Here is a 112,183-nt window from a genome sequence, read left to right as displayed (position 1 = left end):
GCCGCGGCCCAGGTGCAGGATCTGCTCGTCGGTCATGTTCTCGACCATGGCGCGCAGCCGGTGGTCGCCGCCGAAGAAGTGGTCGCGGATGTATGCGCCGGTCTCCGTCGCATAGGTCTGGAACTGGCCGTCGGGCGTGGTGTTCAGCTTGTTGACCAGGATGCCGTCGCGGTCCTGGGCGAGCAGCGGGTCCCAGCTGCGGTCCCAGACCAGCTTGATGACGTTCCAGCCGGCGCCGCGGAACTGGGACTCCAGCTCCTGGATGATCTTGCCGTTGCCGCGCACCGGGCCGTCGAGGCGCTGGAGGTTGCAGTTGACGACGAAGGTCAGGTTGTCCAGGCCCTCGCGGGCGGCGATGGAGAGCTGGCCCAGCGACTCGGGCTCGTCCATCTCGCCGTCGCCGAGGTAGGCCCAGACGTGCGACTTGGAGGTGTCGGCGATGCCGCGCGCCTCCATGTAGCGGTTCATCCGCGCCTGGAAGATCGCGCCGAGCGGGCCGAGGCCCATGGAGACGGTGGGGAACTCCCAGAAGTCCGGCATGAGGCGCGGGTGCGGATACGAGGACAGGCCGTAGGGGGCCTTCGACTTCTCCTGGCGGAAGGCGTCGAGCTGCTGCTCGGAGAGCCGGTCGAGGAGGAATGCGCGGGCGTAGATGCCGGGGGAGGCGTGCCCCTGGAAGAAGATCTGGTCGCCGCCGTCGCCCTCGTCCTTGCCGCGGAAGAAGTGGTTGAAGCCCACGTCGTAGAGCGAGGCCGAGGAGGCGAAGGTGGCGATGTGACCGCCGACCCCGATGCCGGGGCGCTGGGCGCGGGAGACCATCACCGCGGCGTTCCAGCGGGTCGCGTTCAGGACCTTGCGCTCGATCTCCTCGTTGCCGGGGAAGAAGGGCTCGTCCTTGGTGGCGATCGTGTTGACGTAGTCCGTGCTCCGCATCTCGGGCACGGCGACGCGCTTCTCGCGCGCGCGTTCGATCAGCCGGAGCATCAGGTAGCGGGCCCGCTCACGGCCGCGTTCGTCCACCGCGGCATCGAGGGAGTCGAGCCACTCCTGGGTCTCTTCGGGATCGAAGTCCGGGACCTGACTCGGCAGGCCGCCAATGATGATCGGGTTGCGATCGGATCCGGAAGCCACGCTGTTCCTTCGCTGTTGGGGCTTTCGCCTGGGTTCTGCCTGGCTGTGAGACGTTCCCCATCGTGTACCGCGTGGGCCGAATCGTCATCTCTACCGAGAGGTAACGGAGAGGTCCGCCCGGCGGCCCTGGGGTAGGCTCGACCAAATCGCAACGATACGCCCATCCTGCCTAGCCGTTTCGTAAGACCGTTCGCCGGGGAAACCAGCGAAACGCGAGCGGAGAAGGATCTGGTGGGTGGGTCTTGAGTTGCGGCGACACGGCCGGGAACGTCACCGTTTCAGCGGTCTTGACGGCCGGGTACTTGCGCGATCCGTTCCGCCCGTGTGGACTACGGCCAACGCCCCGCGCACGCGCGTGGCTGAAGGCATACCCAAAAACATGATCAGGAGGCAATCCGTGAGCGCGACCGCGGACCACGCGGAGACGAACCTTGCCGTAAGGCTTGGTTTCCAGCCCGACCAGGTGGTCCAGGAGATCGGCTACGACGACGACGTCGACCAGGAGCTCCGTGAGGCCATCGAGCAGGCCATCGGCTCCGAACTCGTCGACGAGGACTACGACGACGTGGCTGACGCCGTGGTGCTCTGGTTCCGTGAGGACGACGGGGACCTGACTGATGCGCTGGTGGACGCCATCGCGTACATGGAGGAAGGCGGCTCGATCCTGCTGCTGACCCCGAAGACCGGTCGGGACGGTTACGTCGAGCCGAGCGAGATCGGCGAGGCCTCCACCACGGCGGGCCTGTCCCAGACCAAGAGCATCAACGCCGGCAAGGACTGGAACGGCAGTCGCCTGAGCACGCCCAAGGGGGCGGCGAAGAAGCGCTAGCCGCGCGCGAGAGCCGCGACCCCGGCAGAGCCGCTGTGAGGCCCTCGCCGACGGACATCCGTCGGCGAGGGCCTCACGCGCGCTCAAACGCCCCAGAAGGTCCGGCACACCCCCAGAAGGCCCCGCGGGAGGAGTCGAGTGCCCAAAGTGGGGTAGATCGGCGGACGTAGGGTGGGTGTCACCCGAACGGCCCCACCCGAGGGGCCCCGTCGAAGGGATGCATATTCATGGCGCTCGCTGGACTCGCGATCGGCACCAAGGCCCCGGACTTCGAGCTGAAGGACAACCACGGCCGGACCGTGAAGCTCTCGGACTTCCGCGGCGAGAAGAACGTGGTGCTGCTCTTCTACCCCTTCGCGTTCACCGGCGTCTGCACCGGCGAGCTCTGCGCGCTCCGTGACGAGCTGCCGAAGTTCGTCAACGACGACACCCAGCTGCTCGCCGTCTCCAACGACTCCATCCACACCCTGCGCGTCTTCGCCGAGCAGGAGGGCCTCGAGTACCCGCTCGTCTCGGACTTCTGGCCGCACGGCGAGGTCTCGCGGGCGTACGAGGTCTTCGACGAGGAGAAGGGCTGCGCGGTGCGCGGCACCTTCATCATCGACAAGGAGGGCGTGGTGCGCTGGACGGTCGTCAACGCGCTGCCGGACGCCCGCGATCTCGACGAGTACGTCAGGGCGCTCGCTTCCCTGTGATTCCGCGGGCCCTGAGTTTCCTCAGGGGTGACACCCTGTGATTCTTCAGGTGCAGAGCCTGTGGCGGCCGGGAACCGGTCACTAGGATCCACTCGTTGATCCGATGGCAAAGCACGACTGGGGCTCCCCGCCCCTGGACATCTATTGGGAGGACTTGTGGGAGTCAGCCTCAGCAAGGGCGGCAACGTATCGCTGAGCAAGGAGGCCCCCGGCCTGACCGCGGTTCTGGTCGGCCTGGGCTGGGACGTCCGCACCACGACGGGTACGGACTTCGACCTCGACGCCAGCGCGATCCTGACCAACGCCGAGGGCAAGGTCAGCAGCGACGGCAACTTCGTGTTCTTCAACAACCTGAAGAGCCCGGACGGCTCCGTCGAGCACACCGGTGACAACACCACCGGTGAGGGCGAGGGCGACGACGAGGCGATCAAGGTCGACCTGGCCGCCGTCCCGGCCGACGTGGACAAGATCGTCTTCCCGGTCTCGATCTACGAGGCGGAGTCCCGCCAGCAGTCGTTCGGCCAGGTCCGCAACGCGTTCATCCGCGTCGTGAACCAGGCGGGCGGCGCGGAGATCGCGCGGTACGACCTCTCCGAGGACGCCTCGACGGAGACGGCGATGGTCTTCGGCGAGCTGTACCGCAACGGCGCCGAGTGGAAGTTCCGTGCCGTCGGCCAGGGTTACGCCTCGGGTCTGCGCGGCATCGCGCAGGACTTCGGCGTCAACGTCTGAGCCGAGCACGCCCTTCGTACCGTCGTCCGGCGCCGCACCTCATGAGTGCGGCGCCGGACGTGCTCGACATCGCTTGCACACCTTGCTCGACTCCCGCTCCCGCACCAGGGGAGCCCGGGAACTCTTGCTCTCGAACCACGGGGAGGACCACATCATGGGCGTCACGCTCGCCAAGGGAGGCAATGTCTCCCTCTCCAAGGCCGCACCAAACCTCACACAGGTCCTGGTCGGCCTCGGCTGGGACGCGCGCTCCACCACCGGCGCACCCTTCGACCTCGATGCCAGCGCCCTGATGTGCAACTCGGGCCGGGTCCTCGGCGACGAGTGGTTCGTCTTCTACAACAACCTGAAGAGCCCGGACGGCTCGGTCGAGCACACCGGCGACAACCTCACGGGTGAGGGTGACGGGGACGACGAGTCGCTCCTGATCGACCTCTCCAAGGTCCCGGCCAACTGCGACAAGATCGTCTTTCCGGTCTCGATCCATGACGCCGACAACCGGGGGCAGACCTTCGGTCAGGTCAGCAACGCGTTCATTCGCGTGGTCAACCAGGCCGACCTCCAGGAGCTCGCGCGGTACGACCTGTCGGAGGACGCCTCCACGGAGACGGCGATGATCTTCGGCGAGGTGTACCGCTACGGCGGCGAATGGAAGTTCCGCGCCGTTGGACAGGGGTACGCGTCCGGGCTGCGGGGCATCGCTCTAGACTTCGGGGTCAATGTTTCGTAAAGCCGGGGACCGGCGCGGGGGAGACCGCTACACGGGAGCCCGTACACACACGATTGGGTAGCCAGTGCTTCTGAAAACCTTCGGCTGGTCGTTCGCGGTTACCGCGCTCGGCCTGGTCGCGGCGGTGTTCTACGGGGGGTGGACGGGATTCGGGATCGTGGCGATCCTGTCGATCCTCGAGATCTCGCTGTCCTTCGACAACGCGGTGGTCAACGCCGGGATCCTGAAGAAGATGAATGCCTTCTGGCAGAAGATCTTCCTCACCATCGGTGTGCTGATCGCCGTCTTCGGCATGCGGCTTGTGTTCCCCGTCGCGATCGTGGCCATCAGCGCCAAGATCGGTCCGATCGAGGCTGTGCGGCTCGCGCTCAACGACAAGGACCAGTACCAGCAGCTGGTCACCGACGCGCACCCGTCGATCGCCGCCTTCGGTGGCATGTTCCTGTTGATGATCTTCCTCGACTTCGTCTTCGAGGACCGTGACATCAAATGGCTCGGCTGGCTCGAGCGTCCGCTCGCCAAGCTCGGCAAGATCGACATGCTGTCGGCCTGTGTCGCGCTCATCGTGCTCATGATCTCCGCGATGACCGTCGCCACCCACGCCCACCAGCACGGCGGCGCGCACGTCGACAAGGCGGAGACCGTGCTGCTCTCCGGCGTAGCCGGACTCATCACGTATCTCATCGTGGGCGGTCTCTCCAGCTTCTTCGAGAACAAGATCGAGGAAGAGGAGGAGCGTGAGCACGAGGAGGAGGAAGAGGCCAAGCGGACCGGCAAGAAGGTTCCTGCGGTCGTCCTGGCCGGCAAGGCCGCCTTCTTCATGTTCCTCTACCTCGAGGTCCTGGACGCGTCGTTCTCCTTCGACGGCGTCATCGGCGCCTTCGCGGTCACTAACGACATCGTCCTGATGGCGCTCGGCCTCGGCATCGGCGCGATGTACGTCCGGTCGCTCACGGTCTACCTGGTCCGCCAGGGCACCCTCGACGACTACGTCTACCTGGAGCACGGCGCGCACTACGCGATCGGCGCCCTCGCCGCGCTCCTCCTCATCACCATCCAGTACGAGATCCCCGAGGTCATCACGGGCTCGATCGGCGTCATCCTGATCGCCTGGTCCTTCTGGTCCTCCGTGCGCCGCAACCGCGCGCTGGCGGCGGCCGAGGGAGAAGGCAGCTCGGACGAGAAGGCCGAGGTCTCGTCCGGCGTCTGACGTTCCGACCTCCGGGGTGTGACCGGGGGCGTAGTGAGGAACGCTTCAGCGGGGCGGTCTTCGAGGTGGACTCCTCGAGGGCCGCCCCGCCCGTATACGCACGCGACTTTGGGGGCGGCAATGTCCTTCTGGGACGGTTTATGGCGTGGGCGCTCGATGGACTTCGAGTCGGGCAGTGCCGCGACCAACGCCATCGAACTCACCAAACGGCATCCGACGGTCTCGCTCAGCAAACAGGGCGCGGCCACCGGCAATCTGCGGGTCAATCTCTCCTGGCGGATGCGTACGTCCGACATCATCGGCAAGCAGCGGCCGGGCGGCGGACTGCTGCGGCATCCCTTCAAGATGTTCCAGCCCGACGTGGTGCAGGCGCACACCCAGGGCGTGGTCAACGTGGACCTGGACATCGGCTGCCTGTACGAGATGACGGACGGCGCCAAGGGCGTCGTACAGCCGCTCGGCAGCTTCTTCGGGAGCCTCAACGCCCCGCCGTACGTGAAGCTCAGCGGCGACGACCGGTTCGGTTCGCCGTCCGGCGAGACGATCTATGTGAACCTCGACCACCGCGAGTCGATCAAGCGGCTGCTGTTCTTCGCGTACATCTACGACCAGACGCCCGCCTTCGACCGCACGCAGGCCAAGGTCACGCTCTACCCCAGCAACGGCCCGCGGATCGAGATCGACCTGGACGAGCGCCAGCCGCAGGCCCGGTCGTGCGCCGTGGCGTCGCTGGAGAACGTCAAGGGCGAGCTGGTCGTACGCCGCGAGGTGAAGTTCGTGTACGGCTTCCAGGCGGAGCTGGACCGGCTGTACGGCTGGGGGCTCCAGTGGGGCCGGGGCTACAAGGCGAAGGCGGGCGGCAGCTGAGTGCCGCCGTGCGGGGCAGCCCCCGCCGGGTCGGCGCCGGAGCCCCGGGCTCAGCGCGCCAGGAACTGCGGCCCCTGCGGGGGCAGCCGGAAGTTCGGGTCGGGCATCGGGGCGACCGGCTGCGGATAGCCGTACGAGGGCTGCGTGACCGGTGCGGGCTGGGCGGCGGGCGCCGGCTGCGGATAGCCGTACGAAGGCTGTGGCACGGGCCGGTTCGTGGGCTCCGGCGGGTAGCCGTACGAGGGCTGGGGCGCCGGTGCGGGGAAGGGCTGCGGGACCGGGGCCGTGGGCGCCGCGGACGAGGGGAAGGGCTGCGGCTGGGCCGGCGGCAGCGGCTGGGACACCTGGCTCTGGCCGCCCGGGGCATGGGCCTGGGCATGGGCCTGCGCCTGCCCCGTGGACGCCTGCGGAAGCGACGCCTCCGGGGTCGGCTCGGGCACGGCCTCCGACTCGTCCACGGAGATCCCGAAGTCGCTGGCGAGGCCCTCCAGGCCGTTCAGATAGCCCTCGCCCAGGGCGCGGAACTTCCAGGCGTCGCCGCGCCGGTAGAGCTCGCCGCAGATCAGAGCCGTCTCGGCGCCCGTCTGCGGGGTGATGTCGAAATACGCGAGCGGTTCGCCCTCGGTGACCGCGGCGTCGTACAGCAGGATCCGCAGCGCGCGTACGCGCTCGAAGGGGACGTCCTCGGCCGACGCGACGAGCAGGACCCGGCTCACCGCGGGGTCCATGCCCCCCAGGTCCGTCTGGATGGTGTCGGTCAGGCCCTCGGCGACCCGCTTCTTGCCGAGCCGCCAGACCTTGCCCGAGGGATGGCGCGGCTGGTTGTAGAAGACGAAGTCCTCGTCGGACCGCACGCGGCCCTCGGCGCCGAGCAGGAGCGCCGACGCGTCGACGTCGGGGACACCCTGTCCCGGGGTCCAGCGCAGCACGGCGCGGACGGCCGTGGCCTCGAGCGGGACGTTCGACCCCTTCAACATCGCGTGCGTCATGCGGTCATCCTGCCTTCCCGGTCGCGGACGGGACAACGCGGGGGTGACGGTGTGTGGTCTCTGTGTCTGACATGGCCGGGTTACCTGGATTTCATGCCCATGGGGAACCCTTGACACCCGTCCCTACGTACTATTACCGGCCACATCACGTCGGGCCGCGCCGACGAGTACAGGGGAAATTCATGCGTCATTTCGGGCAAATCGCCCCAGAGGTGCGACAGCGCCTCTTCCATCGGGAGCCGTGCGACTTCACCGCCGACTCCTCTCCCCGCCTGCTGGCAGCGGCGCTCGGCGCCACGCTGTACAGCCCGGCCACGCGCCCCCGGCTCGCCGACGACATCCTCAAGCAGGCCGGGCGTGGCGTGATCTCGATGGTGCTCTGCCTCGAGGACTCGATCGACGACGCGGAAGTCGTCGGGGCCGAGGAGAACCTGGTCAGACAGTTCGCGGAGCTGGCCGCCCGCGAGGACGCCAGACCGCCGCTGCTCTTCATCAGGGTCCGTACGCCGGAACAGATAGCCGACCTGACGCACCGCCTCGGCGCCCACATCGGGCTGCTCTCCGGATTCGTGCTCCCCAAGTTCACCGAGGAGCGCGGCGTCCCCTTCCTGGAGTCGCTCTCCGCGGCCGAGGCGGCGAGTGGGCGGCGGCTCTTCGCCATGCCCGTCCTCGAATCGCCCGAGCTGCTGCACCTGGAGAGCCGCTCCGAGACCCTCGCCGGGATCGCCCGCACCGTCGACAAGTACCGGGAACGGGTGCTCGCGCTGCGTCTCGGTGTCACCGACTTCTGCTCCGCGTACGGCCTGCGCAGGCCCCCGCACATGACGGCGTACGACGTCCACATCGTCGCCTCGGTCATCGCCGACGTGGTGAACCACCTGGGCCGGGCCGACGGCACGGGCTTCACCGTGACCGGGCCGGTGTGGGAGTACTTCCGCGTCCAGGAGAGGATGTTCAAGCCGCAGCTGCGCCGCAGCCCGTTCCTGGAGGGGCGGGCCGAGGAGCTGCGGCAGGCGCTCATCGAGCACGACATCGACGGGCTGCTCCGCGAGATCGAGCTGGACCGGGCCAACGGCCTGCTCGGCAAGACCTGCATCCACCCCTCGCACGTGCTGCCCGTGCACGCGCTCTCGGTCGTCAGCCACGAGGAGTTCAGCGACGCCGAGGACATCCTGCGCCCCGAGCGGGGCGGCGGCGGGGTGATGCGCTCGGCGTACACGAACAAGATGAACGAGGTGAAGCCGCACCGCGCGTGGGCCGAGCGGACCCTGCAGCGCGCCGAGGTCTTCGGTGTCGCGCGGGAGGACATCGGCTTCGTGGAGCTGCTCACCGCCGGGATCGCGGGTTGACCGCGGGGCGCCGGCATTCCCGGGTCGAAGGTTTCGGAGGCAAGGACTGTGCGAGGACTGTGAACGACGACGTGGTGACGGACGGCGACGTGGTGACGGGCGACGAGGCGGTGACGGACGACGACGCGGTGTGGTCGGGGACATGGGTCGCCGAGCGGCTCGGCGTGGAGCTCGTCGGCGACGCGAGCCTGAGCGGACTGCTCGGCCTCGCCCTGCGCCGCAACCCGAAGCGGGCGCATCTCCTGGTGTCGAACGTCCTCGGCAAGCACGTGCCGCAGAGCCCGTCCGTCGTGTACGCCGCCGGGCACGACCTCGGCATCCGGGTGCGCGCGCTGCTCGGCGACGCTCAGGCCCGGCGCTCGGTCGTCCTCGGGTACGCGGAGACGGCCACGGGCCTCGGCCACAGCGTCGCGGACGGCATCGGCCTCGCGCCGTATCTGCACTCCACGCGCCGCCCGGTCGACGGGGTGCGCCAGGCGGGCGGCTTCGAGGAGTCCCACTCGCACGCGACCTCGCACCTGCTGCTGCCCGCCGACCCCGAACTCCTCGCAGGGGACGGCCCGTTGGTCCTGGTGGACGACGAGTTCTCCACGGGCAACACGGTCCTCAACACGATCCGTGCCCTGCACGAAAGCTATCCGCGCGACCGGTACGTCATCGTGGCGCTCGTCGACATGCGCTCGCCCGAGGACCAGGGCCGCCTGGCCGCCTTCGCCGAGGAGATCGGCGCACGCGTCGACCTGATCGCCATGGCGTCCGGCACGGTACGGCTGCCGGACGGCGTCCTGGAGAAGGGCCAGGCGCTGGTCGCGGAGCACGAGACGGCGACCGCCCTGCCGACCCCGCGCCGCGAGCACGGCACGGTCACCCGCGTCGCGCTCGACTGGCCGGCCGGGGTCCCGGACGGCGGCCGCCACGGGTTCACGCCCGAGCACCGCGCGGCGCTCGACGACGCGCTGCCGGAGATGGCGGACCGGCTCGCGCAGGCGCTTCCTCCGCGCAAGCCCGGCGCCCGTATCCGCCCCCGCATCCTCGTCCTCGGCTTCGAAGAGCTGATGTACGCCCCGCTGGCCCTCGGCGTAGCCCTGGAGGAGCGGCTCTGTGGCGCTGCCGACATCCGCTACTCCACCACCACCCGCTCACCCGTCCTCGCCGTCGACGACCCCGGCTACGCCATCCGCAGCCGCCTCGTCTTCCCCGCGCACGACGCGCCGGCCGACGGACCCGGCGACCGGTACGCGTACAACGTCGCGGGCGGCGGCTTCGACGCGATCGTCGCCGTCGTCGACTCCGTGGGCGACACCCCCCAACTGCACGCCCTCGACGGCCTGTTGGCGCAGCTCGCGGCCCACACCCCGCAGGTGCTGCTCGCGGTCGTCCCCTCGTACGTTCCTGAGCATGCCCCTGAGCGCGTTCCTGAGTACGTCCCCGAAAGGCCCTCCATGCTGCCCGACCCCCTCCGCGGCCCCGACTTCTCCTCGTACGCGCCCGAAGACGTCGGCTGGCTGCTCCAGGACCTCTCGGACGTGACGCTGGAGGCGCCCACCGAGGAGCGCGAGGAGGCGATACAGAGCGGTGGCGCGCACTACGCCGAATCGCTGCCCGTCGAGTACCAGCCGAGCCCGCAGTACCAGGAGCTGTTCCGGGCCGCGCTCGACACCTCCGCCGCCCGGATCGCGCAGGCCGTCGGCACGGTCACCGAGACGGTCCTCGCCGAGCGGTCACCGCGCCCCGTCCTCGTCTCCCTCGCCCGCGCGGGCACGCCCGTCGGCGTCCTGATGCGCCGCTGGGCGCAGCACCGGCACGGGCTCGACCTGCCGCACTACGCCGTGTCGATCGTGCGCGGCCGCGGCATCGACGCCAACGCCCTGCGCTGGCTCGCCGCCCACCACGACCCGGCCGACGTGGTGTTCGTCGACGGCTGGACCGGGAAGGGCGCGATCACCCGCGAACTGGCCGATGCGGTACGGGAGTTCGAGGAGGCCGGTGGTCCCGCCGGGTTCAGCCCGGAGATCGCCGTGCTCGCCGACCCCGGTTCCTGCGTGCGCACCTACGGCACCCGCGAGGACTTCCTCATCCCCTCGGCCTGCCTCAACTCGACCGTGTCCGGCCTGATATCGCGCACCGTGCTCCGCGCCGACCTGGTCGGCCCCGACGACTTCCACGGCGCGAAGTTCTACCGCGAACTGGCCGAAGGTGATGTCTCCCTCGACTTCATCGCGTCCGTCGCCGCCCGCTTCGACGAGGTGGCCGACGCCGTCGACGCCCAGGTCAAGGAGGTGCTCTCGGCGGACCGGGCGCCGACCTGGGAGGGCTGGGCGGCCGTCGAGCGGATCAGCGAGGAGTACGGCATCCACGACGTGAACCTGGTGAAGCCGGGCGTCGGCGAGACGACGCGCGTGCTGCTGCGCCGCGTCCCCTGGAAGATCCTCGCGCGCACCGGCGCGGGCGCCGACCTCGACCACGTACGCCTCCTCGCCGAGCAGCGCGGCGTACCGGTCGAGGAAGTGCCCGAACTCCCCTACACCTGCGTCGGACTGATCCACCCTCAGTTCACCCGCGGCGCCACCGGCACGGACGGCAAGGCGGTGGCGGCCAAGTGAACACGCCCAGCGCGCCCCGCACGGTGCTTGTCGCCAGCGACCTCGACCGCACCCTCATCTACTCCGCCGCCGCGCTCGGCCTGACCATGCCCGACGCCGACGCGCCGCGCCTGCTCTGCGTCGAGGTCTACGAGAGCAAGCCCCTTTCGTACGTCACCGAGGCCGCCGCCGGTCTGCTCGACGAGGTCGGCCGCGGCACGGTCTTCGTGCCGACGACCACGCGTACGCGCGAACAGTACGGCCGCATCCATCTGCCGGGCCCCGCACCGAAGTTCGCGATCTGCGCCAATGGCGGGCACCTGCTCGTCGACGGCGTCTCGGACCCCGAGTGGCGCGCGGACGTCGACCGGCGCATCGCCGCCGAGTGCGCCCCGCTCGACGAGGTGCGCGCACACATGGTGGGCGCCGCCGCCCCGGCCTGGCTCCTGAAGGAGCGGGTGGCCGAGGAGCTGTTCGCGTATCTGGTCGTCGAGCGTTCCCTGCTGCCCGATGGCTGGGTCAAGGAGCTCGCCGAATGGGCGGACACCCGCGGCTGGACGGTCTCCCTCCAGGGCCGCAAGATCTACGCCGTGCCGAAGCCGCTCACCAAGAGCGCGGCGGTGCGCGAGGTGGCCCGCCGGATCGGCGCCGACGAGATCCTCGCCGCCGGGGACTCGCTCCTCGACGCGGACCTGCTCCTGGCCGCCGACCGCTCGTGGCGCCCCGGCCACGGGGAGCTGGCCGACACGGGGTGGACCGCACCGGGCCTCACCGTGCTGCCGGAGCGCGGGGTCGCGGCGGGGGAGGAGATTCTGCGGGGATTCCTCAAGGCGTCACAGCAAGGGGGCGCGTCGAGGTAGGGCAGGGCGTCGAGCTGGGGCGGGGCGTCGAGGCGGAGCCCGGGGTCAGCCGCAGCAACCCCCGCCGCAGCAGCCGCCCCCGCCACCGCCGCCTCCCGCGCTCGGTCCCGGCGCGGCGCTCGTCCCGCCCACCGCCACCGCCGAGAGCAGCTTGACGGTGTCCTCGTGCCCGGCGGGGCAGGCGGCGGGGTCCGAGGACTCGGCCATCGGACGGCTCAGTTCAAACGTGTCGCCGCAGGAACGGCAGCGGTATTCGTAGCGGGGCATGCGCACAGATTAACCAGCGGCCCCGCCACGACACCACGCCTGCGCCACGACACCAGCCTGCGCCCCGGCCGCCGCCGCTGCCTCCGCCCCCGCCGCCATGTCAGCGCACCACGGTCCCGGCCCCCGCCCCGAGCAGCCCCAGCTCCGCCCGCGTCGGCGCCCCTTCCCAGTCCCCGTGCGAGGCCACCGCGAAGGCGCCCGTCGTGACCGCCCGGTCGAGCCGCCCCGCGACGTCCTCGCCGTCGAGCAGCGCCGACAGATACCCGGACACGAACGCGTCCCCCGCGCCCACCGCGTCCACCGCCCGCACCGGACGCGCGGGAGCGTGCAGCTCGCCCCCGGCCGTGTACGCGGTGGCCCCGTCGGCGCCGAGCTTGACCACGACCTCGCCGACCCCCAGGCCGAGGAGCTGCTTGACCTGCGCACCGGTGCCGGGCGTCCCTTCCGGTACGCACAGCGGCAGTTCGTCGTCCGATGCGACGAGGACATCTACGTACGGAATCCAGGACCGCATGACCGTCGAGGCCTGCTCCGAACTCCACAGCCGGGAGCGGAAGTTGACGTCGAGGCAGACCGTCGTGCCGTGTTCACGGGCCAGTTCCAGGGCGCGGCGGCAGGCGTCCCGCGCGGACGGGCCGAGCGCCGGGGTGATGCCGGTCAGGTGCAGTACGCGCGGCGCGGGACCGGTGGCGAAGGCGGACTCCACGGCGGCCGGGGCGATGCGTGAACCGGCGGAGCCCGCACGGTAGTAGTGCACGCGGGTCACGTCCGGCAGCCGCGGCTCGAAGAGGATGAGCCCGGTGGGCGCGCCCGCGTCACGGCTCGCCGCGGTGACGTCGACGCCCTCCGCCCGCAGCGTGCGCAGCACCAGCTCGCCCGCCTCGTCGTCGCCGACCGCGCCGGCCCAGCGCACGGAGTGACCGAGCCGGGCGAGGCCGATCGCCACGTTCGACTCGGCGCCCGCGACGGACAGGTCCATCGAACCGCCCAGCTTCAGCGGGCCGTTGCCGCGCAGGGCGACCATGGTCTCCCCGATGGTCAGCACATCGAGCACGTCCGCCGCGCTCATCGGCGTACCCCCGCGACCGCCGTGAACTCCGCGGCCCGCTTGCGCAGCGCGCCCAGGTCGCCGCCGTCCGCCGCGTCGCCGATCAGCGGCGAGCCGACGCCCACCGCGACCGCGCCGAGCGCCAGATACTCCGCCGCGGCAGCCGCGTCCACGCCGCCCACCGGCACGAACGGCACGTCGGGGAAGGGCGCCCGCAGCGCCTTGAGGTACGCGGGGCCGCCCATGGCCGACGCGGGGAAGATCTTCAGGGCGGTCGCGCCCGCGACACCGGCCGCGATCACGTCGGTCGGCGTGAGCACCCCGGCGGCCACGGGAAGCCCGCGCCGCACCGCCTCGTCGACGCCGGCGCCGAGCCCCGGCGTCACGACGAGATTGGCGCCCGCGTCGGCGGCCCGCCGCGCGTCGTCGGCGGTGAGGACGGTGCCCGCGCCGAGCCAGGCGTCGTCGCCGAGCTCCGCGCGCGCCCGGCGGATGACGCCGAGCGCGTCGGTGCCGCTGAGGGACACCTCGACGAGCGGAACGCCCGATTCGACGAGGGCCATGACCGTGCGGAAGGAGGCCTCCGCGTCAGTGCCGCGGACGATGGCGACCAGGCGCCGGTCCCGCAGGGCGGTGCTGAAGGCTGTGGTGAGGTCCGACATGCCCTCAGGCTCGCACAGCCGTCGCGGCAGCCGTCCGCAGGGTGTCTTCGCTGGTCAGGTCCGGGGCTGTGCGTGCTCCGAGTGGCGTACCGCCTCGGGGTGGCGGGCCTTCCAGTACGGGTTGTCGTGCGGCAGTGCCGAGCCGACCCTGCCGTACATCCCGAAGAGCATCAGCAGGACGCCGACCACAAAGCTGAACAGCACGTTCTGGATCTCGAAGGCGAGGAAGTTGTAGTCGCTCTCCAGCAGGGCGAGGTTGACGAAGCCACTGAGGACGAACGCGACGCCGAGGACCATGTTGAGCGTCGACGCGAAGTTGCCGCCGATCACCATGCCGACGAAGAGGAGCAGTCCGACGCAGATCGACAGGACGCTGAGCGCGCCGTTGGTGTTCAGGCCCGCGACGGTGTCGCCCTCCGTGTCGAAGAACCCGACCTTGTCGATCAGGCCGAGGATGCCGAACGCGAGCAGGACGAGTCCCATGAGTCCCGCGCCGACGCGGTAGACGGTGCTGAGGCGGTGGTCGACCGGCAGGTGTTCGTTGAGCGTGACGTGCCGCCTGGGCCGCTTGGCCCCCGGATGAAGTACGTGCGTGGCCATGTCCGCCTCCTTGGTGCGCGGGGAGGCCGCTGGTTCGTACGCGTACGAAGCTCGGTACGGTGCTGCCGCGTACGTATCTCCAGGATCCGCCCTCAGCGGCCGGAGCGCCAACACCTCGCGAGGCTACGACGCCCCCTGCCCCCGCTCCTCCCGGATCTGCCCGACCACCCGCGCCACCGTCTGCCGCACGGCCTCGGTCTCGGTCAGGAAGTGCCAGTAGTCGGGATGGCGGCCCTCCAGCGAGGCCACCGCGCGGTCCAGGCGGGCGACGGACTCGTCCAGCGGGCGTGCGTGCCGCTGCTCCGGGGTGTGGCGCCCCGCCATGGCCAGGCGCTGGGCGTCGCGGATCGCGAAGCGGGTGCGCTCGATCTCCTGCTGCGGGTCCTTGGAGACCGCGTTGAGCCGCCGGAGGCGGTCACCGGCGGCGGAGACCGCCTCGTCCGTCGAGTTCAGCAGGGCGCGGACCGTGGAGAGCAGGGACGTGGCGTCCGGCCAGCGCTGCTCGTCGCGGGCGCGGCCTGCCTCCTTGAGCTTGGTCTCGGCCTGCCGGACGTTCTCCGCGGCCTGGTCCGGGACCCGCTGGAGATCCTGCCAGCAGGCCGCGGTGAAGCGGCGGCGCAGCTCGCTGAGGATGGGGTCGACCTGGCCGCTGCGGGTGGTGAGCGCCTGCGCGCGCGTACGGAGCGAGACGAGGCGGCGGTCTATCTCGGCGGCACGCTCGGGCAGCCGCTCGGCCTCGGCCCGCACCGCTTCGGCGTCCCGCAGCACACGGTCGGCGCGCTGCAGCGTCTCCGGTACGCCGTGCTGTCCCGCTCCCTGGTTGAGCTTGGTCAGTTCGGGGCCGAGGGCGGCCAGGCGGGCGGCGAGGTCGTCGGCCTTGAGCCCGGCGCCGCGCACCGCGTCGAGGGCGTTGCTCGCGGCGAGCAGGGTCTGGCGGGCCCGCTCGACGGCGGGGGCGAGCCGGGCGAGCTGGGTCTCCGCCTTGTCGAGCAGCGGCCCGAGCCCGTCCTTGAACCGGTCGAGGTCCTGCTTGGCCTGGCCCAGCGCGTCCTTGGCCTGCGTCAGCTCGGTCCGGGCGCGGGCGGCGACGGAGGACTCCAGGTCGTCCCGGTCGAGGTCGTGCGCGTCCACGGCGTTGATGTACTGGTGGCTGACCTCGTCGATCCGCCGTCCCATCGCCTCGAAGTCGGAGACGGCGCGCTGGGCCGCGGGCGAGGAGTCGACGGCGACGATGGTCTCGATCGAGATCCGCAGATCGCGCTGGGCGGTGTCCAGTTCATAGAAGGCCGCGGCCGCCGCGTCCTTGGCGGCCTGCGCGTCGGCCCGCATGGACTCGCCCCGGCCGCCGAACCACCGCCGGGTGCCGCCGCCGGCGAACGCGGCGGGCAGGGCGAGGGCGATCAGCGGGAGGGGCAGCAGGGCGAGCGCGAGGGCATCGCGGAGGGGGCTTCGGCGGTGAGGGGCGCCGGCCCTCGCCGCGTGCGCGGTCTTCGGCCTGTCGGACCTGCTCGACGTATCTGGCGTGTACGGCTGCGATGGTGTCGCCGTCACTATCCCTCTCCCGTGCTGTCATCCGCCTTGCCCGGTGTCACATTCTCCCACCGGTTAATGACGAACACACGGGCCGGTTAGTTCGCGCCGCACACCGTGACTTTGCCCTCCGCGCCGACGGGTTTGCGATCCACTCCCACCGGCAAGGTAGGCTGTCGAAACCTTCCGGGCGCGTAGCTCAGGGGTAGAGCGCCGCCCTTACAAGGCGGATGTCGGCGGTTCGAAACCGTCCGCGCCCACCAGGCAGGAAACCGGCAGACGCGAGTCTGCTCCGTGGCCCCCCAGTCGTGATCGACTGGGGGGCTTCTGCATGATCGCGATGATACTTCTGCATGACCGCGGCGATGACCGTGCGTGACGGCGGACCGCCCGACGGTGCATCCACAATTTGTTGATTCTGTGCAGCTTTGCCGTCGGCGCCATGGAAGCCGGACGAGGCCGCCCATCTCACCGGGGGTGCCGACGGGCGCCGTGATAACACTGAGTCACCATTCTCGAAGGAGTGTGCGACCCCCATGGGCATCTTCAGCCGTCGCCAGACCGCCACCATCGAGCCGATGCCGGCCGGCGGTCCCCGTACGCCCTTTCCGAAGGGCGAGACCTCTGGTGTCGCACTCGATCCGGCGCTGCGCGCGCTGGACGGGCAGTGGACCATCGACCGGCCGCACAGCCGCATCGGGTTCTCCGTGCGGCACGCGATGGTCACCACCGTCCGGGGCGCCTTCGCCGACTACGACAGCAAGCTGTACTTCGACGGGGAGCAGCCCTCGCGGTCGAGCGCCGAACTCGTCATCCGGATCGCCAGCGTCGACACCGGTGTGGAGCAGCGGGACGCGCACCTCATCGGCGCCGACTTCTTCGACGCGCGCCGCTACCCGGAGATGGCGTTCCGCAGCACCGCCACCGTCCATGAGGGCGGGGAGACGTTCCGCATGGCCGGCGATCTGACCATCCGTGACGTCACCCGCCCCGTCGAGCTGCAACTCGACTACCTGGGCTCGGTCCTCGACCCCTTCGGCTACGAGCGGGTCGGCTTCGACGGCACCACCACCATCGACCGCACCGACTGGGGACTGGTCTACAACCAGCGCCTCGCGGCGGGCGGCACGATGGTCAGCGAGAAGGTCCGCCTCCAGTTCGACATCTCGGCGGTGCGGGCCACCTCCTAGGCGCCGCTCACTTCCACGGGTCGGTGAACGCCCTGCCCGGCACCGGCTTGGCGACGAGTGCCAGCGGGACGAAGAAGTTGACCTGCCCGATGGCGGCGATCAGGGTGGCGAGGGCCTTGGGCTGGTAGTGCCCCGCCACCTCGGCGTACAGCTCGGCAGAGACCCGCTCGCCCTCCGCGGACGGCTTGAGCACCGCGTCCACGAGGGCGAGCGCGGCCCGCTCGGCGCCCGTGAAGTACGGCGAGTCCTGCCAGGACGCCACGGACGTGATCCGCTCCTCCGACACTCCGGCCGTACGCAGAAGTCCCGTGTGCAGAACGGTCAGATAGGTGCTGCCGACGATGTGGCCTGCCCGCAGATGGACGAGGCTGATCGTGCTGCGCGGCACCGAGCCGTTGCCGACGACCTTGAACAGCGCCGCCGACACCTCCGCCAGCTCCGGGACGAGCTCCGAGGGGTCGTCGGACATCCGCGGAGCCATCGGTACTTCAGTCGTGATCGAACGGGTTGTCATGACCGTCTCCTCAGGGCGTTGGAATTGCTTTCAATTCCCTGACGGAATACGGCGGAAGAGTGTGACGGCGAGCGGGATTCTCAGCACTCCATCTTCCAGGTGTGGGAGTCCCCGCTGTCGTTGGCCCAGCCGCTGGGGGTCGCGATCTCCTGGCCCGGACCCAGGCAGACCGTGCCGAAGCCGACCAGGCCCGGGTTCTCGTAGACCTGGACGTGGTCCTTGATGCCGGGGCCCGTGATGCCGTGGTTCGCCCAGGAGGAGTCCTGGTCCTGGATGGGGTCCTCCCAGTCGTGGTCGTCGCCCGACCAGTTGGTGCGCTGGCCGCCGAAGTTCTCGTCCGTCCAGGCGCAGAACTGGCCGCTCGGGCACGAGGCGGCCTGCGCCGCGGCGGACGTGGTCACGGCGGTGCCGATGGCCAGGAGCGTGGCGGCGAGCAGGGCCGTGGGCTTGCTGAACATAAGGGTGGTGCTCCTTCTCGGTTGGTGGTTTCGGTCAGGTTCCGGTCAGGACAGCTGTGCCGTTTTCGGTCAGGACAGCTGTGCCGTCGCGCGGCGCAGGGCCTGGGTCCGCAGCTGTTTCCAGTCGGCCAGTTCCGTACGGTGCCGGGCGCGGACCCAGTCGAGGCTGCGATGGCGGTGGGCCGCCTCCGGGCCGAGGTTGTTGACGACCGTCGAGACCTCGAACCAGCGGCGCTGGTCGCCGTAGAGCGTGCGCTGGGCCGAGGCCAGACAGCCGTCGGTGTGGGCGCGCACGGAGTAGCCGGTGGGCAGGGTGAGGGCGAGCTCCGTGCGGCCCGCCCCGAAGAGGGCGTCCGCGACGCGTCGGCTCTCCGCCCGCCCGGCCGCGGTCGCCGCCCGCGGCTGCCCGGCGCGCGGCGGAGTGAGGCCCTGCCGCTTCAGGCAGCGGTCGGTGAGCTGCTGCTGTGCCGCCTTGATGATGTCGCCGGGCGGCATCTCGGGACGGGCGGGACCGGGGGCGGGCGCGCAGCCGCCGATGAGCAACGCGCAGGCGACCAGGGCGAAAGAGAGGTGTGGGGTGCGGCTTTTCGGCATCAGGGTCAGCCCGGCTCACAGCCCATGGTCTCGTGGCTGACGCCGTCCAGTTTTCCGGCCCACGACCAGTCCTCGTCGTAGTCGTCCGTGCGGATCTCCCGGTAGACGCAGCTGCTGCCGGAGCCGTAACTGATGGCGTACACACTGCCGTTGTAGCGGGACTCGAAGGAGTGGGCGTTGCGCTGCGTCCCGTTCTCGGCCTCCGCGTAACCGGGCGGGCCGTAACACCAGGACTGGCCCATCATTCCGGGCTGGGTCCAGAAGCAGATCCGGCCCGGCGGGGTGGCGGCCGGCGCCGCGGACGGCTCCGCGACGGCCGCGGGCGCGACCGCGGTGAACAGGGCCGCGAAGGCGGCGGTGAGTGCGGCGGACGTGAGGCGCATACGGGTGGCTCCCGGGGGGTGGTCGATGCGTTGTGCATGACCTCAATCCCCGCCGTTTGCCCAGGTAAGCGCGGTGTCACACGGATAGGTGAGTTGTCGGACCGGTGGCTGTCGGCCGACAGCCGGAAGCCTCCGCGCGGCTCAGCGCGAGCCGGGGTGCGTCCTGCGGTACCTGCGGTCCCAGCGCTCCTGGCGTTCCTTGCGGATGCGGTAGTCGCGGTACGTCTTCGGGTAGCCACCGCCGCCCCCGCCGCCTCCCGCGCCTCCTCCACCGGCTCCGGAGCCTCCGCCCGAGCCGCTGCCGCCGCTGCTCTTCGAGCCCGCGCGGTCGTACTGCTGGAAGATGAAGAAGACAAGTGCCGCGGCGGCGAGCCACAGGAGTGGCTGGCTGAATCCCAGGCCGATCAGGGCGAGTACCAGGACGGCCAGCAGAGCGTTCATGGGGGCAGCACCTCCCTCGGGTAGAGGGAGTCAACGCCCGCCGTCACCCCGTGTCAATGGCTTTCCCAGGGCCGTCGGCGGCTTTCTCGGGGACGTGTTCGTGGACGTGTTTGAGGCGCGAGCGGGCCGCCACCGCGTCCGGCCCGGACACCTCGTCCCAGAAGCGGTGACAGGTGACGAATACCGCCAACTCCCGCTCCCGCTCGCGGAGTTTCTCCACCTCCGCCTGCTCGTCCGGGGTCCAGCCCGGGGACGCGGGGCGCTCCACCGGGCGCCAGCCGTGGTCGTCGCTGAAGCCGTCCAGGGGCGTCACCGACCAGGGGAGCCGCTTCAGCAGGGCCAAGAGTTCGGCCCGGACCTGGTGCAGCTCCTCCTGTCCGGCGAGGAGGTCGCTCGGGAAGTCGTACGCAGGGGTTGCAGACACGGCGTAATGCTACTCCTGTTCGATTTTCTGGGGCGAGCGATGCCACGTCTGAAACGGGTGAACCTGTGGGCAGTGGGACGGGGCGCAGCCCTCGCCTCAACCGCCCCGTACGCGGCAAGCTGTAGGCATGTGCCGCAGCATCAAGACGCTCCGTCCGCCAGCCATCCCCGAGGACGCCACCGAGGAGGAGATCCGGGCCGCCGCGCTTCAGTACGTGCGCAAGGTCTCCGGGTTCCGTGCCCCGGCGGCGCACAACCGTGAGGTGTTCGACCGCGCCGTGGACGCCGTGGCCGAGGCCACGGCGGAGCTGCTCGACGGACTGGAGGTGCGCGGATCGGGCGGCAGGGCCCACACCCACGCGGAGGCGTAGACCTCAGGCCTGCCAAGCGCAGGCTTCCCGCGCGCAGGGCCAGTCCTCAGGCCCAGTCCTCAGGGCCAGTCCTCAGGCCCCGGCCGGCCGCCCCGCCTCGGCCCGCGGCCTGCGCACCAGGAACGCGGCCGCCGCGCCCGCGCCGAACAGCGCGAGCAGGGAGACGCCCGTGGCGAGCCAGGTCGCGCCGAGCCACTGCCCGCCGAAGTAGCCGAGCGCCACGCTGTAACCGGCCCAGGCCACGCCCGCCAGCGCCGACCAGGGCAGGAACTCGTGCACCTTGCGATGCGCCGCGCCCGCCGCGAGCGAGACGATCGAGCGGCCCGCGGGGGCGAACCGCGCAATGATCACGAGCGCTCCGCCGCCCCGTGAGAGGGCCGTGCCGAGCCGCTCCTGCGCCGTGGTCAGACGGCGGGAGCGGGCGATCGCGCGGTCGAGGCGGTCGCCGCCGCGCCAGGCGAGCCGGTAGACGGCGAGATCGCCGATGACCGAGGCGGTGGCCGCCGAGAGCAGCAGGATCAGGATGTCCGGCACCCCGTCCGGGACATGCCCCGTACCCGTGCCGGCCGCGGCCGCCGCGGTGGCCGCCGTGATGACGAGCACGCCGCTCGGCAGCACCGGCAGCACGACGTCGAACAGCACCGAAACGGCCACTACCGCGTAGATCCATGGGCTGCCGGTCAGTGCGCCCAGAGTGTCAAGCACCGAAATTCCCCGTAACTCCCCGGTCGACGGCTTGGTTGCCGCGACGTCGCGGGGGAGCGGCAGGGGCGGCTTGTGACAGCTGTACAGCGTACGCCGCGCCCTCCGCCGTAGATCCACAGGGGGCTCAGATGTTCGCTACATCACGTTCACCCGGCTGCCGCTCCCGACGCGGCGTGCACCGCCGGAGTCCCGTACGAAAGTCCCGTATGGAGTCATCCGACAAGGGGGTACGGGAAGGAGCGCGACGATGGTGGCAGGAGTGCTTGCCGGGGCAGTGGCGGCGGTGGTGTTCGCCGCGGGCGGTGCCGTGGCGGACGACGGGACCGGGCGTTGCTACCGGGTGTGGGCCGAGGGGCGGTTCGCGCCGCCCAGCGCGTTCGTGCCCTCGCCCGCGGTCACGTACGACATGAAGCTGGTGCCCGCTGCCGCCTGGATCGGGGTCGAGCAGCACGGGAAGCCGGGCGACATGAAGGTCACCCTGAAGGTGAAGGGCTTCGAGCCCGGGCACGCGTACGGCGCCCATGTGCACCAGAAGCCGTGCGGCGCCGACCCGATGGCGGCCGGCGGCCACTACCAGGACCGTGTGGACCCGGTGCAGCCCTCGAAGGACCCGGCCTATCTCAACGCGGGGAACGAGGTGTGGCTCGACTTCACGGCGGACGCGGACGGCTCCGGCGGGGCGAGCGCCCGCCACGACTGGGAGTTCCGGCCGGGCGAGGCGGGTTCCGTGGTGCTCCACCGCGAGCAGGGCGGCGCGGGCGACCGCCTCGCCTGCTTCACGGTGCCGTTCGCCCCGCGCGGCTGACCGGCCGCCCCGCGACGCGACGGCGCCCCCGCCTTCGTACGCGTCATGTGCGTGCGTACGAGGACGGGGGCGCCGTCGGGTGGAACGAGGCGGCCGTCAGGCGGCCACCGGCGTCCGCTCGGAGGCCGTGTCGTCCTCCTTGCGCTCGCCGCGCGAGGCGAAGAGGCGGTCGAGGCCGAGCGCGCCGGAGCCGGTGAAGACGAAGAGCAGCATGGCCCAGCAGAAGATCGCCGAGGCCTCGCCGCCGTTCTGCAGCGGCCACAGGGCCTCCGGCTGGTGCACCTTGAAGTAGGCGTAAGCCATCGAGCCGGACGCGATGAACGCCGCGGCGCGGGTGCCGAGGCCGAGCAGCACAAGGCCGCCGCCGACGAGCTGGATGACGGCCGCGTACCAGCCGGGCCAGGTGCCGGCATCGACGGTGGCGCCGTTGCCGTCCATGCCGCCGAGCACGCCGAAGAGCGAGGACGCGCCGTGGCAGGCGAAGAGCAGGCCGATCACTATGCGGAACAGGCCTATTGCGTAGGGCTGGGCGCTGTTCAGACGTCCAGTCATGGTGGGGACTCCTTCGGCTGGGGACGTGAACCGAGTGGGCGCCCTAGGTTAGGTGAACCTAATCGATGCTTGCAAGTTCAACATCTGGCCATTCGGGAGACTCCGGTTCCGCCTCCGCCGGCCGCGCGGGCACGGCGGCCGGCGTCCGCGCCCCGCTTACCGCCGTCCGCAGCACGGCCCGCGCCATCGCGTCCGCGTCCGACAAGGTCACCGAGTCGACGCCCGGTCTGGCGCCCGCGGCCGTCACCCAGTGCACGCCCTCCGTGGGCACGCCGAACGCGAACCTCCTTGCGTGGACCCGGCCTTGACGGTCGATCAGACGGTACGGCCGCGGTGTTACGTCCAGGCCTCCGGTTTCGTAACCGTCGACGACATGCGGGCGGCACTGCCCCGTCCGTACGAGCCGCCCGAGCAGCTCGTCGGCGGTGCGGCGCACATCGGGCTCCGGGAGCCGCGCCTCGATCAGTGTGGTGACGCACACATCGGAGCCCGGCACATCGGGGGAGTGCGCGCGATAGCCGCCCTCCGCGTCGGTCCGTACGTCGAGACGCGGGCCGAGCACCTCAAGGACGCCCGCCTCGATCAGCGCCGTCATCTCCTCGATGCGCCGCCGGGGCGGCCCGATCGAGAGGAAGGCGTTGAGCGGCGTGTACCAGCGGTCCAGGTGCTCGCGCCGGGACGATCCCGTCAGGCCGCCGTGGTCGACGATCAGCCGCAGTTCGTTGCGCAGGTCGCGCAGCACGTCGAGGGCGGACTTCACCGGGCTCGCGACATTGCCGAGCGCGGCCTGTGCGGTGTCCTCGCGCAGATACGTCAGGAGCCAGTCGCGGAAGTCGCCCGGAGCGCGGAAGGCGCGGCCGTCGCAGGGCCGCGACATCCGGTCCCAGGACCAGCGCGCCTCCTCGGTCACCCCGAACTCGTCCAGGACCAGGGCCTCTTGGGGGCTGTGGTGCGGAACGCCGATGAAGGCGTCCCGGAAGGCGGCTTGTTCCGCGGGCCCGCCGACGAGCCCCGCGTAATAGACCGTCTCCACCTCCTTCGCGACCAGTGGCCATATCTCGTCGAGGAAGTCCGGCGCGTCACCGCTGTCCGCGCGCTTGCGGAAGCGGGCTATGACGTCCGGCGTGAGGACGGCGGGCTCGTGCCGCCCGTACGCGCCCTTCGCGTTGTCGCCGCGCGCCTGATAGGGGATGCCGCGCCGCGAACCGGCGTACAGCCGCGGCTCGTGCCCCGACGGCCGGTAGCGCAGACCGCCCGAAGGCGCGGGCACGAAGCGGCCGCCGCGGCCGATGGTGAGCAGCGCCAGGTGGTCGAAGAAGTTGAGGCCGAGGCCGCGCAGCAGCACCCGCTCGCCGGGGGCGACCGCCGCGAGGTCGACGTCGGCGGGGTTGGCGGGCGCGATGTGCCGCAGCCCGTGCCGCGCGGCATGCTCGGCGAGCGCCCGGCAGCCCGGCTCGTCGACCGCCGGCAGATGTCCCTGGGCCAGGACGACGGCGCTGAGCCCGCGCAGTTCCCGCCCGTCGTCGAGTACGAGCGTCTGGGCGCCGCCCCCGCCGAGCACCTCCTGTCCCTGCTCGCCCTGCTCGCCCTGCTCGCCCTGCTCGCCCTGCTCGCCCTGCTCGCCCTGCTCGCCCTGCTCGCCCTGCTCGTAGAACTCCCCCCGCTCGTACGACTCCCCCTGCTCGTCCTCGTCGAGACGCACGGCCCGTGCCGCGTGCACCTCGACGCGGACCTGCCCGGGAGCCCCCCGCAGCGTCTCGGCGAACACCCACTCCAGATAGCGGCCGTAACAGGCCCGCGTCGGATAGTCGTCCGGGCCGAGCCCCGGCGCGTGACCGGCGGCGGCCCACGCGTACAGGCTCGGCCCCGTGCGGATCGGTCCCGCGCAGTCGACGCTCTCGTCGGTGAAGAGGGTGACCTGTGAGGCGACGGTGTTCATCAGCAGCTCGGCCGGCTGGGCGGTCCGCCAGACGCGGCCGGGACCCGGCGGTGCGGGGTCGACGACGTGGACCGTCAGCCGTGCGCCGGCCGGCAGGAGCTCGGCGGCCGACGCGCAGAGGCGTTCCAGGACGCTGGTGCCGCGGGGTCCCGCGCCGACGACGGCGACAGCGGCATCGGCGACAGCAGCGTCGCGGATCGGTGCGGTCGCGGCGGATGCTGCGGACAAAGGCGTGACTCCCGGAGCAGAGGAGGGGGCGCTGGAAGCGGATGGTCCGCCTCATCATGCCGCCGGAAGCGGGGAAGTCGAACCCCGATCCGGAGGAACTCCGTCCGGGTGTGGCCTGTGTCACGTGATGCCCCTGGGGCGGGGTTCACCTTTGCGAAGCTAGGGCGCCAATAGGCACTTTGGCTGGGTCGCGTGGCGTATGACCGACGTATGACTCGGGGATACGGCCGAGGTGCGACTCAGGAGAGCCGGGCCTCCCCCTCGGCCTCCAGCCGCACCACACCCCGCACGACCCGCGCCTGCTCGAGGCGGACGCGCGCCGAACGGCCGCGCAGCGTCAGCGTCATGAGCTGATTGCCGAACCAAGGCCCGCCCGTCTTGCGCCAGTTGATGGCGGCCGGTGCCGTTCTGCCGTGCCGCAGGAAGCGGCGGCCGAGCGCGCGCCCCGTCTTGCTCCATCCGAAGTGGAAGCCGAGCTTTATCGACCCGTGTATCGAGTTGTGCACGGGCGAACAGGTCAGCTGCAGGACGCGCGACACGGGACCGCCGCCGCCCGGCCAGCTCGGCTCCGCGATGTACGCGTGGTGCACGTCGCCGGAGAGCACGCACACCGTCGCGGGCGCGTCGTCGCCGCTGCCCGCCTCGGCGATCAGCGAGGTCAACTCGTCGAAGGAGGCGGGGAACGCCGCCCAGTGCTCCAGGTCGGAGCGTCTGCGCAGGTTCTCCCCGAAGCGCGCCCAGCGCTCGCCCCGCACACCGCGGCACAGCGCCGCGTTCCACCCCTCGGCGTCATGGATGAGATGGGGCAGCAGCCAGGGCAGCGAGGTGCCGATCAGGAGATGGTCGCAGCCGCCCTCGAGGGCCTGCTCGCGCAGCCAGCGCGCCTCGTCCGGGTCGAGTATCGCGCGGTTCTGCTCCTCCAGGACCCGCGCCGCACGCGTGTCGACCATCAGCAGCCGTACGCGGCCGAAGTCCCGCCGGTAGCTCCACCGGGTCGCCGTGGGGTCGGCGTCCGCCGCGGCGGCGAAGGCGCGCAGGGTGTCGGTGCCGTCGGGGGTCGCGCGCACCGCCGCGTACAGCTCGCTGCGCTCCAGTTCGGCGGGCGGCAGATTGCCGAGGTGCTGATGGACCCAGTACGACATCAGGCCGCTCAGAATGCGCTCGCGCCACCACGGGGTCGCGCGCATCTCGGCGAGCCAGGCGGCGCTGGTGTTCCAGTCGTCGATGACGTCGTGGTCGTCGAAGATCATGCAGCTGGGGACGGTGGAGAGCAGCCACCGCACCTCGGGGTCGAGCCAGGACTCGTAATAGAGGTGGGTGTACTCCTCATAGTCCGCGACCTGGTCGCCCGGCGGATCGTCGAGGCTCCGGCGCGCGGCGAGATAGCGCCGGGTCGCCTTGGACGTCTGGTCCGCGTAGACCTGGTCGCCGAGCAGGAGCAGGACGTCGGGGCGCTCGGCGTCGGGGGCGGCGGCTATCCGGGCGGCCAGTGTGTCCAGGGCGTCGGGGCCGATGGGGTCTCCCCTGCTCGAGCGAAGCCGAGAGCTTGGGGAAGGGTCGTGCTCGCCGCTGGGCGGCGCCGCCCAGCGGCAGGAGCCGAAGGTGACGCGCAGCGTCTCGTCGGTGTCGTCGCCGGGGGTCCGGATGGTGCTGGGCGGGAAGCCCGAGTCCGGCAGCGGCCACACCGGGGAGTCGCCGAGCCGCACCTCGTACGCCGTCTCGGTGCCCGGCCGCAGTCCGGTGACCGGCACGAGCGCGTAGTGGTGCCCGGCGACCTGGAATGTGTGCGCCGTCCCCTTCGAGCCGTCCGCGCACCGCACTTCGGCGGTGCACGGACGGTCGGCCTCGACCCAGACCGTCGCCGAAGAACCGTCGACATACCTCAGCAGCGGACCCAGGCGCAGCCGTGCCACGTGTGATCACTCTCCTCCGTCGCCCCGTACGGTACGGAACGACGGAGGTCCATGGGGAGGTTCCGGCCGATCAGTTCCTGGCCCTGGTCAGCAGCCGTTGAGGATCGAGGACAGGGCGCTCTTCTCCTCGGGGTTCACGCTGAGGTCGTAGTGGTGCTTCACGTCGACCCACATCCGGGCGTAGAAGCAGTGGTACGACGTGGTGGGCGGCAGCCACTCGGCCGGGTCCTGGTCGCCCTTGCTCTGGTTCACGTTGTCGGTGACCGCGATCAGCTGCGGCCGTGTGAGGTCGTTGGCGAAACCTTCCCGCTGGTCCGTGGTCCAGGAGCTGGCCCCGGACTTCCAGGCCTCGGAGAGCGGCACGACGTGGTCGATGTCGACGTCGGAGGCAGCGGTCCAGGTGCCTCCATCGTACGGCGACTTCCAGGTGCCCGAGGTGGCGGCGCAGCTGGAGTCCTGCTCGACGTTGGTGCCGTCGCGCTTGAGGACGACCTCGCGGGTGTTGCAGGCGCCGGACTGGGTGCTCCAGTGCGGGAACTTCTCGCGGCTGTAGCCGTCGGAGGAGCCCTCGGCCTTCTCGGTGAGCTGGCCGAGGTAGGTGCGGGCGGTGGCGGCGGAGACCGGTTCCGGGGGAGCGGCCTGGGCGGGGGACCCGGTGAGGAATGTCGCACCGGCGGCGAGGGCGGTCAGGGCGCTGAGGGTGACGAGACGTCGACGCGCGTAGACTGCGGACATGTGAACTCCCTTTGTGTGGGGGGAAGTTGACCTGTGGGGTGGTCATGCTGGCGCGGTGGGGTTTCCCGCGGGTGTGCGCCAGGTGACAGGGTCGCGTCAATCGGGTGGTCAGTTCAAGGGTTCTGGCGCGGTGTCATGGGCGTTCATATGTGCGGAAGTTGACTTGAGGTGACCCACGCCACACGAGGCGGGGTCTTTCGTCCCTGGAACGGGAGCGGCGGAGGTCCCGTACGATGGATGACGCAGAAGGGGAGTAGCTCTTCGCCGGACCGTCGACATACTGCTCGGCTCGTTCAGATCTCTCTGACCGTCCTGAGCCGGCGCCCGGAGGCAGGCCCTGTCAGGGGCCGGCCAGCGAGACCTTCGGCAAGCAGTGCCAGACGTACACATCCGTGTACGTCGATGTGCGCTGCCGTGCCGAGGTGTCGTAAGCGAAGTGCCGCATGACGCTCTCGGCGGGGCAGCCCCGACCGATTGAGGAACCTTGATCAGCATCAGCGTGACGGCGCTCGTCTTCGGCGTCGTCTTCCTTGCCGAGCTCCCGGACAAGACAGCGCTGGCCGGGCTCGTCCTCGGGACGCGCTACCGCGCCTCGTACGTCTTCGTCGGCGTCGCGGCTGCCTTTGCCGTCCATGTGGTGCTCGCCGTGGCGGCGGGCAGCGTCCTGACGCTGCTGCCGCAGCAGATCCTGCACGCGCTCACCGGTGTGCTCTTCCTGGGCGGCGCGGCGATGCTGCTCATGAAGGGCGGCGAGGACGAGGAAGAGGTCCGCGAGCCCAAGGACCAGAGCTTCTGGAAGGTGTCCGGGGCGGGCTTCATGCTGATCCTGGTCGCCGAGTTCGGCGATCTGACGCAGATCATGACCGCGAATCTGGCCGCCCGCTACGACGACCCGCTCTCCGTGGGTCTCGGTGCGGTCCTCGCGCTCTGGGCGGTCGCCGGTCTGGGCATCGTGGGCGGAAAGGCGCTGATGAAGCGCGTGCCCCTGTCTCTCATCACCAAGATCGCGGCGGTGCTGATGCTGGGGCTCGGACTGTGGAGCCTGTACGAGGCCGTGGCGGCCTGAGGGGCGTGAGCGGGCGGTGTGACCTGGGCTGCTGGCGATCGGCGGCACTGTTTTGTATCGTGGAGAAACAAAGTGGCTCCGCCCGTGTTCCCTGACCGGCGGGCGGAGCTGCCTTGCTTCTTTCTCCGGGGGCGGCGCGCTTGCGGCCCCGCGGATCTTCTCTGCGCTCTGGAGTACGCCGATGACGGCCACGCATGCCACGGTTCTGACCGCCCGAGCCCTCCTTCTCGACATGGACGGGACGCTCGTCAACTCCGACGCGGTGGTCGAGCGCTGCTGGCGGCGGTGGGCCGAGCGGCACGGGCTGCCGTTCGACGAGGTGATCAAGGTCGTCCACGGGCGGCAGGGGTATGCCTCGATGGCGGTGCTGCTGCCGGAGCGGGACATGGAGGAGAACTACGCGGAGAACCGGGAGATGCTGGCTGCGGAGACGGCGGACATGGAGGGGGTCGTCCCCGTTCCTGGCGCCGACGCCTTCCTCCAGTCCCTTGTCGGGCTGCCGCACGCCCTTGTGACCTCTGCCGATGTGCCGCTCTCCAGTGGGCGGATGGCGGCCGCGGGGCTGCCGATGCCGGCGGTGCGGGTGACCGCGGAGAACGTGGGGGCGAGCAAGCCGGATCCCGAGGGGTTCCTCAAGGGGGCGGCGGAGCTGGGGTTCGATCCGGCGGACTGTGTCGTCTTCGAGGACTCGGGGGCGGGGATCGCGGCGGGGCTGGCCGCGGGGATGCGGGTGGTGGGGGTCGGCCCTCGGGCCGGGGAGTTCGCGCCGACGGTGACCGTCGCCGACCTGACCCACGTCACGGTGGAACCCACCCCCGAAGGCCTGCTCCGCCTGACGTTCGCCTGATTCTCCGTGGCGGGGGACCCTAGGGGCGGGCCCTCGCCCCCTGGCGGCCTCGCCCGCATGAATGAGGCATCGGCCCCGGGCGCGCACCAGGCGGCATGAGTTTCCATCGCACCACCCCGAACACCTCAACTTCCCGTCTAGGCTGCCTATATGGCGACACGACAGCTGATGACAGGTGATGCCGGTCATACCCGGTACACCTACCGGCTGCGCGTGTCCGTGACCGCCCGGGCCGGGCTGGAGGCCGAGTGGGGGCGCTGCCGCTGGGTGTGGAACGAGTGTGTGGCCAAATCGAAGACCGTCCGCACCCACAACCAGGCCCACCCCGAAAGTAGATCCACCTGTGGGCCCGCACAGTTGGACCGGATGCTGACCGGGGCCCGCGGAGGTACGTCGTGGCTGGCTGCGGGGGCGTCGGTGCCGCAGCAGCAGATCATCCGGGACTTCGCCAAGTCCCGTGCGAAGGCGCTGAAGGACATCAAGGAGCGCCTCCCGGTACGGGAGCGGGCTGGGATGCCGGGCTTCAAGACGAAGCGCGAGGCCGACCCCACGCTGAACTACACGCGGCGCGGCTTCCGCCTCAGGGATGGCCGCCTGCACTTGGCGGGCGGCATCGCCCTGACCGTCGTCTGGTCGCGTGAGCTGCCCGCCGAACCATCCTCGGTGCGCGTGTACAGGGACAGCCTGGGCCACTGGTACGCCTCGTTCGTCGTCCCCGCCCCACGGGAGCCGCTGCCCGAGACCGGGCGGGTGCTGGGTGTTGACTGGGGCGTGACAGAGACCGCGACCACTACCTCCGACGCCCACGACCTGCCTCACCCCGGACACGGGCGAAAGACGCAGGCGAAGCTGTCGCGTTACGACCGGATGATGGCCCGCCGTAAACCGAAGAAGGGGCAGAAGGCGTCGAAGGGCTACCGTCAGGCGCAACGCCAGCGTGCCGAGGCGCACAAGAAGGCGGCCCGGCAGCGCCAGGACACAGGCCGCAAGTGGGCCAAGCGCGTCGTTCGCGAGCACGATGTGGTCGCGGTGGAGGACTTCAAGCCGAAGTTTCTCGCCAAGTCCACGATGGCCCGCAAGGCCGCAGACGCCGCTATCGGCGCGACGAAACAAGCCTTGGTGGAGATGGCCCGTAAGCACGGGCGGATCGTCCACCTGGTACATCCCGCGTACACCACGATGGACTGCGGCAGGTGCGGTGCGAGAGTCAAGCACGCACTGCCGCTGGGTGAACGCGTCTACACCTGCACCGCGTGCGGAACCTCGTCCCCCAGGGACAAGAACTCCGCGCGCGTGATGCTCGTCAGGGCGGGTCTGGACCCTGCTGGTGCCGAGGGCATAAGACCGTCCGGAACGCGGTTCCGGACGGCGGCCTGAGTCAGGAATCCCCTCCCCTCAGGGAAGGGAGCATTCAATCTTCGTACCCCACCCCTAGCCCCCTAGCCGCCTCAACAGGCCATAACGGGTCACACGGCCCAGGATGGAGAGGGAGAGGCCCCCCGGCAGGAGGCCCAGGAGGTGCCCATGACGCAGGACGTCAGCGCCCGCCCCGCGGGACCGGAGCCCGATCCCGCCCCCGGACCGCCGGACGGGCACGCGCACGGCGGCGTGCTCGTCTCCATCGGCGCGCTGCTGCTCGGCATGCTGCTCGCCGCCCTGGACCAGACGATCGTCTCGACCGCGCTGCCGACCATCGTCAGCGACCTCGGCGGCATGGAGCACCTGTCCTGGGTCGTCACCGCGTACCTCCTGGCGTCGACGGCCGCGACCCCGCTCTGGGGCAAGCTGGGCGACCAGTACGGCCGCAAGAAGCTGTTCCAGATCGCCATCGTGATCTTCCTGATCAGCTCTGCGCTCTGCGGCATGGCACAGAACATGCCGCAGCTCATCGGCTTCCGCGCGCTCCAGGGCATCGGAGGCGGCGGACTGATGGTGCTGTCCATGGCGATCGTCGGCGACATCGTCCCGCCGCGCGAACGGGGCAAGTACCAGGGCCTGTTCGGTGCCGTCTTCGGCGCGACCAGCGTGCTGGGCCCGCTGCTCGGCGGACTGTTCACCGAGCACCTGAGCTGGCGCTGGGTCTTCTACGTCAACCTGCCGATCGGCGTCGTCGCGCTCGCCGTGATCGCCGCGGCCCTGCACATCCCGGTGCGCTCGCAGAAGCACACCATCGACTATCTCGGCACCTTCCTGATCGCCTCCGTGGCCACCTGCCTGGTCCTGGTCGCCTCGCTCGGCGGCACCACCTGGGAGTGGGGCTCCCCGCAGATCGCCGGCCTCGCCGTACTCGGCGCCGTGCTCGCCGTCGCCTTCGTGACCGTGGAGCGCAAGGCGGCCGAACCGGTCCTGCCCATGAAGCTCTTCCGGGTCAGGACGTTCACGCTCTCCGCGATCATCAGCTTCGTCGTCGGCTTCGCGATGTTCGGCGCGATGACGTACCTGCCCACCTTCCTCCAGGTCGTCCAGGGCGTCTCGCCGACCATGTCCGGCGTGCACATGCTGCCGATGGTGGTCGGCATGCTGATCTCGTCGACCGCCTCGGGCCAGATCGTCAGCCGCACGGGCCGCTGGAAGGTCTTCCCGGTCGCCGGCACGGGCGTCACCGCCCTCGGCCTGCTCCTCCTGCACCAGCTGAACGAGAACAGCAGCACGGGCGAGATGAGCGCCTACTTCTTCGTCTTCGGCTTCGGACTCGGCCTGGTCATGCAGGTCCTCGTGCTCATCGTGCAGAACGCCGTCCCCTACGGGGACCTCGGCGTCGCCACGTCCGGCGCGACGTTCTTCCGGTCCATCGGCGCCTCGTTCGGCGTCGCCATCTTCGGCACGATCTTCGCCAACCGGCTCGTCACCAAGCTCTCCGACGCCGTCGCCGGGCAGCAGCTGCCGCCGGGCGTCAGCGCCGACTCCCTGACGGCCGACCCGCGCGGCATCGCCGAACTCCCGCCGGACCTGCGCCCCGGAGTCCTGCACGCGTACGCGACATCCATCACGGACGTCTTCCTGTACGCGGCGCCGGTCGCCCTGATCGCCTTCGTCCTCGCCTGGTTCCTGCACGAGGACAAGCTCCGCGGCTCGGTCACCGCCCCCGACACGACACAGACCCTGGCCAGCAACCCCGTCGAGCGTTCCTCGTACGACGAGGTGGCGCGCGCCCTCTCCGTCCTCGGCACACGGGAGGGCCGCCGCGAGATCTACGTACGCATCACCGAACGCGCGGGCTACGACCTGCTGCCCGCGGCCAGTTGGCTGCTCCTGCGCATCAGCCGCCACGGCCATGTGGAACCGGCCGCGCTCGCCGAGCGCAGCACCGTGCCGCTGACCGTGATCACGGCCGCGTCCCGCCAGGTCGAGGAGCGGCGTCTGGCCCACCGCGAGGGCATGGGCCTGAGACTGACGGACACGGGGCGTGAGGCGGTCGCCAAGCTCTCCAAGGCCCGTGAGGAGTCCCTGGCCGAACTGCTCGGCGACTGGTGGGGCCCCGACAGGCCCACCGATCTCGTCGAACTCGTCCACGAACTCGGCGCCGAGATGTGCGGCTCGGACACCGAACGGCCGCACGACGGCAGGCCGCTGCAGCGCGGGGTGTGGGCCGACTGAGCGGCGGGCCACACCCCGCTCGGCCTCAAATCGCCGCCGGGGCTAGCTCCTTGGCGTACCAGATCTCGGCGTACATCCGCTCGGTGAACGGCTCGGTCTCGACGTACCCGTGCCGCGTGTAGAGCGCCCGCGCCTCGACCAGGTCGAGCCGGGTGTCGAGGACGATGCGCGTCGCGCCGAGCGCACGGGCGGCGTCCTCGGCGGCTCCGAGGAGCAGGGCGGCGCCGCCCTTGCCGCGCATGTCCGGCCGCAGGAAGACCCGCTTCAGCTCGGCGGTCCCGCCCTCCAGGAGCCGCACCCCGGCCATGCCCGCGGGCTCGCCCCCATACCGGGCGACGAGGAGCACGCCGCCGGGCGGCCGCAGATCCTCGCCGGTCTCGGCGGCGACCTCCCGCTCCAGCTCGCCGGGATCTGTCGTACGTCCCTCATGGAGCAGGTAGTACCGGTCGCTGACCTCGGTGTAGTACGCCCGCCACAGCTCGGCGGCGGCAGCGGAGCCGACCGCTTCGGGGCCGACGGTCCAGGAGGCCCGGTCCTCGGCGGGACCGGGACCGGGGCCGGGGGAGGCGTGGGTCATGGCGCCGTCAGCCCGCCTTGGGCGCGGCCTGCTGGACGACCTCGAAGGACCAGAGCGTGGACCCGGAAGCGGCCGGCTTGGGCCTCTCGCCACCCTGATCGGCCTGACCGCCCTGCTGGTGGGCGGCCTTCATCGGCCCCTCCATCCAGGCCTGGAAGGCGGCCTCGTCGCGCCAGCGGGTGTAGACGAGGTACTGGTCGGTGCCCTCGATGGGGCGCAGAAGCTCGAACCACTCGAAGCCGTCCGAGTTCTCCACGGAACCGGCGCGCGAGGCGAACCGCTTCTCCAGGACCTCACGCTGCTCGGCGGGCACGGTCAGGGCGTTGATTTTCACGATGCTCATGCGCCCATCCTCGCGCACGCCGCGTAAAGGCTCAGTCGGGGTGGCGTTCGCGCCAGGCGCGGGCCACTTCGTCGACGTCGAACGGCTTCAGGCCCAGGGGCGGACCCGGCGGCGGCCTGCGCAGCGCCTCGCGGATCTTCTCGTTGAGGTCCGTCACGAGCTGCCGGGCCATGCGCTCGGACGGCGCCGCGGGCGCGGCGGCGAGCACGTCCTCGGCCTCCTTGCGCAGGGCGAGCGTCGGCGGGAGGTGCGAGAGGCCTTCGCGGGCCATCTTCTGCTTGATCCACCACTGTTCGTCGTACGACGTGGTGTCCAGGCCGTCGGGGAGCGGCTTGCCCCGGCCGGCCAGGCGGGCGAAGTCGCCGCGCTGTTCCGCCTCCCGGATCTGCTTGTCGATCCAGGACTCGAAGGTGACTTCCGGTGGCTTCCGTTCCGTCATGGGGCCATTGTCCCAGGGCGGCCGTACGTCTTTCCAGGGCGGCCGTACGCCGGGGGAGAGGGCGACTTAGGATGCGGCGGTCGTCGAGAAACTGAGGAGCGTACGTGCTGGAGCTCACCATGGCCTCCGTGTCCGGGGCGGACGAGGGTGCCACCGCGGGCATGCTCATGGCTGACGCCCCGAGCGAACCGGGCGCCGTGCTGCGGGTCGGCCGCGACCGCGGCGTATGCCGCCTCGTGCCGCCGGACGACTGGCTGTTCGTGTCGCGTACGCATCTGGAGTTCCGCTGCGGTCCCGACGGGACCTGGTCCGTCACCTGGCTGCGCGGCTCGCAGCCCGACCCCTCCTCGGAGGTGCGGGTGTCGGTGGCGGGCGTGGCGCGGCCCCTCGAGTACGGAGGCACCGCGCCGCTGCCCCGTGACGGGTCCGGCGAGGTCGTCATCCAGGACAGGTCGGGCCCGCGCAGCGTGAACGTCGGCTTCTACCAGGAGAGTTGAGGGAGAGGCCGACGGAGCCGGTCAATCCGTCACCCGGGCCAGCGCGAATCCGTCGTACCCCTTCGTGCCGACCGTCTGCACTGCCGTACCCGTCAGCTTCGGGTGCTTGGCGATGAGTTCGAGCGCCTCGCGGGTGCCGCGCACACTGGCGTCGGTGGAGTCGGCGTCGGCGACCGCGCCGCCGCGGACGACGTTGTCGACGATGATCAGGCTGCCGGGGCGGGTGAGCTTGATCGACCACTCCACGTAGTGCGGGTTGTTGGCCTTGTCCGCGTCGATGAAGACCAGGTCGAAGGGCTCGGGGTGCTCGACCGCCAGCGCGGCCAGCGAGTCGAGCGCCGGGCCCACCCGGACCTCGGTGACCTTGTCGAGCCCCGCGCGGGCGAGGTTGCCGCGGGACACTTCGGCGTGGACCGGCGAGTACTCCAGGGTGACGAGCCGCCCGTCGGCGGGCAGCGCGCGGCCCAGCCAGATCGTGCTGTACCCGCCGAGCGTGCCGATCTCCAGGATCCGCCGCGCGCCCTGGATCTGCGCCAGGAGCTGGAGCAGCTTCCCCTGGTTCGGCGCGACGCTGATCTGCGGCAGCCCGGCGGCGTCACTGTCCCGCAGGGCCGCGGTGAGCGCCTCGTCGGCGGGGGTGAGCAGATCGGTGAAGTAGTGGTCGACTGCGGTCCACTGCTGCTGGGACATGGGGGTCATCGGCCTTTCGACGTGTCTTCCGGTGCGGTCTCCGGTGCGGTGTTCCGGTGCGGTGCTTGTCCTTCGAGCGTCTAGTTAGTTTCGCTAAGGAGGCTAGTCGGGTGGGGGTCGAATGTCAGTGGTGACTCGCATACTGGGGACGTTGGTCTGTTTTGGTGGTCTGCGGACTGCGGGGGGTTGAGATGGCGTACGGGACCGGGCAGATGCTGCCCGCGACGGCTGTTCGAGGGCTGGCCGACCGGTGGCTGCCGTTGTTGGGGGAGCCGGGGGAGGACGGGGTCGCGGGGGACTTCGTGTGTTCGCCCGCCGGGTTGTGGCTCGCGTTGGCCGCTGTCGCGGTGGGGGCGCGGGAGGAAACGGCCGGTGAGCTGCGGGAGTTGCTGGGGGTCGCCGACGAGGAGGCGGCGGACGCGGTGACGGCCGCGGCGCGGGCGCTTGCCGGTACGGACGCGGTGGCGGTCGCCACGCGTGTGTGGAGCCGGGTGCCGGTGTACCGGGCCTATCGGGAGGCGCTGCCGGACGTCGGGTTCGGGCCGATGGACCCCGAGGGGATCGACGCCTGGGTGCGGGAGGCGACGGGCGGGCTGATCGAGCGGCTGCCGGTGGTGATCACTCCGGATGTGCTGCTGGTTCTGGTCAACGCGCTTGCGCTGAAGGCACGTTGGGAGATCCCCTTTGAGGCTGCCGGTACGCGCGATCAGGACTTCACCGATGCGTTCGGCGTGCGGCACCGGGTGCCGACCATGCACCGGCCCGTTCCGCTGAACTGCGCGTGGACCGTGGGCGGTGCCAGCGTCGTCGAGCTGCGCTGCCGCGCCGAGGGCGGGCGGGCGCCGGCGCGGGTGCGGTTCGTGCTGGGCGAGCCGGGGGCCGGGCCCGCCGAGGTGCTGCCCCTGGCGTGGGCGCCGGAGGGGCGCTGGACCGGGTTCGACGCCGAGCAGATCAATATGGCGCTGCCCCGGCTTTCCCTGCGGACGCGGATCGACGCGACGGAGCAGTTGGAGGCGTTGGGGATGTGGTGGGCGCTGAGCGAGGGGGCGAACTTCTCCGGGATGTCTCCGGAGCGGCTGGCGATATCGCAGGTCGTGCAGGAGGCGGTGGTGAAGGTGGCCGAGGAGGGGGTCGAGGCGGCGGCGGTGACGGCCGTGCCGATGGCGCCGAGTGGGGCGCCGTACGTTCCCCGGCGGATCGAATGGATCGCCTTCAACCGGCCGTTCGGGGTCGTGGTCCTGGACGGGGCGGGGGAGGTCCCGTTGTTCGCGGGGTGGCAGGCGGGGGTGCCGGGGTAGGGGACGGGACCTGTCGGCGGGGTGGATGGGTGGTCGCCGGGCAATCGGGCGCGTGGGTGGGGAAGCCGCGGAGCGGCGGGGCTCAGGCCTCCACCGCCGGGGGCGAACCCGGCAGCGGCCGGCCCGCGCTCTCGCTCATGAACCACACCGCCGCACCGCCCACGACCGCCGCCGCCATCATGTAGTACGCGGGCATCATCATGTTCCCCGTGGCTCCGATCAGCGCCGTCACCACCAGCGGTGTCGTGCCGCCGAAGATCGACACGGAGATGTTGAAGCCGATCGACAGCGAGCCGTAGCGGACCTTCGTGGGGAACAGGGCCGGGAGGGCCGACGGCATCGACGCCGTGAAGCAGACCAGGAGCAGGCCGAGCGCCGCCAGGCCCAGGCCGATCGCCCACAGCGAGCCCTGCCGGATCAGGAGCAGGGCCGGGACCGAGAGGAGCAGGAAGCCCGCGCAGCCCGCCGCGATCACCGGACGGCGGCCGACCCGGTCGGTCAGCGCGCCCACGAACGGCTGGGCGCACATCATCAGCGCCATCACGGCCAGGATCATCAGCAGCCCGTGCGTCTCGTCGTACTTCAGCTCGCTCGTCAGATAGCTCGGCATGTACGAGAGCAGCATGTAGTCGGTGACGTTGAAGACCAGGACCAGGCCCATGCAGAGCAGCAGGGCCTTCCACTGGCCCGTCACCATCTCGCGCAGCCGCACCTTCGGGCGGGACTGCTCGTCCTTGTGCGCCTTCGCGAGCTCCGCGGCGAACGCGGGCGTCTCCTCCAGCTTCATCCGCAGATAGAGGCCGATCAGCCCCATCGGCCCCGCGATCAGGAAGGGGATGCGCCAGCCCCAGGAGAGGAGATCCTCGGAAGACAGCAGCGCCGTCATCAGGGTCACCAGGCCCGCGCCGCCGATGTAGCCCGCCAGCGTGCCGAACTCCAGCCAGCTGCCGAGGAAGCCCCGCTTCTTGTCGGGGGCGTACTCGGCGATGAAGGTCGAGGCGCCCGCGTACTCACCGCCCGTCGAGAAGCCCTGCACCAGGCGGGCGACGAGCAGCAGGATCGGGGCGCCGACGCCGATCGCCGCGTACGAAGGGATCAGTCCGATCGCGAACGTGCCCGCGGCCATCATGATCATGGTCAGGGCGAGCACCTTCTGGCGGCCGATGCGGTCGCCGAGCGGCCCGAAGACCATGCCGCCGAGCGGGCGGATCAGGAACGCGGCGGCGAACGCGCCGAAGGTGGAGAGCAGCTGCGCCGTCGGGTTGCCCGACGGGAAGAAGACCTTGCCGAGCGTCACGGCGATGTAGCTGTAGACGCCGAAGTCGAACCACTCCATCGCGTTGCCGAGCGCGGCCGCCTTCACCGCGCGCTTGACCAGCGCCGGGTCGACGACGGTGACTTCCGCCGACGCGTTCGGGGACGGCGGGGTCTTGGTCAGGGGTGCGGCTGGTGCGACGGGTGTGGCGGTCGGCAAGGGTTCGCTCGCCTGCCTCTCGGTTGACGACAAGGACGGAGCCGCCACGCGTGGAACGTAACGATGCGGGGCGGCCCGAACGCGACCATAGGTGTAGGCGCCACCATTACGGTCGGTGTCCGCCCGACCGCGTACTGACCGGAAAGTGCTCCTATCCAGGTCAAATGGGATCACCGGGGGCACCGGCGGGCGGGCGCCTTTGTGATCTTTGTCGCGACTCATGGGCGGAACCGCGCCCGCTCCGCCGCAACCCCGCAGGTCACCCGGACGGTCACCGAATGATCACCCTGCGTATGGCGTCGGTTAGGAAGTCTGCGCAAAAGCCGGTAGAAAGCGGGTGTGGCTGCCAGGTGAAATGAGGGTTTCACGCGTCTCTCCCGAGGGCGCGAGCCTCTCGGTGCCGACGGACGAGACGGACGAACCGGATAGGGCGGACGATGCGGACGATGGACCGAGCCGACATGACGAGCGGGGCGGGAGGGCCGACGGCGCGTGGCGAACGTTGAGCAGAGGGGACCGGGACATGCCTTCGGGACGGGGTCGCCCGGCGCACCACAGGCGCGGATAAGGGCGGTCCGTGTCGCCCTCTGGGTGATCGCCGCCATACTCGCGGTCCGACAGGTGGCGGTCGTCGCACGGACCCCGGAGGGGGAGCGGCTCACCGACCTGGAGACCTGGATCGGCCCGGACGGCGTCCTGCATGTGAACGGCTCGCTCTACGACGCCGACAAGTTCACCGGCACCCCGTTCGCCGGACTCGTGCTCAAACCCTTCGCGCGCGCGGCCGAGCAGGCACTCGGCTGGGGCTGGACCTTCGGCACGCTGATCCTGGTCGCGGTGCTCGGCGTCGTCGCCGCCCGCGCCCTGCCGCAGCCCGTCGCGCGGCGCACCTCGCTGCTCGCCGCACCCGTCGCGATCTGCCTCCTGATGCTGTCGCTCCCGGTGCGCAACGCCCTGTACCTGGGCCAGACCAGCATCATCCCCGTACTCCTCGTCCTGCTCGGCTGCTTCGCGGTCAGGGGCGAGCGGGCCAGCGGCGCCCTGATCGGCGTCGCGGCGGCACTCCAGCCGACGGTGCTGCTCTTCGCCGCCCTGTTCTGGTTCACCGGCCGCAGGCGCGCGGCGCTCTCCACCGGCGCCACCTTCCTCGGCTGCACCGCGCTCGCCTGGGCCGCGATGCCGCACGACTCCTGGGCGTACTGGGTGCATCACCTGGCGGGCGCGGGCCTCGGCGCGAACCCGGACAGCCTCGCCAACCAGTCGCTGCACGGCGCGCTGCTCCGCTTCGGCCTGGAAGGCCCGCTGGAGATCGCCCTGTTCGTGCTCCTGGGCGCGGCCGTGGTCTTCCTCGGCCTGCGCCGCGCCGTCCGCTACGCACAGGACGGACAGCTGCTCCTCGCCGTCGCGATCACCGGCTGTGTGGCCGTCGTGGTCTCCCCGACGACATGGCAGCATCAGCTGCTGTGGGTGCTGCTCGCGGTGGTCGGCCGGGTCGGCAAGAAGCAGTCCGACCGGTACATGTGGCCGGTCGCCGTGGTCCTCGTGTCGACGCTGCCGGCGAAGATGATGCTGCCGAACATGCCGATCGTGGAGCCGATCAGGGACAACGTGGTGCTGATCGCCGCGCTCAGCGCTGCCGTCGTCGTGCCGTTCCTCTCGCGTACGGCGCCGCAGTACCAGACGCCGATCCCCACCGACTACGCGAAGCCGGTGCCCGCGCGCTGGTCCTGGGTCCCGCTGGTCCCGTTCTGGCGCCGCGTCACGACCCGGCCGAACCTGCTCCTCGAACTGCTCCTGATCCGCGTCGGCTACTCCGCGTACCAGCAGGCGCGGCTCGCCGCGACGGGCGGCACCAACTCGGGCGGCCGGGCCACGGCCGAGCGGCACGGCGAGCAGATCTACGCGATCGAGCAGTTCCTGCACATCGACATCGAGCACTGGGTCAACCACGCGGTGGTGAAGGTCGGTTGGCTCGAGGAGTTCTTCAACTTCTACTACACGTCGTTCCACTTCTTCGTGCCGCTGACCGTCCTCGGCGTCCTCTACGTCCGGCGCCCCGCCGACTACCGCTGGGCGCGCTCCGCGCTCGGCTTCGCGACGCTCCTCGCGCTCGTCGGCTTCTGGCTCTACCCGCTGGCGCCGCCCCGGCTGATGCCGGAGCTGGGATTCATCGACACCGTGCACGGCGTGCAGGACTTCAGCCAGCCGGACTACGGCACGCTGACCGCGCTCACCAATCAGTACGCGGCGATGCCCTCGCTGCACTTCGGCTGGTCGCTCTGGTGCGGTCTGGTGATCGCGATCCTCGCGCCGAGGTGGTGGATGAAGGCGCTGGGCCTGCTGCATCCGCTGTTCACGGTCTCGGCGATCGTGGCGACCGGCAACCACTGGGTCCTGGACGCGGTCGGCGGCGCGACCGTCGTCGGCGCGGGCTTCGGCCTCGGCTATCTGCTCGCGGGGCCGCGCGTCCGGAAGTCGCCGAAGGCTGCGACAGGTGGGCAGGCGCCGGTCATCGACATGTCGAAGGACTCGGCGAAGGACCGTACCCCGAGCTGATCCGGTATGTGCCGGGCGCGGACACCGTGAGCCGGGTGAACTCGCCGTCCCGCTCCAGGCAGGCTCCCTCCGCCCGGAGCCACGGCGAGTACACCAGGCGCAGCGTCACCGGCTTCCGGGTGGGGACGCGGACGACCATGTCCGAGCCGGTGGAGCGTACGACGGAGGCGGGCGAGGACACCATGGGCACGGCGTCCTCGACCCGGTAGACCCGCCAGTGCTCGTCCCGCCACACGGGCTCCAGCCACCGCGGACCGCTCGCGACGAGCGCGGCCTCCTCCTCGGCGAACCCGTCGGGCTTCCCTGAGGGCAGCACCACGTACCCGACCGCCCATCGGTCGAGCCAGGCCCGGTAGGTGGCCGCGGAGAAGGACCCGTCGTAGAAGAGCCGGCCGCGCTCGACGTCGAGCTGCCGGTTCCAGCCGCGCGCCATGTTCACGTACGGCGCGAGGGCGGTGGCCTCGCGGTGATTGCGGGCGGGTACCACCTCGACCCGCCCCCGGTCGGCGCCGAGCCGCTCCAGCTCCCGCACCACGCCGTGGGTGTCGACGGCCCACTTGGGCACCGCGGTGGACACGGTCAGATCGTCCGCGGTCTTCTGCGCCACCCAGCAGGTGGAGAGCACGAGCGCGACGGCGAGCACGATTCTCCGTACGCGGCCGAGAGCGGGGGCCAGCAGCGCCGCGAGCAGCACGGCGGGCGCGAGCAGCTCGGCGAGCCGCTCGACATTGGTCCCGATCGGGGACGGGATGAGATACGTCAGCACGGTCCCGGCCGCGTACACGGCGGCCCCCCACCGCAGCACCCGCCACTCCTTGGGGCCCGCCACGACGACGGCGAGGCTGAACACCACGGGCGGGAAGATCCGGTCGAAGGGCATCAAGTGCTCGCCGCTGAACGGGAACAGCAGGGTGGTGACCCCCACGACCACCACGGGCGGCAGGGCCAGCGCACAGGCCCGCCCCCAGTCCCGTACGAGGAAGTATCCCGCCCCCACGACCAGCAGGAAGAGCCCCGCGACCGGACTGGCCATGGTGGCGAGCGCCCCGCACACCACGGCGGTCACCATCCGGCGCTCGCGCACCAGCGCCAGGCACGCGGCGCATCCGAGGGCGAGCCCGAGCGCGAAGGTCGTGCGCCCCGACGCGACGTTGCACCACACCGCGAGCGAGGCGAGCACCGCGGGCCACAGCGGACGCCGCAGCCCGGTCCGCGCGATCAGCGAGGCGACCAGCCAGGCACCGGCGACCCCGGACACCACGGTCACCGTCTTCACGCCCACGGCGGCCATCAAGTAGGGCGAGATCAGGCTGTAGTTGGCGGTGTGCATCCCGCCGTACCAGAACAGCCCGTACGCCGAAGCCCCGTGCTCGGAGGCGAACCGCGCCCACGCCTCCTGGGCCGCCAGATCACCCCCGCCCGTGGCGAGGAACGCCGCCCACAGCGCGTAGAGCGGAAGCGTGGGCAGTGTCGCGAGCATCGCCACCCGATGCCGTCGCGCAAAACCCCGGAAGGCCTTGTTCCGCTCGTTGGGTGTGCTGCCCGAGGGCACGAGTGACACATCGGCGGAGACCACAGCCACCGTTTCCGTTTCGAGGACGTGAGTGCGAGGACGTGAGCGCGAGGACGTGAAGAGGCAAGGTTCACTCCACAAGACGCACCACGCAACGGAAACGTTGGCTCCGGCCGACTCCTGGCCGGATGTGTCACCCGATCGCCCCGATGGCCAGGGGGAGGCAGGGGCAGGGCGTAGGGGGGAGTCGCCCCTGCCTCCCTGGCCGCTGGTCAGCCGGTGCTGACCTGCAGTTCCTTTACGCCGTTCAGCCACGCCGAGCGGAGGCGGCGGGGGTCGGAGACCAGGCGGAGGTCGGGGAGGGCGTCGGCTATCGCGTTGAAGATCAGGTTGATCTCCACCACCGCGAGGGACTTGCCCAGGCAGAAGTGCGGGCCGCCGCCGCCGAAGCCCAGGTGGGGGTTCGGGTCGCGGGTGATGTCGAACGTCCCCGGGTCGGTGAAGACGTCGGGGTCGTTGTTGGCCGACGAGTAGAAGAGGCCTACGCGGTCGCCCTTCTTGATCTGTGCGCCGCCGAGTTCGGTGTCCTGGGTCGCGGTGCGCTGGAAGGAGACCACCGGGGTCGCCCAGCGGACGATCTCCTCCGCCGTCGTCTCCGGGCGCTCGCGCTTGAAGAGCTCCCACTGCTCGGGGTGGGTGAGGAAGGCGTGCATGCCGTGCGTGATGGCGTTGCGGGTGGTCTCGTTGCCGGCTACCGCGAGCAGGATGACGAAGAAGCCGAACTCGTCGGAGGAGAGGTTGCCCTCGTCCTCGGCCGCCACCAGCTGGCTGACGATGTCCTTCGCGGGGCACTCCTTGCGGGCCGCCGCGAGGTTCATCGCGTACGACACGATCTCCATGGCCGCCTCGGTGCCGACCTCCTCGGTGATCGCGTACTCCGGGTCGTCGTAGGCCGCCATCTTGTTGGACCAGTCGAAGATCTTCGTCCGGTCCTCCTGCGGTACGCCGATGAGTTCCGCGATGGCCTGCAGCGGCAGCTCGACGGCGACGTTCGTGACGAAGTCGAAGCTGCCGTCGGGGGCGGCGTTCGCGAGCGCCGTCTCCACGATGGACGTCGCGCGGTGGCGCAGGGCGTCCTCCAGCGAGCGGACGGCGCGGGGCGTGAAGCCGCGCTGCACGATCTGCCGGACGCGGGTGTGCTCGGGCGGGTCCATGTTCAGCATGATCAGCTTCTGGACCTCGATCTGGTCGCGGCCGATCGTCTCGTTGAAGCGGATGACCGCGGTGTTGAGGTTGGAGGAGAACAACTCCGGGTGCGTGGACACGTACTTGACGTCCTCGTGCCGTGTCACGGCCCAGTAGCCCGCGTCGTCGAAGCCGGAGATGCCGGGCCGCTGGTCGATCCAGCGCACCGGTTCCGACTGGCGCAGCGTCGCGAACTCCGGGAGGGGGACGCGGTGTTCGAGCAGGTCGGGGTCGGTGAAGTCGAACCCGTCGGGCAGCGCTGGACAGGGCATCGGCAACTCCAGGAGTTCAGTTCCGGCAGCTCTTCGGCTGTTCTGACGGTCCATCAGGAGAGGGGATGTCCCGCAAGGTAATAACGGGTTCTACAAGTGGCAAGGCCCGTGGAGGGTTCGCTTTCGTGCAGGTCGTGCGCAAGGTGCGTGCAAGACCCTTGCGGGGCCGGGGCCGGGATCAGCAGACTGCACGGAGAACTAGAACGCGTACTAGTTCTCCGTGCGGGTGCCGGGACGCCCCCGCGGGATGTGGATGGAGAGGACGCTCATGGCCGCGGAACCTGTCATCGTCGAAGCCGTACGCACCCCCATAGGTAAGCGCGGAGGTGCGCTCGCCAATCTCCACCCCGCCTATCTGCTCGGCGAGACCTACCGCGAGCTGCTCGGCCGTACCGGCATCCACGCCGACTGCGTCGAGCAGATCGTCGGCGGCACCGTCACGCACGCCGGTGAGCAGTCGATGAATCCGGCGCGCACGGCCTGGCTCACCATGGGTCTGCCGTACGAGACCGCGGCGACGACGGTGGACTGCCAGTGCGGATCGTCGCAGCAGGCCAGCCACATGGTCGCGAACATGGTCGCGACCGGCGTCATCGACGTGGGCATCAGCTGTGGCGTCGAGGCGATGTCACGCGTGCCGCTGGGGTCCGGCTCCAAACACGGTCCGGGCAAGCCGTTCCCCGACGAGTGGAACGTGGACCTCCCCAACCAGTTCGAGGCCGCCGAGCGGATTGCCCGACGGCGCGGGCTGACCCGCGAGAACGTCGACTCGCTCGGGCTCATCTCGCAGGAGCGGGCCGCCGTCGCCTGGGCCGAGGAGCGCTTCAAACGCGAGACCTTCGCCGTGCAGGTGCCGACGACGGAGGAGGAGCAGGCCGCCGGGCAGGGGATGTGGCGGCTGGTCGACCGGGACGAGGGGCTGCGCGACACGACCATGGAGGGGCTCGGCGGGCTCAAGCCGGTCATGCCGACCGCCGTGCACACGGCGGGCAACTCCTCGCAGATCTCGGACGGCGCCGCGGCGATCATGTGGGCGTCCAAGCGGATGGCCCGCGCGCTGAAGCTGCGGCCGCGGGCGCGGATCGTGGCACAGGCGCTGGTGGGGGCGGACCCGCACTTCCACCTGGACGGGCCGATCGACGCGACGCGGGCGGTCCTCGGCAAGGCCGGGATGTCGCTCAAGGACATCGACCTCGTGGAGATCAACGAGGCGTTCGCGTCGGTGGTGCTGAGCTGGGCGCAGGTCTTCGAGCAGGACCTGGAGAAGGTGAACGTGAACGGCGGCGCCATCGCGCTGGGGCATCCCGTGGGGGCGACGGGGGCCCGGCTCATCACGACGGCCCTGCACGAGCTGGAGCGACGGGACAAGGAGTTCGCGCTGATCACGATGTGCGCGGGGGGCGCTGTCGCCACGGGGACGATCATCCAGCGGCTCTGAGGGGTCCGGTAACGCCAAACGCCGGACGGGCTGGAATGTCCAGCCCGTCCGGCGTTTGAGGACGAACTCGGCGGAGCCGGTGATTTTCCGGTGTGCCGGAGTTCCGCTCAGGGCAGCCGCCCCGAGGATCAGTACCAGCCGTTCGCCTGCCAGAAGTCCCAGGCGCCGGCCGGGCTGCCGTAGCGGTCGTTCATGTAGTCGAGGCCCCACTTGATCTGGGTCTCGGGGTTGGTCTTCCAGTCGGCGCCCGCCGAGGCCATCTTCGAGCCGGGCAGGGCCTGGACCAGGCCGTACGCGCCGGACGAGGAGTTCGTGGCGGTGTGGTTCCAGCCGCTCTCGTGGGAAACGATGTTGCTGAACGCCTGGTACTGCGCCGGGTCCGGGATCATCTTCTTCGCGATCGCCTGCGCCGAGGAAGGCGCCGCCGGGGCGGCGGCCGGAGCGGCGGCCTTGGCGGCGGTCGGGGCCGCGGCCTGGGCCGGACCCGCGGCGATCAGCATGCCGGTCGTGGCGGCGGCCACGGCGACACCGGTGAGGGCCTTCTTCGGGGTGGCGATACGGCGGAGGAGCGAGGCGGACAAAGCGTGACCTTCCGTGGGGGACATGGGGGTCGCGGGCACGCCTTGGCCATCGAAACTGGCCGGGGGAATGCGTTGGCGCCTTGGACCCGAAGGTCGTCGGCGCCGTGCGACTCGATCCAGAGAAGCAGGGCTGTTACGTCTCCGCAATGCCCCCTTTTACTAGTTGCTGTCGCACTTGGGAAAAACCTCCCCTGTGTGACCTGGCTCTCAATGCGCAGGTCAGGGCGGTGATTAGCGCGTTCACGTCAACCGATCGGCGCTACGGCCCCGCCTAGTAGAGGACCAAAGTCCTGTGGGCCGCCTCACCGCCGGACGCCTTCCGGGTAACGGAGAGCCAGCGGATGCCTACGGCTTCGGGCCCTCGAATGTGACCTGGGCCTCGAACGCGGCTCGCCGCGTGGCCCGGCGCAGCGCCTTCAGGACGGCGGGGCCGAGCGCGAGGCTCAGCAGCACGGTCACCACGGCGCGCGGCAGGTCCCAGCCGAGCGAGGTGGCCAGGCAGTACGCGATGAAGCGGCCCAGGTTGTCGCCGACCGGGTCGCCGGGGACGAAGGAGACACCGGTCGCGAGGCCGCCCAGATAGGGCCAGCCCTGGAGGTTCATCACCGTCCCGTAGAGGACGGACGACACCGCCCCGTACGCCGCGAGGAGCCCCAGCTCCCGGCGGCCCCGGATGCTGTCGGGCCCCGGCAGCAGCCCCGCCCCCATGCAGACCCACCCCATGGACAGCATCTGGAACGGCATCCACGGACCGACGCCCCCGGTCAGCAGCGCCGACGCGAACATCGACACCGCCCCGAGCACGAACCCGAAGCCGGGCCCGAGCACCCGGCCGCTCAGCACCATCAGGAAGAACATCGGCTCGATGCCCGCCGTCCCCGCGCCAAGGGGCCGCAGCGCCGCCCCGGCCGCGGCGAGCACGCCCAGCATCGCGATGGCCTTCGCGTCGAGCCCGACGTCCGCGATGGTCGCCACCACCACGGCGAGCAGCAGCGGAAGCAGCGCCGCGAAGAGCCAGGGCGCATCCTGCGCGTGCGCGCTGAGGTCCGAGCCGCCGCCCGCGATCAGCGGCCACCCGAAGGCGACCACCCCGACGGCGCTGACCAGGGCCAGGGCGCCGATGGACCGGGGGCCGAGGCGGATGGGCCGGGCCTGCCGTTCGGGGGCGGTCACGTCGCCTCCCCCGGCGCGTCCCGTACCTCGCCCGGAGCCTCCCCTGCCTCGCCCAGCGCTTCCCGCACCTGCGCGACCGTCAGCCACTTCTGCGGGGCCAGGATCTTCGTCACCTGCGGGGCGAAGGACGGCGACGACACCACGATGTCCGGGGTCGGGCCGTCCGCGACGATCTCGCCGTCGGCGAGGATCACCACGCGGTGCGCCAGTTCCGCGGCCAGCTCCACGTCGTGCGTGGCCAGGACGATCGCGTGCCCGTCGGCGGCGAGGCCGCGCAGGACCGTGACCAGACGGGCCTTCGCCGCGTAGTCGAGACCGCGGGTCGGCTCGTCCAGGAGGAGCAGCGGCGGCCGTGCGGTGAGCACGACGGCCAAGGCGAGGGTGAGCCGCTGGCCCTCGGAGAGGTCGCGGGGGTGCGTGTCGTCCGTGATGCCCGGCAGCAGGCCGTCGACCAGGGCCCGGCAGGTGCCGGCTTCGGCGCCCGCGTCATGGTCGGCGGCTGCGCACTCGGCGGCCACGGTGTCGGCGTACAGCAGATCCCGTGGTTCCTGGGGGACCAGGCCCACGTGCCGGATCAGCTCGCGCGGGCCCGTGCGGTGCGGGACGGTGCCGCCCACGCGGACCGATCCCGACGTCGGCGCGAGCAGGCCGACCAGAGTCGACAGGAGCGTGGACTTGCCCGCGCCGTTGCGGCCCATCAGGGCGACCGTCTCTCCCGCGGAGACGGCGAGGTCCACGCGGCGCAGCGCCTCGACCCGCCCGCGGCGGACGGCGAGGGCGGAGACGTCCGCCGCCGGCTGCAGGCTCTCACCCGTCTTGGTACGTCCGCGCAGCCGCGACCGGCGTTCCGGCGCGGGGCGTACGGCGGCGGCCTCCTCGCGCGGCCCGGCCCCGGAGAGCCGTTCGCGCAGCGCCCCCGCCCGGCGGCGCGCGTCCCGCACGGTGAGGGGCAGCGGCGACCAGTCGGCGAGCCTGCCCAGGGCGACCACCGGCGGGAACACGGGGGAGCGGGCCATCAGGGCGGCCGGATCGCCGAGCACCGGGGCCTCGCCCGGCCCCGCGAGCAGCAGCACCTGGTCGGCGTACTGCACGACCCGTTCCAGACGGTGCTCGGCCATCAAGACCGTGGTCCCCAGATCGTGGACGAGGCGCTGCAGTACGGCGAGGACCTCTTCGGCGGCGGCCGGGTCCAGCGCCGACGTCGGCTCGTCGAGGACGAGGACATCCGGATGCGGGGTGAGGACGGAACCGATGGCGACCCGCTGCTGCTGGCCGCCGGAGAGCGTCGCGATGGGGCGGTCGCGCAGATCGGCGAGGCCGAGCAGGTCGAGGGTCTCCTCCACTCGGCGGCGCATCACGTCGGGGCCGAGCCCCAGCGACTCCATCCCGTACGCCAGCTCGTCCTCGACGGTGTCCGTCACGAAGTGCGAGAGCGGGTCCTGGCCCACCGTGCCGACCACATCGGCGAGTTCGCGGGGCTTGTGGGTGCGGGTGTCACGTCCGGCGACGGTCACCCGGCCGCGCAGGGTGCCGCCGGTGAAGTGCGGGACGAGTCCGCTCACCGTGCCGAGCAGCGTCGACTTGCCGACTCCGGAGGGGCCGACGAGGAGCACCAACTCGCCCTCCGGCACGGCGAGATCGACCCCTTGGACGGTGGGCCCCGCCGCCCCCTCGTAGGTCACCGAGACGTCCTCGAAGCGGATCATGAGGGCTCCTCGGGGGGTACGGACTTGGACAGCGGCGTCCGCCAGGCGGCGGGCGACGTGTTCGGTGCGGGGACCGGCTCCCCGGAGGCGGGTACGGGTGCCGGAGTCGCCGCCCCCTCCGACGGCACCGGCGCCACGAACGCCGGCAGCAGGCCGAGCAGCGCCGCCGCCGCGGGCAGCAGCGGCAGGGTCGGGGCGACCAGCGGGACGACTCCGGGGTGCAGCGCCGCGAAGTCCTGGGACGCGGACCAGATCGTCAGGGCCGCCACCGCGATCCCGGACCCGGCGACCAGCCAGGCGCGCACGCCCCACGGGTCGGGCCGGTAGCGGGTGCGCACGGAGCGGCGGCCGCCGAGGCGGAGTCCGGCGAGCGCGGCGAGCACTCCGGCGGCCAGGGCGGGCAGCCCGTAGGAGGCGCCCTGCTCGGTCAGCAGCCCGTACGTTCCCACGCAGACGCCCATCAGACCGCCGAGGGTCAGCACGGCCGTCGCCCTGCGCACCCCCGCCGGCACGGGCACGGTCCGCCCGAAACCGCGTGCGTCCATCGCGGCGGCCAGCGCGACCGAGCGCTCCAAGGCGCCCTCCAGGACCGGGAGCCCCACCTGGAGCAGCCCCCTGATCCCGTTGTCCGGCCGTCCGCGCAGCCGCCGCGCGGCCCGCAGCCGCTGCACGTCGGTGATCAGGTTCGGCGCGAACGTCATCGCCACGACGACGGCGACCCCCACCTCGTACAGCGCCCCCGGCAGTGACTTGAGCAGCCGGGACGGGCTGGCGAGCGCGTTCGCGGCGCCGACACAGACAAGGAGTCCCGCGAGCCGGATGCCGTCGTAGAGCGCGAAGAGCAGCCCCTCGGCCGTCACCCGGCCGCCGATCCGCACCCCCTTCGCCCAGTCGGGCAGCGGCACCTCGGGGAGCGTGACGACGACATGCGTACCGGGGATCGGCGAGCCGAGGACGATCGCGAAGACCAGCCGGATGCCGATCACGACCAGACCCAGCTTCACGAACGCGCCGTACGACCTCGCCCACGGGGCGGACGTCCGCCGCGCCGCCACGACATATCCCGCGACGCCGATCAGCAGCCCGATGAGCAGCGGGTTCGTCGTCCGGGACGCCGCCGTGCCGAGGCCGAGCGCCCAGACCCACCAGGCGCCCGGATGCAGCGCGTTGCTCCGGTGCGCGGCGGGGGCGAGACGTCTCTTCAGCACGCCGGGGGAGGCACTCGCGGGACCGGTCATCGTGCGGTTCAGCCGCGGCGGCGGCGGGCCTGCCAGACGGCGGCGGCACCGAGCAGGGCGATGGCCGCGACACCCGCGATCAGACCGACGGAAGGACCGCCGGAGCCGTCTGTCGCGTCGGACGCCCCGGACTCGGCGGCGGTGGGCTTCTTCTCGGCCCCGCCGTCCGCCCCGCCGTCGCCCGCGACCTGCTCGCCGCAGCCCGACTTCGGGTAGCCGGCGATGGCGCACAGCAGCGCGTTGCTGTCGTAGCGCAGCGGCTTGGCCACGGCGGCGAGGGCGTCCGCGCTGGTCGCGTCGTCCGCGACGCGCGCGCACGCGGTCCGCGGCTTCGGCGGGGTCTCGCCGCCGGGCGCGTCACCCGGCGTACCGAAGTCGATGACGAGCGCGACGCGCTTGTGACCGTCCTCGGCCGGGGTCTTGGCGCAGATCGTGTCGAAGTCGGCGGCGCCGCGCGGCTTCGCGGCGTCCTTCGAGTCCTCGGACACGGAGAACCGGAAGCCCTGCACGGCCCCGTCCTCGGGCCGCGCGGTGCTCGGACCCTGGCTCGCGTACGTCCACGTCGAGCCGTCCCGGTCCCAGAAGGACCAGTAGCGGTAGCCGGCGGCCTGTGCGGGCGCGGCGGCGACGACCGTGAACAGGGGGGCGAGGAGCGCGGCGAGCACCGCCCCGACGACGAGCCGTACGGGGCGGTGCGGACGGGGACGGGTCACAGCTGCTGCTTCTTGTTGCGGCCGCTGAAGAGGAAGCCGATGCCCGCGCCGAAGACCAGGCCGACGCCGACGATCCACCACACGCTGACGCCGCCGTTGTCGTCGTCCTTCTTCTTGTCGCCCGGCTCCTCGGTGGCCTGCGGGGCGGGACCCTGCGCGTTGAGCTGCTTGACCAGGTCCGCGCCGCCGAAGTCGCGCGCGTCGAGGCCCGAGGCGTGGGCGGCGAAGATCAGCTGGGCGTAGGCGGCCGGGCCGGACGTCTTCGCCCAGTCCGCGGAGTTCTCCGCCAGCCACTGCGCCGACTTCTTCGCCTGCTCCGGCTGACCGGCCGCGGCGAGCGCGAGCACGGAGTCCGCGGTGTTGCCGTAGTCGGGCTGGGCCTTGGCGCCGGGCATCGCCGACATCAGGTGGTCGTCGGTCTTGGCGAGGGTCTTGAGGAGGTAGCCGGTGCCGTTCGACGCGGCCTGCTCGGCGGTCTTCGCCTCCGTGCACTTCGGGGACGCGGGCTTCGTCGCCTTGGACGGGGCCACGACCAGGCCCCGGCCGTAGCCGCCGAGCACACCGGCCGCCGTCGCGTCCGCGTTCGGCGCGAGCTTGCCGGTCTTCATGTCGGCGAGGCCGAAGGCGCCGCCGTCCTTGCCGCAGTCCATGGCGAGCTTCGGCAGCGCGTCGTACGGGGACTTGCCGTCCTGCGACTTCACCGACTGAGGCTTCTCGCCCGCGCCGGTGAGCGCGCCGATCACGATGCCGGTCGAGTTGGCGTCGGAGTCCATGCCGGGGCTGTAGCCCCAGCCGCCGTCCTTGTTCTGCACGGACTTCAGCCAGCCGACGCTCTTCTTGACGGCCTTGTCCTGACCGCCGAGCGCGGTGAGCGCCTGCACGGCGGCGGCGGTCGCGTTGGTGTCGACCATCGTCTTGGAGTCGCAGGGCTCGCCCGCGTCCGCGCGGTACGCGGCGAAGCCGCCGCTCGCGCACTGCTGGCCGGTGAGCCAGTCGACGGACTTGTCGGCGGGCTTCACCCCGGCCGAGTCCTGGGCGAGCAGGGCGTACGACTGCCGGAACACCCCGTCGAACTTGGGGTCCTTGTCGCCGTACAGACCGGAGGGCAGCTTGGCGGAGGGCGACGGCTTCGCGGTGTCCGCGAAGGCGGCCGGGGCGGCGGCCGAACCGAACACGGCGACGGCGGCCAGGACCGCTGCGCTGCGGCGAACGTTCATGATGCGGCGGGTGCCTCTCCCTGCGGGGAGCGGGGCAGCACGGGCGCGCGACGGGCACGGCTCCGGGCGGCTCCGGCTCCGTATACCTCGACGGTGCCGTTCATCGGGGGGTCCGATGAGGCGAGCCGGTCATGTTCCGTACCGGGCATTCCGGCTGTTCACCGCTTTGGGGCGGTGTTACACGGCTGCGGGTCAGCGCCGGATTCGCACCGGCTTCCCCCTGTACGGGCATGATGACGACGGGCTCACTCTACCGGCCCGTAGCGCGAGTGACCCTGGGCGCCCGGGGCCCGCGCCACACCGCGGCGGCCTCACACCGCCACGTACCGCACCGGATCGTTCCCCACGGCCTCCGCGCGCCCCAGCTTCACCAGGCGCCGCACATGCGCCTCCACCTCCGACACGGCGATGCTGCGCGAGCCGTAGCGAATCTCGGCCCAGGGGCGGTTCCACTCCATGCGCTCGGCGAGCTGCCAGGGGGTGAGGGGGTCGGCGAGCAGGGCGAGCAGGTCGTTCAGCCGCTCCTCGTGGTGGGCCAGGATCTCCCGGACGCGGGCCGGTGCGTCGGTGAACGTGTGCTGGTGGGCAGGCAGCACTTCGGCGGGACCCAGGCGGCCGACCCGCTCCAAGGAGTCGAGGTAGTCGCCCAGCGGGTCCGTCACCGTGTCGTCGTCCGGGTCCTCGTACAGGCCGATGTGCGGGGTGATCCCGGGGAGCAGATGGTCGCCGGAGAAGAGGCGGCCGTTGCCCGCGAGCCCCGCCGGGTGCTCCTCCTCCAGGTGCAGGCAGACGTGGCCGGGGGTGTGGCCCGGCGTCCAGATCGCGCGGAGCCTGCGGCCCGGCAGTTCGAGCAGCTCGCCCGGAGTGATGTCCCGGTCGGGGAGCGCGGGCTGCAGGCCGGGCAGCCTCGGTGCGCGGCCCGCGTCGCGCGCGGCGAGCAGCGGGGCGACGTGCTCGGCGGGGGCGCCCGCGGCCGTCAGCTTCCGCGCCATGTAGTCGAACCAGCGCTCCGAGGGGTTGGAGCGGGTGCGCCGCACCACCGCCGCGTCGGCCTCGTGCATCGCGATCCAGGCCCCCGAGGCCTCGCGGACCTTGGCGGACAGGCCGTGGTGGTCGGGGTGGTGGTGGGTGATGACGACGCCGTGCACCGCCTCCACGGACGTACCGCACGCGGCGAGACCGGCGGCCAGGGTGTCCCAGGACGTCGGGTCGTCCCAGCCCGTGTCGATCAGGACGGGCCCGCCGTCGGTGTCCAGGAGATGGACCAGGGTGAAGCCGAGGGGGTTGTCGGGGATGGGGACCTTGACGCTCCATACGCCACCGCCGTGCTCGGTCACCTGCGGATCGGTCACCTGCGTCATCGGGCGCCTCATCTCTCCATGGCTCTCTGCGGCGGCTCTGTGTCGCCGTAACTAGAACTAGTTCCAATGATCGCCCAAGTCGACTGTTTCGTCAGGGAGCTTGGCGGCGGCAGACGGAAGTGAGGCGACGGTCACATTCGGCGGACCCGATGTCACACCCGGACCGCCCCGCGGAGTCCTAGGACACAGAGCCCCGCGAGAGAAGACATGAACAGGGCTCCGCAGAGAAGACAAGAGGAGACCCACATGTCCGGCACTTCCGAGGCGGACGACGCGACCCGCGCCTTCGTCGACCACCGCGAGCTGCTGTTCTCCCTCGTCTACAACATGCTCGGCACCGTCGCCGACACCGAGGACGTCCTCCAGGAGACCTGGCTCGCCTGGGCGCCCCGGCACGCGGCCCGTGACGCCCGGCCGATCGAGAGCCCGCGCGCCTATCTCGTACGCATCGCGATGAACAAGGCCCTCGACCGGCAGGCGGCCATCAGCCGGCGCCGCGAGACCTATATCGGCCCCTGGCTCCCCGAGCCGCTGCTCACCGGCGCCGTCGACCCCGGCCATGTGCCGGACGCCGCCGAGGCGGTCGAGCGCGCCGAGTCCGTCTCGATGGCCCTCCTCGTGGTCCTGGAGACCCTCTCGCCGCTGGAGCGCGCGGTGTTCGTGCTGCACGAGGTCTTCGGGTACGCGCACACCGAGACCGCCGGGATCATCGGCCGCACCCCGGCCGCCGTGCGGCAGCTCGCCCACCGGGCCCGCGAACACGTGCGGGCCCGGCGCCCCGAGGGGCACGCCGACGCGCGCCGCCGCGCCGAGGTCACCCGGCGGTTCGCGGAGGCGGTCGCCGAAGGGGACGCGCAGACCCTGCTGCGGCTGCTCGCGCCGGACGTCGTGCTCTGGGTCGACGGCGGGGGCAAGGCGCCGGCCGCAGGACCGCGCCCGGTGCACGGCAGCGGCAAGGTGACCGAGCTGCTCCTGAAGCGGGCCGCGCACCGGACGGCGGGGGCCGACATCCGGTACTGCCACATCAACGGCGACCCCTCGGTGGTCCTCTTCGACGGGGGCGCCCCGTTCGCCGTGCTCGTCCTCGACCTGGCACCGGACGGCGAGCAGGTGTGCGGCCTCTACAACGTCACCAACCCCGACAAGCTCGCCCACCTCACCTGAACGTCCCCGCACCGCACCGGAGCCATTCATGTTCGTCGCCTACGTCACCGTCACCCTGCTGACCGCTGCCGCCAACTTCTGGGCCGCCTGCGTCGACTACGTCCGCTCGCCCCAGGTCCTCGCGAACATGGACGCGGTCAGCGTCCCGCGCTCCTGGCTCTTCCCGCTCGGCCATCTCAAACTCGCCGGTGGTGTCGGCCTGTTGACGGGCTTCGCCGTGCCGTGGATCGGCGTGGCCGCCGGGGTCGGGCTCGTCCTCTACTTCACCGGCGCCGTCCTCTGCCATCTGCGGGCGCGGGTGTACACGCTCCAATTCCCCCTCGCCTTCTGGTCGCTGGCCCTCGCGTCCCTGCTCGTCGGAGTCGCCCACCGGGGGATCTGACGCCGCCGTGACATCCCCGTGGACTCCTCGAAGTAGAACTGGTATCAGTTCTGCGAAGCCATTCTGAGGAAGTGTCAGAAAGCGTGCCCGTACCGCGGAACCCCGCAGGAGGCAGTCAGCCATGACCGAGCTCGTGGAACACGGACAGCTGTTCATCGGCGGGGAGCTGGTGGACCCCCTCGGCAAGGACGTCATCGAGGTGGTCTCACCGCACACGGGCCAGGTCTTCGCCCGGGTGCCGCACGCCGCGCCCGCCGACGTCGACCGGGCCGTCGCCACCGCGCGCAAGGCGTTCGATGAGGGCCCCTGGCCCCGGATGACCCTCGACGAGCGGATCGAGGTGATCACGAAGATCAAGGACGCGATCGCCGTACGCCACGAGGAGATCGCCCGCGTGATCTCCTCCGAGAACGGCACCCCCTACACCTCCAGCGTGATGGTGCAGGCCCTCGCCGCGATGATGGTCTGGGACTCGGCGCTCACCGTCGCCCGGAACTTCACCTACGAGGAGGCGCGCGACGGGGCGCTCGGCAAGATCCTCGTACGGCGTGAGCCGGTGGGTGTCGTCGCGGCCGTGGTCCCCTGGAACGTCCCGCAGTTCACCGCCGCCGCCAAGCTCGCCCCCGCGCTCCTGGCCGGCTGCCCGGTCATCCTCAAGACCTCGCCGGAAGCGCCGCTCGACGCGTACATCCTCGCCGAGATCGCCACCGAGGCGGGGCTGCCGCAGGGCGTGCTCTCCGTCATCTCCGCGGACCGCGAGGTCTCCGAGTACCTCGTCGCGCACCCCGGCGTCGACAAGGTGTCGTTCACCGGCTCGGTCGCCGCGGGCAAGCGGGTCATGGAGGTCGCGGCCCGCAACCTCACCCGCGTGACCCTGGAGCTGGGCGGCAAGTCGGCCGCGGTGATCCTGCCGGACGCCGACGCGGCGAGCACCGTCGCGGGCATCGTGCCCTTCGCCTGGATGATCAACGGCCAGGCGTGCGTGGCCCAGACCCGCATCCTCGTGCCGCACTCCCGCTACGACGAGTTCGCCGAGGCCTTCGCCGCCGCGGCCTGTGCGCTCAAGGTCGGCGACCCGCTCGACCCGGAGACCGAACTCGGCCCGCTGGTCGCCAAACGCCAGCAGCAGCGCTCCCTCGACTACATCCGCATCGGCCAGGAGGAGGGCGCCAAGATCCTCACGGGCGGCGGCCGTCCGGCCGGACTCGACCAGGGCTGGTACGTCGAGCCGACGCTCTTCGGAGGCGTCGACAACTCGATGCGCATCGCCCGCGAGGAGATCTTCGGCCCGGTCATCTGCCTTCTGCCGTACGGCGAGGAGAGCGAGGCCGTGAAGATCGCCAACGACTCCGACTACGGGCTCAGCGGCAGCGTCTGGACGGCGGACGTGGAGCGCGGCATCGACGTCGCCCGGCAGGTGCGCACCGGGACGTACTCCGTGAACACCTTCAGCCTCGACATGCTCGGACCGTTCGGCGGCTACAAGAACTCCGGTCTGGGGCGGGAGTTCGGGCCCGAGGGGTACGGCGAGTACTTCGAGCACAAGATGATCCACCTCCCCGCGGGACATGAAGGGACCGGTGTCTGATGGGCGACCGCTGGCACGTCGAGGTGGACCGGTCCGTGTGCATCGGCTCGGGGATGTGCGTGCTGACCGCGCCCGGCGGCTTCGAGCTCGACTCGGCCCGCCAGTCGCATCCGGTCGCCGCCGACACCGACGCCAACGAGAAGGTCCTGGAGGCGGCCGAGGGCTGCCCGGTCGAGGCGATCACGATCACCCTGACGGGGAGCGGGGAGGTCGTGTTCCCGCCGGAGGACTGAGGGACTTCGCTCCGGAGGACCGGGGGATTTCGCTTCTGGAGGAGTCTTCACTTCCGTTACGCCACGGGAGTCGTCCGGTGGGCATTCCGTGTATGTCAGGTGTGCTCGAACAGGTCGAACGGTACTTAACCCGTGCGTTCCGCATGCCGCTTCGATGACATCTGTGACTGTCCGCCCCGTTTGCGGTCTGCAACTCTCTCTGCGACGCCGCATGGGGAGGGGACACCGTGGACAAGCGGTACGAGGTCTACTGTCTGGCCGACAGACTCTTCTACGAGACTCCGGACCGCCTGTCCGTGGGCACCAGCGCCCCCGAGTTCGCGACGACGGGACGCGTGGTCCCGGAGGGCTGGCGCTCGGCGCGCGCCGGTGACTGGCTGAGCCTCGGCCCGGTCGACGAGGACGGGCACTGGCGGCCCGGACCCGCGCAGGGCTGGAAGATCCATGTCTCCGCCACCCTGGACAACGCGGACCGCACCGCCGCGGCCGTGTGGGACTACTGCGTGCCGCGCGCCGTCCCCTTCAAGTTCGTTGCGGGCCGCCACCTGCTGCACCTGCGCAACTCCAAGTACGCGGGGCGGGACGGCAGCGGGAAGTTCGCCACGATCTACCCGGCCGACGAGGATCGACTCCACTCGGTGTTACGGGAGCTGGGCAAGATCCTCGAAGGGGCGGAGGGGCCCTACATCCTCACCGACCTGCGCTGGCAGGACGGCCCGCTGTACGTCAGATACGGCGGCTTCACGCGCCGTATGTGCGTCGACGGCAGTGGTGCGCTCGTCACCGCGATCGAGGACGGCGAGGGCCGCCTCGTCCCCGACACGCGCGACCCGGCCTTCCGGGTGCCCGAGTGGGTGACGCTGCCGGCGTTCCTCGAACCCCAGCTGGCGGCGCGCAACGAGACGACGGTCACCGACCTGCCGTACCGGATGGAGAAGGCCCTGCACTTCTCGAACGGCGGCGGCGTCTATCGCGGCACCGACACCCGCGACGGCCGCGAGGTCGTCCTGAAGGAGGCGCGCCCGCACGCGGGTCTCGCCTCCGACGAGGCCGACGCCGTGGCCCGCCTGGAGCGCGAGCGGGACGCGCTGGAGAAGCTGGCGGGCCTCGGCGTCGCGCCCGAAGTGCGCGACTGGTTCGAGCTGGGCGGCCACCGCTTCCTCGTCATGGACTTCCTGGAGGGCCGCACCCTCAACTCCTTCTTCGCCGAACGGCATCCGCTGTCGGCCGCCGATCCCGACCCCGAGGCGATCGCCGCGTACACGGCGTGGGCGCTGCGGATCCACGGCGCGGTCGAGGACGCGGTGGCGGCCGTGCACGGACGGGGCGTCGTCTTCAACGACCTCCACCTCTTCAACATCATGGTCGCGCCCGACGAACAGTCCGTCGCGCTCGTCGACTTCGAGGCGGCGACCGCCGCGGACGAGGGCGGGCGCCAGGTCGTCGCCCACCCCGGATTCGTCGCGCCCCCCGACCGCACGGGCAAGGACGTCGACCGGTACGCGCTGGCCTGTCTGCGGCTCGCGCTGTTCCTGCCCATCACCTCGCTCCTGTCCGTCGACCGAGGCAAGGCGGCGCATCTCGCGCAGGTGATCGCGGCCGAATTCCCCGATGTGCCACCGGAGTTCCTCGCCGAGGCGGTGGCCGAGATCGAGCGGGGCGCGCCGGTCCGCAGGCCTTCGGCAGGGGCGCCCGCGACGTTCGTGGACCCCGCCGACTGGCCGCGCAGCCGGGACTCGATGGTCAAGGCCATCCTTGCCTCGGCCACCCCGGAGCGCGACGACCGGCTCTTCCCCGGCGACATCGCGCAGTTCGCCGAGGGCGGCGGGCTCGGACTCGCGCACGGTGCGGCCGGCGTGCTGCTCGCCCTCGCCGATGGCGGCGGCGAACGCTACGAGGAGGGCGAACGGTGGCTCCTGAAGCACACGGAACCCACCCCGCCTGGCACGCCCCTCGGGCTTGAGGACGGCCTCGCGGGCATCGCCCATGTACTCGACAGGCTCGGCCACCACGCGCGGGCCCTCGACCTCGCGGGCCTCATCCTCCAGGAGAACTGGCAGCGGCTCCCCTCCGACCTGCGAGGCGGCCTCGCCGGGCTTGGCCTCGTGCTCGACGCCCTCGCGGAGAGCACCGGCGAGCGCACCCTTGGCCAGTACGCCCTGAAGGCCGCGGAGCTGCTCGGCGAGCGGCTCACCGCCGAAGCCCAGCCGAAGGGGAAGCCGCGGGCAGGGCTGCGGCGCGGGGCCACCGGACCCGCGCTGCTCTTCCTGCGGCTCTACGAGCGCAACGGCGACACCGCCCTCCTCGACCTGGCCGGGCAGGCCCTGCGCGCTGATCTCGCGCGGTGTGTGGCGCAGCCCGACGGCAGCCTCGGCGTGGACGAGGGGTGGCGCACGATGCCCTACCTCGGCGACGGCAGCGCAGGCATCGGGATGGTCATCGACGACTACCTCGCGCACCGCGACGACGCCGGGTTCGAGGCGGCACGGCCGGGCATCCTGGCCGCCGCGCGCGCACGCTTCTGCGCGCAGCCCGGGTTGTACCGGGGGCGGGCCGGACTGCTGCTGCACGTGAACCGCAGCACCGCGCCCGGCATTTCGCCCGAGGACGTCGCCTCGCAGATCGAGGCGCTCGGCTGGTTCGCCATGTCGTACGAGGGTGAACTCGCCTTCCCCGGCGAGCAGATGATGCGCCTCTCCATGGATCTCCACACCGGGACGGCGGGCGTGCTCCTCGCCCTCGCCGCCGCGCTCGGCGACACCGGAGCGCACGTCCCCTTCCTGCCGCCGCCCAGGCGGCCCCAGAGCCGGTCCCGCCACGCAGCGGGGTCGTGACACAACCCGATGGAAATCGAGCACCACGTCCCCAAGAGAGAGGGAAGCTCATGGCACTCCTCGACCTGCAGAGCATGGAATCCGACGAGATGACCGGTGGCGGCGGCGGAGGCGGCGGCAGCAGCCTGAGCCTGCTCCTCTGCTGGAGCACCGCCAGCATCACCCTCTGTCTGTGACGCGACCCCGCATCTGACGGAACGTCACTGAGGGCCCGGGCGGCATCCGGAAGGGGCCGCCCGGGCCCGTCGACACGGCGGAGAGGGCGAGTACGGGCGTGCAGGACCGCATGGCGACGACGACCCCCCGTCCACATCAACCACCGCCCGACGGCGGCCTGTTGCGCGACGGAACCCGGCACAGCGCCGGCCGCTGCACGGCCCTCGCGCTCTGTTCCGTCGCCGGTGCCGCCGCGAGCCTTGTGCTGCCGTACGCCATCGGACGTGCCCTGGACGCCGTCCTGACGGGCCACACGGCCGGGCACGTCGGCGCCGACGCCACCCGGTGGGTTCTCCTGTGCGCCGCGCTCGTCGGGGCCGGCGCACTCCTGGACGCCTGTGACGTCGTCCTCACCGGCACCGTCAACGCCCGTACCGCGGCCTGGCTGCGGGGCCGTGTCGTGCGGCATGTGCTGGCGGTCGGACCGCGGGCCGGTTCCCGTTTCGCGCCCGGCGACCTCGTGGCGCGGCTCGTCGACAACGCGGCGCACGCCGGGGTCGCGCCCGCCACGTTCGCGGGGCTGCTGGCCGCGCTCGCCGTGCCCGTCGGCGCGGTGGTGGCCCTCGCCCTGATCGACGGCTGGCTCGCGGTGGTGTTCGCCGTCGGGGCGCCTCTCCTCGTCCTGCTGCTGCGGGCGTTCGTCCGGGTCTCCTCCGACTGCGTGGCGCGCTACCAGCAGGTCCAGGGGGACATCGCGGGCCGCTTCGCCGAGGCGATCGGCGGGGCACGGACCATCGCGGCCGCGCACGCCGAGGACAGGGAGGCGGCGCGCGTCCTGAAGGAGCTGCCCGAACTCTCCCGCCAGGGGCACCGGATGTGGCGGGTCCAGGGGCGCTCCCAGGCGCAGGCCGTCGCGGTGGCGCCGCTGCTGCAGATCGCGGTCGTGGCGGTCGCGGGGTATCTGCTGCTGCGGCACCGCATCACCGTCGGCGAGCTGATGGCCGCCACTCGGTACGCGGTCCTCGCGGCCGGAATCGGCATGCTGGTGGGCCAGTTGGGCGCGCTGGTGCGGGCGCGGGCGTCGGCGCGACGCCTGGACGAGGTCCTTGCCCAGCCCGCGACGGAGTACGGTTCCGCCCGCCTGCCCCACGGGGACGGCCTCCTGGAACTGCGCGGCATCAAGGCGACCCGCGGCGGCCGTACCGTGCTCGACGGCGTCGACCTGACGGTCCCGGCCGGCGGCACGCTCGCCGTGGTCGGCCGCTCAGGGGCGGGAAAGTCGCTGCTGGCGGCCTTCGCGGGACGGCTCGCGGACCCCGACGAGGGGGACGTACGACTGGACGGCACCGACCTGCGCTCGCTCGGTCGGGAGGAACTGCGCAGCGCGATCGGCTACGCCTTCGAACGGCCCGCGCTGCTCGGCGCGACCCTCCAGGACACGATCGGCTTCGGCGCCCCGCGCCCGTCCGTGCCCCGCATCCGCGAGGCGGCCGAAGCGGCCCGCGCGGCCCCCTTCGTCATCCGCCTCCCCGACGGCTACGCCACCCCCTGCGCCCAGGCCCCCCTCTCCGGCGGCGAAGCCCAACGCCTGGGCCTGGCAAGGGCATTGGCGCGCGGCGGGAGGCTCCTGATCCTGGACGACGCGATGTCCAGCCTCGACACCGTGACGGAACACCACATAGCCGAGACCCTGCTCCACCACACCCCGCACCGCAGCCGCCTGATCATCGCCCACCGCGCGGCGACGGCGTCCCGAGCGGACCAGGTGGCCTGGCTCCACGAAGGCCGCATCCAGGCGATCGGCACCCATGCGGAGTTGTGGCGACGACGGGAGTACAGGGAGGTGTTCGGCACGTGAGGACCCGCGCCCTCCGCTTCCTCCGCCGCAAGTGGCCCGTCGTACTGCGGCTCGCGCTCTGGTCCGTGCTGGAGACCGGGCAGACCTTCCTCACCGGATACGCCCTCGCGCGGGCCCTGGACGACGGGTTTCTCGCCGGGCGGGTCGCAGTGGGGCTCTGGTGGCTGGGTGGGGGTGCGGCCGGGGTCGTGGTCGCCGCGTACGGCACCGGGCGGGTGTACCGCGCCGTCGCCGACCTCGTGGAGCCGCTGCGGGACAGCCTCGTGCGGCAGGTCGTGGGGAGGGGGCTGCGGGAGGCGGACGGTGCCGCCGTGTCCCGGCTCACCCAGCAGGTGGAGATCGCCAGGGACACCCTCGCCGGCCTGGTCCTGGTGTCCCGGTCCTTCGTCTTCACGGCCGCCGGCGCGCTGATCGGCCTCTTCTCGCTGGATCCGTTGCTCCTCCTCGTCGTCGCGCCACCGCTGCTCGCGGGCCTCGCCCTGTTCCTGACGACCCTGCGCCCGCTGGCCCGGCGCCAGGAGCGGTTCCTCGTCGCCGACGAGGGCATCGCGGGCAGCCTCGGCGCCATCTGCCCCGGCCTGCGGGACGTCGCCGCTGCGGGCGCCGAGCAGGACATGGCCGCCGAGGCGGAGAGGGGCATCGCAGCGGAGTACACCGCGGCCCGCGCTCTCGCCCGCTGGGGCGTCGTCCGCACGGCCGCCCTCACCGTCGGCGGCCAGCTTCCGCTCGTCCTGCTCCTCGCCGCCGCCCCCTGGCTGCTGAACCACGGAGTGACACCCGGCGCCCTCGCCGGAGCCATCGCCTACGTCACCCAGGCCCTGCTCCCGGCCCTGCACAACCTCATCCACGGCCTCGGCGCGAGCGGCTCCCGCCTCGCGGTCGTCCTGCGCCGCCTGCTGTGGACCCCGCCCCAGGAGCCGGCGACACCGGACGAGCCGGACGAGACCGAACCCGTTCCCGCGCCCGGCACGCCCCCCGCCCTCCGGCTCACCGGCGTGACCTTCGCCTACGGCCCCCGCGCCGAACCCGTCGTACGCGAACTCTCGCTCACCGTCCCGCGCGGCGGTCACCTGGCCGTCGTGGGACCCAGCGGGATCGGGAAGTCGACGCTGGCCGGGCTGGTGGCCGGGCTGCTGGAGCCGGGGGAGGGGAGCATCCGGGTGGACGGGCGGTCCGTGTCCGGGCAACGGGCCGTCGCGGGGCGGGTGTTGATCCCGCAGGAGGCGTACGCCTTCACCGGGTCCGTACGCGAGAACCTCGCCCAGCTGCGGCCGGACGGCGTGCCGGACGCGGAACTCCTCGTCGCCGCGCGGGCGGTGGGGAGCGAGCGTCTGCTGGAGCGGCTCGGCGGTCTCGACGCCGCCGTCGATCCCGCCGCCCTCTCCGCGGGCGAGCGTCAGCTCCTCGCGCTGACCCGCGCCCACGTCTCGAAGGCGCCGCTCGCCCTGCTCGACGAGGCCACCTGCCATCTCGACCCGGTGGCCGAGGCCCGCGCCGAACGGGCGTTCGCGGCCCGTCCCGGCGGCACCCTCGTCGTCATCGCGCACCGCATCAGCTCGGCCCGGCGCGCGGACCGGGTCCTGGTGATGGACGGGCCGCACACCCTCTGCGGCCGGCACGCGGAGCTGATCGAGCGCTCGCCGCTCTACCGGGACCTGGCCGGTAACTGGGGCCCGGCGGCGGGGACTTCAGAAGGGATCTCACACCCAGCCCTCCCCGCGGGAGATCCGGATGGCGTCGATCCTGTTGCGCGCACCGGTCTTGCGGGTGATGGCGGCCATGTAGTTGCGCACCGTCCCGTTGGACAGATGCAGACGGTGCGCGATCTCGGCGACCGGGGCGCCCCCGGCGGCGAGTGACAACACCATCAACTCCCGGTGCGTCAACGGCATCTGAGCTGCCCTCAGGAAACCGTGGCCGAGCGAATCGTCCACGAACCTGTGGCCGGCCGCCACCGCCCTGATCGCGGCGAGCAGCCGCTCGGGGCCGCTGCCCTTGTCGACGTAGCCGAGCGCGCCCGCGTCCATGCAGCGGCGCAGCAGCCCCGGCCGGTCCCCTGTCGCAAGGACGAGGAAAGGGCAGCCGAGGCCGCCGCTCACCGGTCCGGCCAGCTCCTCGAGCCCGTCGGAGGCGTGCGCCGTCTCGCTGTCCGGATCGACGACGCAGAGATCGGGCCGCACCGTGCCGGTACGTTCACGGGCACTGTTCCAAGGCGCATGGAACACCTCCAGGTCCGGCTCACGGGCGAGACGCTCCGCCAGGGCCGATCGCAGCAGACAGGCATCGTGCACGAGAAGTACCCGGATCACGTTCCGCCCCTTCAATACCGCCACAGGTCCCGGCTGCTTCGTTCAGCACGTGACCATTCATAGCGGCGGGGACCGCCCGGATGGACGCGGAGAACTGGCCAACAGCGATCCACGGAGGCGCGGGGGCGCATGTGACGGGCGATTGTGCGCCCCTCAAGCCCCCTGCGGGGCGGCGAGGGGTGCGCTACACCGCGTCCGGCGCCGTCAGGTCGATCAGCCGGCAGACCGTCTCGATGTCGATCTTGACCTGGGCGATCGACGCCCGCCCGGAGAGCCAGGTGATCAGCGCGGAGTGCCAGGTGTGCTCGATGACCCGGACCGCCGAGAGCTGTTCCGGCGTCGGCGCGACCTCCAGGCCCATCGCGTCCAGGATGATCGCCGTGGTGAGCCGCGACACCGTGTCCACCTCGGGGCTCACGGAACGGTCGGCGAAGGTCAGCGCCCGCACCATCGCGTCCGCGAGATGCGGCTCCCGCTGCAGCGCCCGGAAGGCGCGCATCAGCGTCTCGGCGACCCGCTCGGCGGGCGTCTCGCCGGCGGGCGGACGCTTGCGGATCGTGGTGTGCATGTGCTGCAGCTGGTCCTGCATGGTGGCGACCAGGAGATGCACCTTGGAGGGGAAATAGCGGTAGAGCGTGCCGAGCGCGACGCTGGAGGACTCGGCGACCTCCCGCATCTGCACCGCGTCGAAGCCGCCCCTGCTGGCGAGCTGGGCGCTGGCGTGCAGGATGCGGCGGCGCCGCGCCTCCTGCCGCTCGGTCAGGGGCGGCGACGCCGGATCAGCCGCCGTGACGTCCACTGCTCTGGCATCCGCTGTCATATGTCCCGTTGTTCCGTCGTCCCGATCCAGCGAGGTATGAGCTCTCCCCTGCCCGAGCGAAGCCGGGAGCTTGGGGAACGGTCAGCATGGCAGGGCGCCCGCCGTGGCGCGAATCACCTGATCCGGGCCTCACAGCGGAGCTACCTGCCGGTAGATTCAGACCTCGTTCAGCGATCATTCAACGATCAAGTCTGAAACTTGTTCTAGATTACCGTCCCGGCGTAACCTCGCGGACAACCGCAGGCAGAAGGGGGCCGAGAGTGACCGCTGAGGCCATGGAGGCGGGCCCCCGGACGGGGCCGCACGCCGATGGTGACCGTCCGTTGCGCATCGCTCTCCTCACGTACAAAGGGAACCCGTTCTGCGGGGGACAGGGCGTCTACGTACGCCATCTCTCCCGCGAGCTCGCCCGCCTCGGGCACAGCGTCGAAGTGATCGGCGCGCAGCCCTATCCGGTCCTCGACGAGGGCGAGGGCCTCGACGGCCTCAAGCTCACCGAGCTGCCCAGCCTCGACCTCTACCGCTCGCCCGACCCCTTCCGCACGCCCAAGCGCGACGAGTACCGCGACTGGGTCGACGCGCTCGAAGTGGCGACGATGTGGACCGGCGGCTTCCCCGAGCCCGCCACCTTCAGCCTCCGCGCCCGCCGCCACCTGCGCGCCAGGCGCGGCGACTTCGACGTCGTACACGACAACCAGACCCTCGGCTACGGCCTGTTGGGCGACCTGGGCGCACCGCTCGTCTCGACGATCCACCACCCCATCACCGTGGACCGGCAGTTGGAGCTGGACGCGGCGCCCGACTGGAAGCGCCGCATGTCCGTCCGCCGCTGGTACGCGTTCACGCGCATGCAGAAGCGGGTGGCCCGCCGGCTGCCCTCCGTCCTGACCGTCTCCGGCACGTCACGCCAGGAGATCGTCGACCACCTCGGCGTCCGCGAGGACCGAATCAGCGTCGTCCACATCGGCGCCGACACCGGCCTCTTCTCGCCGGACCCGGCCGTCCCCGAGGTGCCGGGCCGCATCGTGACCACGTCCAGCGCGGACGTCCCGCTCAAGGGCCTGATCCACCTCGTCGAGGCGCTGGCCAAGGTCCGCACCGAGAACCCCGCCGCCCACCTCGTCGTGGTCGGCAAGCGCGCCGAGGACGGCCCGGTGGCGCAGGCGATCGAGCGGCACGGCCTCGAAGGCGCAATCGACTTCGTCAAGGGCATCACCGACGCCGAACTGGTCGACCTGGTCCGCTCGGCCCAGGTGGCTTGTGTGCCTTCCCTGTACGAGGGTTTCTCGCTCCCCGCCGCCGAGGCGATGGCCACCGGGACGCCGCTGCTCGCGACGACCGGCGGCGCGATCCCGGAGGTCGCCGGACGCGACGGCGAGACGTGCCTCGCGGTGCCGCCGGGCGACGCGGGCGCCCTCGCCGACGGACTGACCCGGCTGCTCGGCGACCGTGAGCTGCGCGCCCGCCTCGGCGCGGCGGGCCGCGAACGGGTTCTCGCCAATTTCACCTGGGCCCGCGCCGCCCAGGGCACCGCAGAGCTGTACCGCGCGGCGATCGCCAAGAACGCGGGTCCGCAAGAAACCGGCCGCCGCCCCGCGGCCACCCCGACATACTCCGGGAGCCCTCGCTGATGCTGACCGTCGACTTCACCCGCTTCCCGCTCGCCGCGGGCGACCGCGTACTCGATCTGGGCTGCGGCGCGGGCCGGCACGCCTTCGAGTGCTACCGGCGCGGCGCCCAGGTGGTGGCCCTCGACCAGAACGGCGAGGAGATCCGCGAGGTCGCCAAGTGGTTCGCCGCGATGAAGGAGGCGGGCGAGGCCCCGGCGGGCGCGACGGCCACCGCCATGGAGGGCGACGCGCTCAACCTGCCCTTCCCGGACGCCTCGTTCGACGTCGTGATCATCTCCGAGGTGATGGAGCACATCCCCGACGACAAGGGCGTACTCGCCGAGATGGTCCGCGTCCTGAAGCCGGGCGGCCGCATCGCGGTCACCGTGCCGCGCTACGGCCCCGAGAAGGTCTGCTGGGCCCTGTCGGACGAGTACCACGAGGTCGAGGGCGGCCACATCCGCATCTACAAGGCGGACGAACTGCTCGGCAAGATGCGCGAGGCCGGACTCAAGCCGTACGGCACGCACCACGCGCACGCGCTGCACTCGCCGTACTGGTGGCTGAAGTGCGCGTTCGGCGTCGACAACGACAAGGCGCTGCCGGTGCGGGCGTACCACAAGCTCCTCGTCTGGGACATCATGAAGAAGCCGCTGGCCACCAAGGTGGCGGAGCAGCTCCTGAACCCCATCGTCGGCAAGAGCTTCGTGGCGTACGCGACCAAGCCGCACCTGCCGAAGGCCGCCGCGGAGACCGAGGCGAATTCCGACGCGAAGACCGACGCGTGACGAGCCCGGAGCGGACGGAACACCTGGTCCTGCCCGGTGTCCTGACGGCCGATCAGGCCGCGCACACGGTACGCGGAATACTCGCCGTGCAGCGCGAGGACGGCGCGATCCCCTGGTTCCGGGGCCACCACCTGGACCCGTGGGACCACACCGAGGCCGCCATGGCGCTTGACGCGGCGGGCGAGCACGCGGCGGCGGCCCGCGCCTACGAGTGGCTGGCCCGGCACCAGAACCCGGACGGCTCCTGGTACGCGGCGTACGCGGACGGCGACCCGCACGACGTGACGGACCGGGGCCGCGAGACGAACTTCTGCGCGTACCTCGCGGTGGGCGTCTGGCACCACTACCTGTCGACGGGCGACGAGCCGTTCCTGGACCGCATGTGGCCGGCGGTGGTGGCGGCGGTCGAGTTCGTCCTGGCGCTCCAGCAGCCGGGCGGCGAGATCGGCTGGAAGCGGGAGCCGGACGGCACGCCGGTGAACGAGGCGCTCCTGACCGGAAGTTCCTCCATCCACCAGGCGCTGCGCTGCGCCCTGGCCATCGCCGACCAGCGTGAAGAGCCCCAGCCGGACTGGGAGTTGGCGACGGGAGCCCTCGCGCACGCGATCCGCAGCCACCCCGAGCGGTTCCTGGACAAGGACCGCTACTCGATGGACTGGTACTACCCGATCCTGGGCGGCGCGCTGACGGGCACGGCGGCCAAGTCCCGCATGGAGCAGGACTGGAACCGCTTCGTCGTACCGGACCTGGGCGTGCGCTGCGTGGTCCCGAACAACTGGGTGACGGGCGGCGAGAGCGCCGAACTGGCCCTGTCCCTCTGGGCGCTGGGCGAATCGGACCGGGCCCTGGACATCCTCAAGTCGATCCAGCACCTGCGCGACCCCGAGTCGGGCCTCTACTGGACGGGCTACGTCTTCGACGACGAGGCGATCTGGCCCCGCGAGCTGACGACGTGGACGGCGGGCTCGATCCTCCTCGCGGTGGCGGCCCTGGGCGGCGACGAGGCGACCTGCGCGGTGTTCGCGGGGGACAGGCTCCCGACGGGCCTCGACCCGGAGTGCTGCGGGGCACCGGCCGGAGGTCAGTAGCGCCGAATCCGGTTGGCGAGGGCGTGGCCGACGAAAACGTACACGACGGCGGCAAGCCCGTATCCGGCGACGACACGAGCCCAGGCATCGTCGAACGTGAACAGGTCGTGCGACCAGCCCGCGAGCCACCGGGCCACCTCGTGCACGAACCGGACGAGGTCGTTCGCGCGATTGGCGTCGAGCAGGTACATCAGGATCCAGAGCCCGAGGACGACGCCCATCACATCGGCGACGACAGTGATGATCTTCGCGGCCTCATTGGTGCCGCGGGTGTGCCGGGTTCGGGGATTCATGCGGTACGGGTACCGGGGCCGGGTCCCTTGAAACCCGTACGGCCGCTCTCGGCCCCGTACGGCTCGCTCCCGGTGGCGGGGCGCGGCGGCCGGGGCGAGGCTGCCGGGAGGACCGCTGACCCTGGACCCTGGAGGCCGCCGCCGTGCTCCGCCCTGCACCCGTCCGCCGTGCCGTAGTCCCCCTCACCCTCTGCTGCGCGCTCCTGGTGGGCGCGACCGCCTGCAACGACGACGACAAGGACAGCGCGGCGGCACCGAGCGGCAGCAGCTCCGCCGAGAAGCAGAAGTTCGCCAAGACGCGCTTCGTCGCCAACGCGGGGCTCGCGGCCGGGGCGACGTACCAGTGGATCGTGAAGCCCTACCGCGCGGGCAAGTTCAAGAGCGGCGCCGACGGCCGCAAGTTCGCCCTGGTCAAGGCGGGCCTGGCGGGCGCCTTCACCTACAACCGCCTGAAGGCGGCAACACGGAACGCCCAGGGCGACCCGACCCTGGCCAAGGCGGTGGCACCCCTGACGGCGGGCATCGAAGCCCTGAAGGACCTTCCGACGAAGCTGCGCAAGGGCGACTCGACGGAGTCGGTGGTCGGCTCCTTCGTCGGCGTCATCAACTCGGTGAAGGACGCGGGGAAGGGGGCGGGGGCAGAGGTGAAGGACCGGGTGCCGTCGGCGGGGGAGCTGGCGAAGGGCTGACCTTGTCTCTGCTGGTGAGCGGTGGTCCGGTGCGTGCAGCTGCAAGCACCGCCCACAGCAGTCGGCCAGATCCGCCGGACAGGCCCTAGCCGTTCAGCTCCGCAAGGACCCGCAACGTACGCCGGTCGGGCGCAAGGACCAGCAGATCCGTCACCGGCCCCTTCCGCCACAACTCCATTCGCTCGGCTATGCGTTCGCGCGGGCCGATCAGGGAGATCTCGTCGGCGAAGGCGTCGGGGACGGCGAGCACCGCCTCCTCGCGGCGCCCCGCCGCGAACAGGTCCTGGATTCGGCGTGCCTCCTGCTCGAAGCCCATCCGGGCCATCAGATCCGCGTGGAAGTTCCGTGCCGCATGCCCCATCCCGCCGATGTAGAACCCCAGCATCGCCTTGACCGGCAGCAGGCCCTCGGCCACGTCGTCGCACACCTTCGCCCGCGCCATGGGGGCGACCATGAATCCGTCCCGCGCCTCCGCCAGCGACGCCTCGTGGACATCCGTCCGCATCGGGGACCAGTACAGCGGCAGCCAGCCGTCCGCGATCCGCGCCGTCTGCGCGATGTTCTTCGGTCCCTCGGCGCCGAGAAGCACCGGCAGATCCGCCCGCAGGGGGTGCGTGATCGGCTTCAGCGGTTTACCGAGGCCGCTTCCGTCCTCGCCCCGGTAGGGATGCGCGTGGAAGCGGCCCGCCAGCTCCACCGGCCCCTCCCGTCGCAGCACTTGGCGGATCACGTCGACGTACTCCCGCGTGGCCGTCAGCGGTGACTTCGGGAACGGGCGGCCGTACCAGCCCTCCACCACCTGCGGCCCGGAAAGCCCGAGCCCCAGCAGCATCCGCCCGCCGGAGAGATGGTCGAGGGTCAGTGCGTGCATCGCCGTCGTCACCGGCGACCGCGCGGCCATCTGCGCAACAGCCGTACCCAGCTTGATCCTTGAGGTCTGCGCCGCGATCCAGGTCAGCGGGGTGAAGGCGTCGGAGCCCCACGCCTCCGCCGTCCACACGGAGTCGTAGCCGAGCCGCTCCGCCTCCTGCGCCAGCGCGACATGGTCCGAGGACGGGCCGCGCCCCCAGTAGCCGAGTGCGAGTCCCAGACGCATACCCTGAACCTCATCCCCTGACGGTCCGTCAGTTCCCTGTCGTCGGGCGACTGTACGACAACGGCCCCCCGCCCGGAAGGGCGAGGGGCCGTGAGGCGTCGGGGAAGATCAGCCGCGCTGGATCCCCGTGGTGTCCTGCAGCACGCCACGACGGCCGTCCTGCGTCTGGGCCACCAGGCCGGGACCGCGCTGCTCGACGGCCAGGTACCAGGTACCGGGCGCCAGTTCGGCGATCGGCGTCGGCGAACCGTCCTCCGCGTACAGCGGACGCGGCACCGGCACGGCGAACCAGAACGGCGAGAAGTCACCGGCCGGCTGAGCCTGCGCGGGCGGCGGCGTCTGCTGCCCCGCCTGCGGCTGACCCGGCTGGGCACCGTACGGCTGCTGACCGCCCTGCGGCTGGCCACCGTACGGCTGACCGCCCTGCGGCTGACCCTGCGCGCCCGGGTAGCCGTAACCACCCTGCGGCTGACCGCCGTACGGCTGCGGGGCCGGACGGGGGGCGCCGACGAGCGGGGCCCTGAAGGCGGGAACGGCCAGGGCCAGGACCGCACCGGCGGCCATGACCAGGGTGGCGATCAGGGAGAGGATGATGCCGATACCGGCGTCGAAGCCGCTGTCGCTTCCCTGTCCCATGTTGTCGAAGCCGCTGGCCGGGTCGAAGACCTGACCGAGCGCGCTCCAGGCGGCGGCAATGGTGAAGGCGACACCGAAGTGTCCGAGGTCGAGGCCGAGGACCTTCGGGGGAGTCGGCAGGCCGCGCGAGACGACGATGCAGACGGCACCGATGATCCCGGTCAGCGTGACGCCCATCAGAACCGGCCCGCTGTTCCAGGCATTCGGCATGTCGGCAGAGTCTCCGACGCCTTCGATGTCGAAGATGTCCAGGAACGAGGCGATGAACAGCAACACCGCTGCCCCGATCACCACGCCGTCGCCTCGAGTGAGAGAGCGGATATTCACTTCAGGTCCTTCGTAAGTCGTCTCGTCGGTGGAGGCGTCGCTGTCGCCCCAAGGTCGCGGCGCAAAGCGCGGGGATGGCCCCCCATCGTACGGAGGACATTATCGTCCGCACGGGTGGGGTGTCTGCTCGGGATAAAGACCGACCCTCGCGTTACCCCCGCAGGAAGCTCACGATTCCGTCAGAGATCCCCTGCGCGGCCTTCTGCCGCCAGGTGCCGCTGGTCAGCAGCGCCTCGTCCTTGGCGTCCCGCATATTGCCGCACTCGATGAACACCTTGGGGACCGTCGACAGATTGAGGCCGCCGAGATCCTTGCGTACGTCGAGTCCGGTGCCGTCACCGATGTAGTTGGAGGGGGCGCTGCCCGTCGCACTCACAAATTTGCCGGCGATGCGCTCGCCCAGGTCGCGCGAGGGGGCGACGATCTTGCTGGTGTCCGCGGAGCCGGAGGCCACCTTCGCGGGCAGGATCACATGGAAGCCGCGGTTGCCCGCCGCCGAGCCGTCGGCGTGGACGGAGACGACGGCGTCCGCGTGCGCCTCATTGCCGATGCGGGCGCGCTCGTCGACGCAAGGGCCCCAGGGCCGGTCGCCGTCCTGCGTGAACTTGACGGTGGCGCCCTGCTTTTCGAGGAGGGTGCGCAGCCGGTGCGAGACGTCGAGGGTGAACTGGGCCTCGGTGTAACCGTTGTTGGTGGACGTGCCCGTCGTGTCGCATTCCTTGCGATTCGTACCGATGTCCACCAGGCGGTTGATCTCCGCCGTGTGCTTGCCGTTGCCGGGGTTGTGCCCGGGGTCGATGACGACGACCTTGCCCTTGAGGGGCCCGGACGCGGCGGGCCGGCCGCTGCTCTTCGATGGCTTGGCCGTGTCCGGCCCGTCGCCCTGCTTTCCGTCGCCTTTGTCACCCTTGTCGTCCTTGTCGGACGTTGACGGGGACGGCTTTTCGGAGGGTGAGCCGGGCGCCGAGCTGCTCGACGCGGGGAGCGTCCTGGGCGGCTCGCTGCCGCCGGGACCGCTCGTCGCCTCGTAGATGAGCCACCCGGCGAGGCACGTCGGCACCAGGGCCGCGAGCGTCACGGTGAGCGGACCGCCGCTGAAACGGCGGGGCGGGCGTGGGGGATGACTGTCCGGACCTACGTACGACACGACTGCGACTCTAACGGTGGGCTCAGATCCCCGCTCCCGTTCGTCGCAGGACGCGCAGCGAGTCGGTGGCCGACACCTCGGTGAACGCGCCGGACTCCAGGGCCCTGAGGTAGACGCGGTACGGGGCCTGGCCCGTCATGATGTCCACCGGGTCGGGGAAGACGTCGTGGATCAGGAGCAGCCCGCCCTCGGCGACGTGCGGCGCCCAGCCCTCGTAATCGGCCGTGGCGTGCTCGTCCGTGTGCCCGCCGTCGATGAAGACCAGTCCGAGCGGCCCGGCCCAGGCCTTCGCCACCTGCGGCGAGCGGCCGACGATCGCGATCACGTGCTCTTCCAGGCCCGCGTGGTGCAGGGTGCGGCGGAAGGCCGGCAGGGTGTCCATCCGCCCCACCTCGGGGTCGACCGTCTCCGGGTCGTGGTACTCCCAGCCCGGCTGCTGCTCCTCGCTGCCGCGGTGGTGGTCGACCGTGATCGCCGTCACCCCCGCCCTGCGGGCGGCGTCGGCGAGCAGGATCGTGGAGCGTCCGCAGTACGTCCCGACCTCGAGGAGCGGCAGCCCGAGCGCCGCGGCCTCCGTGGCGGCGGCGTACAGGGCGAGGCCCTCGTCGACCGGCATGAAGCCCTTGGCCGCCTCGAAGGCGGCGAGGATCTCCGGCTCGGGCCGCGGGGCGGCGGACTGCGGGGCCATCGGGTTCCTCCTGGTCGAAAAGGGGATGGGGGCCGGCTGGGGGCCGCTTTATGCTGCCGCATGGCCCGGCCGGTCCGAGCGGCGGGGCGGTGTACACAGAGCGATGGGGAGCGACGATGAATCTCGTACCGGCCGATCCGACGGTGCTGCATCCCTTTCCGGACCAGCCCCGGGTGGTGCTGCTCAAGCCGCTGGTGAAGTCGCCGCTGATCGAGGTGGGGGAGTACTCCTACTACGACGACCCGGACGACGCCACGGCCTTCGAGACCCGCAACGTCCTCTACCACTACGGCCCCGAGAAGCTGCGGATCGGGAAGTTCTGCGCCTTCGGCACGGGCGTCCGCTTCATCATGAACGGCGCGAACCACCGCCTCGACGGGCCGTCCACGTTCCCCTTCCCGATCATGGGCGGCTCGTGGTCGGAGCACTTCGACCTGATCAGCGGGTTGCCGGGGCGGGGCGACACGGTCGTCGGGAACGACGTCTGGTTCGGCTACAACACGATGGTGATGCCGGGCGTCCGGATCGGGCACGGGGCGGTCATCGCGTCCGGGTCCGTGGTGGTGGACGACGTACCCGACTACGGGGTCGTCGGCGGCAATCCCGCCAAGCTGATCCGTACGCGGTACAGCGAGTCCGAGGTGGAGCGCTTGCTGGCGGTCGCGTGGTGGGACTGGCCGGCGGAGCATCTGACGGAGCACGTCCGGACGGTGATGTCCGGGACGATCGACGAGCTGGAGAAGGCGGCGCCGGGGAGCTAGCGCCCCGGCGGGGCGGGCCGAGTCACTCGGCCCGCCCCGCACACCGGCTACGCCAGGACCTCACTCCCGCCCGGCAGCAGCAGATCCACCTCCACCGCCGCGGAGCTCCCGAAGCCCCCGGCGCTCCCGGACCCCCCGTACGAAGCCGCCGAAGCCAGCGGCGCGTGCCCCGCCGCCGTCGCGGCAAGGACATACGCCCCGTCTCCGGGGACGGAGAGCGCGTACCGGCCGTCCGCATCCGTCAGCGCAGCCCCCGCCTGCCGCCCCCGGCGGTCGATCAGCGTCACCTTCGCGCGGGCGACCGGAGCCCCGGTGGGACTGAGGACGCGGCCGTGGAACCCGGCGAGCGCCTCCTGCGCCGCCCGCAGATTCGCGTCCTCCTCGCTGCTGGCCCGCAGTTGGAGCCGCGGCTCGGCCGAGCCTTGGAGCCGCGGCTCGGCCGAGCGCTTGGCGGAGGGGAGGAAGAGGGCGAAGAGGAGGCCGATCGCGACCGCCCCCGTGGCGATGAGGAACGAGACGCGGAACCCGTGCAGCGTGGGGACGGCGACGCCGCCCACATGGTTCGCCGTGTTGGCGAGCACCATGCCGATGACGGCGCTGGACACCGACGTACCGATGGAACGCATGAGCGTGTTCAGTCCGTTCGCCGCGCCCGTCTCCGACGGGTCCACGGCGCCGATGATCAGCGCGGGGAGCGAGGAGTAGGCGAGCCCGATGCCCGCCCCGACGACCACCGCGACCACGATCGTCTGCCAGGCCGCGCTCATCAGGCCGAGCCCCGCCCCGTAACCGATCGCGATGATCAGCATGCCGAGGATGAGGGTCACCTTCGGGCCGTACTTGGCGGACAGACGGGCGTACACCGGCGCCGTGAACATCATCGTCAGGCCCAGCGGCGCCACGCACAGGCCCGCGACGACCATGGACTGGCCCAGCCCGTAGCCGGTGGCCGTCGGCAGTTGCAGGAGCTGCGGCAGGACCAGCGAGATCGCGTAGAAGGCGACACCGACCATGATCGAGGCGAGGTTGGTGAAGAGCACCGAGCGGCGGGCCGTCGTACGCAGGTCCACCAGCGGCGCCTTCAGGCGCAGCTCCATCAGGCCCCACAGGACCAGGACGACCGCCGCCGCGCCGAACAGGCCCAGCGTCGTGCCGGACGTCCAGCCCCAGTCGCTGCCCTTGGTGATGGGCAGCAGGAAGAGGACGAGGCCCGCGGAGAGGCCGATCGCGCCGAGTACGTCGAAGGTGCCCTCGGCCCGCACCGTGCTCTCCGGCACGAAGACGAGCGTAAGAAGCATGGATACGACACCGAGGCCCGCCGCCCCGAAGAACAGCGCGTGCCAGTCGGCGTGCTGCGCGGTCAGCGCGGCCAGCGGCAGCGCGAGTCCGCCGCCGACGCCGATGGAGGAACTCATCAGGGCCATGGCCGAGCCGAGCTTCTCGCGGGGCAGCCCGTCCCGCATCAGGCCGATGCCGAGCGGGATGGCGCCCATCGCGAAGCCCTGAAGGGCGCGGCCGGCGATCATCACGACGAGGTTGTCGGTGAAGCCGCAGACCAGGGAGCCGACGACCATCACGGCCAGGCTGGTCAGGAGCATGCGGCGCTTGCCGTAGAGGTCGCCGAGCCGCCCCATGATCGGGGTCGCCACGGCGCCGGCGAGCAGGGTCGCTGTCATGACCCAGGTGGCGTTCGACGGGGCGGTGCTCAGCAGGGTGGGCAGGTCCTTGATGACCGGCACCAGGAGCGTCTGCATCACGGCGACGACGATGCCCGCGAAGGCGAGTACGGGGACGACTCCGCGGGTGCCGCGTTGGAGGGTCGTCGACTGCGTCATTGAGGGGGGCCTCCGGGGGCGGAATGGGGTGGCGCGCGGCGCTGCGCGTGCAGGGGTACGTGCAGAACGAACCTGTTTCCCGAGGCGACTATTCCGACGGATGTCGTACGAGGGGAAGTCTTGACCTGTTGTTAACCGGTTGCTTAATCCCGTCTCTGCGGGTCCCGCAAATCTGACCTTCCGTCAGGTCATCCCTTCCGTCGTATTGGAACGTGTTCTACTCTGACGCCGTCCCGGAAGCTGCTACCGGTGAGGACGCGCATGGGGATCGGAATCACGGAGGAACAGCGGGAGTTGGCGGCCGCCGCGCGCGGCTGGATCGGCCGAGCCGTGCCGCCCGAGGAGATACGCAAGCTGCTCGACGCGCCGTCCGGGGCGGGTGGCCGCCCCGCCCACTGGGACGGCCTCGCCGCGCAGGGCCTGCTCGCCGCGCATCTGCCCGAGGAGTACGGGGGCGGGGGCGGCGACCTCGTCGACCTCGCGGTCGTCCTGGAGGAGGCGGGCCGCGCCGCACTGCCCGGGCCGTGCCTCGCGAGCGCCCTCGCCTCGGCCGTGCTGCACCGGGCGGGCGCCCGCGAACTGGCCGCCGACCTGGCGTCCGGCGCACGGATCGGCGCCGTCGCACCGGGCACGGGCACGCTGACCGCGGTCTCCGTGCCGGACGGTCACGTCCTGGACGGCGCCGCGCCGCCCGTGCTCTCCGGCGCCGACGCCGATCTCCTGATCCTGGCCGCGGAGTCCGCCCGCGGCACCCTCTGGTTCGCCGTCGACGCGGCCGCGCTGACCCTGCGTACCCAAGAGAGCGCCGACCCGACGCGGCCGACCGCCGAAGTGACGGCCGACGGGGTCGAGGTCCCCGCCGGGCGGCTGCTCGACGTGGACTCCGCACTCGTGCGGGACCTGACCTGTGTCGCGTACGCCGCTGACGCCTGCGGTGTCGCGGACTGGGCGCTGGCCACCGCCACCGAGTACGCCAAGGTGCGCGAGCAGTTCGGGCGGCCGATCGGACAGTTCCAGGCCGTCAAGCACCTCTGCGCGGACATGCTGCTGCGGGTCGAGCAGGCCCGGGCCCTGGTGTGGGACGCGGCACGGGCCGCGGCCGAGCCCCCGCAGGTGCGCGGACTCGTCGCGGCGCTCGCCGCGGGGACGGCCCTGGACGCCGCCTACTCCTGCGCCAAGGACTGCGTGCAGATCCTCGGCGGCATCGGCTTCACCTGGGAACACGACGCCCACCTGTATCTGCGCCGCGCCGTCGTCGCCCGCCAGCTGCTCGGCACCGGGGACACGCACCGGCTGCGGGCCGTGCGGCACGCGGAGGGCGGGGCGCGCAGGGAGCTGCGGACGGAGCTGCCTCCGGAGGCGGCCGACTACCGGGAACGGGCCCGCGAGGCCGTCGCCGGCGCCGTCGGGCTCGACCCGGCCGCCGCCCGCAGGGCCCTCGCGCCGACCGGCTACGCCGCGCCGCACCTGCCCGAGCCGTACGGACGCGGCGCGGGCCCCGTCGAACAGCTCGCCGTCCAGCAGGAGTTGGCCGAAGCGGGGGTCCGGATCAGCGAACTCGGCATCGCCACCTGGGTGGTGCCCTCGCTCATCGCGTACGGGACCCGGGCCCAGCAGGAGCGGTACCTGCTGCCCACCCTCCGCGGTGAACTGCTCTGGTGCCAGCTGTTCAGCGAGCCGGAGGCGGGCTCGGACCTGGCGGCGCTGCGGACACGCGCCGAGCGGGTCGAGGACGGCTGGCTGATCAACGGCCAGAAGGTGTGGACGAGCGCGGCCCAGTGGGCGGACTTCGGGATCCTGCTCGCCCGCACCGACCCGGACGCCCCCAAACACAAGGGCCTCACGTACTTCCTCATCGACATGAAGCGGGCCTCCGGCGTCGACATCCGCCCCCTGAAGGAGATCACCGGGGACTCCCTCTTCAACGAGGTCTACTTCGACGACGTCCTGCTGCCCGCCGACGCGGTCGTCGGCGAGGTGAACGACGGCTGGCGCGTCGCACGCCACACCCTGGGCAACGAACGCGTCCACATGGCCGACCAGTTGACCTTCGACACCGGCCTGGAGGCGCTCATCGCACGGGCCGCCGAACTCGACGGCGCCCACCGCGCACGGATCGGCGCGCTCGCCGCCGAGGCACACGCGCTCGCCTGCATCGGGCTGCGCACGACGATGCGGCAGGTCGCGGGCGCGGAACCGGGGGCCGGAGCCTCCGTACGCAAGCTCGTACAGACCCCGCACCAGCAGAAGGTGGCCGAGCTCGCACTCGAACTCCTCGGCCCCGCAGGCGCGTTGCGCGAGGGCGCCGGCGAACGGGCACTGCACGGCTTCCTGATGGCGCGCTGTCTGACCATCGCGGGCGGCACCACACAGGTGCAGCTGAACGTCGTCGCCGAGCGGATCCTCGGCCTGCCCCGGGACTGAGATCCCGGCCAATGAAAGGGACTTCATGAAGGCGTACGTAGTCGGCGTCGGGATGACCAAGTTCGAGAAGCCCGAGACGCGGAACTGGCAGTACTGGGACATGGCCAAAGAGGCGGGCAGCAAGGCGTTGGACGACGCCGGCATCGCGTACGGGGAAGTGGAGCAGGTCCCGGTCGGATACTGCTTCCAGGCCTCGACGGCCGGGCAGCGGGCCGCCTACGAACTGGGCCTGACCGGCGTCCCCGTCTACAACGTGAACAACAACTGCGCGACGGCGTCGACCGCGCTGATGATGGCGCGGCAGTTCGTCGAGGGCGGCATCAACGACTGTGTGCTCGCGCTCGGCTTCGAGAAGATGGCACGCGGCGCGCTGGGCGGCGGCTCCGACGGCGGAGACTTCAAGACGTCCCCCGTCGCGCGGCACTACGGCGTCATGGCGGCGGCGCACGGCTTCGAGATGACCCCGCCCACCGCACAGATCTTCGGCAACGCGGCCCGCGAGCACATGGAGCGGCACGGCACCACGGCCGCGCAGCTCGCGGCGGTCGGCGCCAAGAACCACCGGCACTCGGTGAACAATCCGTACGCCCAGTTCCAGGACGCGTACACGGTGGACGAGATCCTCGCCGCCAAGACCATCCACCACCCCCTCACCAAGCTCCAGTGCTCGCCGACGTCGGACGGCTCGGCCGCGGCGGTCGTGGCCTCCGAGCGGTTCGTGGAGCGGCACGGGCTGCAGGACCGGGCCGTGGAGATCGCCGGACAGGCCATGACGACGGACACCGGGGAGTCCTTCGACTCCGGCTCGTGCATCGACGTCGTGGGCCAGCCGATGTCGCGGGAGGCGGCGCGACAGGCGTACGAGAAGTCGGGGCTCGGCATCGAGGACGTCGACGTCATCGAACTGCACGACTGCTTCTCGATCAACGAACTGCTCACCTACGAGGCGCTCGGCATGTGCGCGGCGGGTGAGTCCGGGAAGCTCGTCGAGAGCGGCGCGACGACCTACGGCGGGCGCTGGGTGGTGAACCCCTCCGGCGGACTGATCTCCAAGGGACATCCGCTCGGTGCCACGGGGATCGCCCAAGTGGCCGAACTCACATGGCAGTTGAGGGGCGAGGCGGAGGCCCGGCAGGTGCCGGACGCGCGGGTGGGCCTCGCGCACAACATCGGGCTCGGCGGAGCGGCGGTGGTGACGCTGCTGCGGCGGACCTAGTCCTTGCCGGGGCAGACATCGCGCCGGGCCCTGCGGCGGACCTAGTCCTCTTGCCGGAGGACCCGTGCAGCGAATTTCCGATGTACGGGTCATCCGGTGCTTGAGAGGATGACGGTCATGGTCAAGACGCCCGACACCGCTTACACGACCGCAGCCGACGCCTCCACCACCCCTCCGAAGAAGTCCGCGCCGGTGTGGGCGGTCCTGCTCGCCGCCTGCGCGGGCCAGTTCCTCGTCGTCCTCGACGTCTCCGTGGTGAACACGGCACTGCCGTCGATGCGGGCCGACCTCGGCATGAGCGCCGTCGGACTGCAGTGGGTCGTCAACGCCTACTCCATAGCCTTCGCGGGCTTCATGCTGCTCGGCGGGCGGGCCGGCGACCTCTTCGGGCGCAAGCGGATGTTCCTCCTGGGGCTCGGCCTGTTCACCGCCGCCTCGCTCGGCGGCGGGCTCGCGCAGGCGGACTGGCAGCTCCTCGTGGCGCGGGCCGTACAGGGCCTCGGCGCCGCGATCCTCGCCCCGTCGACGCTGACGATCCTCACATCGGCGGTGCCCGAAGGCGCGGCGCGGGTACGGGCGATCGGCGTCTGGTCGGCGGTGGGCGCGGGCGGCGGCGCGGCCGGCGGCCTGGTCGGCGGCGTCCTCACCGACCTGCTCTCCTGGCGCTGGGTGCTCCTGATCAACGTACCGATCGGCGCCCTGGTGATCGTCGCGGGCATGGCATGGCTGACCGAGAGCCGCGCGGGCGAGGCCCGCCGGATCGACCTGCCGGGCGCGGTGCTCGTGACGGCCGGACTCGCCACCCTCGCGTACGGCATCGTGCAGACCGAGGAGAAGGGCTGGACGGCGGCGGAGACCCTGGTGCCGCTCGCGGCCGGACTCGTGCTGCTCGCCGCCTTCCTCGTGGTGGAGGCGCGCACGAAGGTGCCGCTGATGCCGCTCAAGCTCTTCAAGGTGCGGTCGGTGTCGGCCGCGAACGCCGCGATGTTCGTCTGCGGCGGCGGCATGTTCGCCATGTGGATGTTCATGACGCTGTACGCCCAGAACGTCCTCGGCTACTCCCCGCTCAAGGCGGGCCTCGCGCTGATCCCGTCCTCCCTCACCATCGTCATCGGCTCGATGCTCGCGCCGCGCGTGATGCCGGTCCTCGGCGCGAAGAACGTGTCCATTCTCGGCATAGTGGTGGCCGCGGCGGGCTTCGGCTGGCAGTCGACGATGACCGTCGACGGCGCGTACGTCACCTCGATCATGCTGCCCGGCATCGTGATGATGTTCGGCGCGGGCCTCGCCACGACCCCTCTGGCCTCCCTCGCCACATCGGGCGCCCGGCCGGGCGACGCGGGTCTCGTCTCGGGCCTGGTCAACACCTCCCGCACGATGGGCGGCGCGCTCGGCCTCGCGGTCCTTTCCACGGTGGCGGCCTCACAGATGGACGGCTCGACGTCACGGCAGGCGCTGACCGACGGGTACGCGATGGCGTTCCGGACGAGCGGGTTCATTCTGCTCGCGGGTGTGGTGGTGCTGTTGGTGTGGATGCCGAGGCAGCGGAGCACTTCGTCCGCGGAGTGAGGCAACGGTTCGCGCCCCTCATGGACTCCAATGTGCAAGGAGGTATTCATGGGGGAGCGAAAGCAGGTCCTGGACGGAGAGTTCCAGGGCTTCGTCACCGGCCGCTGGCCACAGCTGATGCGTACGGCGTTTCTGCTCACAGGAGAGCGCCACGCGGCAGAGGACCTGGTGCAGTCGTCCTTGGAGCGGACATACGTGTCCTGGCGCAAGGTCAGCGCCGCGGGTGACCCGGACGCGTATGTGCGCCGGATCATGATCAACACCCATGCGCGCAGACACCGGCGGAAACTCAAGGAGTTCCTGTCGCTCCAGGAATCGGCCCCGGTGCTCGACCAGTGCGAGCGCGACGACCGCATGGCCCAGGCGGACGACCGGGCGGCCCTGCTGCGCGCCCTCGCCGAACTGCCGGTGCGCCAGCGCGAGGCGGTCGTCCTGCGGTACTGGGAGGACCTGAGCGAGACCCAGACCGCCGAGGCCATGGGCTGCTCGGTGGGGACCGTGAAGAGCAACGCCGCCAAGGGGATCGCCAAGCTGCGCGCCATACCCGCACTGACCGAGAAGGTCGGAAGCCGAGGGGAGAAGTAATGACCAGGGAGCAGGAACCGGCGCAGCCCGACGCCGCCACGCACAGCGACATCGCCGACCGCCTCGCGGCAGCGGCGGACGGGATCGACGTGGGCACGGCCCCGTACCAGGCGGTGCTGCGAGGAGGCCGGCGCAGGAAGACGCGCCGCTGGGTGGTCGGCGCACTGGCGGCCGTGGCGCTGGCGGGCTCCACGGGCTCGCTGGCGCTCGCGGTGGTGGACGGCAGGGAGCAGACACAGGTGGCATCGGAAGGCGGCAGCGCGCGGGAGCGGCATGTCTACACCCCGCAGTTCACCACGCTGACCGAGGTCTTCGACGAGGCGGGCACCCCGGTCACCCAGGTGGAGCTCCAGGTCTGGGGCGCTCCGCGTGACGAGTCGGAGGCGGCCGGCCAGAGGAAGGCGATGATCAAGGCGGGCGTGTGGGACGAGCGGACCACCGACCCGGTCCCGAACTTCGACCAGCCCTGGTACGCGATCAGCGTCCGCCCCGACGGCAGGCACAAGCAGCGGGTGACGTCCTTCGGCCTCCAGGACAAGGAGCCCGGCGGCGACGACGGCCTGAGCTTCGCCTCGGTGGAGTTCGACGTGAAGGGCAAGAAACTGACGATCGGACACGTGGGCCCGAAGACGAAGCGAGTCGAGTTCGAGTACGAGAACGGCACGACGGAACCGGAACTCCACAAGGCGGCGGGCTCCGCGTACCTGTGGTTCAGCCTGGAGGAGGCAGATCCGGGCCCGGACGGCGAGTTGAGGGCGGTGCGGCTGTACGACGGGAGGGGGAAGGTGGAGGTGGTGCAGGAGAACTGACGGAGTTCATGTCCGGCCCGTCCGGTGCCATCTCTCAGCCCGTCCGGTGTTTGACGGAGGCACCCACCCCGATGCCGCACCCGCCGCCCCGCGCCTACAACCACCCCCGCTGCCGGGCCTCCCGAACCGCCTCCATCCGGTTCCGTGTGCCCGTCTTCCCGATGGCCGCCGAGAGATAGTTCCGCACGGTCGACTCCGACAGATGCAGCTTGCCCGCGATGTCGGCGACGGTGGCCCCGTCCACCGAGGCCTTGAGGACATCCGCCTCACGGGAGGTCAACGGGCTCGGGCCCGCACTCAACGCCGCAGCCGCCAACGCGGGATCAATCACCGTCTCGCCCCGCAACGCCTGCCGGATCGCCTCGGCGAGCTCCTCCACGGGCCCGTCCTTGACCAGAAAACCCACCGCCCCCGCTTCCATGGCCCGGCGCAGATAGCCGGGCCGGCCGAAGGTCGTCAGGATCAGCACCCGGCACTCGGGGCACTCCTCACGCAGCAGCGCCGCCGCGTCGAGCCCGCTGAGACCGGGGAGTTCGATGTCGAGCAGCGCCACGTCCGGGCGCGAGTTCAGCGCCGCGTCCACGATCTCGTCGCCCGCGCCCACCTGGGCGACGACCTCGATGTCCTCCTCCATGCCGAGCAGCAGGGCGAGCGCGCCCCGCATCATGCCCTGGTCCTCGGCGAGCAGGACTCTGATCATGGGGCGCACTCCTCCTGGACGGGGCCGGGGCCGGGTTCGGTACCGGAGTTCGAGCCGGTTCCGGGCTCGGCGCCGGGCTCGGTGACCGGCAGCACCGCGGTGACCCGGAAGCCGCCGCGCGGGGCGGGGCCGGACTCCAGGGAGCCGCCCGCCGCGGACAGGCGTTCGGCCAGGCCCTTCAGCCCGCTGCCGGGCGTCCCCGAGCCTACGCCGCGACCGTCGTCGGTGATCAGCAGTCGGGTCCGTTCGGCGGTGCCCGCCACCTCGATCTCGCAGCGGGTGGCCCTGGAGTGGCGTACGACATTGGTGGCGGACTCGCGGACGACCCAGCCGAGCAGCGCCGCCGTCTGCGGGGCCAGCGGGGGCCCCGACTGACGGACGACCGCTTCGATGCCGGCGGCCTCAAGCAGGTCGCGGGCGCGGTCGAGCTCGGTGGCGAGGCTGCCCTCGCGGTAGCCCGTGACGGCCTCGCGGATCTCGGTCAGGGCCTGGCGGCCGACGGACTCGATGTCGGCGACCTGGCCGAGCGCCGCGTCCAGGTCGCGCGGTGCGAGCCGGCGGGTGGCCTCGGCCTTCACGACGATCACGGAGAGGGTGTGACCGAGCAGATCGTGCAGATCACGGGAGAAGCGGAGGCGTTCCTTCTCGACGGCGCTGCGGGCCAACTCCTCGCGGGTGGCGCGCAGTTCCTTGACCGTCTCGGAGAGGGCGAGGATCGCGGCGGTCACCATGACGGAGATGAACGTGCCGTAGGCGATGCCCATCGTGTCCCAGCCGTCCCGCAGTCCGCCGACGACCGCAGCGGAGATGCTCAGGGCGAACGCCGCGGGCACGAGCCGCCTGCCCCGCAGGACCGCGCCGGTCGCGAGGCCGAGCAGCGGGAAGAACATCAGCCAGCTGTCGCCGTAGCCGATGGCGAGGGCGAAGGTGACCGCGGTCAGCGCGAGCAGCGACCGCCGGGTCACGGCCGCCTCCCGCGCCTTCTTGTGGAAGGCGCGGAACACCACATTGATATAGAGGGAGTTGAAGGCGAGCAGGCCGATGCCGCCGATCCAGGGATTCCCGGTCTTGCCCTGGAGCACGTTGGAGAAGGAGCCCATGCCCATCAGGAGCCAGGGCAGCATCGCGAAGCCGTTGGGCGGACCGAGGTCCGCGGGATTGCCCCGCGCGGACTTCTCCCGCGCCCGCATCTCGCCGAGCTGCTCGCGGGCGCTGGACTTCCAGAAGCGCAGGCGGCGCCCGAACACCTGACGCCGGGAGCTGTTCCCGGAGGCCGTCCCGGAGGCCGTTCCGGAAACCTTCCCGGAAGTCTTCACGGACTTCGCTGACATCCTTGTTTCTCCTGTCGCGCCGTGGCGCCTCGTCGGCGTCGTCATGGGGTCCGCGCAGCCCGGCGGTAGGAGACCACAGCGTACGAACCGAAGGCCAGCAGCCAGGCGGTCAGCACGGCGGGCGTGCCGAAGCCGATGCCGCCGCCGTCGGCCACGGACGTGCCGAGCTGCGCGAAGCGGTAGGTGGGCGTCCAGTCGGAGAGCGCGCGCAGCCAGCCGGGGAACAGCTCGACGGGGAACCACAGTCCGCCGAGCACGGCGAGCCCCAGGTTGCACGCCGTGTTCACGACGCCCGTGGTCTGCGCGCTGAGGCGGTAGCCGTTGCCGAGCCCCAGCATCGTGAAGGGCAGCGAGCCGAGCCAGAGCAGCACCGCGGTCGCCGCCCACTGCCAGGCCGCCATGCGTACGCCGTTGACCAGACCGCCCGCGGCGAACACCGCCACGATCGCCGGAAGTACCGTCACCACCCCGGTCAGCGCCCGCCCGGCCACGACCTCACGGGGCGTCATGGGCGTCACCCGCAGCTGCCGCAGCCAGCCGGTCGTCTTGTCCTCGGCGAGACCGGCACCGGTGTTCAGGGCGGCGATCACCGCACCGTACGCGGCCATACCGACCATCGAGGTGGTCTTCCACTCTGCGTACTCCGAGCCGCCGCCGATGTTGGTGAACAGCAGGTACATCAGGACCGGAAGGCCGATGCCACCGATCACGAATCCGGTGTCGCGCAGCGTCCTGCGCACTTCGAGGCCGAGGTAGGCGAACATCACGCCACCTCCACGGAGGGAGCGGCGGTCTCGGAAGCCGCGGTTTCGGAAGCCGCGGTCTCGGGGTCCGCGGTCTCGGGGTCTGCGGTCTCGGGGTCCGCGGTCAGCGCCAGGAACGCGTCGTCCAGTGAGGCCCCAGTGACCCGCAGGCCGCGGATCGCCCCGAGCTCCGCGAGCGCGACGACCGTCGCGTCGGAGTCCTCCGTTCGCAGCGTGGCCCGGTCCCCGCGTACCTCCACGGAGACCACACCGGGCAGCAGCGTCAGCCCCTCCGTGCCGCGCCCTGCCAGGTCGAGGGAGACCAGGGTGCCGCCGGCCGACCGCCTGATCTCGTCGCCGGTGCCGTCGGCCACGATCCGGCCGTGGTCCATGACGAGGATCCGGTCGGCGTACCGGTCGGCCTCCTCCAGGTAGTGGGTGGAGAACAGGACGGTGTGACCGCGCCGAGCATGGCCGCGCATCGACGCCCAGAAGGCCTGCCGCGCCTCCACGTCGAGTGCGGCGGTCGGCTCGTCCAGGACGATCAGCGCGGGATTCCCGGCCAGCGCCACGGCGAACCGCACCCGCTGGGCCTGCCCTCCGGACAGCCGGTCCACGCGCCGGCCGGCGAGCTCCTCGACACCGGCGAGCGCAAGCGCCTCGTCGACCGGCATCGGCGACGGGTAGCGCCCCGCGACGAAGGAGACCAGCTCGCGGACGGTGACCCGCGGGACGAGCCGCCCCTCCTGGAGCATGGCGCCGACCCGCCCCGCGCGCACGGCGGCCTCGGGCGGGCCGCCGAGCAGGCGGACGGTGCCCTCGTCGGGTTCGTCGAGGCCGAGCAGCAGGGAGATGGCCGTGGACTTGCCCGCGCCGTTGCGGCCGAGCAGGGCGACGGTCTCGCCGGGCTGTATCTCCAGGTCGATTCCGTCGACGGCGCGGACCGCGCCGAAGGCCTTCGCAGCACCGGCGAAGGCGACGGCGGGTCCGTCCGCGAGGAAGTGCGCGGGGCCGTTAGCGAGGAAGCGCGCGGGGCTGTTCGCTGAGGTCGTCGTCATGGCTTCGACGCTACGGATCGGGGGCGGTCCTGCGGCAGAAGCGATTGTCCGGACTCCGTCGGTACAAATGTCACGGCGAGGACGGGACGCAGAATCTGACGTGACGTCAGGAGCCTTCACAAGTCCTGGGTGCTGAGCTATACATGGGGTCGCCGGACTGGAACGCGTTCTAGAACGGGCCGGTCCGACGACCGGCTCTCCGGCCCCGTTGCGACCTCGGTGCGGCCGACGGTGCGGACGGCCGCACCGAGGTCTTTACCTCCGGCCAAGGAGCTGCCAGAACATGCCCATCGACGCCGCTAAGGCCGTAGCCGCGGAGCCCAGGTCGGCCGAGATCACCTGGGACCACAAGGACATCCAGCTCTACCACCTGGGGCTCGGTGCCGGTGTCCCCGCCACCGACCCCGACGAGCTGCGCTACACGCTGGAGTCGAAGCTGCACGTCCTGCCCAGCTTCGCCACCGTCGCGGGCGCGGGCATGGGCGTCGTCGGCGGCCTCTCCGCCCCCGGCATCGAGGTGAACCTGGCCGCCGTCCTGCACGGCGGCCAGACCGTCACCCTGCACCGCCCCATCCCGGTCAAGGGCGCGGCCACGTCCACGTCCAGGGTCGCCGCCGTGTACGACAAGGGGAAGGCCGCGATCCTCGTCCTGCGCTCCGAAGTGGCCGACGCCGACGGGCCGTTGTGGACGAGCGACGCCCAGATCTTCGTACGCGGTGAAGGCGGGTTCGGCGGCGACCGCGGCCCCTCCGCCCGCGTCCCCGCCCCCGAGGGCGAACCGGACCGCACCGTCGAACGCCCCGTCCGCGAGGGCCAGGCGCTGCTCTACCGCCTCTCCGGCGACTGGAACCCGCTGCACGCCGACCCCGAGTTCGCCAAGCTGGCGGGCTTCGACCGGCCCATCCTGCACGGCCTGTGCACCTACGGGATGACCCTCAAGGCGGTCGTCGACACGCTGCTCGGCGGCGACGTCTCGCGGGTGCGCAGCTACAGCACGCGCTTCACCGGGGTCGTCTTCCCCGGAGAGACGCTGCGGATCCGGATGTGGCGCACCGAGGGGCGCGTCCAGGCGACGGTGACGGCGGCGGAGCGGGACGACGCGCCGGTCCTGGCCGACACGATCGTCGAACACGCGTAAGACAAGCCCGCACACACACCCGCGCACACAAGCCCCGCGCACACAAGCCCCGCGCACACACCCGCGCACACAAGTCCTCGTAGACAAGTCAGTGAGGGGAGCCGCACCATGCGCGCAGCCGTACTGCACGAGATAGGCCAGGAGAAACTCGAGGTTCTCGACGACGTCGAGGCGGTGGGCTTCGGCCCCGGCAAGGTGAAGATCCGGGTACGGGCCACCGGCCTGTGCCACTCCGACGTATCGGCGATGAACGGCGTGCTGCCGCAGCCCGCGCCGTTCATCCCCGGCCACGAAGGCGCGGGCGAGATCATCGACGTCGGTGACGGCGTGACCGGGCTCAGCCAGGGCGACAGGGTGCTGCTGTGCTGGCTGCCCGCGTGCGGCACCTGTCCCGCCTGCAAGCGCGGCCAGACCCAGCTCTGCCTCGCCGGGTTCATGAACGCGGGCACACCCAACTTCAAGCGGCCCGGCGGTGACGTCTTCGGGTTCGCGGGTACGGGGACCTTCACCGAGGAGGTCGTGGTCGACGCGGGCTGCGCCGTGCCGATCCCGGACGACGTGCCCTTCGACATCGCGGCGCTGATCGGCTGCGGAGTGACGACGGGGCTCGGCGCGGCCATCAACACCGCTGATGTGGCCGCCGGTTCGTCGGTCGCCGTCATCGGCTGCGGCGGCGTCGGGATCTCCGCGATCCAGGGCGCGCGGCTCAAGGGCGCGGCGCAGATCATCGCCGTCGACCCGGTGGCGTCGCGCCGCGAGGCCGCGCTGAAGTTCGGCGCGACGGAGGCGGTCGCCCCGGACGGACTCGCCGACGCCAAACAGCGGGTGACGGCGGGCGAGGGCTTCGACTACGTCTTCGAGGTCGTCGGCAAGTCGGCCACGGCCCGCACCGCGTACGAGACGACACGGCGCGGCGGCACGCTCTGTGTCGTGGGGGCGGGGGCGCTCGACGACTTCCTCCAGCTCAACATGTTCGAGCTGTTCTTCGACGAGAAGAAGATCCTGCCGTCCATGTACGGCGGCGGCGACGTCCTCACGTCGTACGAGCGGGCCATCGCACTGTGGCGGGCGGGCCGCATCGACCTGGAGGGCCTGATCACGCACCGCGTGCAGCTGCCGGAGATCAACGAGGCGCTGGACCAGATGCGGACGGGTGTCGCGCTGCGCACCTGCATCGAAATCTGACCCCCCCCACCACCCGGCCCCCCCCAGGCCCCCGGCCCCTCCGGAACTCCTGGGAACTCCTGGGAACCCCCGGAATTTCCCGGGACTCCCCAAAAATCCCCGGCTGATACGGCTTCGAAAGGATTTTGATGTCACTGCCACTCGAGGGTCTGTCCGCGATCGTCACCGGGGCCGGCCGCGGGCTCGGCCGCGCCGAAGCGCTCGAACTCGCCCGGCTCGGCGCGAGCGTCGTCGTCAACGACTTCGGGCAGCCCGGCCGTGACGGCTCGGGCGAGGCGTCGGCCACGCCGGCCGAGGAGGTCGCCGCGGAGATTCGTGCCGCGGGCGGGTCGGCGGTCGCGCACCTGGGCGATGTCGCGGACCACGAACAGGCGCGCGGCCTCGTCCAGTTGGCGATCGAGACGTACGGCAAACTGGACATCCTGGTCAACAACGCGGGCATCCTGCGGGACCGGATGATCTTCTCGATGAGCGAGGGCGAATGGGACTCCGTCATCCACGTCCACCTCAAGGGCCATTTCAATACGACCCACTTCGCCTCCGTCCACTGGCGTGAGCGGTCCAAGGCGGCGGGGGGCCCGGTCTACGGCCGGATCGTCAACACGTCGTCGGAGGCGTTCCTCGCGGGGTCGGCCGGACAGCCGAACTACGCGGCGGCGAAGGGCGGCATCGTCGGTCTGACGACGTCCAGCGCGCTGGCACTCGACAAATATGGAGTAACAGTTAATGTCATCTGTCCGCGGGCAAGGACACGCATGACGGAGGACGTCTTCGCAGGCTTCCAAGAGCCCGACGCCGGCGAACTCGACGCCCTGGCCCCGGAACACGTGGCCCCGCTCGTCGGCTATCTGGCGTCGCCCGCCGCTGCCGGGGTGAACGGTCAACTCCTCGTCGTGCACGGCGGGATGGTGGCCGTGGTCGAACGCCCGAAGGTGGCCGCGAAGTTCGACACGGCGAAGGAGGCGTTCACGTACGAGGAGTTGGACGAGGCGCTGTCGCCGTACTACGCGGGACGCCCGCAGGGGGAGACGTTCGCGGCGGCGGAGGTGCTGGGGCTGAAGCGGGGGTGATCTTCCCCGGTCCCGCCGGACAGGCCGAATCCTGAATCCTTCGGCCTGTCCGGTCGGGGAAGGGAAGGGGAGGGGAGGCCTAGCCCGCGTCACCCTGCCGACGGTGCCTCCCCCGCGGGGCCACCGCCTCGTCATGTTCGGCCACCGGGCCCCGGTGCCTGCCGGCACCCGCCTCCGCCGCCGGCGGCGCCGGCTGGGACGCCACCCGCGGGTCGGCCACCTGCTCTGTCTCCGTACTGATCTCGGTCGTCGTCAACACACTCACCCCGTAAAACGGTAAAGAAGATCGTTCGGTACAGCCGGGCGAGTCTAACCAACGCCCGCACGCCCGGTGAGAGGCGCCTGCTGCAACGGAACGGGCCGCGCGGCGACCGGCGCGGGAGCCTCCTGCGGACCGGCGGATTCCGCCTCCGGGGCGGGAGTTTCGACCTCCGCGACACCGCACGGCGCCACCCCTGTTGCGTACGGAAGACGCAGGACGCCCGCCCGCGTCCACCAGCCCGCACCGGCCAACCACCCGCCTGGCGCCGCCAGTTGCCGCAGCCGCCGCTCGGCCGGGCGCCATATGCCGAGCCAGCTCCCCGCCGCCCCGTCGATCCGCAGCGCCACCGCACAGCTCTCCGGCATCAGCGTCTGCCCCGGCTGGATCGCGAACGGCGTCACCGCGAGATCCGGCAGCCGCAGGCACTCGGGGAAGCGCACCGGCCGCGTACCGCCCAACACCCCCCAGCCGAGCCGGTCGTGGCCCGGCGCGTCCGAACGGACAAGGAGCAGCCCGCTGTCGGCGTCCGCGAGCAGCACCCGGTCGTCGCTCTCCTCGGCGATCTGCAGGAGAGGGGACAGCTCGCCGTCCCGGCCCAGGTCGATCGCCACCGCCTTGACCCGGCCGTCCAACTCCCGGTCCAGGGCCAGGATCCGCCCCTCCCCGTCCAGCCAGACCCCGCCCGAACACCGCCCCGGGATCTCCGCGAGATGCTCGGGCCCGAAGGCCCCGCCCGCCACCAGCCACAGGTCCGTCGACTCCGGGCCCACGGCGATCGCGTACGCCCGTGTACCGCCCGGCGACGGCGGCAGCAGACTCAGCCGGTCCGTGCCGCAGTCGATGCCGCCGAGCGGGACCTCACCGGTCCCAGGCCCCGTCGGATAGAGGAGACAGAACGCGTGCCGCCCGTCCACCACCCGGTGGATGAGTACGCGCCCGTCCGCCATCGGCAGCACCTCCGTGCCGGGCTCCTCCGGCTGACCGCCGGGCAGCGGCACCGCGTAGGGCTCGGGGGAGTCGAGGGTCCAGCGCTCGGGGAACCAGGAACCGGCGTCGTACACGAGACGCGCGGCGTACGCGCAGTCGGCGGTGATCACCAGGGGAGCCGGAGCCGGAGCCAGAACCAGAACCGGAGCCGGAGCGGTCGCCGTCGGCGGCGCGGCCGGTGCGGGGGGCGGCTCGGAGACCGGCTCGGACATCGGCTCGGACATCGGCGTGGCCGGCGGCGTGGACGGCGGCGCGGTCATGGGCTCGGGCTCCATCGTGGGCGCTGTCATGTGGGGCACCTCCGGCCCCGAAGCTAGTTTTCGCACGCACAGCCGTGGCACCTGTGGACGCCCGCTTCACACAGAAGGGTGGCAATGTCACGGTTCGGCTGAGGGTGCGGGGGTGGTTGTGCTGGGCGGGGAGGGCGCGCTTAAAGTAAGGCGAACCTAAGTGGTTGCTGTGCGGCCCGGAAGGTACAGCGGCGCTCAGTACGCAGACGTACCGCACCGCCCCGCACCGCCCGAGCCGCGCAGCGACCCGCACACACCCTGGAGCACCGATGTCCCCGTCCGTCAGGTCCAGCAGTTCCATGCGGCCCCGCCGTCACCGCGCCACCGCGGCGGTCGCCCTCGCCGTGGCCGGCGCGCTCTCCCTCGCGGCCTGCGGCTCCGGCGACGGCGGCGCGGACTCCGGCAAGTCCGACAACGGCAGCGGCAGCAAGTCCGTCGCCCAGGGCGGCGACGACTTCGCCAAGGCCGCCGAGCAGACGGCGAAGATGGGCACCAAGGCCAAGGCGGGCGAATTCCCCCGCACCATCACGCACGCCCGCGGCAAGACCGAGCTGAAGGCGCAGCCCAAGCGGGTCGTGGTCCTGGACGTCGGCGAGCTGGACAACGTGGTCTCCCTGGGCGTGAAGCCCGTAGGCTACGCGCCCACCGAGGGCGACGACGGCGTACCCGGCTACCTGAAGAAGGCGGCCGGCAGCCCCAAGGACGTCGGCACGATCAACTCCCTCAACCTGGAGGCGATCGCCGCGCTCGAACCGGACCTGATCCTCGGCAGCGAGCTGCGCGCCGCCAAGCTCTACCCGCAGCTCTCGAAGATCGCCCCGACCGTGTTCTCCATCCGCCCCGGCTTCACGTGGAAGGAGAACTACCTCCTGAACGCGGCCGCCCTCGACAAGACCGAGAAGGCGAAGAACGAGCTCGCCCTGTACGAGGAGAAGGCGCGGGCCCTGGGCCGTGACCTCGGCGACGACAAGCCGACCATCACGATGCTCCGCTACATGCCGGACCGCATCCGCCTCTACGCGAAGGCGTCCTTCATCGGCACGATCCTCGACGACGCCGGTCTGCCCCGCCCGAAGAACCAGCAGATCAACGACCTCGCCACCGAGATCAGCCCCGAGAAGATCGACGAGGCCGACGCGGACTGGATCTTCACGGGTGTCTACGGGGACGCCAAGAAGACGGGCCGCTCCGAGGCCGAGAAGAACCCCCTGTGGAAGAAGCTCGACGCGGTGAAGAACGGCCAGGCCAAGGACGTCCCGGACGAGACGTGGTACCTGGGCCTGGGCGTGACGGCGGCGAACGAGGTCCTGGACGACCTGAAGGCGACGCTCGCCCCGTAAACCTGAAGGCGACGCTCGCCCCGTAAAGAGGCGCCCCGTAAAGAGGCGCCTCGCGAAGACGCGCCTCGCGAAGAGGCGCCTCGCGTGCGAGGTGCCCTGTAGTGGCGCGGGGAACTGCGCCCCTACAGGGCACTCAGCAACGCACGACATGCCGAGCGCAGCGGGAAGGTAGCCTTTTCCCCGTGCCCCGTCTGTCAGAAATCATCGCCGCCCTCGACGCCCTGTGGCCCCCCGAGCGGGCCGAGCAGTGGGACGCGGTCGGCACGGTCTGCGGCGATCCCGACGCGGAGGTCACCCGTGTCCTCTTCGCCGTCGACCCCGTCCAGGAGATCGCCGACGAGGCGGTGCGGCTGGGCGCCCAGCTCCTGGTCACCCACCACCCGCTCTATCTGCGCGGTACGACGACGGTCTCGGCCGGCACCTTCAAGGGCCGCGTCGTGCACGAGCTGATCAAGAACGACGTGGCGCTGCACGTGGCGCACACCAACGCGGACCGCGCCGACCCCGGAGTCTCCGACGCCCTCGCCGGCGCCCTCGACCTCCGCGTCGTGCGCCCCCTCGTACCGGACCCGACCGACGAGCACGGCCGCCGCGGCCTCGGCCGGATCTGCGAGCTCGAACACCCGCTGACGCTCGCCGAACTCGCCGAGCGCGCCGCGAAGCGGCTGCCCGGCACCGCGCAGGGCATCCGCGTCGCGGGCGACCCGGACGCCCTGATCCGCACCGTCGCGGTCAGCGGCGGCTCCGGCGACAGCCTCTTCGACGACGTACGGGCCGCCGGTGTGGACGCCTTCCTCACCGCCGACCTGCGCCACCACCCGGCGTCCGAGGCCCGCGAGCGCACCCCGCTCGCGCTGCTCGACGCCGCGCACTGGGCCACCGAGTGGCCCTGGTGCGAGCTGGCCGCAGCCCAGCTCGACGAGATTTCCGACCGTCACGGATGGGGCCTTCGCGTCCACGTCTCGAAGACGGTCACCGACCCCTGGACCGCCCACGCGGCCTCTCCTCTCAACGACTCATCTGGAGCCCCCAACTGAACGCCGCGCCCGCCGACCAGATCCGACTGCTCGACGTCCAGGCCCTGGACGTACGACTGCAGCAGCTCGCGCACAAGAAGAAGTCGCTGCCCGAGCACGCCGAGATCGAGTCGCTGAACAAGGACCTCGCGCAGCTGCGCGACCTGCACGTCGCCTCGACGACCGAGGAGAGCGACTGCGCCCGCGAGCAGACCAAGGCGGAGCAGGACGTCGACCAGGTGCGCCAGCGCGCGGCCCGCGACCAGCAGCGCCTCGACTCGGGCGCGATCAGCTCCCCCAAGGACCTGGAGAACCTCCAGCGAGAGATCGCCTCGCTCGCCAAGCGCCAGGGCGACCTGGAGGACGTCGTCCTGGAGGTCATGGAGCGCCGCGAGTCCGCCCAGGAGCGGGTCTCCGAGCTGGCGGGGCGCGTCTCGTCCGTCCAGTCGAAGATCGACGACGCGACGGCCCGCCGTGACGCCGCCTGCGAGGAGCTCGACGGCGAGGCCGCCACGGTCAGCAAGGAGCGCGAGGTCGTGGCGGGTTCGATCCCGGCCGACCTCCTCAAGCTGTACGACCGGCTGCGTGAGAAGGCGGGCGGCATCGGCGCCGCCAAGCTCTACCAGCGCCGCTGCGAGGGCTGCCGCCTGGAGCTGGACATCACCGACTTCAACGAGGTGAAGGCGGCGTCCCCCGACACGGTCGTGCGGTGCGAGAACTGCAGCCGCATCCTGGTGCGTACGTCCGAGTCCGGCCTGTAAGGGACTGCGGCGGTGCGGGAGTTCATCGTCGAGGCCGACGGCGGGTCGCGGGGCAACCCGGGGCCCGCGGGCTACGGTTCCGTGGTGATCGACGCGGCGTCGGGGGAGACCCTGGCGGAGGCCGCGGAGTTCATCGGCGTCGCGACGAACAACGTCGCCGAGTACAAGGGTCTGGTGGCGGGCCTGAAGGCCGCGCACGCGCTCGACCCCGCGGCGTCCGTCCATGTCCGGATGGACTCCAAGCTGGTCGTCGAGCAGATGTCGGGCCGCTGGCAGATCAAGCACCCGGACATGAAGCCGCTCGCCGCGGAGGCCGCGCGGGTCTTCCCCGCGTCTCAGGTGACGTACGAGTGGATCCCGCGCGAGAAGAACAAGCACGCGGACCGGCTCGCCAACGAGGCGATGGACGCGGGCAAGCGGGGCAAGCAGTGGGAGGCGTCGGCGTCCACGGCGGAGCTGGACGCGGGCGCGGCCGCCTCCGTGTCCTCCTCCGGGCCGCCCGGTGACGCGGCCGCCGGTGCGGCGAAGGCGCGGGCGGCGCTGGCGGAGCGCCGGGCGCCGGACGCCCGTGCGGCGGGCAACGTCGCGGCGACGCCGACCCCGTCCGCCCCGCCCGTCGGCTGGGCCGCCCCCGACCTCGGCGCTCCCGCGACCTTCGTCCTGCTGCGGCACGGCGAGACCGCGCTGACGCCGCAGAAGAGGTTCTCCGGAAGCGGCGGTTCCGACCCGTCCCTCTCTGACGTGGGCCGGGAGCAGGCCGAACGCGCGGCGGCGGCGCTCGCCGCGCGCGGCACGATCGAGGCGATCGTCTCCTCGCCGCTCAAGCGCTGCCAGGAGACCGCGCAGGCGGTGGCCGCCCGGCTCGGACTCGACGTACGGATCGAGGACGGGCTGCGTGAGACGGACTTCGGGGCCTGGGAGGGCCTGACCTTCGGCGAGGTGCGCGAGCGCCGGCCGGAGGAGCTGAACGCGTGGCTGTCGTCGGCGAAGGCGGCACCGCCGGGCGGCGAGTCGTTCACGGCGGTGGCCCGCAGGGTGTCGGCGGCGCGGGACCGGCTGACCGCCGAGTACGCGGGCCGGACGGTACTGCTCGTCACGCACGTCACGCCGATCAAGACCCTGATCCGTCTCGCCCTGGGCGCCCCGCCCGAGGCCCTGTTCCGGATGGAACTCTCGGCGGCGTCACTGTCGGCGGTGGCGTACTACGCGGACGGCAACGCGTCGGTGCGCCTCCTGAACGAGACGGCGCATCTGCGCGGGTAGTCCGTCGGACTTCAGCCGCGGAGGGCGGCGGCCTCACGCGCCAGCTTCTCGACCCGCGCCCAGTCCTTCGTGGCGACGGCGTCGGCGGGCAGCATCCAACTGCCGCCCACGCAGCCGACGTTGGGCAGCGCGAGGTAGGAGGGCGCGGAGGCGAGGGAGATGCCGCCGGTGGGGCAGAACCGGGCCTGCGGCAGCGGACCGCCGAGGGACTTGAGATAGGCGGTCCCGCCGGCGGCCTCCGCCGGGAAGAACTTCATCTCGCTGACCCCGCGCTCGAGCAGCGCGACCACCTCCGAGGTCGTCGACACACCCGGCAGGAACGGCACCCCCGAGTCCTTCATCGCGTCGAGCAGCGAGTCGGTCCACCCCGGGCTGACGAGGAACCGCGCCCCGGCGGCCACGGAGTCGGCGACGCCCCGGGCGGAGATGACGGTGCCCGCGCCGACCACGGCGTCCGGAACCTCGGCGGCGACGGCCCGGATCGCGTCGAGCGCGACGGGGGTCCGCAGGGTCACCTCGATGGCGGGCAGCCCGCCCGCGACCAGCGCCCGCGCCAGAGGCACGGCGTCACCGATCTCCTCCACGACGACGACGGGAACGACGGGGGCGAGATCGAGCACGGAGGGCACGCCGGGAGTGGCCGAGGAAGTCATGCGGACATCCTGCCCCGCCGTCGGCAACATGCGCAAAGCCCGTTGCAGTCTCTGCAACGCCTGTTCGGAGTGATCGGGCGGGTGGGCAGGAAAGGCCTGTTCGTGCACACGAGGCCTGTTCGTGCGCACGAGGCCTGTTCGTGCACACGAGGCCTGTTCGTGCGCCCGGACGCGCCGGGCAACTAACCTGTCTCCGGGGCCGCACCCCCACCCCCATCCCTCCGAAGGAGACACCTTGCTCGTGCTGCTGCCGCCCTCCGAAGGCAAGGCCCCCTCCGGCCGCGGCGCCCCCCTGAAGCCGGAGTCCCTCTCCCTGCCGTCCCTCGCGGACGCGAGAAGCGCCGTCCTCGACGAGCTGGTCGACCTGTGCGTGGCGGACGAGGAGAAGGCCAGGGACGTACTCGGTCTGAGCGAGGGCCTGCGGGGCGAGATCGCCAAGAACGCCGAACTGCGGACGGCGGGCGCGCGCCCCGCGGGCGAGATCTACACCGGAGTTCTGTACGACGCCCTGGACCTGGCCTCCCTCGACGCCGCCGCCAAGCGCCGCGCGTCCCGCTCCCTGCTCGTCTTCTCGGGCCTGTGGGGCGCCGTCGGCATCGGCGACCGTATCCCCTCCTACCGCTGCTCCATGGGCGTGAAGCTGCCGGGCCTCGGCGCCCTGGGCGCCCACTGGCGTACGCCGATGGCCTCCGCGATGCCGGAGGCGGCGGGCGACGGTCTCGTACTCGATCTGCGGTCGTCGGCGTACGCGGCGGCATGGAAGCCGAAGGGCGAGGTCGCGGGCCGGACGGCGACGGTACGGGTGCTGCACGCGCAGACCGACCCGAAGACGGGCGTCGAGAAGCGCTCCGTCGTCTCGCACTTCAACAAGGCGACGAAGGGCCGGATCGTCCGCTCCCTCCTGTCGACCGGCGCCCAGCCGAAGAACCCCGCCGAACTGGTGACGGCCCTGCGGGACCTGGGCCACGTGGTGGAGGCGGAGGCCCCCGCGAAGGCGGGGAAGGCGTGGGCACTGGACGTGGTGGTACGAGAGATCCACTGAGCCCGGGGTCCAAGCGGTGGGCCGGGGCCGATCCAGTGGGCCGGGGGCGGACCAGTCCTCCCGTCCCACCGGGGCGCTCGGAGCGGACCAGTCCTCCCGTCCCACCGGGGCGCTCGGAGCGGACCAGTCCCCTCCCGTCCCACCGAGGCGCTCGGAGCCGACCAGCCCCCCCCGGCCCACCGAGACGAGCGCCCGCCCCCCGCCAGGCCTACGCTCGATGCATGCCCCGCCGCCACCTCCACGTGACCGGCGCAGCCGAGGCTCCGTTGCGGGGCGTGCTGCGTGACCTGCGGACGAAGCTGGACGTGCCCGGCGACTTCCCGGCCGACGTCCTCGCCGAGGCCGAGCGCGCCGCCGCCGCGCCACGGCTGCCCGACGACGACGCGACGGACATCCCCTTCTTCACCGTCGACCCGCCCACCTCCGTCGACCTCGACCAGGCGATGCACCTGTCCCGGCGCGACGGCGGCGGGTTCCGGGTGCGGTACGCCATCGCGGACGTCGCCGCGTACGTCACGCCGGGCACGGCGCTCGACGCGGAGGCCCACCGCCGCGTCACCACCCTCTACTTCCCCGACGAGAAGGTCCCGCTGCACCCCACCTCGCTGAGCGAGGGCGCCGCCAGCCTGCTCCCCGGCCAGGACTGCCCGGCGGCGCTCTGGACGATCGACCTCGACGACGAGGGGCGCACGCTCTCCGTCGACGTACGCCGTGCCCTCGTACGCAACCGCGCGAAGCTGGACTACGAAGGAGTGCAGCGGGAGATCGACGCCGGTACCGCAGAGGAGCCGGTCGCGCTGCTCGCCGAGATCGGCCGGCTGCGCGAACGCCTGGAGGTCGAACGCGGCGGCATCTCCCTCAACGTCCCCGAGCAGGAGATCGTCGAACGGGACGGCAGGTACGAACTCGCCTACCGCGCGCCCCTCCCCGCCGACGGCTGGAACGCCCAGATCTCCCTGCTCACGGGCATGGCAGCGGCAGAGCTGATGATCGACACGGGTACGGGCATCCTGCGTACGCTGCCCACGGCCCCGGACGGCGCGGTCGGGAGGCTGCGCCGTACCGCAAAGGCCCTGCACATCGACTGGCCGCACCACGTCCCGTACGCGGAACTCGTCCGCTCGCTCGACCCGGCCGCGTCGTCCCACCACGCCGCGTTCCTCCAGGAGTGCACGACGCTGCTGAGGGGCGCGGGCTACACGGCCTTCAGCGGCGGCGAGGTCCCCGAGCTGACCACGCACGCCGCGGTGGCCGCCCCCTACGCCCACTGCACGGCACCGCTGCGGCGCCTCGTCGACCGTTACGCCGCCGAGCTCTGCCTGGCCGCCTGCGCGGGCGATCCGCCCCCGGAGTGGGTGCTCGCCGCGCTGCCGGAGCTGCCCAAGGAGATGGCGGAGGGCACGCGGCGCGGCAACACCGTCGAGCGTGCCTGCGTGGACATCGTCGAGGCGGCGCTGCTGAAGGAGCGGGTCGGAGAGATCTTCGACGCGGTGGTGGTGGACGTGAAGGAGGGCGAACCGGCCGCCGGGACCGTCCAGTTGACCGAACCGGCGATCGTCGCCCCCATCTCGGGCGGCACGGGCCCGCTGCCGCTGGGGGAGCGGCTGCGGGTACGGCTGACGCAGGCGGACCCGGGGGCGGCGGAGGTCCGGTTCGCACCGGCCTGAGGCCTGAGGCCTGAGGCCCGCGGCTACGGGGCTACGGGGCTACGGGGCGTCCGCCCGCTCGGCGGTGGCGGCCTTCAGCGCGGCCAGCAGTGCGGCCGGATCGTCGGCGTGCAGCCGCACGGTCGTCACGGGACGCCCCTTCCCCAGGAACCCGACCGCCGTCACCGGCTCCGTCAGATCCAGCGTGACGGAGGTCTGCGCGCCGACCGGCAGATCGAGCACCCCGTCCGCGGCCTCGTGCGTGAAGCGCCGCTCGCCGCGTACGGCGGCGATGTGCTCCAGCGGTATCCGCAGATCGCGGTGGGCGCCCTTGCGTACGCGGAAGGAGTCGGCGGACAGCACGTGCGGCCGGGTCACGGAGGCGGCGTGCACGCCGAGCATCAGGATGACGCTGTAGACGTCGACGAAGAGCGTGATCTGGTGGAGCAGGGGCCAGTTCCGCAGCAGCACGGCGAGGGCGACGGTCTCGATGACGCAGACGAGGATGAACCCGTAGAACCCCGCGGCCTGATCCCGCGCGTGCCCGAACGCCAGGTCCCCTTCCCGCACCCCGTTCCGCCGCCGGGCCGCCCACAGCACGAGGCTCACCATGGCCCGCAGCTCATGCCCGACGATCCGCCGCAGCACCTTCCTTCCGCCCACCTTCCTTCCGCCCACCTTCCCTCCGGTCACCTTCCCTCCGGTCACTTTCCCCCCACCCACCTTCCCTCCGCTCATCGCGCACCCCGCTCCACGAGCAGCCGCATGGCGCGGCGCACGGCCTCGGCCTGAGCGGGGGCGAAGTCGGCGAAGAAGGCGCGGAGGAAGGCGGAGCCGGAGCCGGAACCGGAACCGTCGGGAGTGCCTTGCCGGTGAGGGCTCCCCAGGGCCGCGTCGGAGTCGGCGAACGCCACGAGCTGCTCCCGCCCCAGCTCCTCCACCATCGAGTCCGGCAGACACGCGGCCAGCGCCCGCGCCGTCTCCTCCACGCGAGGGTCGGAGGGATCGGCGTCCACCAGCTCGTCGAGCCGGGCGTACACGTCGTGCGCGGCCTCCAGCGCGCCCGGTCCTTCGAGCGCGGGCCGCAGCGCGGCGAGCAGGCGGTCGCGTTCCGGTGCGGGCGCGGCCGTCTCGATCAGGGCGAGCAGCTCACGGTCCTTGGCGGCCATCGCCGAGCCGGGGCCTTCGGAGAGATGGCCCGACGCGCGGGCCATCTCGCCGAAGAACTCGGCGAGTTCGGGGGAGACGGGCCCCTCGGCGGCGAGGCGTCCGCCGGCCGTGTCGGCGAGCAGCTCCCGCAGCCGCGCCCTGCGCTCCCTGATCGCGGCCTCCTGCCGGGCGAGGTCCTCGTCCAGCTCCGCGAGCACCTCGGCCAGCTCGCGCCCCGCGTCGTCCGCGACCACGTCCCGCACCTCGGTGAGGCCGAGCCCCAGCTCGGTCAGGCGCCGGATCCGGGCGAGCGCGACGGCGTGCCGCAGCGTGTACTCGCGATAGCCGTTGGCCCGCCGCTCGGGCTCGGGGAGCAGCCCGAGGTGGTGATAGTGCCTGATGGCCCGCGTGGTCACGCCGACGACACCGGCGAGCTCCCCGATCCGCATCCCGCTCGGTCGTCCGTACGACTGTCCGTACGACTGTCCGCTCGGTTTTCCGCTCGGCTTTCCGTTCATGGGGCCAGTAGAAACGTTGACGCTGCGGCAAGGTCAAGCGGACACGGGGCAGGGCTCGCCGGGCAGGACCCGCCGGGTGGTCGAAGCCTGACGATCACCCCTGATCCTGTGCCACGATCGAGGGAACAACTCTTGATCTCATGGACGGCGGATCACCGATGTCCCAGTCTGGCGAGCGACCGAGGAAGGGGCGTGACATGACTGCCATGGCACATGAGCCGCTCACGCGGGCGGAGGTCCTGCTGGAGGGCTTCCTGGCCCTGGACACCCCAGAGGGTTTCCGGGCGGAACTGATCGAGGGGGAGATTGTCGTGACGCCGCCGCCGGACGGGGACCACGAGCAGTACATCAACCTGATCGTCAAGCAGGTGATCAGGCGCTCTCGGACCGATATGGACTTCTCCGGGAACAAAGGGCTGAGGCTGAAGAGCGGGGGCGCTTGCCCGAAGAACCACGCTATCCCGGATGCCACCTTCGCCCCCACGAAGCTGCGTCTCTTCGTTGGCGCCGACCCCTGGATGCCCTGTGACGGCGTAGCCCTGGTCGTCGAGGTCACCTCGACCAAGCCGCAGGCGGACCGGGAGGCCAAGCGGCGCTGCTACGCCCGCGGCGGCATCCCGGTCTATCTGCTCATCGACCGTGACGAATCCTCGGTGACTCTGTTCCGTGAGGCCGAAGGGGACGACTACCGGCAGCACTGCACGGTCCCTTTCGGCAAGGCGCTCGCCCTTCCTGAGCCGTTCGGTTTCGAGCTGGAGACCTCGGAGTTCGGCTGAGTCTTCGGCACGTTCCCGTAGCCCCGTAGCCCCGTAGCCCCGTAGCCCCGTAGCCCTGTAGCCCTGTAGCTCTGAAGCCCTTGGCCCTGTAGTGCCGGACGACGCGGACCGCGGCGACGGCATGGAAGCGGGGCGCGGGGGCGTTGCATCCCTGAGAGGAACGAAGCGAGCGGGGAGCGACGGCATGGCGGGCGAGGAATGGGGCGGGAGAGGCGGCCGCGACGTACGAAGGGGAAGCGGGAATGCCGGCCGTGAGCAGGCCATCTGGACCCGCGCCCACCTCGGCACGGACGCCCCGCCCCTCGACCTCCTCACGGCCCGCTTCGACCGCCACCGCTATGCCCCGCACTACCACGAGGAGTTCACCGTCGGCGTCTGCACCGGCGGCGCCGAGATCATCGACTACCGGGGCGAGCGACTGCACGTAGGCCTGGGAACGATCGTCGTCCTTGCCCCCGGCGAGGTGCACACCGGCGGACCCGGCCACCACGGCGGCTACGCCTACCGGGCGATGTACCCGGCGCGCTCCCTCCTCGCCGAGGGCACCGTGACCACCCCGCACTTCCGCGACCCGGTGGTGAACGACCCCGAGCTGGCGGCGGCCCTCCGCACGGCACACACCGAACTCAGCGGCGCCGCCGACCCGTTGGAGGCGGAGTCACGACTGCCCTGGCTGCTCACGGCCCTGGCCCGTCGGCACGGCACGGCCCGCCCGCTGTGCGACACGATCCCCGGAGCCGACGCGATAGCCCGCGCGGTACGCGACCGCCTGGCGGACGAACTCCTCTCCCCGCCCTCCCTCTCCGAACTGGCCGCCCCTCTGGGCCTGTCCCGCTACCAACTCCTACGGGCCTTCCGTACGTCGACGGGGCTGCCGCCCTACGCCTGGCTGGCCCAGCACAGGGTGACCCGGGCCCGCACGCTGCTCGACGCGGGGCTGCGCCCGGCCGAGACGGCGGCCCTGGTGGGCTTCGCCGACCAGGCGCATCTGACACGCTGGTTCCGCCGCATCCTGGGGGTGACCCCGGCGGCGTACCGCAACAGCGTTCAAGACGTCGCACATTGAACGAACCGAGACTGCCCGCATGACTGCACGCGGCTGGTTCCTGTTCTCCCTGATGGGTGTCCTGTGGGGCATCCCGTACCTGATGATCAAAGTGGCCGTCGAAGACCTCTCGCCGACGATGGTGGTCTTCGTCCGCTGCGCGCTCGGCGCCGCGCTGCTCCTGCCGTTCGCGATACGACAAGGGGGCCTGCCCAGGGTCGTACGCGAACACTGGAAGCCCATGCTGGCCTTCGCGGCGACGGAGATCCTGGGCCCCTGGTGGACCCTCACGGACGCGGAACGCCGCCTATCCAGCTCGACGGCGGGCCTGCTGATCGCGGCGGTCCCGATCATCGGCGCGGTCGTGGCCCGCTTCTTCGGCGACACGGAACGCCTGGGCGCCCGCCGCCTGACGGGCCTGGGTCTGGGCCTGGCCGGAGTGGCGATCCTGACCCTCCCCCACCTCACGGGTGGCGACGCCTGGTCCCTGACGGAGGTCCTGCTGACGGCGCTGGGCTACGCCATCGCGCCCCTGATCGTGGCCCGCCACCTCAAGCCGGTCCCGACCCTGCAACTGATCGCCCCGTGCCTGACGCTGGCGGCAGTGGTCTACGCGGTACCGGCGGCGGCGACCTGGCCGACGACGGTGCCGGACACCAAGACCCTGGCGTCGCTGGCCGGGCTCGGCGTCATCTGCACGGCCCTGGCGTTCGTGGTCTTCCTGGAGCTGATCAGGGAGGCGGGCCCGACGAGGGCGGTGGTCTTCACGTACGTGAATCCGGCGGTGGCGGTTGCGGCAGGAGTGGCGTTCCTCTCCGAACCGCTGACGGCGGCGATCCTGGCGTCCTTCACCCTGATCCTCACGGGCTCGTTCTTGGCGACGTCGTCGGCGGCGGGGCGGAGCCGGGGCACACGGCGGGTAACATGGTCGGCACGGCAGACGAGCCGGGCGGACGGCCGCGTGAAGCTCCCCTCACCAGGGGGTCTTCCCGAGGAACGTCCGGGCTCCACAGGGCAAGGTGGTGGCTAACGGCCACCCGGGGTGACCCGCGGGACAGTGCCACAGAAAACAGACCGCCGGAGGCTTCGGCCTTCGGTAAGGGTGAAACGGTGGTGTAAGAGACCACCAGCGCCTGAGGTGACTCAGGCGGCTAGGTAAACCCCACTTGGAGCAAGGTCAAAAGGAGCCACCTCGGTGGCTCTGCGCGGACGTCCGAGGGCTGCCCGCCCGAGTCCGCGGGTAGACCGCACGAGGTCGGCAGCAATGCCGACCCTAGATGGATGGCCGTCTCCCCGGCCGCCGCGAGGCGACCGGGCGACAGAACCCGGCGTACAGCCCGACTCGTCTGCCTTTTTCGGCCCTGACCTGGGGTTATTCCAGGTGTGGGGCCGTATGGCGGTGGGTGGGGTGTGCCCGGCTGAGCGTGGGTGTTCCCGGGAGTTCCCGCGTGTTTGTGCACGGGGTGTGCACGCGGGGCGGGCTCAAGCCGTTGCGATGAGGCTGCGCAGGTTCGAATCATCGGCGGGGTTGTCAACGGGTAGGTGCCCGCCGCATCATGGCCCGTTGCGACGCACACCCCTGGCGTATGTGTGCGGACGATCGCGATCCCCTGGCGGCAGACGCTCAGTTGACCGGAATGCTGAAACGGGCCCTGGTCGGATGCCGCGTCGAGGACGACGGGGATCGTGGACTCACCCAGGCGGTGGAGACGCTGGGCATCGCTCTGCACGAGGAAGCCGCCGTCGATCCCTCTACGCCGGGAGTCCCCGGATCTGACGCCCAGCTTCCGTTGCCGGGTAGAGGATGGCGTCGGCGACCCGCCCGCCGGAATCCTTGACGCCACCGCTGAAGTTGAGACGGCCCGTGGTGCCGGTCTTGGCGGCGATGCCATCCCAGTACATGGCTTCGCGCTCCCAGCGGATACCGGCCAGCAGGCTGCGCAGTTCGTCGGGGTTGACGCCGCCGAGGGAGTCGGACCAGGGCGTCGACTGGTGTGCCGCGACACCGAGTCCCGCGATGACGGCAGGCGCGGTGATGGCGCTGCGAGACGTGAAGCTGCCGAGGTGTTCCGTGATGATTCCGGCCAGGAGCGGCACTACGGTGCGCTCGACGAGCCCGGCGTCGGTGCCCGCGGGCAGGCCGTCCTCGTGGATGGTCTCGGATGACAGGTTCAGGCCGGAGCGGCCGTAGACGGTGGCCACCACGAGGGCGCGCAGCGCCGAGAGAGTGACGACCTCGGCGTCCGTCTTGCCGACCTGGCGCTTGCTGGCATTGACGAGCTTGCTGAAAGGCACGACCTTGCCGTCGATCTCGACCTTGACGACCTCGGCGACACGGTGCGCGAGACGCGTGGCGAGGTCGCGCTGGTCCATGGACATGGAGAGGTTCTTGGAGACGTCGATACCCAGGACGTTGCGGTCGTGGAAGATCTGGCGGGCGTCGGCGGGGGCGAGGCCTACGTACATCTCGAACGGAATGCGGACGGCCATGAGCTGCTCGTAGGAGAGCCCGAACTTCTCGGGGCCGTCGAAAAGGTCGTGCCAGGCGGTCAGCTGGGTCTCACCGTCGACAGCGACCACCGTGGCGCCGGGCGCGATGGTGAGGGTCCGCAGTCCGGTGCCAGGCAGCAACTCGTCGCTGACCGCCCCGACGGTCCCGGCATGCCAGAAGGTGATCGGCGGCAGCGACCAGGCCTCGCCCCACGCGCCGTTGAGGCCCGTGGCGATGTACTCGGCGTACGACGTGGCGTTCTTGCCCTTGCCCGTCGACTTCAGAGTGCGCTGGACCTGCGCACGGATCTCGGCGTGCTGGCGGAGCTGGCCGGAGGCGGCCTTCAGGGACTTCTGGTCCTCCTCGCGGCGGGGCGACGGAACCATCTGCAGGAGTGCGGGCAGGGAGACCGTTCCGATGACCGCGTCCTCGCGGAACGGCATGACGGTGATCTGGGTGCCTTCGATGACGGTGGTCGGCATGGTGAGGCGCATAGAGGCTCCTTGGCCGGTATGGGTTGGCTGACTTGCCGCTCCCAGCTGCAAGCAGTCATGAGTAAACAGATGCCTGAAAGCACTGTCAAACGACTTGACGGGTTTGACGGGTGCTGTAGGGTGTTTACTGTTCACCTCCGAGAGGTTCAGGACTCCAGGTCATGCCCCATCAGTCACCCGCGCAGCACCCGTCACCGCCGTCCTCTGCGGCGCAGGTGACGGCGGCTGAGATCTCCCGCATTGCGGGAGTCACGCGCGCCACCGTCAGTAACTGGCGTCGGCGTCATGAGGACTTCCCCGCCCCTTCGGGCGGTACGGAGAGCAGCCCGCTGTACGACCTCCAGGCCGTGCAGGCCTGGCTGGGTAAACGCGGGCATGCATCCGCCGCCTCCCCGGCGGAGGAGCTGCGCACGGTCCTGCGCCTGCAGGGCGCCGGCTCAGGTGCGGCCGCGCGCTTGATCCCCCTGGTCCTTGCGGCATCCCGCCGTACCTCCGAGGATCTGGAACGGCTGGCCTCGTCCCCTGACGACGGGCTGATCGCCCAGGCCGATGCCGCTGCCGACCGCCTCCCGGCCGCCGTGCCGCTGGCCGAGCCGGTCCGCTACGACTCCGGTGACGCGGGTGCGGTCCGGGCGCTGTTGCGGTGCGTACAGGCGGCCGGCCCGCAGGTCGCTCTCGGTGTCCTGGCCGAACGCGAGCTGGACGGGGGGGCAGCCACCGGCACTTACCCGACGCCCGAGGGCCTGGCTGCGCTCATGGCCCGGCTCCTCCCCGAGGGTGTCGTCACCGTCCTCGACCCGGCCTGTGGGAGCGGCACGCTGCTCGTTGCGGCGGCCCGGCAGGGAGCGCGCGAGCTGTACGGGCAGGACGCGCTGCCCGTACAGGCTCAACGCTCGGCCGTGCGACTGCTGTTGAGTTCGGCTGCCACCGCGCCGACATCGGAGGCCGCCGGTGAAGTCCCCGAGGACGCTGTGACGATCCGTACCGGCGACAGCCTGCGCGACGACGCGTTTCCCGGCCTGACCGTGGACGCAGTCCTGTGTAACCCGCCCTTCGGTGACCGCGACTGGGGCCATGAAGAGCTGGCGTACGACCCGCGATGGGCGTACGGGGTTCCGCCTCGCATGGAGTCCGAACTTGCCTGGGTGCAGCATGCGTTGGGGCACGTCGAGCCCGGCGGCTTCGTGGTCATGGTGCTGCCGCCCGGTGCCGCCTTCCGCACCTCGGGTCGCCGGATCCGCGCGGAGCTCGTACGGAGCGGGGCCCTGCGCGCGGTGGTTTCCCTGCCGCCGGGTGCGGCCTATCCGCTGCACATCGGTCTGCATGTCTGGGTACTGCAGCGGCCGGATCCGGGAAGCGCGGAACGCAAGGCGGTGCTGTTCGTCAATAGTGAGGGCGAGCGGACGGCCGTCCGGGACACCGTGATGGGCGCCTCGACTCGTGGCACGCGTGGTGGCAGCCGCGTGGAGCAGCAGCCATTCGACTGGGCTGACCTGACGGCACGCGTTGTCGAGCAGTGGAAGGCGTTCTCGTCGGACCCGGATGCCTTCAGTGACGAGCCGGGCGTGTCCCGTGCTGTGCCCGTCGTCGACTTGATCGGTGAAGTCGTTGACGTCACCCCGGTACGCCATGTTCGGTCAACGGCCGCGGACATTGAGCCCGAGGCATTGGCCGGGCGGGTGGCGGACTTGCAGGAACAACTGGCCGATCAACTCAAGGGGTTGAGCGCTGCCGCTGCGCACGGGAAATGGCAGCCGTCCGCTGCGCAGCCCGACGCATGGCGCACGGCCACGGTCGCCGATCTGGCACGGGGCGGCGCGCTGACGGTGCTGCGGGGGGCACTGCCCGCTTCACGGGACACGGCGAGCGGCGGCGCGGAGGACGACCGCCCGGTGCTGACCGTCCAGGACATCTCCGCCGGCGGCCCTGCCTCGGGAACGGCCGATCGGATCCGGCTCGATGCCGCGCAGGCTGTCAGCGCGGGGGATGTCGTGCTGTGCGGCGTCGCTCCACAAGGGGGACGAGGGGCGATGTCCAGGGTGACCGGTGATCGTGACGCGGGCTGCCTGCTCGGTCCTAACCTTCACCTCCTGCGGCCGGACCCGGCCCGCTTGGACGCCTGGTTCCTCGCCGGGTTCTTGGGAGCGGAGGACAACATTGCGGCGGCCTCGACGGGCACGACCTCGATGGTGCACGTCAACCCGGGACGTCTCCGAGTACCTCTGATGCCGCTTGAGCAGCAGCGGCGGTACGGCGAGGCATTCCGCCACGTACACGAGTTGCGTGAAGCCGCGCGCCGTACTGCGGAGTTGGTGGCGGAGGCGGCGTCCACGGTGTCGACCGGCTTGACGGCCGGGGCGCTCTTGCCCCCTCCGCCGAAGTCGTCATCTGACCGCGACTTTCCTTGAGCGATGCCACTCGTTCCACCCATTGACCATTGCTCGACCACCACACTGGATCCCATCCGCCCGGCGAGGGCGGTACGGCCTGGAAGGAAACCGGGGAATCCCTTGAACAGCAGCAAGCACACTGAGTTGGTGAACCGCGCGTGGTCCGTCGCCGAACTCCTGCGCGGGGACTACAAGCAGTCGGAGTACGGCAGGGTGATCCTGCCGTTTACGCTGCTGCGCCGACTTGAGTGTGTACTGGAGCCGACCCGTGACGAGGTCGCGGCCCTTGCGGAGAAGTACAAGGACGACGAGGACTTCAACGCGGACCCCTTCCTGCGCAAGGCTTCGGGGCACGCGTTCTACAACAAGACTCGCCTGACGCTGAAGAAGATCGCGGCAGACCCGGACAATGCCACGAAGAACCTCCAGGTGTACGTGCGCGGGTTCTCGGACAACGCGCGGGAAGTTCTGGACACCTACGAGTTCGGTCGGCACATCAACCGGCTTGATGCCGCGGGGCAGCTCTACAAGGTGATCGGAGTGTTCACCGATCTGGACCTTCACCCGGACAACGTGCCCAACCACAACATGGGCTACATCTTCGAGGAGCTGATCCGCCGCTGGTCCGAGCAGTCGAACGAGACCGCAGGTGAGCACTTCACCCCGCGCGAGGTCATCAATCTCATGGTGAACCTTCTGATCGCTCCGGATGGCGACGCACTCGCTGTGCCTGGCACGGTCCGCACGGTCATGGACCCGGCGTGTGGCACGGGCGGCATGCTTTCGGCGGCGGAAGACCACATCACGGAGTTCAACCCGGACGCTGAGGTGGAGGTGTACGGGCAGGAGCTGAACCCTGAGTCGTGGGCGGTCTGCCGTTCCGACCTCATGATCAAGGGCCAGGACCCGGACAACATCGCGTTCGGCAACTCCTTCTCCGATCCGGCGTTCACGCGGAAGAAGTTCGACTACCTCCTTGCCAACCCGCCGTTCGGCGTGGAGTGGAAGAAGGTCAAGGACGAGGTCGAATACGAACACAAGAACCTCGGCGACGCGGGCCGCTTCGCCGCGGGCCTGCCGCGTATCAATGACGGCTCGCTGCTCTTCCTCCAGCACATGATTTCGATGATGAAGCCGGTGGATGTGAACGGTGGGGGCGGCTCGCGTATCGCGATCGTCTTCAACGGGTCGCCGCTGTTCACGGGTGCGGCGGGTTCGGGCGAATCGGAGATCCGTCGCTGGATTCTGGAGAACGACTGGCTGGAGGCGATCGTCGCGCTTCCGGACCAGCTCTTCTACAACACGGGCATTTCCACGTACTTCTGGATCCTGACGAACCGGAAGTCGGCGGACCACAAGGGCAAGGTCGTGCTCCTTGACGCGCGCGATCAGTGGGTGAAGATGCGTAAGTCGCTGGGCGACAAGCGTAAGGAATTGGGCGACGGTAAGAACGGAAAGCCCAACCACATTGCTGAGGTGACGCGCCTGTACGGGGAGGCCCTGGAGGCCGCGCGCGACGAGGATCACCCGCAGCACGCGAAGGTCAAGGTCTTCGAGAACAAGGCCTTCGGCTACCAGCGCATCACGGTGGAGCGGCCGTTGAAGCTCCGCTTCGAGGTGACGGAGGAGACGCTGGCGGCTCTGGCCGCTGCGAAGCCGGTCCAGAGGCTGGAGCAGAGCGAGGAGTTCGTGGCGGCGGTGCGTGCGCTGCTGGGTTCGTCGTGGGGGGCGAAGTCCGAGGCGTTCGTGGCGCTGAAGGATGCAGTGGTGGCGGCCGGACTGCTGTGGCCGACGGGGGCACCGTTCGCGAAGGCGCTGCGGGAGGCCGTGGGCGTCCGAGACCCGGAGGGTGAGGTGCAGCGCGTGAAGGGTGAGGCCGAGCCGGATTCAGAGTTGCGGGACTACGAGAACGTGCCGCTGGGGGAGGACGTCGAGGCGTACCTGAAGCGGGAGGTTCACCCGCATGTGCCGGATGCGTGGATCGACCACAGCAAGACGAAGATCGGGTACGAGATTCCGTTCACGCGGCACTTTTTCGTGTACGAGCCGCCGCGGCCGTTGGCGGAGATCGACGCGGAGCTCAAGGCTCTGGAGGCGGAGATTCAGGGGCTGTTGGGGGAGGTGACGGAATGACCGAGGCACGTCTCGCACCTTGGCTTTCCGCCTCGCGCTGGCCGACTGTGCCGATTCGTCTCGTGGCGCGCCTCGGATCTGGGCACACGCCTAGTCGAAGCAAGCCTGAGTACTGGGAAAACTGCACCGTCCCATGGGTCACCCTTGCTGATGTCTGGCAGCTGCGTAATGGGCAGACCGATGTCATCAAGGAGACCAAGGAGAAGATCAGCCCTCTGGGGCTGGCAAACTCTTCGGCTGTGAAGCACCCTGCCGGGACTGTGATCCTTTCGCGTACTGCTTCCGTTGGGTTCTCCGCGATCATGGGCAGCGACATGGCCACGAGCCAGGATTTTGCAACGTGGACATGTGGCCCGAAGCTGGAGCCGCGTTACCTTCTGCACGCGCTGCGAGGCATGGCGCCGGATCTGAAGCGGGTCGCAATGGGGTCGACCCATAAGACGATCTATATGCCGGACATTGAGCAGTTGAGAGTTCCATTGCCGCCGCTGGAGGAGCAGTGCCGCATCGCTGAATTCCTCGACACCGAAACCGCCCGTATGTTCAGGCTCAATGCGGCACTTCGGAAATTCGACCAAGATGTGCGAGAACGCGAGCGCGCTGTGCTGGCGAGAATGCTCAATGCGGATGTCGCTGAGGTGGGAGGTGCCCTGCCTTCGGGGTGGCGGTGGACCCCACTTATGCGTCTCACCGATCCGCTCCGACAGATCATGTACGGGATCGTTCTGCCCGGTCCAAACGTGCCCGAAGGCGTCCCCATCGTGAAAGGCGGGGATGTAGCTGGCAATCGGCTTTCTCTGCGAACGTTGAACCGGACAACCCACGAGATCGCATCTGGCTACGCAAGATCCTGCCTCGTAGAGGGGGACCTGGTGATCGCAATTCGTGGAAGCGTCGGTGAGATTGCGGTCGTGCCGGGCGAGCTGAATGGCGCGAACCTTACGCAGGATGCTGCCCGTATCTCCATTGGGTCCTCCACGGACGCTGAATGGCTGCGGTTCGTACTCGATTCACCTCTGGTGACTCACCAAATTCAAGGGCGCATCACAGGTGCCACCATCAAGGGGATTAACATCTGGGACCTTAAGCGCGTATTGGTGCCTACCCCTGAAACACCTGTCCAGAGCGGCTTGGTAAAGGAAGCTGGCAGTGTGATCGCAACCCACGAAGCGTTGAGGATGCGTGTTGCGTGTCACAGCAAGCTAGTTGACGAACGCCGTCAAGCCCTAATCGCCGCCGCAGTAACCGGCCAATTCGACGTCTCCACAGCCAGCGGCCGCAACGTAACGGACGGAGTCCGATAGCCATGAGCCCCGTGCACGACGAAAACGCCTTCGGCACCGCCATAGTTGCCGCCCTGACGGAACGCGGTTGGCGTGAGGCCAACCCCGAGGACTACCGCCCCGACCTCGGCCTGGACACCAACGAGCTGTTCACCTTCATTGGCCGGACCCAGCCCGATGAGTGGTACGAGCTCGCAGGCATCTACGGCGGCCAGGAAGAAGCCCAGCGCGGCTTCGCCAAACGCCTCGACCGGGCGATCAGCGACGAAGGCCTCCTCAACGTCCTCCGCAACGGCGTCAAAGATCAAGGCGTCCGCCTCCGCGTGGCGTACTTCAAGCCCAACCTCGTTGCAGACGACTCCGTCCTCGACGGCTACCGGGCCAACCGCCTCACGGTAGTCCGCGAGCTCCGCTACGCCACCAAGCAAGCCGACTGGGGCAACGAACTCGACCTGACCCTCTTCCTCAACGGAATCCCGGTCGCCACAGCCGAGTTGAAGAACCCCCTCACCCACCAGACGGTCGAGTACGCCAAGGAGCAGTACCGCACCGACCGCGACCCCACCGAGCTGATCTTCACGCGCCGCGTCATCGCCAACTTCGCCGTGGACACAGATCTCGTCTTCGTCGCGACCCAGCTCAAGGGAAGGAACACCCGCTTTCTCCCCTTCAACACCGGCTCCAACGGTCCCGGCCAGCCCGGCGGTGCAGGCAACCCCGCCCCCACCACCTTCGGTACCTACGCCACCAGCTACCTCTGGGAACACGTCTGGCAGCGCGACAACTGGCTCGACCTCCTCCAGCGTTTCGCGCACCAGCAGAAGAACAAGACACCCGGCGGCGGCTCGACCCGCACCGCGATCTTCCCCCGCTACCACCAATGGGACGTCGTCAAGAAGCTCACCGCCCACGCTGCGACCCACGGCGCCGGCGAGAACTACCTGATCATGGCCTCCGCTGGGTCCGGCAAGTCGAACACGATCGGCTGGCTCGCCCACCGGCTCTCCGACCTGCACGCCGACACCGACCCTCGCGCCCTCAACCAGGACGCGATCACCGCAGGCCGCATCACTCCCGGTGACCCCGTCTTCGACAAGGTCATCGTCATCACCGACCGCCGCAACCTCGACGCCCAACTCCGGGAAACCGTCGGCAGTTTCTCCCAGACCGAAGGCCTCGTCGTAAAGATCGACGAGAAGCAGGGAGCCAAGAGCGAACAGCTCGCCCGTGCCCTCTCCCGCGACACCGGCAAGATCGTCACCGTCACGCTGCACTCCTTCCCGGCGTTGCTCGACTACATCAAGCGCAACCCCACGGAGATCAAGGGCAGCCGCTTCGCGA

General features: G+C 71.1%; 102 protein-coding genes, 1 tRNA gene, 1 other RNA gene, 2 pseudogenes and 1 riboswitch (2 of these 107 cut by a window edge). Of the genes and pseudogenes, 57 read left to right on the top strand and 49 right to left on the bottom strand.

Translation table 11 applies throughout. From position 1 onward, the window contains the following. Positions 1-1,131, bottom strand: the 5' portion of a protein-coding gene (aceE, locus tag ACIBKX_RS03610) for a pyruvate dehydrogenase (acetyl-transferring), homodimeric type (RefSeq protein ID WP_363270626.1). 1,602 nt of this gene lie to the left of the window's left edge; the window shows 1,131 of its 2,733 coding nt (coding positions 1-1,131); it begins with the start codon at positions 1,129-1,131; the stop codon falls past the left edge of the window. 397 nt (positions 1,132-1,528) lie between these two features. On the opposite strand from aceE, the gene ACIBKX_RS03605 reads away from it, so the two are divergent. The 6 genes from ACIBKX_RS03605 to ACIBKX_RS03580 all read left to right on the top strand — a co-directional run bounded on the left by ACIBKX_RS03605 (position 1,529) and on the right by ACIBKX_RS03580 (position 6,194). Further along, complete coding sequence (locus ACIBKX_RS03605; protein WP_363270627.1) at positions 1,529-1,960, top strand: DUF3052 domain-containing protein; 432 nt, start codon at positions 1,529-1,531, stop codon at positions 1,958-1,960. A gap of 227 nt (positions 1,961-2,187) precedes the next feature. Then, positions 2,188-2,655, top strand: a complete 468-nt coding sequence (locus ACIBKX_RS03600) for a peroxiredoxin (protein WP_363270628.1) — start codon at positions 2,188-2,190, stop codon at positions 2,653-2,655. A 156-nt stretch (positions 2,656-2,811) separates the two neighbouring features. Then, positions 2,812-3,387 carry a TerD family protein gene (locus tag ACIBKX_RS03595; RefSeq protein WP_363270629.1) on the top strand — a complete coding sequence of 192 codons (576 nt, stop codon included), beginning with the start codon at positions 2,812-2,814 and terminating at the stop codon, positions 3,385-3,387. Between the two features lie 154 nt (positions 3,388-3,541). Continuing rightward, a complete protein-coding gene (locus ACIBKX_RS03590) occupies positions 3,542-4,117 on the top strand; it encodes a TerD family protein (protein WP_363270836.1) in 576 nt (191 codons plus the stop codon). Between the two features lie 64 nt (positions 4,118-4,181). Continuing rightward, on the top strand, positions 4,182-5,327 hold the full coding sequence (locus tag ACIBKX_RS03585) for a DUF475 domain-containing protein (protein WP_363270630.1): 1,146 nt from the start codon (positions 4,182-4,184) through the stop codon (positions 5,325-5,327). 120 nt (positions 5,328-5,447) lie between these two features. Next, complete coding sequence (locus ACIBKX_RS03580) at positions 5,448-6,194, top strand: Tellurium resistance (protein ID WP_363270631.1); 747 nt, start codon at positions 5,448-5,450, stop codon at positions 6,192-6,194. Between the two features lie 50 nt (positions 6,195-6,244). On the opposite strand, the gene ACIBKX_RS03575 is transcribed toward ACIBKX_RS03580, so the two are convergent. Beyond that, the gene (locus ACIBKX_RS03575) at positions 6,245-7,183 is read right to left on the bottom strand and encodes a TerD family protein (RefSeq protein ID WP_363270632.1); all 939 of its coding nucleotides are present in this window, start codon (positions 7,181-7,183) and stop codon (positions 6,245-6,247) included. Positions 7,184-7,365: 182 nt separating this feature from the next. Here ACIBKX_RS03575 and ACIBKX_RS03570 point away from each other — a divergent pair, with 182 nt between their 5' ends. The 3 genes from ACIBKX_RS03570 to ACIBKX_RS03560 all read left to right on the top strand — a co-directional run bounded on the left by ACIBKX_RS03570 (position 7,366) and on the right by ACIBKX_RS03560 (position 11,974). Then, positions 7,366-8,532, top strand: a complete 1,167-nt coding sequence (locus ACIBKX_RS03570; protein ID WP_363270633.1) for an HpcH/HpaI aldolase/citrate lyase family protein — start codon at positions 7,366-7,368, stop codon at positions 8,530-8,532. 89 nt (positions 8,533-8,621) lie between these two features. Continuing rightward, on the top strand, positions 8,622-11,135 hold the full coding sequence (locus tag ACIBKX_RS03565; protein ID WP_363270837.1) for a phosphoribosyltransferase: 2,514 nt from the start codon (positions 8,622-8,624) through the stop codon (positions 11,133-11,135). Further along, positions 11,132-11,974 carry an HAD family hydrolase gene (locus ACIBKX_RS03560; RefSeq protein WP_399375624.1) on the top strand — a complete coding sequence of 281 codons (843 nt, stop codon included), beginning with the start codon at positions 11,132-11,134 and terminating at the stop codon, positions 11,972-11,974. The genes ACIBKX_RS03565 and ACIBKX_RS03560 overlap by 4 nt, the downstream gene beginning before the upstream one ends. A 45-nt stretch (positions 11,975-12,019) precedes the next feature. Here ACIBKX_RS03560 and ACIBKX_RS03555 read toward each other — a convergent pair whose 3' ends face one another. The 5 genes from ACIBKX_RS03555 to ACIBKX_RS03535 all read right to left on the bottom strand — a co-directional run bounded on the left by ACIBKX_RS03555 (position 12,020) and on the right by ACIBKX_RS03535 (position 16,102). Beyond that, positions 12,020-12,241 carry a zinc ribbon domain-containing protein gene (locus tag ACIBKX_RS03555; protein ID WP_363270634.1) on the bottom strand — a complete coding sequence of 74 codons (222 nt, stop codon included), beginning with the start codon at positions 12,239-12,241 and terminating at the stop codon, positions 12,020-12,022. A 100-nt stretch (positions 12,242-12,341) separates the two neighbouring features. Then, positions 12,342-13,310, bottom strand: coding sequence for a sugar kinase (locus tag ACIBKX_RS03550; protein ID WP_363270635.1), 969 nt, complete (start codon positions 13,308-13,310; stop codon positions 12,342-12,344). After that, positions 13,307-13,951, bottom strand: a complete 645-nt coding sequence (locus ACIBKX_RS03545; RefSeq protein WP_363270636.1) for a bifunctional 4-hydroxy-2-oxoglutarate aldolase/2-dehydro-3-deoxy-phosphogluconate aldolase — start codon at positions 13,949-13,951, stop codon at positions 13,307-13,309. The genes ACIBKX_RS03550 and ACIBKX_RS03545 overlap by 4 nt, the downstream gene beginning before the upstream one ends. 54 nt (positions 13,952-14,005) lie before the next feature. After that, on the bottom strand, positions 14,006-14,551 hold the full coding sequence (locus tag ACIBKX_RS03540; RefSeq protein ID WP_363270637.1) for a DUF4383 domain-containing protein: 546 nt from the start codon (positions 14,549-14,551) through the stop codon (positions 14,006-14,008). 123 nt (positions 14,552-14,674) lie between these two features. Then, positions 14,675-16,102, bottom strand: coding sequence for a hypothetical protein (locus ACIBKX_RS03535; protein ID WP_363270638.1), 1,428 nt, complete (start codon positions 16,100-16,102; stop codon positions 14,675-14,677). A 167-nt stretch (positions 16,103-16,269) separates the two neighbouring features. On the opposite strand from ACIBKX_RS03535, the gene ACIBKX_RS03530 reads away from it, so the two are divergent. After that, positions 16,270-16,344, top strand: a tRNA-Val gene (locus ACIBKX_RS03530). Positions 16,345-16,617: 273 nt separating this feature from the next. Further along, positions 16,618-17,271: a YceI family protein gene (locus tag ACIBKX_RS03525; RefSeq protein WP_363270639.1), complete on the top strand. Its 654-nt coding sequence runs from the start codon at positions 16,618-16,620 to the stop codon at positions 17,269-17,271. A gap of 7 nt (positions 17,272-17,278) precedes the next feature. On the opposite strand, the gene ACIBKX_RS03520 is transcribed toward ACIBKX_RS03525, so the two are convergent. From ACIBKX_RS03520 to ACIBKX_RS03495, 6 genes are all read right to left on the bottom strand, one after another. After that, positions 17,279-17,785 (bottom strand): carboxymuconolactone decarboxylase family protein, encoded by a 507-nt coding sequence (locus ACIBKX_RS03520; RefSeq protein WP_363270640.1) that lies wholly within the window; start codon positions 17,783-17,785, stop codon positions 17,279-17,281. Positions 17,786-17,865: 80 nt separating this feature from the next. Further along, positions 17,866-18,243: a peptidase inhibitor family I36 protein gene (locus tag ACIBKX_RS03515; RefSeq protein ID WP_363270641.1), complete on the bottom strand. Its 378-nt coding sequence runs from the start codon at positions 18,241-18,243 to the stop codon at positions 17,866-17,868. A gap of 69 nt (positions 18,244-18,312) precedes the next feature. Continuing rightward, on the bottom strand, positions 18,313-18,837 hold the full coding sequence (locus ACIBKX_RS03510) for a hypothetical protein (protein ID WP_363270642.1): 525 nt from the start codon (positions 18,835-18,837) through the stop codon (positions 18,313-18,315). Between the two features lie 5 nt (positions 18,838-18,842). Then, entirely contained in the window at positions 18,843-19,220 is a 378-nt protein-coding gene (locus ACIBKX_RS03505) for a hypothetical protein (protein WP_363270643.1), read from the bottom strand. Between the two features lie 141 nt (positions 19,221-19,361). Beyond that, on the bottom strand, positions 19,362-19,661 hold the full coding sequence (locus ACIBKX_RS03500; protein WP_363270644.1) for a hypothetical protein: 300 nt from the start codon (positions 19,659-19,661) through the stop codon (positions 19,362-19,364). 43 nt (positions 19,662-19,704) lie between these two features. Continuing rightward, positions 19,705-20,085: a hypothetical protein gene (locus ACIBKX_RS03495; RefSeq protein ID WP_363270645.1), complete on the bottom strand. Its 381-nt coding sequence runs from the start codon at positions 20,083-20,085 to the stop codon at positions 19,705-19,707. Positions 20,086-20,212: 127 nt separating this feature from the next. Here ACIBKX_RS03495 and ACIBKX_RS03490 point away from each other — a divergent pair, with 127 nt between their 5' ends. Continuing rightward, positions 20,213-20,455, top strand: a complete 243-nt coding sequence (locus tag ACIBKX_RS03490; protein WP_363270646.1) for a DUF2277 domain-containing protein — start codon at positions 20,213-20,215, stop codon at positions 20,453-20,455. 72 nt (positions 20,456-20,527) lie between these two features. Here ACIBKX_RS03490 and ACIBKX_RS03485 read toward each other — a convergent pair whose 3' ends face one another. Continuing rightward, the gene (locus ACIBKX_RS03485; protein WP_363270647.1) at positions 20,528-21,160 is read right to left on the bottom strand and encodes a VTT domain-containing protein; all 633 of its coding nucleotides are present in this window, start codon (positions 21,158-21,160) and stop codon (positions 20,528-20,530) included. Between the two features lie 247 nt (positions 21,161-21,407). On the opposite strand from ACIBKX_RS03485, the gene ACIBKX_RS03480 reads away from it, so the two are divergent. Beyond that, entirely contained in the window at positions 21,408-21,965 is a 558-nt protein-coding gene (locus ACIBKX_RS03480; protein ID WP_363270648.1) for a superoxide dismutase family protein, read from the top strand. Positions 21,966-22,061: 96 nt separating this feature from the next. Here the strand turns inward: ACIBKX_RS03480 and ACIBKX_RS03475 are convergent, their stop codons facing one another. The 4 genes from ACIBKX_RS03475 to ACIBKX_RS03460 all read right to left on the bottom strand — a co-directional run bounded on the left by ACIBKX_RS03475 (position 22,062) and on the right by ACIBKX_RS03460 (position 27,332). Then, the gene (locus tag ACIBKX_RS03475) at positions 22,062-22,517 is read right to left on the bottom strand and encodes a DoxX family protein (RefSeq protein WP_363270649.1); all 456 of its coding nucleotides are present in this window, start codon (positions 22,515-22,517) and stop codon (positions 22,062-22,064) included. Positions 22,518-22,575: 58 nt separating this feature from the next. After that, positions 22,576-24,684: an FAD/NAD(P)-binding protein gene (locus ACIBKX_RS03470; protein ID WP_363270650.1), complete on the bottom strand. Its 2,109-nt coding sequence runs from the start codon at positions 24,682-24,684 to the stop codon at positions 22,576-22,578. Positions 24,685-24,923: 239 nt separating this feature from the next. Next, positions 24,924-26,597, bottom strand: a complete 1,674-nt coding sequence (locus ACIBKX_RS03465) for an alkaline phosphatase D family protein (protein WP_363270651.1) — start codon at positions 26,595-26,597, stop codon at positions 24,924-24,926. An 87-nt stretch (positions 26,598-26,684) separates the two neighbouring features. Then, positions 26,685-27,332 carry an HNH endonuclease family protein gene (locus ACIBKX_RS03460; RefSeq protein WP_363270652.1) on the bottom strand — a complete coding sequence of 216 codons (648 nt, stop codon included), beginning with the start codon at positions 27,330-27,332 and terminating at the stop codon, positions 26,685-26,687. A gap of 484 nt (positions 27,333-27,816) precedes the next feature. Here ACIBKX_RS03460 and ACIBKX_RS03455 point away from each other — a divergent pair, with 484 nt between their 5' ends. The 4 genes from ACIBKX_RS03455 to ACIBKX_RS03440 all read left to right on the top strand — a co-directional run bounded on the left by ACIBKX_RS03455 (position 27,817) and on the right by ACIBKX_RS03440 (position 32,842). Then, complete coding sequence (locus ACIBKX_RS03455) at positions 27,817-28,398, top strand: TMEM165/GDT1 family protein (RefSeq protein ID WP_363270653.1); 582 nt, start codon at positions 27,817-27,819, stop codon at positions 28,396-28,398. A 181-nt stretch (positions 28,399-28,579) separates the two neighbouring features. Then, the gene (locus tag ACIBKX_RS03450) at positions 28,580-29,245 is read left to right on the top strand and encodes an HAD-IA family hydrolase (RefSeq protein ID WP_363270654.1); all 666 of its coding nucleotides are present in this window, start codon (positions 28,580-28,582) and stop codon (positions 29,243-29,245) included. 150 nt (positions 29,246-29,395) lie between these two features. Further along, entirely contained in the window at positions 29,396-30,622 is a 1,227-nt protein-coding gene (locus tag ACIBKX_RS03445; protein ID WP_363270655.1) for a transposase, read from the top strand. 147 nt (positions 30,623-30,769) lie between these two features. Continuing rightward, a complete protein-coding gene (locus ACIBKX_RS03440; RefSeq protein ID WP_363270656.1) occupies positions 30,770-32,842 on the top strand; it encodes an MFS transporter in 2,073 nt (690 codons plus the stop codon). A gap of 25 nt (positions 32,843-32,867) precedes the next feature. Here ACIBKX_RS03440 and ACIBKX_RS03435 read toward each other — a convergent pair whose 3' ends face one another. From ACIBKX_RS03435 to ACIBKX_RS03425, 3 genes are read right to left on the bottom strand one after another with little or no spacing between them, the layout of a single operon-like run. Then, positions 32,868-33,419: a GNAT family N-acetyltransferase gene (locus ACIBKX_RS03435; protein WP_363270657.1), complete on the bottom strand. Its 552-nt coding sequence runs from the start codon at positions 33,417-33,419 to the stop codon at positions 32,868-32,870. A 7-nt stretch (positions 33,420-33,426) separates the two neighbouring features. Then, a complete protein-coding gene (locus ACIBKX_RS03430; protein WP_363270658.1) occupies positions 33,427-33,762 on the bottom strand; it encodes an antibiotic biosynthesis monooxygenase in 336 nt (111 codons plus the stop codon). Positions 33,763-33,793: 31 nt separating this feature from the next. Further along, positions 33,794-34,201 (bottom strand): DUF1992 domain-containing protein, encoded by a 408-nt coding sequence (locus ACIBKX_RS03425; protein ID WP_363270659.1) that lies wholly within the window; start codon positions 34,199-34,201, stop codon positions 33,794-33,796. 104 nt (positions 34,202-34,305) lie between these two features. On the opposite strand from ACIBKX_RS03425, the gene ACIBKX_RS03420 reads away from it, so the two are divergent. Continuing rightward, positions 34,306-34,698, top strand: a complete 393-nt coding sequence (locus ACIBKX_RS03420; RefSeq protein WP_363270660.1) for a hypothetical protein — start codon at positions 34,306-34,308, stop codon at positions 34,696-34,698. A 21-nt stretch (positions 34,699-34,719) separates the two neighbouring features. On the opposite strand, the gene ACIBKX_RS03415 is transcribed toward ACIBKX_RS03420, so the two are convergent. After that, complete coding sequence (locus ACIBKX_RS03415; RefSeq protein WP_363270661.1) at positions 34,720-35,388, bottom strand: O-methyltransferase; 669 nt, start codon at positions 35,386-35,388, stop codon at positions 34,720-34,722. Positions 35,389-35,579: 191 nt separating this feature from the next. Between ACIBKX_RS03415 and ACIBKX_RS03410 the strand changes: the two genes are divergently transcribed. Then, positions 35,580-36,686, top strand: coding sequence for a serpin family protein (locus ACIBKX_RS03410; protein ID WP_363270662.1), 1,107 nt, complete (start codon positions 35,580-35,582; stop codon positions 36,684-36,686). 82 nt (positions 36,687-36,768) lie between these two features. Here ACIBKX_RS03410 and proP read toward each other — a convergent pair whose 3' ends face one another. Next, entirely contained in the window at positions 36,769-38,160 is a 1,392-nt protein-coding gene (gene proP / locus ACIBKX_RS03405; RefSeq protein ID WP_399375623.1) for a glycine betaine/L-proline transporter ProP, read from the bottom strand. A gap of 492 nt (positions 38,161-38,652) precedes the next feature. Here proP and ACIBKX_RS03400 point away from each other — a divergent pair, with 492 nt between their 5' ends. Continuing rightward, a complete protein-coding gene (locus ACIBKX_RS03400; RefSeq protein WP_363270663.1) occupies positions 38,653-40,716 on the top strand; it encodes a bifunctional glycosyltransferase 87/phosphatase PAP2 family protein in 2,064 nt (687 codons plus the stop codon). On the opposite strand, the gene ACIBKX_RS03395 is transcribed toward ACIBKX_RS03400, so the two are convergent. Together ACIBKX_RS03395 and ACIBKX_RS03390 are read right to left on the bottom strand one after the other, a co-directional pair. Further along, the gene (locus ACIBKX_RS03395) at positions 40,670-42,292 is read right to left on the bottom strand and encodes a hypothetical protein (protein WP_399375665.1); all 1,623 of its coding nucleotides are present in this window, start codon (positions 42,290-42,292) and stop codon (positions 40,670-40,672) included. The genes ACIBKX_RS03400 and ACIBKX_RS03395 overlap by 47 nt on opposite strands. Before the next feature lie 209 nt (positions 42,293-42,501). Beyond that, a complete protein-coding gene (locus ACIBKX_RS03390; protein WP_363270841.1) occupies positions 42,502-43,746 on the bottom strand; it encodes a cytochrome P450 in 1,245 nt (414 codons plus the stop codon). A 268-nt stretch (positions 43,747-44,014) separates the two neighbouring features. On the opposite strand from ACIBKX_RS03390, the gene ACIBKX_RS03385 reads away from it, so the two are divergent. Further along, a complete protein-coding gene (locus ACIBKX_RS03385) occupies positions 44,015-45,184 on the top strand; it encodes a steroid 3-ketoacyl-CoA thiolase (protein WP_363270664.1) in 1,170 nt (389 codons plus the stop codon). A 128-nt stretch (positions 45,185-45,312) separates the two neighbouring features. On the opposite strand, the gene ACIBKX_RS03380 is transcribed toward ACIBKX_RS03385, so the two are convergent. The 7 genes from ACIBKX_RS03380 to ACIBKX_RS03350 form a co-directional block, all read right to left on the bottom strand. Then, positions 45,313-45,789 (bottom strand): transglycosylase SLT domain-containing protein, encoded by a 477-nt coding sequence (locus tag ACIBKX_RS03380; protein WP_399375622.1) that lies wholly within the window; start codon positions 45,787-45,789, stop codon positions 45,313-45,315. A 321-nt stretch (positions 45,790-46,110) separates the two neighbouring features. Next, the gene (locus ACIBKX_RS03375) at positions 46,111-46,938 is read right to left on the bottom strand and encodes an ECF transporter S component (protein WP_363270666.1); all 828 of its coding nucleotides are present in this window, start codon (positions 46,936-46,938) and stop codon (positions 46,111-46,113) included. Then, positions 46,935-48,644, bottom strand: a complete 1,710-nt coding sequence (locus tag ACIBKX_RS03370; protein ID WP_363270667.1) for an ATP-binding cassette domain-containing protein — start codon at positions 48,642-48,644, stop codon at positions 46,935-46,937. Before ACIBKX_RS03370 ends, ACIBKX_RS03375 begins: the two co-directional genes overlap by 4 nt. Continuing rightward, a complete protein-coding gene (locus ACIBKX_RS03365) occupies positions 48,641-49,882 on the bottom strand; it encodes an energy-coupling factor transporter transmembrane component T (protein ID WP_399375621.1) in 1,242 nt (413 codons plus the stop codon). The genes ACIBKX_RS03370 and ACIBKX_RS03365 overlap by 4 nt, the downstream gene beginning before the upstream one ends. An 8-nt stretch (positions 49,883-49,890) precedes the next feature. Beyond that, positions 49,891-50,595 (bottom strand): SCO2322 family protein, encoded by a 705-nt coding sequence (locus tag ACIBKX_RS03360; RefSeq protein ID WP_363270669.1) that lies wholly within the window; start codon positions 50,593-50,595, stop codon positions 49,891-49,893. After that, the gene (locus tag ACIBKX_RS03355; RefSeq protein ID WP_363270670.1) at positions 50,592-51,812 is read right to left on the bottom strand and encodes a prenyltransferase/squalene oxidase repeat-containing protein; all 1,221 of its coding nucleotides are present in this window, start codon (positions 51,810-51,812) and stop codon (positions 50,592-50,594) included. Before ACIBKX_RS03355 ends, ACIBKX_RS03360 begins: the two co-directional genes overlap by 4 nt. A gap of 122 nt (positions 51,813-51,934) precedes the next feature. Next, a riboswitch (cobalamin riboswitch) is annotated at positions 51,935-52,060 on the bottom strand. A 63-nt stretch (positions 52,061-52,123) separates the two neighbouring features. Next, positions 52,124-53,173, bottom strand: a complete 1,050-nt coding sequence (locus ACIBKX_RS03350) for an MBL fold metallo-hydrolase (RefSeq protein WP_363270671.1) — start codon at positions 53,171-53,173, stop codon at positions 52,124-52,126. Between the two features lie 246 nt (positions 53,174-53,419). Here ACIBKX_RS03350 and sigJ point away from each other — a divergent pair, with 246 nt between their 5' ends. From sigJ to ACIBKX_RS03310, 8 genes are all read left to right on the top strand, one after another. Beyond that, entirely contained in the window at positions 53,420-54,337 is a 918-nt protein-coding gene (gene sigJ / locus ACIBKX_RS03345) for an RNA polymerase sigma factor SigJ (protein ID WP_363270672.1), read from the top strand. A gap of 28 nt (positions 54,338-54,365) precedes the next feature. Next, complete coding sequence (locus tag ACIBKX_RS03340; RefSeq protein ID WP_363270673.1) at positions 54,366-54,719, top strand: DoxX family protein; 354 nt, start codon at positions 54,366-54,368, stop codon at positions 54,717-54,719. 121 nt (positions 54,720-54,840) lie between these two features. Next, positions 54,841-56,307 carry an aldehyde dehydrogenase gene (locus ACIBKX_RS03335; RefSeq protein ID WP_363270674.1) on the top strand — a complete coding sequence of 489 codons (1,467 nt, stop codon included), beginning with the start codon at positions 54,841-54,843 and terminating at the stop codon, positions 56,305-56,307. Then, positions 56,307-56,540: a ferredoxin gene (locus tag ACIBKX_RS03330; protein ID WP_266867529.1), complete on the top strand. Its 234-nt coding sequence runs from the start codon at positions 56,307-56,309 to the stop codon at positions 56,538-56,540. The genes ACIBKX_RS03335 and ACIBKX_RS03330 overlap by 1 nt, the downstream gene beginning before the upstream one ends. Positions 56,541-56,767: 227 nt before the next feature. Further along, on the top strand, positions 56,768-59,374 hold the full coding sequence (gene lanKC / locus ACIBKX_RS03325; protein ID WP_363270675.1) for a class III lanthionine synthetase LanKC: 2,607 nt from the start codon (positions 56,768-56,770) through the stop codon (positions 59,372-59,374). 50 nt (positions 59,375-59,424) lie between these two features. Further along, a complete protein-coding gene (locus tag ACIBKX_RS03320; protein WP_363270676.1) occupies positions 59,425-59,550 on the top strand; it encodes a SapB/AmfS family lanthipeptide in 126 nt (41 codons plus the stop codon). Between the two features lie 110 nt (positions 59,551-59,660). Beyond that, positions 59,661-61,388 carry an ABC transporter ATP-binding protein gene (locus tag ACIBKX_RS03315; protein ID WP_363270677.1) on the top strand — a complete coding sequence of 576 codons (1,728 nt, stop codon included), beginning with the start codon at positions 59,661-59,663 and terminating at the stop codon, positions 61,386-61,388. Further along, the gene (locus ACIBKX_RS03310; RefSeq protein ID WP_363270678.1) at positions 61,385-63,247 is read left to right on the top strand and encodes an ABC transporter ATP-binding protein; all 1,863 of its coding nucleotides are present in this window, start codon (positions 61,385-61,387) and stop codon (positions 63,245-63,247) included. The genes ACIBKX_RS03315 and ACIBKX_RS03310 overlap by 4 nt, the downstream gene beginning before the upstream one ends. Here ACIBKX_RS03310 and ACIBKX_RS03305 read toward each other — a convergent pair. Continuing rightward, positions 63,173-63,415, bottom strand: a pseudogene (locus ACIBKX_RS03305) (LuxR C-terminal-related transcriptional regulator); the annotation flags it as partial. The gene ACIBKX_RS03310 and the pseudogene ACIBKX_RS03305 overlap by 75 nt on opposite strands. A 466-nt stretch (positions 63,416-63,881) precedes the next feature. Continuing rightward, a complete protein-coding gene (locus ACIBKX_RS03300; RefSeq protein ID WP_363270679.1) occupies positions 63,882-64,517 on the bottom strand; it encodes a TetR family transcriptional regulator in 636 nt (211 codons plus the stop codon). A 260-nt stretch (positions 64,518-64,777) separates the two neighbouring features. Between ACIBKX_RS03300 and ACIBKX_RS03295 the strand changes: the two genes are divergently transcribed. Genes ACIBKX_RS03295 through ACIBKX_RS03285 form a run of 3 tightly spaced genes read left to right on the top strand, consistent with a single transcriptional unit; the run spans position 64,778 to position 68,003 of the window. Next, the gene (locus tag ACIBKX_RS03295) at positions 64,778-66,148 is read left to right on the top strand and encodes a glycosyltransferase family 4 protein (protein WP_363270680.1); all 1,371 of its coding nucleotides are present in this window, start codon (positions 64,778-64,780) and stop codon (positions 66,146-66,148) included. Next, a complete protein-coding gene (locus tag ACIBKX_RS03290) occupies positions 66,148-66,915 on the top strand; it encodes a class I SAM-dependent methyltransferase (RefSeq protein WP_363270681.1) in 768 nt (255 codons plus the stop codon). Before ACIBKX_RS03295 ends, ACIBKX_RS03290 begins: the two co-directional genes overlap by 1 nt. After that, positions 66,912-68,003: a prenyltransferase gene (locus tag ACIBKX_RS03285; protein ID WP_363270682.1), complete on the top strand. Its 1,092-nt coding sequence runs from the start codon at positions 66,912-66,914 to the stop codon at positions 68,001-68,003. The genes ACIBKX_RS03290 and ACIBKX_RS03285 overlap by 4 nt, the downstream gene beginning before the upstream one ends. Here the strand turns inward: ACIBKX_RS03285 and ACIBKX_RS03280 are convergent. Continuing rightward, positions 67,997-68,296 carry a hypothetical protein gene (locus ACIBKX_RS03280; RefSeq protein ID WP_363270683.1) on the bottom strand — a complete coding sequence of 100 codons (300 nt, stop codon included), beginning with the start codon at positions 68,294-68,296 and terminating at the stop codon, positions 67,997-67,999. The two genes, ACIBKX_RS03285 and ACIBKX_RS03280, sit on opposite strands and share 7 nt — an antisense overlap. A 143-nt stretch (positions 68,297-68,439) precedes the next feature. On the opposite strand from ACIBKX_RS03280, the gene ACIBKX_RS03275 reads away from it, so the two are divergent. Then, on the top strand, positions 68,440-68,985 hold the full coding sequence (locus tag ACIBKX_RS03275; protein ID WP_363270684.1) for a hypothetical protein: 546 nt from the start codon (positions 68,440-68,442) through the stop codon (positions 68,983-68,985). 85 nt (positions 68,986-69,070) lie between these two features. On the opposite strand, the gene ACIBKX_RS03270 is transcribed toward ACIBKX_RS03275, so the two are convergent. From ACIBKX_RS03270 to ACIBKX_RS03255, 4 genes are all read right to left on the bottom strand, one after another. Continuing rightward, positions 69,071-70,081, bottom strand: a complete 1,011-nt coding sequence (locus ACIBKX_RS03270) for an LLM class F420-dependent oxidoreductase (RefSeq protein ID WP_363270685.1) — start codon at positions 70,079-70,081, stop codon at positions 69,071-69,073. A 108-nt stretch (positions 70,082-70,189) separates the two neighbouring features. Continuing rightward, entirely contained in the window at positions 70,190-71,044 is an 855-nt protein-coding gene (locus ACIBKX_RS03265) for a hypothetical protein (protein WP_363270686.1), read from the bottom strand. A gap of 151 nt (positions 71,045-71,195) precedes the next feature. Further along, a complete protein-coding gene (locus ACIBKX_RS03260; protein ID WP_363270687.1) occupies positions 71,196-72,191 on the bottom strand; it encodes an N-acetylmuramoyl-L-alanine amidase in 996 nt (331 codons plus the stop codon). A gap of 22 nt (positions 72,192-72,213) precedes the next feature. Next, positions 72,214-72,879: a class I SAM-dependent methyltransferase gene (locus tag ACIBKX_RS03255; RefSeq protein ID WP_363270688.1), complete on the bottom strand. Its 666-nt coding sequence runs from the start codon at positions 72,877-72,879 to the stop codon at positions 72,214-72,216. A 116-nt stretch (positions 72,880-72,995) separates the two neighbouring features. Here ACIBKX_RS03255 and ACIBKX_RS03250 point away from each other — a divergent pair, with 116 nt between their 5' ends. Further along, the gene (locus ACIBKX_RS03250; protein WP_363270689.1) at positions 72,996-73,640 is read left to right on the top strand and encodes a CatB-related O-acetyltransferase; all 645 of its coding nucleotides are present in this window, start codon (positions 72,996-72,998) and stop codon (positions 73,638-73,640) included. 47 nt (positions 73,641-73,687) lie between these two features. On the opposite strand, the gene ACIBKX_RS03245 is transcribed toward ACIBKX_RS03250, so the two are convergent. After that, complete coding sequence (locus ACIBKX_RS03245; RefSeq protein WP_363270690.1) at positions 73,688-75,475, bottom strand: MFS transporter; 1,788 nt, start codon at positions 75,473-75,475, stop codon at positions 73,688-73,690. Between the two features lie 261 nt (positions 75,476-75,736). Here ACIBKX_RS03245 and ACIBKX_RS03240 point away from each other — a divergent pair, with 261 nt between their 5' ends. From ACIBKX_RS03240 to ACIBKX_RS03220, 5 genes are all read left to right on the top strand, one after another. Next, positions 75,737-77,899 carry an acyl-CoA dehydrogenase gene (locus ACIBKX_RS03240; RefSeq protein ID WP_363270691.1) on the top strand — a complete coding sequence of 721 codons (2,163 nt, stop codon included), beginning with the start codon at positions 75,737-75,739 and terminating at the stop codon, positions 77,897-77,899. Between the two features lie 25 nt (positions 77,900-77,924). After that, on the top strand, positions 77,925-79,115 hold the full coding sequence (locus tag ACIBKX_RS03235; RefSeq protein WP_363270692.1) for a lipid-transfer protein: 1,191 nt from the start codon (positions 77,925-77,927) through the stop codon (positions 79,113-79,115). A 117-nt stretch (positions 79,116-79,232) separates the two neighbouring features. Continuing rightward, positions 79,233-80,684 (top strand): MFS transporter, encoded by a 1,452-nt coding sequence (locus ACIBKX_RS03230; protein ID WP_363270693.1) that lies wholly within the window; start codon positions 79,233-79,235, stop codon positions 80,682-80,684. A 48-nt stretch (positions 80,685-80,732) separates the two neighbouring features. Further along, positions 80,733-81,269 (top strand): SigE family RNA polymerase sigma factor, encoded by a 537-nt coding sequence (locus ACIBKX_RS03225; protein ID WP_363270694.1) that lies wholly within the window; start codon positions 80,733-80,735, stop codon positions 81,267-81,269. Continuing rightward, complete coding sequence (locus ACIBKX_RS03220; RefSeq protein WP_363270695.1) at positions 81,269-82,078, top strand: hypothetical protein; 810 nt, start codon at positions 81,269-81,271, stop codon at positions 82,076-82,078. Before ACIBKX_RS03225 ends, ACIBKX_RS03220 begins: the two co-directional genes overlap by 1 nt. A 94-nt stretch (positions 82,079-82,172) precedes the next feature. Here the strand turns inward: ACIBKX_RS03220 and ACIBKX_RS03215 are convergent, their stop codons facing one another. From ACIBKX_RS03215 to ACIBKX_RS03200, 4 genes are all read right to left on the bottom strand, one after another. After that, positions 82,173-82,778 (bottom strand): response regulator transcription factor, encoded by a 606-nt coding sequence (locus ACIBKX_RS03215; protein ID WP_363270697.1) that lies wholly within the window; start codon positions 82,776-82,778, stop codon positions 82,173-82,175. Continuing rightward, positions 82,775-83,968: a sensor histidine kinase gene (locus ACIBKX_RS03210; protein ID WP_363270842.1), complete on the bottom strand. Its 1,194-nt coding sequence runs from the start codon at positions 83,966-83,968 to the stop codon at positions 82,775-82,777. Before ACIBKX_RS03210 ends, ACIBKX_RS03215 begins: the two co-directional genes overlap by 4 nt. A gap of 182 nt (positions 83,969-84,150) precedes the next feature. Continuing rightward, on the bottom strand, positions 84,151-84,873 hold the full coding sequence (locus tag ACIBKX_RS03205; protein WP_363270698.1) for an ABC transporter permease: 723 nt from the start codon (positions 84,871-84,873) through the stop codon (positions 84,151-84,153). Further along, entirely contained in the window at positions 84,873-85,910 is a 1,038-nt protein-coding gene (locus tag ACIBKX_RS03200) for an ABC transporter ATP-binding protein (RefSeq protein ID WP_363270699.1), read from the bottom strand. The genes ACIBKX_RS03205 and ACIBKX_RS03200 overlap by 1 nt, the downstream gene beginning before the upstream one ends. 283 nt (positions 85,911-86,193) lie before the next feature. Between ACIBKX_RS03200 and ACIBKX_RS03195 the strand changes: the two genes are divergently transcribed. From ACIBKX_RS03195 to ACIBKX_RS03185, 3 genes are all read left to right on the top strand, one after another. After that, positions 86,194-87,048, top strand: coding sequence for a MaoC/PaaZ C-terminal domain-containing protein (locus ACIBKX_RS03195; RefSeq protein WP_363270700.1), 855 nt, complete (start codon positions 86,194-86,196; stop codon positions 87,046-87,048). A gap of 108 nt (positions 87,049-87,156) precedes the next feature. After that, positions 87,157-88,233 carry a Zn-dependent alcohol dehydrogenase gene (locus ACIBKX_RS03190; RefSeq protein WP_363270701.1) on the top strand — a complete coding sequence of 359 codons (1,077 nt, stop codon included), beginning with the start codon at positions 87,157-87,159 and terminating at the stop codon, positions 88,231-88,233. A 128-nt stretch (positions 88,234-88,361) separates the two neighbouring features. Further along, complete coding sequence (locus tag ACIBKX_RS03185; protein WP_399375620.1) at positions 88,362-89,303, top strand: 3-oxoacyl-ACP reductase; 942 nt, start codon at positions 88,362-88,364, stop codon at positions 89,301-89,303. A gap of 309 nt (positions 89,304-89,612) precedes the next feature. On the opposite strand, the gene ACIBKX_RS03180 is transcribed toward ACIBKX_RS03185, so the two are convergent. Next, positions 89,613-90,842 (bottom strand): hypothetical protein, encoded by a 1,230-nt coding sequence (locus ACIBKX_RS03180; protein WP_399375619.1) that lies wholly within the window; start codon positions 90,840-90,842, stop codon positions 89,613-89,615. A 269-nt stretch (positions 90,843-91,111) separates the two neighbouring features. On the opposite strand from ACIBKX_RS03180, the gene ACIBKX_RS03175 reads away from it, so the two are divergent. From ACIBKX_RS03175 to ACIBKX_RS03160, 4 genes are all read left to right on the top strand, one after another. Beyond that, positions 91,112-92,182, top strand: coding sequence for an ABC transporter substrate-binding protein (locus ACIBKX_RS03175; RefSeq protein WP_399375618.1), 1,071 nt, complete (start codon positions 91,112-91,114; stop codon positions 92,180-92,182). A gap of 182 nt (positions 92,183-92,364) precedes the next feature. Further along, a complete protein-coding gene (locus tag ACIBKX_RS03170; protein WP_363270702.1) occupies positions 92,365-93,219 on the top strand; it encodes a Nif3-like dinuclear metal center hexameric protein in 855 nt (284 codons plus the stop codon). Beyond that, positions 93,216-93,959, top strand: a complete 744-nt coding sequence (locus ACIBKX_RS03165) for a C4-type zinc ribbon domain-containing protein (RefSeq protein ID WP_363270846.1) — start codon at positions 93,216-93,218, stop codon at positions 93,957-93,959. The genes ACIBKX_RS03170 and ACIBKX_RS03165 overlap by 4 nt, the downstream gene beginning before the upstream one ends. Positions 93,960-93,971: 12 nt before the next feature. Further along, the gene (locus tag ACIBKX_RS03160; protein WP_363270703.1) at positions 93,972-95,222 is read left to right on the top strand and encodes a bifunctional RNase H/acid phosphatase; all 1,251 of its coding nucleotides are present in this window, start codon (positions 93,972-93,974) and stop codon (positions 95,220-95,222) included. A gap of 11 nt (positions 95,223-95,233) precedes the next feature. Here the strand turns inward: ACIBKX_RS03160 and eda are convergent, their stop codons facing one another. Further along, on the bottom strand, positions 95,234-95,875 hold the full coding sequence (gene eda / locus ACIBKX_RS03155) for a bifunctional 4-hydroxy-2-oxoglutarate aldolase/2-dehydro-3-deoxy-phosphogluconate aldolase (RefSeq protein WP_363270704.1): 642 nt from the start codon (positions 95,873-95,875) through the stop codon (positions 95,234-95,236). 235 nt (positions 95,876-96,110) lie between these two features. Between eda and yaaA the strand changes: the two genes are divergently transcribed. Both yaaA and ACIBKX_RS03145 read left to right on the top strand, forming a co-directional pair. Further along, a complete protein-coding gene (yaaA, locus tag ACIBKX_RS03150; protein WP_363270705.1) occupies positions 96,111-96,917 on the top strand; it encodes a peroxide stress protein YaaA in 807 nt (268 codons plus the stop codon). Positions 96,918-97,138: 221 nt separating this feature from the next. Further along, positions 97,139-98,584: an RNB domain-containing ribonuclease gene (locus tag ACIBKX_RS03145; RefSeq protein ID WP_363270706.1), complete on the top strand. Its 1,446-nt coding sequence runs from the start codon at positions 97,139-97,141 to the stop codon at positions 98,582-98,584. Between the two features lie 39 nt (positions 98,585-98,623). On the opposite strand, the gene ACIBKX_RS03140 is transcribed toward ACIBKX_RS03145, so the two are convergent. Together ACIBKX_RS03140 and ACIBKX_RS03135 are read right to left on the bottom strand one after the other, a co-directional pair. Then, on the bottom strand, positions 98,624-99,226 hold the full coding sequence (locus ACIBKX_RS03140) for a hypothetical protein (protein WP_363270707.1): 603 nt from the start codon (positions 99,224-99,226) through the stop codon (positions 98,624-98,626). Between the two features lie 71 nt (positions 99,227-99,297). Beyond that, positions 99,298-100,161, bottom strand: a complete 864-nt coding sequence (locus ACIBKX_RS03135; RefSeq protein WP_363270847.1) for a MerR family transcriptional regulator — start codon at positions 100,159-100,161, stop codon at positions 99,298-99,300. Between the two features lie 275 nt (positions 100,162-100,436). Here ACIBKX_RS03135 and ACIBKX_RS03130 point away from each other — a divergent pair, with 275 nt between their 5' ends. The 5 genes and pseudogenes from ACIBKX_RS03130 (at position 100,437) to ACIBKX_RS03110 (ending at position 103,889) form a co-directional block, all read left to right on the top strand. Further along, positions 100,437-101,006, top strand: a complete 570-nt coding sequence (locus ACIBKX_RS03130) for a Uma2 family endonuclease (RefSeq protein WP_363270848.1) — start codon at positions 100,437-100,439, stop codon at positions 101,004-101,006. A gap of 184 nt (positions 101,007-101,190) precedes the next feature. Further along, positions 101,191-102,072: an AraC family transcriptional regulator gene (locus ACIBKX_RS03125; RefSeq protein ID WP_363270708.1), complete on the top strand. Its 882-nt coding sequence runs from the start codon at positions 101,191-101,193 to the stop codon at positions 102,070-102,072. A gap of 19 nt (positions 102,073-102,091) precedes the next feature. After that, a pseudogene (locus ACIBKX_RS03120) lies at positions 102,092-102,871 on the top strand (DMT family transporter); the annotation flags it as partial. A gap of 121 nt (positions 102,872-102,992) precedes the next feature. Then, an RNA gene (gene rnpB, locus ACIBKX_RS03115) (RNase P RNA component class A) lies at positions 102,993-103,400 on the top strand. Between the two features lie 207 nt (positions 103,401-103,607). Further along, on the top strand, positions 103,608-103,889 hold the full coding sequence (locus tag ACIBKX_RS03110) for a DUF2399 domain-containing protein (RefSeq protein ID WP_363270709.1): 282 nt from the start codon (positions 103,608-103,610) through the stop codon (positions 103,887-103,889). Here ACIBKX_RS03110 and ACIBKX_RS03105 read toward each other — a convergent pair. Next, complete coding sequence (locus ACIBKX_RS03105; RefSeq protein ID WP_363270710.1) at positions 103,804-105,036, bottom strand: DNA sulfur modification protein DndB; 1,233 nt, start codon at positions 105,034-105,036, stop codon at positions 103,804-103,806. The genes ACIBKX_RS03110 and ACIBKX_RS03105 overlap by 86 nt on opposite strands. 215 nt (positions 105,037-105,251) lie before the next feature. On the opposite strand from ACIBKX_RS03105, the gene ACIBKX_RS03100 reads away from it, so the two are divergent. The 4 genes from ACIBKX_RS03100 to ACIBKX_RS03085 form a co-directional block, all read left to right on the top strand. Continuing rightward, positions 105,252-107,444 (top strand): N-6 DNA methylase, encoded by a 2,193-nt coding sequence (locus tag ACIBKX_RS03100; RefSeq protein ID WP_363270849.1) that lies wholly within the window; start codon positions 105,252-105,254, stop codon positions 107,442-107,444. Positions 107,445-107,546: 102 nt separating this feature from the next. Beyond that, entirely contained in the window at positions 107,547-109,559 is a 2,013-nt protein-coding gene (locus tag ACIBKX_RS03095; protein WP_363270711.1) for a class I SAM-dependent DNA methyltransferase, read from the top strand. Further along, positions 109,556-110,863, top strand: a complete 1,308-nt coding sequence (locus ACIBKX_RS03090) for a restriction endonuclease subunit S (RefSeq protein ID WP_363270712.1) — start codon at positions 109,556-109,558, stop codon at positions 110,861-110,863. Before ACIBKX_RS03095 ends, ACIBKX_RS03090 begins: the two co-directional genes overlap by 4 nt. 2 nt (positions 110,864-110,865) lie before the next feature. Then, positions 110,866-112,183: the start of a UvrB domain 3-containing protein gene (locus ACIBKX_RS03085; RefSeq protein ID WP_363270713.1), read on the top strand. Its footprint extends 1,865 nt past the window's final position; 1,318 of the gene's 3,183 nt are visible here — the first part of the coding sequence; the start codon lies at positions 110,866-110,868; its stop codon lies off the right edge, out of view.

The organism is Streptomyces sp. NPDC050658, from assembly GCF_044457025.1.
Lineage (GTDB): Bacteria > Actinomycetota > Actinomycetes > Streptomycetales > Streptomycetaceae > Streptomyces.
The sequence above is the reverse complement of the archived record's forward strand: the minus strand, read 5'-3'. Positions and strand labels throughout refer to the sequence as shown.

Coding starts and splice junctions, on each gene's coding strand:
- ACIBKX_RS03600 (WP_363270628.1), top strand. CDS start 2,188: ATGGCGCTCGCTGGACTCGCGATCGGCACCAAGGCCCCGGACTTCGAG.
- ACIBKX_RS03590 (WP_363270836.1), top strand. CDS start 3,542: ATGGGCGTCACGCTCGCCAAGGGAGGCAATGTCTCCCTCTCCAAGGCC.
- ACIBKX_RS03580 (WP_363270631.1), top strand. CDS start 5,448: ATGTCCTTCTGGGACGGTTTATGGCGTGGGCGCTCGATGGACTTCGAG.
- ACIBKX_RS03575 (WP_363270632.1), bottom strand. CDS start 7,183: ATGACGCACGCGATGTTGAAGGGGTCGAACGTCCCGCTCGAGGCCACG.
- ACIBKX_RS03570 (WP_363270633.1), top strand. CDS start 7,366: ATGCGTCATTTCGGGCAAATCGCCCCAGAGGTGCGACAGCGCCTCTTC.
- ACIBKX_RS03555 (WP_363270634.1), bottom strand. CDS start 12,241: ATGCCCCGCTACGAATACCGCTGCCGTTCCTGCGGCGACACGTTTGAA.
- ACIBKX_RS03550 (WP_363270635.1), bottom strand. CDS start 13,310: ATGAGCGCGGCGGACGTGCTCGATGTGCTGACCATCGGGGAGACCATG.
- ACIBKX_RS03545 (WP_363270636.1), bottom strand. CDS start 13,951: ATGTCGGACCTCACCACAGCCTTCAGCACCGCCCTGCGGGACCGGCGC.
- ACIBKX_RS03540 (WP_363270637.1), bottom strand. CDS start 14,551: ATGGCCACGCACGTACTTCATCCGGGGGCCAAGCGGCCCAGGCGGCAC.
- ACIBKX_RS03525 (WP_363270639.1), top strand. CDS start 16,618: ATGGGCATCTTCAGCCGTCGCCAGACCGCCACCATCGAGCCGATGCCG.
- ACIBKX_RS03520 (WP_363270640.1), bottom strand. CDS start 17,785: ATGACAACCCGTTCGATCACGACTGAAGTACCGATGGCTCCGCGGATG.
- ACIBKX_RS03515 (WP_363270641.1), bottom strand. CDS start 18,243: ATGTTCAGCAAGCCCACGGCCCTGCTCGCCGCCACGCTCCTGGCCATC.
- ACIBKX_RS03510 (WP_363270642.1), bottom strand. CDS start 18,837: ATGCCGAAAAGCCGCACCCCACACCTCTCTTTCGCCCTGGTCGCCTGC.
- ACIBKX_RS03505 (WP_363270643.1), bottom strand. CDS start 19,220: ATGCGCCTCACGTCCGCCGCACTCACCGCCGCCTTCGCGGCCCTGTTC.
- ACIBKX_RS03500 (WP_363270644.1), bottom strand. CDS start 19,661: ATGAACGCTCTGCTGGCCGTCCTGGTACTCGCCCTGATCGGCCTGGGA.
- ACIBKX_RS03490 (WP_363270646.1), top strand. CDS start 20,213: ATGTGCCGCAGCATCAAGACGCTCCGTCCGCCAGCCATCCCCGAGGAC.
- ACIBKX_RS03480 (WP_363270648.1), top strand. CDS start 21,408: ATGGTGGCAGGAGTGCTTGCCGGGGCAGTGGCGGCGGTGGTGTTCGCC.
- ACIBKX_RS03475 (WP_363270649.1), bottom strand. CDS start 22,517: ATGACTGGACGTCTGAACAGCGCCCAGCCCTACGCAATAGGCCTGTTC.
- ACIBKX_RS03460 (WP_363270652.1), bottom strand. CDS start 27,332: ATGTCCGCAGTCTACGCGCGTCGACGTCTCGTCACCCTCAGCGCCCTG.
- ACIBKX_RS03450 (WP_363270654.1), top strand. CDS start 28,580: ATGACGGCCACGCATGCCACGGTTCTGACCGCCCGAGCCCTCCTTCTC.
- ACIBKX_RS03445 (WP_363270655.1), top strand. CDS start 29,396: ATGGCGACACGACAGCTGATGACAGGTGATGCCGGTCATACCCGGTAC.
- ACIBKX_RS03440 (WP_363270656.1), top strand. CDS start 30,770: ATGACGCAGGACGTCAGCGCCCGCCCCGCGGGACCGGAGCCCGATCCC.
- ACIBKX_RS03435 (WP_363270657.1), bottom strand. CDS start 33,419: ATGACCCACGCCTCCCCCGGCCCCGGTCCCGGTCCCGCCGAGGACCGG.
- ACIBKX_RS03430 (WP_363270658.1), bottom strand. CDS start 33,762: ATGAGCATCGTGAAAATCAACGCCCTGACCGTGCCCGCCGAGCAGCGT.
- ACIBKX_RS03425 (WP_363270659.1), bottom strand. CDS start 34,201: ATGACGGAACGGAAGCCACCGGAAGTCACCTTCGAGTCCTGGATCGAC.
- ACIBKX_RS03415 (WP_363270661.1), bottom strand. CDS start 35,388: ATGTCCCAGCAGCAGTGGACCGCAGTCGACCACTACTTCACCGATCTG.
- ACIBKX_RS03410 (WP_363270662.1), top strand. CDS start 35,580: ATGGCGTACGGGACCGGGCAGATGCTGCCCGCGACGGCTGTTCGAGGG.
- ACIBKX_RS03390 (WP_363270841.1), bottom strand. CDS start 43,746: ATGCCCTGTCCAGCGCTGCCCGACGGGTTCGACTTCACCGACCCCGAC.
- ACIBKX_RS03385 (WP_363270664.1), top strand. CDS start 44,015: ATGGCCGCGGAACCTGTCATCGTCGAAGCCGTACGCACCCCCATAGGT.
- ACIBKX_RS03380 (WP_399375622.1), bottom strand. CDS start 45,789: ATGTCCCCCACGGAAGGTCACGCTTTGTCCGCCTCGCTCCTCCGCCGT.
- ACIBKX_RS03370 (WP_363270667.1), bottom strand. CDS start 48,644: ATGATCCGCTTCGAGGACGTCTCGGTGACCTACGAGGGGGCGGCGGGG.
- ACIBKX_RS03365 (WP_399375621.1), bottom strand. CDS start 49,882: ATGACCGGTCCCGCGAGTGCCTCCCCCGGCGTGCTGAAGAGACGTCTC.
- ACIBKX_RS03355 (WP_363270670.1), bottom strand. CDS start 51,812: ATGAACGTTCGCCGCAGCGCAGCGGTCCTGGCCGCCGTCGCCGTGTTC.
- ACIBKX_RS03350 (WP_363270671.1), bottom strand. CDS start 53,173: ATGACGCAGGTGACCGATCCGCAGGTGACCGAGCACGGCGGTGGCGTA.
- sigJ (WP_363270672.1), top strand. CDS start 53,420: ATGTCCGGCACTTCCGAGGCGGACGACGCGACCCGCGCCTTCGTCGAC.
- ACIBKX_RS03340 (WP_363270673.1), top strand. CDS start 54,366: ATGTTCGTCGCCTACGTCACCGTCACCCTGCTGACCGCTGCCGCCAAC.
- ACIBKX_RS03335 (WP_363270674.1), top strand. CDS start 54,841: ATGACCGAGCTCGTGGAACACGGACAGCTGTTCATCGGCGGGGAGCTG.
- ACIBKX_RS03330 (WP_266867529.1), top strand. CDS start 56,307: ATGGGCGACCGCTGGCACGTCGAGGTGGACCGGTCCGTGTGCATCGGC.
- ACIBKX_RS03320 (WP_363270676.1), top strand. CDS start 59,425: ATGGCACTCCTCGACCTGCAGAGCATGGAATCCGACGAGATGACCGGT.
- ACIBKX_RS03315 (WP_363270677.1), top strand. CDS start 59,661: ATGGCGACGACGACCCCCCGTCCACATCAACCACCGCCCGACGGCGGC.
- ACIBKX_RS03300 (WP_363270679.1), bottom strand. CDS start 64,517: ATGACAGCGGATGCCAGAGCAGTGGACGTCACGGCGGCTGATCCGGCG.
- ACIBKX_RS03290 (WP_363270681.1), top strand. CDS start 66,148: ATGCTGACCGTCGACTTCACCCGCTTCCCGCTCGCCGCGGGCGACCGC.
- ACIBKX_RS03280 (WP_363270683.1), bottom strand. CDS start 68,296: ATGAATCCCCGAACCCGGCACACCCGCGGCACCAATGAGGCCGCGAAG.
- ACIBKX_RS03270 (WP_363270685.1), bottom strand. CDS start 70,081: ATGCGTCTGGGACTCGCACTCGGCTACTGGGGGCGCGGCCCGTCCTCG.
- ACIBKX_RS03255 (WP_363270688.1), bottom strand. CDS start 72,879: ATGGCCCCGCAGTCCGCCGCCCCGCGGCCCGAGCCGGAGATCCTCGCC.
- ACIBKX_RS03250 (WP_363270689.1), top strand. CDS start 72,996: ATGAATCTCGTACCGGCCGATCCGACGGTGCTGCATCCCTTTCCGGAC.
- ACIBKX_RS03245 (WP_363270690.1), bottom strand. CDS start 75,475: ATGACGCAGTCGACGACCCTCCAACGCGGCACCCGCGGAGTCGTCCCC.
- ACIBKX_RS03240 (WP_363270691.1), top strand. CDS start 75,737: ATGGGGATCGGAATCACGGAGGAACAGCGGGAGTTGGCGGCCGCCGCG.
- ACIBKX_RS03235 (WP_363270692.1), top strand. CDS start 77,925: ATGAAGGCGTACGTAGTCGGCGTCGGGATGACCAAGTTCGAGAAGCCC.
- ACIBKX_RS03230 (WP_363270693.1), top strand. CDS start 79,233: ATGGTCAAGACGCCCGACACCGCTTACACGACCGCAGCCGACGCCTCC.
- ACIBKX_RS03225 (WP_363270694.1), top strand. CDS start 80,733: ATGGGGGAGCGAAAGCAGGTCCTGGACGGAGAGTTCCAGGGCTTCGTC.
- ACIBKX_RS03220 (WP_363270695.1), top strand. CDS start 81,269: ATGACCAGGGAGCAGGAACCGGCGCAGCCCGACGCCGCCACGCACAGC.
- ACIBKX_RS03215 (WP_363270697.1), bottom strand. CDS start 82,778: ATGATCAGAGTCCTGCTCGCCGAGGACCAGGGCATGATGCGGGGCGCG.
- ACIBKX_RS03210 (WP_363270842.1), bottom strand. CDS start 83,968: ATGCGGGCGCGGGAGAAGTCCGCGCGGGGCAATCCCGCGGACCTCGGT.
- ACIBKX_RS03205 (WP_363270698.1), bottom strand. CDS start 84,873: ATGTTCGCCTACCTCGGCCTCGAAGTGCGCAGGACGCTGCGCGACACC.
- ACIBKX_RS03200 (WP_363270699.1), bottom strand. CDS start 85,910: ATGACGACGACCTCAGCGAACAGCCCCGCGCGCTTCCTCGCTAACGGC.
- ACIBKX_RS03195 (WP_363270700.1), top strand. CDS start 86,194: ATGCCCATCGACGCCGCTAAGGCCGTAGCCGCGGAGCCCAGGTCGGCC.
- ACIBKX_RS03190 (WP_363270701.1), top strand. CDS start 87,157: ATGCGCGCAGCCGTACTGCACGAGATAGGCCAGGAGAAACTCGAGGTT.
- ACIBKX_RS03185 (WP_399375620.1), top strand. CDS start 88,362: ATGTCACTGCCACTCGAGGGTCTGTCCGCGATCGTCACCGGGGCCGGC.
- ACIBKX_RS03180 (WP_399375619.1), bottom strand. CDS start 90,842: ATGACAGCGCCCACGATGGAGCCCGAGCCCATGACCGCGCCGCCGTCC.
- ACIBKX_RS03175 (WP_399375618.1), top strand. CDS start 91,112: ATGTCCCCGTCCGTCAGGTCCAGCAGTTCCATGCGGCCCCGCCGTCAC.
- eda (WP_363270704.1), bottom strand. CDS start 95,875: ATGACTTCCTCGGCCACTCCCGGCGTGCCCTCCGTGCTCGATCTCGCC.
- ACIBKX_RS03145 (WP_363270706.1), top strand. CDS start 97,139: ATGCCCCGCCGCCACCTCCACGTGACCGGCGCAGCCGAGGCTCCGTTG.
- ACIBKX_RS03135 (WP_363270847.1), bottom strand. CDS start 100,161: ATGCGGATCGGGGAGCTCGCCGGTGTCGTCGGCGTGACCACGCGGGCC.
- ACIBKX_RS03130 (WP_363270848.1), top strand. CDS start 100,437: ATGGCACATGAGCCGCTCACGCGGGCGGAGGTCCTGCTGGAGGGCTTC.
- ACIBKX_RS03125 (WP_363270708.1), top strand. CDS start 101,191: ATGGCGGGCGAGGAATGGGGCGGGAGAGGCGGCCGCGACGTACGAAGG.
- ACIBKX_RS03110 (WP_363270709.1), top strand. CDS start 103,608: ATGGCCCGTTGCGACGCACACCCCTGGCGTATGTGTGCGGACGATCGC.
- ACIBKX_RS03105 (WP_363270710.1), bottom strand. CDS start 105,036: ATGCGCCTCACCATGCCGACCACCGTCATCGAAGGCACCCAGATCACC.
- ACIBKX_RS03090 (WP_363270712.1), top strand. CDS start 109,556: ATGACCGAGGCACGTCTCGCACCTTGGCTTTCCGCCTCGCGCTGGCCG.